The 110389-nt window shown below is 68.4% G+C and carries 113 protein-coding genes (2 of these 113 only partly in view); 51 read left to right on the plus strand and 62 right to left on the minus strand.

The genetic code is table 11. From position 1 onward, the window contains the following. A protein-coding gene (locus tag IB259_RS00895; RefSeq protein WP_192327092.1) for a metallophosphoesterase crosses the window boundary here: on the minus strand, positions 1–1546 show its 5' portion. Its footprint begins 527 nt before the window's first position; 1546 of the gene's 2073 nt are visible here — the first part of the coding sequence; it begins with the start codon at positions 1544–1546; its stop codon lies beyond the left edge, outside the window. A 108-nt stretch (positions 1547–1654) separates the two neighbouring features. Here IB259_RS00895 and IB259_RS00900 point away from each other — a divergent pair, with 108 nt between their 5' ends. Further along, a complete protein-coding gene (locus IB259_RS00900; RefSeq protein ID WP_054458195.1) occupies positions 1655–2470 on the plus strand; it encodes an IclR family transcriptional regulator in 816 nt (271 codons plus the stop codon). 67 nt (positions 2471–2537) lie between these two features. Next, entirely contained in the window at positions 2538–2990 is a 453-nt protein-coding gene (locus IB259_RS00905) for a BPTD_2524 family lipoprotein (protein ID WP_054458194.1), read from the plus strand. 36 nt (positions 2991–3026) lie between these two features. Here the strand turns inward: IB259_RS00905 and IB259_RS00910 are convergent, their stop codons facing one another. Next, positions 3027–3449, minus strand: a complete 423-nt coding sequence (locus IB259_RS00910) for a PaaI family thioesterase (RefSeq protein ID WP_054458193.1) — start codon at positions 3447–3449, stop codon at positions 3027–3029. Positions 3450–3551: 102 nt separating this feature from the next. Between IB259_RS00910 and dinB the strand changes: the two genes are divergently transcribed. Next, complete coding sequence (dinB, locus tag IB259_RS00915; RefSeq protein WP_119451652.1) at positions 3552–4631, plus strand: DNA polymerase IV; 1080 nt, start codon at positions 3552–3554, stop codon at positions 4629–4631. Positions 4632–4696: 65 nt separating this feature from the next. Here dinB and IB259_RS00920 read toward each other — a convergent pair whose 3' ends face one another. The 19 genes from IB259_RS00920 to IB259_RS01010 form a co-directional block, all read right to left on the minus strand. Next, entirely contained in the window at positions 4697–5158 is a 462-nt protein-coding gene (locus IB259_RS00920) for a GatB/YqeY domain-containing protein (protein ID WP_054458191.1), read from the minus strand. Positions 5159–5274: 116 nt separating this feature from the next. Further along, positions 5275–5715: an excinuclease gene (locus IB259_RS00925; protein WP_119451653.1), complete on the minus strand. Its 441-nt coding sequence runs from the start codon at positions 5713–5715 to the stop codon at positions 5275–5277. 47 nt (positions 5716–5762) lie between these two features. After that, positions 5763–6986, minus strand: coding sequence for a beta-ketoacyl-ACP synthase (locus tag IB259_RS00930; RefSeq protein ID WP_054458189.1), 1224 nt, complete (start codon positions 6984–6986; stop codon positions 5763–5765). Next, positions 6986–7717 carry a 3-oxoacyl-ACP reductase FabG gene (gene fabG / locus IB259_RS00935; protein WP_119451654.1) on the minus strand — a complete coding sequence of 244 codons (732 nt, stop codon included), beginning with the start codon at positions 7715–7717 and terminating at the stop codon, positions 6986–6988. The genes IB259_RS00930 and fabG overlap by 1 nt, the downstream gene beginning before the upstream one ends. After that, positions 7714–8169, minus strand: a complete 456-nt coding sequence (locus IB259_RS00940; RefSeq protein WP_054458187.1) for a hotdog family protein — start codon at positions 8167–8169, stop codon at positions 7714–7716. The genes fabG and IB259_RS00940 overlap by 4 nt, the downstream gene beginning before the upstream one ends. Continuing rightward, entirely contained in the window at positions 8166–9365 is a 1200-nt protein-coding gene (locus tag IB259_RS00945; protein ID WP_175214288.1) for a beta-ketoacyl-ACP synthase, read from the minus strand. Before IB259_RS00945 ends, IB259_RS00940 begins: the two co-directional genes overlap by 4 nt. After that, positions 9362–9919, minus strand: coding sequence for a hypothetical protein (locus tag IB259_RS00950; RefSeq protein ID WP_192327095.1), 558 nt, complete (start codon positions 9917–9919; stop codon positions 9362–9364). Before IB259_RS00950 ends, IB259_RS00945 begins: the two co-directional genes overlap by 4 nt. Positions 9920–9927: 8 nt before the next feature. Beyond that, positions 9928–11175: an NAD(P)/FAD-dependent oxidoreductase gene (locus IB259_RS00955; protein WP_192327098.1), complete on the minus strand. Its 1248-nt coding sequence runs from the start codon at positions 11173–11175 to the stop codon at positions 9928–9930. A 15-nt stretch (positions 11176–11190) separates the two neighbouring features. Then, complete coding sequence (locus IB259_RS00960) at positions 11191–13551, minus strand: MMPL family transporter (RefSeq protein WP_054458184.1); 2361 nt, start codon at positions 13549–13551, stop codon at positions 11191–11193. Next, positions 13535–14152 carry an outer membrane lipoprotein carrier protein LolA gene (locus IB259_RS00965; RefSeq protein WP_119451658.1) on the minus strand — a complete coding sequence of 206 codons (618 nt, stop codon included), beginning with the start codon at positions 14150–14152 and terminating at the stop codon, positions 13535–13537. Before IB259_RS00965 ends, IB259_RS00960 begins: the two co-directional genes overlap by 17 nt. After that, complete coding sequence (locus IB259_RS00970; protein WP_192327101.1) at positions 14149–14592, minus strand: thioesterase family protein; 444 nt, start codon at positions 14590–14592, stop codon at positions 14149–14151. The genes IB259_RS00965 and IB259_RS00970 overlap by 4 nt, the downstream gene beginning before the upstream one ends. Continuing rightward, positions 14585–15508: a glycosyl transferase gene (locus IB259_RS00975; protein WP_192327104.1), complete on the minus strand. Its 924-nt coding sequence runs from the start codon at positions 15506–15508 to the stop codon at positions 14585–14587. The genes IB259_RS00970 and IB259_RS00975 overlap by 8 nt, the downstream gene beginning before the upstream one ends. After that, positions 15505–16257, minus strand: a complete 753-nt coding sequence (locus IB259_RS00980) for a glycosyltransferase family 2 protein (protein ID WP_119451660.1) — start codon at positions 16255–16257, stop codon at positions 15505–15507. The genes IB259_RS00975 and IB259_RS00980 overlap by 4 nt, the downstream gene beginning before the upstream one ends. Beyond that, entirely contained in the window at positions 16244–17944 is a 1701-nt protein-coding gene (locus IB259_RS00985) for an AMP-binding protein (protein WP_192327107.1), read from the minus strand. The genes IB259_RS00980 and IB259_RS00985 overlap by 14 nt, the downstream gene beginning before the upstream one ends. 3 nt (positions 17945–17947) lie before the next feature. Next, entirely contained in the window at positions 17948–18496 is a 549-nt protein-coding gene (locus IB259_RS00990; protein WP_192327110.1) for a hypothetical protein, read from the minus strand. Next, the gene (locus IB259_RS00995) at positions 18493–18747 is read right to left on the minus strand and encodes an acyl carrier protein (protein ID WP_013392999.1); all 255 of its coding nucleotides are present in this window, start codon (positions 18745–18747) and stop codon (positions 18493–18495) included. Before IB259_RS00995 ends, IB259_RS00990 begins: the two co-directional genes overlap by 4 nt. Positions 18748–18764: 17 nt before the next feature. Beyond that, complete coding sequence (locus IB259_RS01000) at positions 18765–19025, minus strand: phosphopantetheine-binding protein (protein WP_054458177.1); 261 nt, start codon at positions 19023–19025, stop codon at positions 18765–18767. A 4-nt stretch (positions 19026–19029) separates the two neighbouring features. Continuing rightward, positions 19030–19869 (minus strand): 1-acyl-sn-glycerol-3-phosphate acyltransferase, encoded by an 840-nt coding sequence (locus IB259_RS01005; RefSeq protein WP_119451677.1) that lies wholly within the window; start codon positions 19867–19869, stop codon positions 19030–19032. Beyond that, complete coding sequence (locus IB259_RS01010) at positions 19866–20591, minus strand: beta-ketoacyl synthase chain length factor (RefSeq protein ID WP_192327113.1); 726 nt, start codon at positions 20589–20591, stop codon at positions 19866–19868. Before IB259_RS01010 ends, IB259_RS01005 begins: the two co-directional genes overlap by 4 nt. A 283-nt stretch (positions 20592–20874) precedes the next feature. On the opposite strand from IB259_RS01010, the gene IB259_RS01015 reads away from it, so the two are divergent. The 7 genes from IB259_RS01015 (at position 20875) to IB259_RS01045 (ending at position 27468) form a co-directional block, all read left to right on the plus strand. Further along, positions 20875–21360 (plus strand): 4'-phosphopantetheinyl transferase superfamily protein, encoded by a 486-nt coding sequence (locus IB259_RS01015; RefSeq protein WP_225596755.1) that lies wholly within the window; start codon positions 20875–20877, stop codon positions 21358–21360. Between the two features lie 88 nt (positions 21361–21448). Further along, the gene (gene hmpA / locus IB259_RS01020) at positions 21449–22666 is read left to right on the plus strand and encodes an NO-inducible flavohemoprotein (protein ID WP_054458173.1); all 1218 of its coding nucleotides are present in this window, start codon (positions 21449–21451) and stop codon (positions 22664–22666) included. A gap of 61 nt (positions 22667–22727) precedes the next feature. Then, the gene (locus IB259_RS01025) at positions 22728–23165 is read left to right on the plus strand and encodes an Rrf2 family transcriptional regulator (protein ID WP_054458172.1); all 438 of its coding nucleotides are present in this window, start codon (positions 22728–22730) and stop codon (positions 23163–23165) included. Between the two features lie 108 nt (positions 23166–23273). After that, on the plus strand, positions 23274–24524 hold the full coding sequence (locus IB259_RS01030; protein ID WP_192327116.1) for a D-amino acid dehydrogenase: 1251 nt from the start codon (positions 23274–23276) through the stop codon (positions 24522–24524). Between the two features lie 154 nt (positions 24525–24678). Next, a complete protein-coding gene (locus IB259_RS01035) occupies positions 24679–25581 on the plus strand; it encodes a DMT family transporter (RefSeq protein ID WP_054458170.1) in 903 nt (300 codons plus the stop codon). Positions 25582–25653: 72 nt separating this feature from the next. Then, positions 25654–26613: a proline dehydrogenase family protein gene (locus IB259_RS01040; RefSeq protein WP_192327119.1), complete on the plus strand. Its 960-nt coding sequence runs from the start codon at positions 25654–25656 to the stop codon at positions 26611–26613. A gap of 21 nt (positions 26614–26634) precedes the next feature. Further along, positions 26635–27468 carry an AraC family transcriptional regulator gene (locus tag IB259_RS01045; RefSeq protein ID WP_192327122.1) on the plus strand — a complete coding sequence of 278 codons (834 nt, stop codon included), beginning with the start codon at positions 26635–26637 and terminating at the stop codon, positions 27466–27468. On the opposite strand, the gene IB259_RS01050 is transcribed toward IB259_RS01045, so the two are convergent. Then, on the minus strand, positions 27387–28058 hold the full coding sequence (locus tag IB259_RS01050) for a flavodoxin family protein (protein ID WP_192327125.1): 672 nt from the start codon (positions 28056–28058) through the stop codon (positions 27387–27389). The genes IB259_RS01045 and IB259_RS01050 overlap by 82 nt on opposite strands. 128 nt (positions 28059–28186) lie before the next feature. On the opposite strand from IB259_RS01050, the gene IB259_RS01055 reads away from it, so the two are divergent. The 4 genes from IB259_RS01055 (at position 28187) to IB259_RS01070 (ending at position 31882) form a co-directional block, all read left to right on the plus strand. Continuing rightward, the gene (locus tag IB259_RS01055; protein WP_054458167.1) at positions 28187–29077 is read left to right on the plus strand and encodes a LysR substrate-binding domain-containing protein; all 891 of its coding nucleotides are present in this window, start codon (positions 28187–28189) and stop codon (positions 29075–29077) included. Positions 29078–29177: 100 nt separating this feature from the next. Further along, positions 29178–30083, plus strand: a complete 906-nt coding sequence (locus tag IB259_RS01060; RefSeq protein WP_054458166.1) for a LysR family transcriptional regulator — start codon at positions 29178–29180, stop codon at positions 30081–30083. Between the two features lie 159 nt (positions 30084–30242). Beyond that, positions 30243–30881, plus strand: a complete 639-nt coding sequence (locus IB259_RS01065; protein ID WP_192327128.1) for a glutathione S-transferase — start codon at positions 30243–30245, stop codon at positions 30879–30881. Positions 30882–30910: 29 nt separating this feature from the next. Further along, the gene (locus tag IB259_RS01070) at positions 30911–31882 is read left to right on the plus strand and encodes a pyridoxamine 5'-phosphate oxidase family protein (RefSeq protein ID WP_192327131.1); all 972 of its coding nucleotides are present in this window, start codon (positions 30911–30913) and stop codon (positions 31880–31882) included. 7 nt (positions 31883–31889) lie between these two features. Here IB259_RS01070 and IB259_RS01075 read toward each other — a convergent pair whose 3' ends face one another. Beyond that, positions 31890–32345, minus strand: a complete 456-nt coding sequence (locus IB259_RS01075) for a helix-turn-helix domain-containing protein (RefSeq protein ID WP_054458163.1) — start codon at positions 32343–32345, stop codon at positions 31890–31892. A gap of 117 nt (positions 32346–32462) precedes the next feature. On the opposite strand from IB259_RS01075, the gene IB259_RS01080 reads away from it, so the two are divergent. Next, positions 32463–33686 carry an MFS transporter gene (locus IB259_RS01080; RefSeq protein WP_192327134.1) on the plus strand — a complete coding sequence of 408 codons (1224 nt, stop codon included), beginning with the start codon at positions 32463–32465 and terminating at the stop codon, positions 33684–33686. A 1037-nt stretch (positions 33687–34723) separates the two neighbouring features. Here IB259_RS01080 and IB259_RS01085 read toward each other — a convergent pair. Together IB259_RS01085 and IB259_RS01090 are read right to left on the minus strand one after the other, a co-directional pair. Then, positions 34724–36493, minus strand: coding sequence for an acyl-CoA dehydrogenase (locus IB259_RS01085; RefSeq protein ID WP_125473105.1), 1770 nt, complete (start codon positions 36491–36493; stop codon positions 34724–34726). Between the two features lie 37 nt (positions 36494–36530). Beyond that, a complete protein-coding gene (locus tag IB259_RS01090; RefSeq protein ID WP_192327137.1) occupies positions 36531–38186 on the minus strand; it encodes an acyl-CoA synthetase in 1656 nt (551 codons plus the stop codon). A gap of 162 nt (positions 38187–38348) precedes the next feature. On the opposite strand from IB259_RS01090, the gene IB259_RS01095 reads away from it, so the two are divergent. Next, the gene (locus tag IB259_RS01095; protein WP_125473103.1) at positions 38349–39059 is read left to right on the plus strand and encodes a Crp/Fnr family transcriptional regulator; all 711 of its coding nucleotides are present in this window, start codon (positions 38349–38351) and stop codon (positions 39057–39059) included. Positions 39060–39069: 10 nt separating this feature from the next. On the opposite strand, the gene IB259_RS01100 is transcribed toward IB259_RS01095, so the two are convergent. Together IB259_RS01100 and IB259_RS01105 are read right to left on the minus strand one after the other, a co-directional pair. Then, positions 39070–39774: an aspartate/glutamate racemase family protein gene (locus IB259_RS01100; protein WP_054458158.1), complete on the minus strand. Its 705-nt coding sequence runs from the start codon at positions 39772–39774 to the stop codon at positions 39070–39072. After that, a complete protein-coding gene (locus IB259_RS01105; protein WP_119452062.1) occupies positions 39771–40229 on the minus strand; it encodes a MarR family winged helix-turn-helix transcriptional regulator in 459 nt (152 codons plus the stop codon). The genes IB259_RS01100 and IB259_RS01105 overlap by 4 nt, the downstream gene beginning before the upstream one ends. Positions 40230–40468: 239 nt before the next feature. Here IB259_RS01105 and IB259_RS01110 point away from each other — a divergent pair, with 239 nt between their 5' ends. After that, positions 40469–42754, plus strand: coding sequence for a nitric-oxide reductase large subunit (locus tag IB259_RS01110; protein ID WP_119452061.1), 2286 nt, complete (start codon positions 40469–40471; stop codon positions 42752–42754). A 100-nt stretch (positions 42755–42854) separates the two neighbouring features. After that, positions 42855–43742, plus strand: a complete 888-nt coding sequence (locus IB259_RS01115) for an SUMF1/EgtB/PvdO family nonheme iron enzyme (protein ID WP_175162710.1) — start codon at positions 42855–42857, stop codon at positions 43740–43742. A gap of 17 nt (positions 43743–43759) precedes the next feature. On the opposite strand, the gene IB259_RS01120 is transcribed toward IB259_RS01115, so the two are convergent. Further along, a complete protein-coding gene (locus tag IB259_RS01120; protein WP_192327139.1) occupies positions 43760–44584 on the minus strand; it encodes a Crp/Fnr family transcriptional regulator in 825 nt (274 codons plus the stop codon). 156 nt (positions 44585–44740) lie between these two features. Between IB259_RS01120 and nirK the strand changes: the two genes are divergently transcribed. The 3 genes from nirK (at position 44741) to aceE (ending at position 49053) form a co-directional block, all read left to right on the plus strand. Then, positions 44741–45823 (plus strand): copper-containing nitrite reductase, encoded by a 1083-nt coding sequence (gene nirK / locus IB259_RS01125; RefSeq protein ID WP_088157858.1) that lies wholly within the window; start codon positions 44741–44743, stop codon positions 45821–45823. Between the two features lie 82 nt (positions 45824–45905). After that, the gene (locus tag IB259_RS01130; RefSeq protein WP_192327142.1) at positions 45906–46232 is read left to right on the plus strand and encodes a cytochrome c5 family protein; all 327 of its coding nucleotides are present in this window, start codon (positions 45906–45908) and stop codon (positions 46230–46232) included. A gap of 157 nt (positions 46233–46389) precedes the next feature. Next, positions 46390–49053 (plus strand): pyruvate dehydrogenase (acetyl-transferring), homodimeric type, encoded by a 2664-nt coding sequence (gene aceE, locus IB259_RS01135; protein ID WP_192327145.1) that lies wholly within the window; start codon positions 46390–46392, stop codon positions 49051–49053. A gap of 7 nt (positions 49054–49060) precedes the next feature. Here aceE and IB259_RS01140 read toward each other — a convergent pair whose 3' ends face one another. Next, on the minus strand, positions 49061–49684 hold the full coding sequence (locus IB259_RS01140; protein WP_054458153.1) for a LysE family translocator: 624 nt from the start codon (positions 49682–49684) through the stop codon (positions 49061–49063). 172 nt (positions 49685–49856) lie between these two features. Here IB259_RS01140 and gorA point away from each other — a divergent pair, with 172 nt between their 5' ends. Then, a complete protein-coding gene (gene gorA, locus IB259_RS01145; RefSeq protein WP_054458152.1) occupies positions 49857–51215 on the plus strand; it encodes a glutathione-disulfide reductase in 1359 nt (452 codons plus the stop codon). Positions 51216–51219: 4 nt separating this feature from the next. Here the strand turns inward: gorA and IB259_RS01150 are convergent, their stop codons facing one another. Further along, on the minus strand, positions 51220–52035 hold the full coding sequence (locus tag IB259_RS01150) for a DUF72 domain-containing protein (protein WP_119452055.1): 816 nt from the start codon (positions 52033–52035) through the stop codon (positions 51220–51222). Between the two features lie 151 nt (positions 52036–52186). On the opposite strand from IB259_RS01150, the gene IB259_RS01155 reads away from it, so the two are divergent. Both IB259_RS01155 and IB259_RS01160 read left to right on the plus strand, forming a co-directional pair. Continuing rightward, positions 52187–52819 carry a LysE family translocator gene (locus tag IB259_RS01155; RefSeq protein WP_054458288.1) on the plus strand — a complete coding sequence of 211 codons (633 nt, stop codon included), beginning with the start codon at positions 52187–52189 and terminating at the stop codon, positions 52817–52819. Next, positions 52819–53115 carry a hypothetical protein gene (locus IB259_RS01160; protein WP_125473095.1) on the plus strand — a complete coding sequence of 99 codons (297 nt, stop codon included), beginning with the start codon at positions 52819–52821 and terminating at the stop codon, positions 53113–53115. Before IB259_RS01155 ends, IB259_RS01160 begins: the two co-directional genes overlap by 1 nt. Here the strand turns inward: IB259_RS01160 and IB259_RS01165 are convergent. Continuing rightward, on the minus strand, positions 53086–54048 hold the full coding sequence (locus tag IB259_RS01165; RefSeq protein WP_217482948.1) for a LysR family transcriptional regulator: 963 nt from the start codon (positions 54046–54048) through the stop codon (positions 53086–53088). The two genes, IB259_RS01160 and IB259_RS01165, sit on opposite strands and share 30 nt — an antisense overlap. 97 nt (positions 54049–54145) lie before the next feature. Here IB259_RS01165 and IB259_RS01170 point away from each other — a divergent pair, with 97 nt between their 5' ends. The 5 genes from IB259_RS01170 to IB259_RS01190 are packed head-to-tail and all read left to right on the plus strand — an operon-like array spanning position 54146 to position 58982. Next, entirely contained in the window at positions 54146–55123 is a 978-nt protein-coding gene (locus IB259_RS01170) for a tripartite tricarboxylate transporter substrate binding protein (RefSeq protein WP_175162694.1), read from the plus strand. 14 nt (positions 55124–55137) lie between these two features. After that, positions 55138–56394: a CaiB/BaiF CoA-transferase family protein gene (locus tag IB259_RS01175; RefSeq protein WP_175162692.1), complete on the plus strand. Its 1257-nt coding sequence runs from the start codon at positions 55138–55140 to the stop codon at positions 56392–56394. Between the two features lie 23 nt (positions 56395–56417). Next, positions 56418–57320, plus strand: a complete 903-nt coding sequence (locus IB259_RS01180; RefSeq protein WP_192327148.1) for an SDR family NAD(P)-dependent oxidoreductase — start codon at positions 56418–56420, stop codon at positions 57318–57320. Next, positions 57299–58483 carry a beta-ketothiolase BktB gene (gene bktB / locus IB259_RS01185; RefSeq protein WP_192327151.1) on the plus strand — a complete coding sequence of 395 codons (1185 nt, stop codon included), beginning with the start codon at positions 57299–57301 and terminating at the stop codon, positions 58481–58483. Before IB259_RS01180 ends, bktB begins: the two co-directional genes overlap by 22 nt. 7 nt (positions 58484–58490) lie before the next feature. Next, positions 58491–58982 carry a MaoC family dehydratase gene (locus tag IB259_RS01190; protein WP_125473090.1) on the plus strand — a complete coding sequence of 164 codons (492 nt, stop codon included), beginning with the start codon at positions 58491–58493 and terminating at the stop codon, positions 58980–58982. Here the strand turns inward: IB259_RS01190 and IB259_RS01195 are convergent. Continuing rightward, entirely contained in the window at positions 58957–60435 is a 1479-nt protein-coding gene (locus IB259_RS01195; protein ID WP_175182298.1) for a PLP-dependent aminotransferase family protein, read from the minus strand. The genes IB259_RS01190 and IB259_RS01195 overlap by 26 nt on opposite strands. A 122-nt stretch (positions 60436–60557) precedes the next feature. Between IB259_RS01195 and IB259_RS01200 the strand changes: the two genes are divergently transcribed. Beyond that, a complete protein-coding gene (locus IB259_RS01200) occupies positions 60558–61286 on the plus strand; it encodes a GNAT family N-acetyltransferase (RefSeq protein ID WP_054458148.1) in 729 nt (242 codons plus the stop codon). Continuing rightward, a complete protein-coding gene (locus IB259_RS01205; protein ID WP_054458147.1) occupies positions 61277–62176 on the plus strand; it encodes a DMT family transporter in 900 nt (299 codons plus the stop codon). The genes IB259_RS01200 and IB259_RS01205 overlap by 10 nt, the downstream gene beginning before the upstream one ends. Positions 62177–62187: 11 nt before the next feature. Here IB259_RS01205 and IB259_RS01210 read toward each other — a convergent pair whose 3' ends face one another. From IB259_RS01210 to IB259_RS01225, 4 genes are all read right to left on the minus strand, one after another. Then, positions 62188–63126, minus strand: coding sequence for a DMT family transporter (locus IB259_RS01210; protein WP_119452052.1), 939 nt, complete (start codon positions 63124–63126; stop codon positions 62188–62190). Further along, positions 63123–63458, minus strand: a complete 336-nt coding sequence (locus tag IB259_RS01215) for a co-chaperone YbbN (protein WP_119452051.1) — start codon at positions 63456–63458, stop codon at positions 63123–63125. Before IB259_RS01215 ends, IB259_RS01210 begins: the two co-directional genes overlap by 4 nt. A 110-nt stretch (positions 63459–63568) precedes the next feature. After that, positions 63569–64834 (minus strand): Zn-dependent hydrolase, encoded by a 1266-nt coding sequence (locus IB259_RS01220; protein ID WP_192327154.1) that lies wholly within the window; start codon positions 64832–64834, stop codon positions 63569–63571. A gap of 26 nt (positions 64835–64860) precedes the next feature. Continuing rightward, complete coding sequence (locus tag IB259_RS01225; RefSeq protein WP_225596756.1) at positions 64861–66318, minus strand: MFS transporter; 1458 nt, start codon at positions 66316–66318, stop codon at positions 64861–64863. Positions 66319–66479: 161 nt separating this feature from the next. On the opposite strand from IB259_RS01225, the gene IB259_RS01230 reads away from it, so the two are divergent. Next, entirely contained in the window at positions 66480–67358 is an 879-nt protein-coding gene (locus tag IB259_RS01230; RefSeq protein ID WP_175164453.1) for a LysR family transcriptional regulator, read from the plus strand. Here the strand turns inward: IB259_RS01230 and IB259_RS01235 are convergent. Continuing rightward, positions 67355–68149, minus strand: a complete 795-nt coding sequence (locus IB259_RS01235; protein ID WP_175182359.1) for an enoyl-CoA hydratase/isomerase family protein — start codon at positions 68147–68149, stop codon at positions 67355–67357. The two genes, IB259_RS01230 and IB259_RS01235, sit on opposite strands and share 4 nt — an antisense overlap. 137 nt (positions 68150–68286) lie before the next feature. Here IB259_RS01235 and IB259_RS01240 point away from each other — a divergent pair, with 137 nt between their 5' ends. Then, the gene (locus IB259_RS01240; RefSeq protein WP_192327160.1) at positions 68287–69198 is read left to right on the plus strand and encodes an SDR family oxidoreductase; all 912 of its coding nucleotides are present in this window, start codon (positions 68287–68289) and stop codon (positions 69196–69198) included. Here IB259_RS01240 and IB259_RS01245 read toward each other — a convergent pair. Beyond that, entirely contained in the window at positions 69162–69887 is a 726-nt protein-coding gene (locus IB259_RS01245) for a TetR/AcrR family transcriptional regulator (protein WP_119449102.1), read from the minus strand. The genes IB259_RS01240 and IB259_RS01245 overlap by 37 nt on opposite strands. 123 nt (positions 69888–70010) lie before the next feature. On the opposite strand from IB259_RS01245, the gene IB259_RS01250 reads away from it, so the two are divergent. The 3 genes from IB259_RS01250 (at position 70011) to IB259_RS01260 (ending at position 74426) form a co-directional block, all read left to right on the plus strand. Beyond that, positions 70011–71633, plus strand: a complete 1623-nt coding sequence (locus IB259_RS01250; protein ID WP_119451836.1) for an acyl-CoA synthetase — start codon at positions 70011–70013, stop codon at positions 71631–71633. A gap of 145 nt (positions 71634–71778) precedes the next feature. Beyond that, complete coding sequence (locus IB259_RS01255; protein ID WP_054459137.1) at positions 71779–73635, plus strand: phosphoenolpyruvate carboxykinase (GTP); 1857 nt, start codon at positions 71779–71781, stop codon at positions 73633–73635. A 161-nt stretch (positions 73636–73796) separates the two neighbouring features. Beyond that, the gene (locus tag IB259_RS01260; RefSeq protein WP_054459139.1) at positions 73797–74426 is read left to right on the plus strand and encodes a bifunctional 2-polyprenyl-6-hydroxyphenol methylase/3-demethylubiquinol 3-O-methyltransferase UbiG; all 630 of its coding nucleotides are present in this window, start codon (positions 73797–73799) and stop codon (positions 74424–74426) included. A 1-nt stretch (position 74427) separates the two neighbouring features. Here IB259_RS01260 and IB259_RS01265 read toward each other — a convergent pair whose 3' ends face one another. The 7 genes from IB259_RS01265 to IB259_RS01295 all read right to left on the minus strand — a co-directional run bounded on the left by IB259_RS01265 (position 74428) and on the right by IB259_RS01295 (position 81314). Continuing rightward, a complete protein-coding gene (locus IB259_RS01265) occupies positions 74428–74925 on the minus strand; it encodes an ureidoglycolate lyase (protein WP_175214413.1) in 498 nt (165 codons plus the stop codon). Further along, on the minus strand, positions 74925–75659 hold the full coding sequence (locus IB259_RS01270; RefSeq protein WP_013393054.1) for an ABC transporter ATP-binding protein: 735 nt from the start codon (positions 75657–75659) through the stop codon (positions 74925–74927). The genes IB259_RS01265 and IB259_RS01270 overlap by 1 nt, the downstream gene beginning before the upstream one ends. Continuing rightward, on the minus strand, positions 75652–76389 hold the full coding sequence (locus tag IB259_RS01275; RefSeq protein WP_054459145.1) for an ABC transporter ATP-binding protein: 738 nt from the start codon (positions 76387–76389) through the stop codon (positions 75652–75654). Before IB259_RS01275 ends, IB259_RS01270 begins: the two co-directional genes overlap by 8 nt. Next, a complete protein-coding gene (locus IB259_RS01280; RefSeq protein ID WP_054459151.1) occupies positions 76389–77369 on the minus strand; it encodes a branched-chain amino acid ABC transporter permease in 981 nt (326 codons plus the stop codon). The genes IB259_RS01275 and IB259_RS01280 overlap by 1 nt, the downstream gene beginning before the upstream one ends. A gap of 2 nt (positions 77370–77371) precedes the next feature. Next, the gene (locus tag IB259_RS01285; protein ID WP_054459153.1) at positions 77372–78262 is read right to left on the minus strand and encodes a branched-chain amino acid ABC transporter permease; all 891 of its coding nucleotides are present in this window, start codon (positions 78260–78262) and stop codon (positions 77372–77374) included. 109 nt (positions 78263–78371) lie between these two features. Next, the gene (locus tag IB259_RS01290) at positions 78372–79580 is read right to left on the minus strand and encodes an ABC transporter substrate-binding protein (RefSeq protein ID WP_054459154.1); all 1209 of its coding nucleotides are present in this window, start codon (positions 79578–79580) and stop codon (positions 78372–78374) included. A gap of 162 nt (positions 79581–79742) precedes the next feature. Next, complete coding sequence (locus tag IB259_RS01295) at positions 79743–81314, minus strand: amidase (protein WP_119451833.1); 1572 nt, start codon at positions 81312–81314, stop codon at positions 79743–79745. Positions 81315–81487: 173 nt separating this feature from the next. On the opposite strand from IB259_RS01295, the gene IB259_RS01300 reads away from it, so the two are divergent. Then, positions 81488–82177 (plus strand): FadR/GntR family transcriptional regulator, encoded by a 690-nt coding sequence (locus tag IB259_RS01300; protein ID WP_054459156.1) that lies wholly within the window; start codon positions 81488–81490, stop codon positions 82175–82177. Between the two features lie 6 nt (positions 82178–82183). Here the strand turns inward: IB259_RS01300 and IB259_RS01305 are convergent, their stop codons facing one another. The 3 genes from IB259_RS01305 to IB259_RS01315 are packed head-to-tail and all read right to left on the minus strand — an operon-like array spanning position 82184 to position 84718. Continuing rightward, positions 82184–82765: an amino acid synthesis family protein gene (locus IB259_RS01305; RefSeq protein WP_054459160.1), complete on the minus strand. Its 582-nt coding sequence runs from the start codon at positions 82763–82765 to the stop codon at positions 82184–82186. 36 nt (positions 82766–82801) lie between these two features. Beyond that, on the minus strand, positions 82802–83767 hold the full coding sequence (locus IB259_RS01310; RefSeq protein ID WP_125473136.1) for a tripartite tricarboxylate transporter substrate binding protein: 966 nt from the start codon (positions 83765–83767) through the stop codon (positions 82802–82804). A 42-nt stretch (positions 83768–83809) separates the two neighbouring features. Then, entirely contained in the window at positions 83810–84718 is a 909-nt protein-coding gene (locus tag IB259_RS01315) for an NAD(P)-dependent oxidoreductase (protein WP_054459162.1), read from the minus strand. A 125-nt stretch (positions 84719–84843) separates the two neighbouring features. Here IB259_RS01315 and IB259_RS01320 point away from each other — a divergent pair, with 125 nt between their 5' ends. The 8 genes from IB259_RS01320 to IB259_RS01355 all read left to right on the plus strand — a co-directional run bounded on the left by IB259_RS01320 (position 84844) and on the right by IB259_RS01355 (position 92349). Next, positions 84844–85764, plus strand: a complete 921-nt coding sequence (locus tag IB259_RS01320; protein WP_192327163.1) for a LysR family transcriptional regulator — start codon at positions 84844–84846, stop codon at positions 85762–85764. Positions 85765–85943: 179 nt separating this feature from the next. Continuing rightward, complete coding sequence (locus IB259_RS01325; protein WP_054459169.1) at positions 85944–86732, plus strand: SDR family oxidoreductase; 789 nt, start codon at positions 85944–85946, stop codon at positions 86730–86732. 20 nt (positions 86733–86752) lie between these two features. Then, the gene (locus tag IB259_RS01330; RefSeq protein WP_192327166.1) at positions 86753–87994 is read left to right on the plus strand and encodes a styrene monooxygenase/indole monooxygenase family protein; all 1242 of its coding nucleotides are present in this window, start codon (positions 86753–86755) and stop codon (positions 87992–87994) included. Further along, on the plus strand, positions 87991–88518 hold the full coding sequence (locus IB259_RS01335; protein WP_054459173.1) for a flavin reductase family protein: 528 nt from the start codon (positions 87991–87993) through the stop codon (positions 88516–88518). The genes IB259_RS01330 and IB259_RS01335 overlap by 4 nt, the downstream gene beginning before the upstream one ends. Before the next feature lie 66 nt (positions 88519–88584). Further along, positions 88585–90195: an NAD(P)/FAD-dependent oxidoreductase gene (locus IB259_RS01340; protein WP_192327169.1), complete on the plus strand. Its 1611-nt coding sequence runs from the start codon at positions 88585–88587 to the stop codon at positions 90193–90195. Continuing rightward, on the plus strand, positions 90192–91088 hold the full coding sequence (locus IB259_RS01345; protein WP_054459177.1) for a transporter: 897 nt from the start codon (positions 90192–90194) through the stop codon (positions 91086–91088). Before IB259_RS01340 ends, IB259_RS01345 begins: the two co-directional genes overlap by 4 nt. Positions 91089–91180: 92 nt before the next feature. Further along, complete coding sequence (locus tag IB259_RS01350; protein ID WP_054459217.1) at positions 91181–91498, plus strand: hypothetical protein; 318 nt, start codon at positions 91181–91183, stop codon at positions 91496–91498. A gap of 335 nt (positions 91499–91833) precedes the next feature. Beyond that, entirely contained in the window at positions 91834–92349 is a 516-nt protein-coding gene (locus IB259_RS01355; RefSeq protein ID WP_156337485.1) for a hypothetical protein, read from the plus strand. 12 nt (positions 92350–92361) lie between these two features. Here the strand turns inward: IB259_RS01355 and IB259_RS01360 are convergent, their stop codons facing one another. After that, positions 92362–93390 (minus strand): AraC family transcriptional regulator, encoded by a 1029-nt coding sequence (locus IB259_RS01360; protein ID WP_175182193.1) that lies wholly within the window; start codon positions 93388–93390, stop codon positions 92362–92364. A gap of 216 nt (positions 93391–93606) precedes the next feature. On the opposite strand from IB259_RS01360, the gene IB259_RS01365 reads away from it, so the two are divergent. Continuing rightward, positions 93607–94074 carry a MarR family winged helix-turn-helix transcriptional regulator gene (locus IB259_RS01365; protein ID WP_054459184.1) on the plus strand — a complete coding sequence of 156 codons (468 nt, stop codon included), beginning with the start codon at positions 93607–93609 and terminating at the stop codon, positions 94072–94074. Further along, positions 94064–94522, plus strand: coding sequence for a hypothetical protein (locus IB259_RS01370; RefSeq protein ID WP_166738438.1), 459 nt, complete (start codon positions 94064–94066; stop codon positions 94520–94522). The genes IB259_RS01365 and IB259_RS01370 overlap by 11 nt, the downstream gene beginning before the upstream one ends. Positions 94523–94569: 47 nt before the next feature. On the opposite strand, the gene IB259_RS01375 is transcribed toward IB259_RS01370, so the two are convergent. Beyond that, the gene (locus tag IB259_RS01375; RefSeq protein ID WP_119451825.1) at positions 94570–95433 is read right to left on the minus strand and encodes a pirin family protein; all 864 of its coding nucleotides are present in this window, start codon (positions 95431–95433) and stop codon (positions 94570–94572) included. Positions 95434–95601: 168 nt separating this feature from the next. Between IB259_RS01375 and IB259_RS01380 the strand changes: the two genes are divergently transcribed. The 4 genes from IB259_RS01380 to IB259_RS01395 all read left to right on the plus strand — a co-directional run bounded on the left by IB259_RS01380 (position 95602) and on the right by IB259_RS01395 (position 101346). Next, on the plus strand, positions 95602–96132 hold the full coding sequence (locus IB259_RS01380; protein ID WP_119451840.1) for a DNA-deoxyinosine glycosylase: 531 nt from the start codon (positions 95602–95604) through the stop codon (positions 96130–96132). 127 nt (positions 96133–96259) lie between these two features. Continuing rightward, positions 96260–97030 (plus strand): sulfate reduction electron transfer complex DsrMKJOP subunit DsrO, encoded by a 771-nt coding sequence (gene dsrO / locus IB259_RS01385; RefSeq protein WP_054459191.1) that lies wholly within the window; start codon positions 96260–96262, stop codon positions 97028–97030. A gap of 19 nt (positions 97031–97049) precedes the next feature. Then, positions 97050–98084, plus strand: a complete 1035-nt coding sequence (nrfD, locus tag IB259_RS01390; protein ID WP_054459218.1) for an NrfD/PsrC family molybdoenzyme membrane anchor subunit — start codon at positions 97050–97052, stop codon at positions 98082–98084. A gap of 61 nt (positions 98085–98145) precedes the next feature. Then, a complete protein-coding gene (locus tag IB259_RS01395; RefSeq protein WP_192327172.1) occupies positions 98146–101346 on the plus strand; it encodes a tetrathionate reductase subunit A in 3201 nt (1066 codons plus the stop codon). 27 nt (positions 101347–101373) lie between these two features. On the opposite strand, the gene ccmI is transcribed toward IB259_RS01395, so the two are convergent. The 12 genes in view from ccmI to napA are tightly spaced (at most 20 nt apart) and all read right to left on the minus strand, a layout consistent with a single transcriptional unit that may run on beyond the window. Next, positions 101374–102690 carry a c-type cytochrome biogenesis protein CcmI gene (gene ccmI, locus IB259_RS01400; protein WP_192327175.1) on the minus strand — a complete coding sequence of 439 codons (1317 nt, stop codon included), beginning with the start codon at positions 102688–102690 and terminating at the stop codon, positions 101374–101376. Continuing rightward, positions 102687–103181: a cytochrome c-type biogenesis protein gene (locus IB259_RS01405; RefSeq protein WP_082401352.1), complete on the minus strand. Its 495-nt coding sequence runs from the start codon at positions 103179–103181 to the stop codon at positions 102687–102689. Before IB259_RS01405 ends, ccmI begins: the two co-directional genes overlap by 4 nt. Beyond that, the gene (locus tag IB259_RS01410) at positions 103178–103699 is read right to left on the minus strand and encodes a DsbE family thiol:disulfide interchange protein (protein WP_054459197.1); all 522 of its coding nucleotides are present in this window, start codon (positions 103697–103699) and stop codon (positions 103178–103180) included. The genes IB259_RS01405 and IB259_RS01410 overlap by 4 nt, the downstream gene beginning before the upstream one ends. Beyond that, positions 103699–105705, minus strand: coding sequence for a heme lyase CcmF/NrfE family subunit (locus tag IB259_RS01415; RefSeq protein ID WP_175163828.1), 2007 nt, complete (start codon positions 105703–105705; stop codon positions 103699–103701). Before IB259_RS01415 ends, IB259_RS01410 begins: the two co-directional genes overlap by 1 nt. Then, the gene (gene ccmE, locus IB259_RS01420; RefSeq protein ID WP_054459201.1) at positions 105702–106157 is read right to left on the minus strand and encodes a cytochrome c maturation protein CcmE; all 456 of its coding nucleotides are present in this window, start codon (positions 106155–106157) and stop codon (positions 105702–105704) included. Before ccmE ends, IB259_RS01415 begins: the two co-directional genes overlap by 4 nt. Then, the gene (ccmD, locus tag IB259_RS01425; RefSeq protein WP_054459202.1) at positions 106154–106321 is read right to left on the minus strand and encodes a heme exporter protein CcmD; all 168 of its coding nucleotides are present in this window, start codon (positions 106319–106321) and stop codon (positions 106154–106156) included. Before ccmD ends, ccmE begins: the two co-directional genes overlap by 4 nt. Further along, positions 106318–107106, minus strand: a complete 789-nt coding sequence (gene ccmC / locus IB259_RS01430; RefSeq protein ID WP_192327178.1) for a heme ABC transporter permease CcmC — start codon at positions 107104–107106, stop codon at positions 106318–106320. Before ccmC ends, ccmD begins: the two co-directional genes overlap by 4 nt. A gap of 7 nt (positions 107107–107113) precedes the next feature. Then, positions 107114–107779 carry a heme exporter protein CcmB gene (gene ccmB, locus IB259_RS01435; RefSeq protein WP_013393089.1) on the minus strand — a complete coding sequence of 222 codons (666 nt, stop codon included), beginning with the start codon at positions 107777–107779 and terminating at the stop codon, positions 107114–107116. After that, positions 107745–108419, minus strand: a complete 675-nt coding sequence (ccmA, locus tag IB259_RS01440) for a heme ABC exporter ATP-binding protein CcmA (protein ID WP_054459206.1) — start codon at positions 108417–108419, stop codon at positions 107745–107747. The genes ccmB and ccmA overlap by 35 nt, the downstream gene beginning before the upstream one ends. Further along, entirely contained in the window at positions 108406–109044 is a 639-nt protein-coding gene (locus IB259_RS01445; RefSeq protein ID WP_192327182.1) for a cytochrome c3 family protein, read from the minus strand. Before IB259_RS01445 ends, ccmA begins: the two co-directional genes overlap by 14 nt. Positions 109045–109060: 16 nt before the next feature. After that, positions 109061–109537, minus strand: a complete 477-nt coding sequence (locus IB259_RS01450; protein WP_054459211.1) for a nitrate reductase cytochrome c-type subunit — start codon at positions 109535–109537, stop codon at positions 109061–109063. A 20-nt stretch (positions 109538–109557) separates the two neighbouring features. Beyond that, positions 109558–110389 carry the end of a periplasmic nitrate reductase subunit alpha gene (gene napA, locus IB259_RS01455; protein ID WP_054459212.1) on the minus strand. The gene runs 1664 nt beyond the window's last position, so only the last 832 of its 2496 coding nucleotides appear in the window; its start codon lies beyond the right edge, outside the window; the stop codon is at positions 109558–109560.

Below are 110389 nucleotides of genomic sequence, written 5' to 3' on the forward strand. Positions count from 1 at the left end.
CGGCCAGTTGCTGGTGCGTGGCGATCAGGTCGGCGCCCCAGTCCAGGCGCACGGTGAAACCGTCCAGGTTCTTCTGCGCGAAGTGCGGCAGCAGCGCGGATTGCGCCGCTTCGAGCTCGGACGCGCGCAGGCCGGTGTTGACGAAATGGCTGTAGTGCTTGCCGTCGAAGTGGGCATCGTCCGCGCCCGTGCGGATCTTGCAATAGACAAGGCGGGCGTCGGTGTGCGCGCGCAGGCGCTGCAAGGCTGCGCCCGCCTCTTCCAGCGCCTGGGCGTTCAGGTTGATCTCGATGGCGGCGATGGCCACGCCATGCTCGCGCGCCTGTTGCAGCAGCCTGGCGTCCGGCAGCCCCAGCGAGGTCAGCACGAAGCGGTGGCCGACGTCGGACATGAGGCGCGCACGGCGCAAGGTCTTGTCGTCGCGCAGGTCCTGCACAGGAATCTTGAGCGTGCGCAGCCCCATTTCCCACATGGACATCAGCGGGTAGTCGTTGCGCGCCAGCTTGCGGCCGAACTCCTGTACGCCGCCGGTGCAGGGGATTTCGACGATCTCGGCCCAGGGATGCCGCATCTCGACCGCGATGCCGTCGCAGGCGGCGGTCTTGGTATGGACGGTGGGCAGGGTGCGCGCCGCCGCCCGGCCCGGTTCGGCCTCGCCGCGCATGGCGCCGTGCGTGCGGATCAGCTTGGCGACATGCCCCTGCTCATGCACGTCGACGATGAAATAGCCGAATTTTTCCACGTCGCCGCGGCCGAATTCGTCCGCCGGCGGCACCCGGTAGAACTCGGAAAAGTCATGCCGCAGGAAGGCGGTCGACGGCAGCATGTAGACCTCCGCGACGCCGATGACGTCGTACCAGAAATTGTGGACGTGGCCGGCGAACACGCCTTCGACGCGCGGATCGGCCAGGCGCGACAGCAGCCAGCCGCGGCCGGGCTCGTCGATGTTGTCGTAGGACCCGCGTTCGTTGGCGTCATGCAGATAGGGCGGGTAATGCAGCGACACGAAGACGCGGCCGCTGGCGCCTGCCAATTGCTCGTCGATCCAGGCGCGCTGCGCGTCATCCGCCGCCAGTCCGGAGTTGAACAGCAGCGCGTTCAGGAACAGGAAGCGCACGCCGCCATGGTCCACCGCGTAATAGTCCGGCCCGAACACCTGGCGGTACTTGTCCAGGTAGTCGTCGCAGACGATGTCGGCGGGCATCCAGTCGATGCGCTTGTCGCCGACGTCGTGGTTGCCGGGCACCAGGTGCAGCGGCATGTCGATCTGGCCGGCGATGGCCTTGAAGCGGTCGGCCGCCACCTCGAACGAAGGCATGCTGGGCACCGGGTGGACGATGTCTCCCAGGTGGATGGTGAAGGCGGGCGCGGGGTCCAGGTTGGCGATGTCGGCGAAGACGTGCCGCGCCCGGGCATTGGCGCGGGCATTGGTGGCGAAGGGCGACGCGCAGGTGTCTTCGGATTCATTGACGTGGGTGTCGGCCACCACGGCAAAGCTGAACAGGCGGGCGCCCAGCGGCTGGCGGGAAAAGCGGGAATTCGTCATCAACTACCCTTTCAATTTCAATAAATGGAATTCAAGTGTTTATAGTGAACGGAATGTTTGTATTTCGGCAGGCGATATACTGTCAATGCTCCGAATCCCTAGGCCGCCATGCACTCGAAAACGCCGCTCAACTACGAACTCGAATCCCGCGCCTCGCTGGAAGCGCACCCGCGCTTTGCCTCCACGCTTTCCAACGGGCTGGACGTGCTCAAGTGCTTTTCGGCGGCCGAGCCGCAGCTGGGCAACAAGGAAATCGCCGAAATGCTCGGCCTGACGCGCCCGACGGTGTCCAGGCTGACGTTCACGCTGGTGGGGCTGGGCTATCTGCGGCGCGACGAACGCACCGGCAAATATTCGCTGGGTCCGGCGGTGCTGACGCTGGGCTATCCCTTGCTGGTGCACCTGACGCTGCGGCAGTTGGCGGCGCACGACATGATCGAACTGGCGCGCTATGCCAAGGGGCCGGTGTCCATGGCCATCCGCGACCGCCTGCAGGTGGTCTACGTGGAAACGGTGCACGACGGCGCGTCCAATGCCTCGCGCCCGGACATCGGGTCGGCCCGCCCCTTGCTGCGCACCGCCACCGGGCGCGCGCTGCTGTATGCGCAGACGCCGGACGAGCGTGAGCTCATCTGCGCCCGGCTGGCCGAGGAGTTCCCGGAGGACTGGGAACGCTTCGGCCCATCGCTGCAACCCGCGTTCGATGCCATCGCCGAGCACGGCTTCTGCGTGGTCAGCAAGGACTGGCGGGCCGAGCTGTGCGGCATCGCCACGCCGATGCGCTATCGCTCCAATGACTTGCCGCTGGCCTTCAACGTGACGATCCCGGCTGACAACCTGGACGAAAAGCACGTGTACGAGACCCTGGGGCCGCGCCTGCGGACCCTGGTGAAGAACCTGGAGTACCGCATCGGGATCATGTGAACGCGGCTGCGCTTATCGCGCGCAGCCGATATGCGGGATAATCGCGGGCACTGATCTGGAGATACACATGTACTGGAAACTGGTCGCGGCTTCGGCGCTGGCCCTGGGCCTGGCGGGCTGCTCGATGGGCATTTCGCCCGGCACGTCGCCGCACAGCGAATTCAAGGCCCCGGTGGCCTTCAAGGACGCCTACGACGCGGCGATCCGGCAGGCCAATGCGTGCCTGCGCAGCACCGACAACGCCTATCGCGTGGTGGACACCATGAACGAAAGCGCGCAGTCCGGCGTGGTGCAGGTGCTGGCGCCCTATAGCGACAATGAGATGACGCGGGTCGAATTGAAGGCGGCCGGCCCCAAGACCACCGATGTGCGCATCGCGGTGTGGGGCAAGGGCACCTGGGACGCGGCCGCCATGCGCGCGATGCAGGACGCCGTCTATTACAGCCTGGTGTCGTGCAGCAGCTATATGCCGCTGGATCCGCGCCCGCCGGTCAAGCCTTCGCGCGACCTGCCCAACTGATGCGCGGGCGCTGGCGGCTTGCCGCCGCCGGCGCGCTCAGTCCCCGCCCGGGCGGCGGCGGATGATCTTGAAGGTGGCGGTGGCGCGCGCCACCAGCTCGCCGTCGGCGCGCCGGACCTCGCCTTCGCAGAAGGCGATCGACGCCCCTTTGCGCAGGCAGCGCGCCTCGATCACCAGATCGCCCGTGCCGGGCGACAGGAACGAGGTGTTCATGTCGATGGTGGCCATGCCTTCCGTGCCGTCGGCCGAGCCGCGGGCGGCGGCGCTGAGCGTGAAGTCCAGCACGCTCATCAGCGTGCCTCCATGCACGTCGCCGCGGCTGTTGGTCAGGTCGGCGCGCCAGGGCAGCGAGGTACGGGCATAGGCCGGCGCGATGCTCTCGGGCACCAGGCCGATGAAATGCATGAAGGGGATGGTCAGGCCGAAGTAGTCGGTTTGAGGCGTGGAGGCTGCAGTCATGGACCGTTGCGGGCAGGAATGGAAAGTCGGTTGTCGGCGGTCATAATATATGTTTTGCCACGGGGTTTCAGGCGATGAACGGCTCATGGGGGCATCACCACCATGATTGAATTACGGAAGATCGTGCACGTGGACATGGACGCGTTCTATGCCTCCGTGGAACAGCGCGACAACCCCGAACTGCGCGGCAAGCCCGTGGTCGTGGCCTGGACCGGACCGCGCTCGGTGGTGTGCGCCGCGTCCTACGAGGCGCGGCGGTTCGGCATCCATTCGGCCATGTCCGCCGCCCGCGCGGAGCGCCTGTGTCCCCATGCGATCTACGTGCCGCCGGATTTCAACCGCTATCGCGAGGTCTCGCGCCAGGTCAGGCAGATCTTTGCCCGCCATACCGACATGATCGAACCCTTGTCGCTGGACGAGGCCTACCTCGACGTTACCGTCAACAAGCTGGGTCTGCCCTCGGCCACCGAGGTCGCGCAAGTCATCCGGCAGCAGATCCGCGAGGAAACCGGGCTGACGGCCTCGGCGGGAGTCGCGCCCAATAAATTCCTGGCCAAGATCGCGTCCGACTGGAACAAGCCGGACGGCCTGTTCGTGGTCCGGCCCGCCAAGGTGCTGGCCTTTCTGGAGCCCTTGCCGGTGCGCAAAGTGCCGGGCGTGGGCAAGGTGACGCAGGCGCGCCTGGAGCAACTGGGCATCCATACCGTGGGAGACCTGGCCACGCACAGCGCCCAGGAGCTGGAGCATTACTTCGGCCGCTATGGCCGGCGCCTGTACGAATTGGCGCGCGGCATCGACGAGCGCGAGGTGCAGACGGATCAGCCTTTGCAGCAGGTATCGTCGGAGACGACGTTCTCGCAGGATATCCGCCTGGACGCGGTGGGCGAGGCCATCGACCGCATGGCGGAACGGGTGTGGGACCAGGCGTTGAAGAAGGGCGCCCTGGGCCGTACCGTGGTGCTCAAGTTGAAGACGGACCGTTTCCGCATCCTGACGCGCAGCCAGACCAGCCTGAACCCGCCCGGATCGGCGGTGGAGCTGGCCGCCGTCGCCAGGCTGCTGTGCGAGCGCGTGGACTTGCCGCCGGAAACGCTGTACCGGCTGGCGGGGGTGGGGATGAGCAATTTCGCCGACCCGCAGGAGCAGTCGCGCCAGCCCGATCTGTTCGGGGGCGCGTTCTGAGCCGAGCGGGGCGGCTGGCTACCGTGTCTGGCTGGAAGCCGAACGGCAGCCAGGCATGTGCGGACTCAGGCCAGGCGGGCCTTCACTTGCTGTGACAGCGCCGTCATGTCGGCGCGGCCGGCCAGGGCCTGCTTTAGCAGCGCCATGACCTTGCCCATGGCGGGCGCGCCGGTCACGCCCTGCGCGGCCACTTCCGCCAGCGCGGCGTCGATGGCGGCCGAGACTTCCTCGGGCGTGGCGGCTTGCGGCAGGAATTCCTGCAGCACCAGCAGTTCGGCCTTTTCCTGTTCGGCGGTTTCGGTGCGGCCGGCCTGTTCGAACGCGGCGATGGACTCGCGGCGCTGTTTGACCTGCTTTTCGATGATGGCCGTGATCTCGGCGTCGTTCAGGTCGCGGCGTTCGTCCACTTCCTTCTGCTTGACGGCAGCCAGCAGGAAGCGCAGCGTGGTCAGGCGTTCGGCGGCCTTGGCGCGCATCGCGTCCTTGACGGCATCGGAGAGGCGGGTCTTGAGCGTAGCAGTGCTCATGGGTAAACCTTTGTGGTGTTGCGACAAACAAGCAGTTTAAACCGGCGGCCGGCGTTTCCCGGCGGCCGGCGTTTTCCCGCGGCGGGCGTGCTCCCGCGGCCGCCGGTTCCCCTTACTTACTTTACCTTGGCCAGGTCGCCACGCAGGGCGACGCCGGCCACCATCGCGCCGGCATGGCATTCGTAGTCGGTCTTGCTGCTGTATTCGTTCTTGCGGTAGTAGCTGATGATATTGGTCACCGCGTTCGCACCGGCCTTCTTGGCCGCTTCGTGAAGGGCGATGATGGCGGATTGGGCCACCCACAGGCAGGCGTCCTCGTCCTTCTTGGCGAAGGCGTTGGTCTTGCGGTTGGTGACGACGCCGGATTCCAGCACCGTGCCCTTGGGGCCGGTGCCGGCAAGGTAGAACTTGACGCTGCCGTCGATCTTGCCGGCGGCCTGGGCGGCTTCGACTGCGGCCTGCATGGGCAGATGGACGGTACGATCCGCAGCCAGGGCTTGCGCCGAGCATGCCAGCGACAAAAGCAGGGCGGCGGACAGCTTGTAAGAAACGTTCATGACAGGCATTCCATTCGGGAGAGGGAAAAACGCGGATATTGCGAACTTCAGCGCCAGCGGCGGAAGATCAACGAGGTGTTGATGCCGCCAAAGGCGAAGTTGTTGTTCATGACATATTCGTTGCTCATGTTGCGGCCCTCGGTCAGGTAGTCGAGTTCGCCGCAGCGCGGGTCGACGTTGCGCAGATTGAGCGTGGGCGCATACCAGTCGCGGTTGAGCATTTCAATGCTGAACCACGACTCCAGCACGCCGCAGGCGCCCAGGGTGTGGCCCAGGTAGCTCTTTTGCGAGCTGATGGGCATGCGGCTGCCGAACAGGCCGTGCGTGGCCTGCGTTTCGGCGATGTCGCCCTGTTCCGTGGCGGTGCCGTGGCCGTTGACGTAGCCGATGGCTTGCGGCGGCAGGCCCGCGTCGGCCAGCGCCATTTCCATGGCGATGCGCATGGTGCCGGCCTCGGGGCGGGTGATGTGCGTGCCGTCCGAATTGCTGCCGAAACCGACGATTTCCGCGTGGATGCGCGCGCCGCGCGCCAGTGCGTGGTCCAGCGATTCCAGCACCAGCATGCCGCCGCCTTCGCCGATCACCAGGCCGTCGCGGTCGCGGTCGTAGGGGCGGGGCGTGAGTTCGGGCGTGTCGTTTTTCTGGCTGGTCGCGTAGAGCGCGTCGAACACCAGGGCTTCGCTGGCGCAGAGCTCTTCCGCGCCGCCCGCCAGCATCAGCTCCTGGCGGCCGTAGCGGATGGCTTCGTAGGCGTAGCCTATGCCCTGGCTGCCCGAGGTGCAGGCGCTGGAGGTCGGGATGATGCGGCCCTTCAGCTCGAAGAAGATGCCGACGTTGGCCGCGGTGGTGTGGGGCATCATGCGGACGTAGGAATTGGCGTTCAGGTCGTCCGTGACGCCGTTGAGCAGCATGTTGCCGAAGGCGCGGATTTCCGCCGTGCTGCCCACCGAGGAGCCGCAGGCCACGCCCATGCGCCCGTCGGCGATGCATGGGTCGCCCAGCAGCGCCGCGTCGTCCAGCGCCAGTTCCGCGGCGCGCACCGCCAGCTGGGAAACCCGTCCCATGCTGCGCAACTGCTTGCGGGTCCAGTGCGCGGGCGTCTGGAAGCCTTCGATGGGGCCGGCCAGGCGCGTGTTCAGTTCGGCGTAGCGCGACCAGTCGGGCATGACGCGGATCGCGCTGCGCCCCGCCTGGAACGCCTGCTGCACGCTGGACCAGTCGTTGCCGAGCGCGCTGATGCCGCCCATGCCGGTGATGACGACGCGTTTCATCAGCACAGCCCTCCGTTGACGGCGATGACCTGGCGCGTGATGTAGGCGGCGCCGGGAGACATCAGGAATACGACGGCGGCGGCCACTTCCTCGGGCCGCCCCATGCGTTGCGCGGGCACGGCCTTCAGGATTTCCTCGACTGGCACGTGTTCGTCGATCATGTCGGTGTCGATCAGGCCCGGCGCCACGCAGTTGACGGTGATCTGGCGCTTGGCCAGTTCCACGGCCAGAGCTTTCGCGGCGCCGATGAGGCCGGCCTTGGAGGCGCTGTAGTTCACCTGGCCGCGGTTGCCGATCAGGCCGGACACGGACGCCATGCAGACCACGCGGCCAGGCGCGCGGCGGCGGATCATGGGCATGGCGAGCGGACTGAGCACGTTGTAGAAGCCGTCGAGATTGGTGCGCAGCACCTGGTCCCAATCGTCGCCTGTCAAAGCGGGAAACGCGCCGTCGCGGGTCAGGCCGGCGTTGAGGACCACGCCGTAATAGGCGCCGTGCGCGTCGATGTCGGCCTGCAGGGCGGCGGCGCATTGCTGGCGGTCCGCCACATCGAATTGCAGCACGCGCGCCTGGCGTCCGCGCGCCTGGACTTCGGCCTGCACGGCTTGCGCCTGGTCGAGCCGCTGGCGGCAGTGCAGCACCAGGTCGTGGCCGGCGTCGGCCAGGGCCAGCGCGATGGCGCGGCCGATGCCGCGGCTCGAGCCGGTTACGAGTATCGGGGCGGTGCTCATTCGGGTGATTCTTCCTGGATAAAAGCGGCGGGGTCCTTGGGCTGATAGACGTTCAGCCTGGCCTCGGCCAGCAGGCGCGCGTCGTCGCGCAGTTCGCATTCGAAGACGCTCATGCCGCTGGCGTCGATCAGCCCGCGGCGCGCATGTATGGTCAGGCGGGCGCCGGCGGGCAGCGCGTCGGCGTGGCTTTCGTAGCGCCGGGTGCCGAGCAGAAAGCCCAGTTTGACGGGTTCGCCTGCCTGGCGCGCCTGGCAGCCGGCCCAGGCGCCCACGGCCTGCGCCATCAGCTCCATGCCCAGCCATGGCGGCAATGAGCCGTCGGGCAGCGAGTAGGGGCCGGGCCTGACCACGGCGCGCGCGGTCAGGCTGTCGGCGTCGTGGCTGCAGACCTCGTCGATCAGGATCATGTCGCCGGCGTGCGGCAGCAGGCTGGATACCGGCCAGGTCGTCATGCTTGGGCTCCCAGGATCAGGCTGGCGTTGTTGCCGCCGAAGGCGAAGGAATTGCTCATGGCCAGGCGCGGCCGGCCTTGCGCGTAGCGGTGCTGCGCGGTGCTGAAATCCAGCGCCGGCAGGGCTGGATCGGGCTGCCCGTCCCAGACGTGGGGCATCAGCCGTCCTTCGGCATTGCCGGCCGACAGCGTGGCCCAGGCCAGCGCCGCTTCCAGCGCGCCCGCCGCGCCCAGCGCGTGGCCGGTAAGCGCCTTGGTCGAGGCGCAGGGCACGCCCTGCGGAAAGACGGCGTGCATGGCCTGGCTTTCCATGGCGTCGTTGTGGAGGGTGCCGGTGCCGTGCAGATTGACCCAGCCTATGCTGGCCGCGTCCACGCCGGCGGATTGCAGCGCGGCCTGCATGGCTGCCCGCGCGCCGGCGCCGCTGGGTTCGGGCGCGGACATGTGCCAGGCGTCGGAGCTGGCGCCGCCGCCCAGCAGCGCCACGGAGCGCTCCCCTGCGGGCTCGCGTTCCATCAGGAACAGCACGCCGGCTTCGCCGATGTTGATGCCGCGGCGGTTGGCAGAGAAGGGCAGGCACAGCATGTCGTCGATGGCTTCCAGCGTGGCGAAGCCGTTGATGGTCAGGCGGCACAGGGTGTCCGCGCCGCCGCAGACCACGGCGTCGCACAGGCCCGAGGCGAGCAGGCGGCGCGCGGACAGCAGGGCGCGGGCGCTGGAGGTGCAGGCCGTGGACAGCGTGTAGGCGGGGCCGGTGGCGCCCAGCCAGTCCGCGAAAAAGGCGGCGGGGGACGACAGCGCCTGGCGGCGGTAGTCGTAGCCGTCCGGCCATGCGCCCTGCGCCGCCAGTTGGCGGAAGGCCGGCGCATTGTCGTTGACGCCGGAAGTGCTGGTGCCCAGCACGACGGCGACGCGGCTGGCGCCATGGCGGGCTACGGCGGCGCGCAGTTGCGGTTCGATCTGCAAAGCGGCGGCCAGCAGCAATTGGTTGTTGCGGCTGTGGTGATGGGCGGGCAGCGTGTCGGGGATGGGCGGCAGCGCGTCCGCATGGCCGCCCAGCGTCAGCGTGCGGCCATGGACCCAATCCGGCTGCGGGCGCATGCCCGAGGTGTCGCCGGCGAAGGCGGCGCGGGCTACCGCGTCGATGCCGGCGCCCAGCGCGCACACCACGCCGGGCGTACCCAACCAGGTGTTCATGGCTGCTCCTTCAAGGGCGAGATCCGCCATGTGACCTGGTCGGCAGTGGTGATGATGAACGTGCCGGTCTGCGCGGCCTGCGGCCAGCGCACGCTCCAGCGCGAACCGCCGCGGTCCAGCAGTTCGCGTTGCGCCGCGCCATCGTCCTCGCGGCTGGCGCGCCAGTTGCCCGCGCCGTAGGCCGCATCCAGTTCCGCTTCGGGCGTCCACGCAAACATCAGGGCGGCGAACAGATCGCGCGCCCCGGCATTGGGCCGCAGGAAGCCGTCGTTGCGCCATTGGCCGCGTTCCAGCATCTGGCGCGCCTGCGGCACGCCCATGGGATCGAACAGGGACCAGCGCAAGGCGGCGCCTTCGCGCTGCACCACCAGCAGCGCGTCCAGCGGCGGCTGGCCGGCGACGGCCTGCACCACATGCAGCTGCCGCGGCAGCGTGAAGTCCGCGTTGCGCGCCGGCAAGGGCGGCGCGCCCGCGCAGCCCGCCAGCAGGGCAAGCGCCAGCAGCGCGCCCAGGGTGCGCGCGGCAGACAGGAAGGAGGAGTGGGTGGCGGCCATGGTCGGGATCAGGCGGGCAGCGGCTGCGCTTCGGCGCCGCGGCAAAGTTCGCTCAGCATGCGCAGGCGGCGCTGCGGGTTGGCGACGAAGGGGTTGTTCCGGTCCCAGGCGTAGCCCGCCAGGATGGAGCTGATCATGCGCCGGATCTCGGGCTGCGCGTTCTCGTAGAAGACCACATCCTGGAATTCCCCGCTGTACCAGCCCTGGACATAGGCGCGGAAGGTCTCCACGCCCACCATCAGCGGATCGGCGAATTCGGCCTGCCAGTCGACCTGCGCACCGGTCAGTTGGCGGTGCAGCGCGTCGGCCGCCAGCTTGGACGAGCGCAGGGCGATGGTGACGCCCGAGGAAAACACGGGGTCCAGGAATTCCGCCGCGTTGCCCAGCAGCGCGTAGCCGGGGCCGTGCAGCTGCGTCACGCTGGCCGAATAGCCGCCGATGGTATTGGCGGGCGTGTCCCAGACGGCGTTCTTCAGGACTCGCTTGAGATTGGGCGCGGCGTCGGCCATCTCGCGCAGCGTGGCCATCAGGTCCTGGCCGGGGCCGCCGAAGAGGTTTTCGCCGCCCACGACGCCGAACGAGCAGCGGCCGTTGGAGAAGGGGATCAGCCAGTACCAGATGCCGCGTTCTTCCGGGTGCACGCTGATCAGGATCTTCTCGCGGTCGAAGCCGGGGTCGTCGATGCGGTCCTCGATATGGGTGAAGATGGCCTTGCGCGGCGGCATCGACGACGGGCGCTCCAGGTCCAGCAGGCGCGCCAGCACGCGGCCGTAGCCGCTGGCATCGAGCACGAACCGGCTCTGCACCTGGTAGGACGCGCCATCGGCGCCGCGCACATCCAGCAAGGGGGCGTCGCCGTCGAAATCGGCAGCCGTCACTTCCTGCAGGTAGCGCACTTCCACGCCCTGGCGGGCGGCATCGTCCGCCAGCACTTTGTCGAAGTGCGCGCGCTGCACCTGGAACGTGGTGCCGGGGCCGGGGCTGAACTTGTCGCGGAAATCGAAGTGGGTATAGCGCTCGCCGCAGGCAAACGCCGCGCCGTTCTTCACCTGGAAGCCGGCGGCCTGCACCGCCGGCAGCATGCCCGCTTCTTCCACGAATTCCAGGCAATGGGCGAGCAGGCTTTCGCCGATGGAAAAACGCGGAAACTGCTGGCGTTCCAGCATCAGGACGTCATGTCCTTGGCGCTTCAACAGGGCGGCGGCAACCGCGCCTGCCGGCCCCGCTCCTATGACTACGACTTCGCGATGTTCCATGCCGGGTATTTCCTTTTAGTTATTGAAAGCAGGATGCGGCGCGGCGGCGCGCGGCGGATTGATCCATGGCGCCCACAGCAGCGAGAAGGCCACGCCCAGCGCGACCGCCAGCCCGAAGTTGGCGATGGCGGGCGTCTGGCTGACGGCGAGCAGGCCGAAGGACAGCAGCGTGGTGGCGGCGCCCAGCAGGATGCCGACCAGGCTGGCGGCCGCGCCCGCGACCCGCTCGTACATGAAGATGGCGTAATCCACGCCGATGGCCGACACCAGCAGCAAACCGAACAGGCTGAACAGGGTGAGCGGCTGGCCCAGATAGCCCAGCGCGGCCAGGCTGCATGCGGTGGCCGCGAGCGGCACGGCCAGGATGCGCCAGGCGGCGGCCCGGCCCAGAGTCAGCAGCAGCAACAGCGCCGCGACCCCATAGGACAGCAGCTTGAGCTCGGCGGCTTCGATGCGCGTGGCCGCGAACATGCGATTCAGTTCGCCGCTGCGGTCCACCAGCGTGACGTCCGGGGCAACCCGGGCGATGGCCTCGAGCGCGGACGCGTCGCGCAGGCCCAGCAAGGTCACCATGCCTGCGGCCTGCCCTTCACGCACGCCCAGCCACAGCGGCCGCCAGCGTTCGGCCAGCGGGCCTTGCAGCGCGTCTTCGATGGCCTGCGGCGGCAGCGCGGCCATGGATTGCAGTTCCAGGCGCAAGGCGGCGTAGGGGATGCCGATGTCGGTAAGCGGCTTCCAGGCGTCGGGCTGCCCGGCCAGGCTGGCCAGCGTCGCGCCCAGCGCCTTCTGGTCGGCGGCCGGCGAGACCAGCTGGCTCAAGGCGTTGTAGGCGGCGAGATCGCCGCGCGCGACCAGCGCATCCAGCGCCTGCGACACCCGCGCCTGCCTGCGCAGCAGCTCGTCGGCGTCGGGCGCGCGCACCAGGAAGAACTGGCTGGTCGGCATGAAGCCGGTGATTTCGCCGATCTGCCGGGCCTGTTGCAGCAAGGGCGCGGGCAGGCTCAGCCATTGCCGCAGATCGTCCTGGATGCTCAGCCGGCTGATGCCGCCGGCAGTGGCGGCGATAAGGGCCAGGGCGCCCAGCCACAGCGCGGCGCGGCGTCCGGCCAGGCGCTGACGCGCGTGCAGCGCGGCCTCGGCAAAACGCAGCAGCGGCTGCCAGGGGCGGGGCCGCCAGCCGTCCATCCAGGCCGGCAACTGGCACACGGTGCAGGCGTAGGCGCCCAGCAGGCCGGCGGCCGAGAACACCGCGGTCTGCGTCAGCGCGGGGAATGGGGTGAACGCCAGCGCGACGTAGCCGACCAGGCTGGCTGCCAGGCTGATGGTCAGCCCGGGCAGGACGCGCCGCAGCGCGGGCCAGGCCTGCCAGTCGGCCATGCCATAGCTCTTGCCGAGCCAATGCATGGGGAAATCCACCGCTACGCCGATCAGGCTCGCGCCGATCACCAGGGTCAGGACGTGGATGGAGCCGAACACTGCCACGCAGGCCACCGCGCCGGTCAGCAGCCCGACGGCGACCGGCACGAAAGCCAGCAGCGCGCGCACGCGCCGCAGCGCCAGCAGCAGGACCAGCACGATGCCGATGGTGGCGCCGGTACCGATCCAGCTGCTTTCGGCAACCGCTTGCGCCCGGCCCGCGGCGGCGTACAGGGGGCCGCCGGCCACCAGCAGCTCGGCGCCGGCCGCGCCGAGCGCCGCGCGGTCCTGTTCGAGCTGCGCGGCGATTTGTTGGGGCGCGGCCGCGTCGAACGCATCGCCGCGGGTTTCTGCGCGCACCAGCATCCAGCGTCTGCCAGCATGTTCGGCCTGCAGGGTGCCCGTGCCCATGTCGTACTGCACCGCGCCGCCTGGGCGCAGCGCCTGTTCGGCGCGGCGCGTCAGGCCCAGCCAGTCCTGGTCCGCCGGCACCAGGCCCGAAGATGAAAATGGATCGGACAGCTCGCGTGCGCGGCGCTGGGCGTAGGCTGCGGGATCGGTCTCGAGCTGATGCCGGTCGGCCGCCGGCAGCATGGCCAGCCGGCCCGCCAGCAGTTGCGCGCGCAGCGCGGGCACGTCGATTTGCAGTTCCACCTGCACGGAAGAAAACAGGCCGCTGTCGGTCCAGCGCTGCGCCAGCAGGCGCGCGGGGGCCGCAGCATCCGCGCCGGCGTTTGCGCTTTGAGTCGCGACCAGCGCGATGAGCTGGCGCGACAGGGGCTCCTGGATGCGGGCCTCGGCCAATTGGCGCGTGGCGTCGGCGCCGGCCTGGGGCACCAGCTCCATCAGGTTGGCCGACACCGGCCAGCCGTGGCGGCTTTGCCAGGCGCCGGCGCAGAGAATCAGCAGCAGCCCCAGCTTGAACAGCCGCGGCAGCCAGCGCTCAATCGGCGAACGCACGTTGCTCCTCGGCGGTCAGGGCCTGGGCGGCCTGCGCATCCGTCATTTGCAGCACGCTGCGGTCGCCCTGCGTCTCGCGCAGTTCGATGCGGTCCACCAGCTTGCCCCCGTTGATCTGGATGTTGTCGAAGATCTGGCGCAGCAGGACCGAGCGCGGCGTCAGCAGCAGCTGCCAGGCATTGGCGTCGCCAGTGAGCGCCAGGTCGAAGTTTTCGCGCAGCCCGGCGGTGTCGCCTGCCAGCACGGACAGGAACAGCCGGTTCTCGCGGCCGGCGCCGGAATGCTGCGGCAGAGCCTGCCATTTGCCGGCTTCGTCGCGCCGGGAGATGCCGCGGGCGTCGATGCGCAGGTCCTGCGCGATCGGCGTGCGCAGCAGCCACAGCAGGCCCTTGCCCGCCGCCAGCGTGAAATCGCCGCGGCTGGTCAGCGGCTGCGGCAGCGAGCGCAGGAACTTCTGTTGCACGAAATGGCCGCGCACCACCGGCGTGGCGTTCAGCTGCGTTTGCAGGTCGGCCAGGTCGAAGGCGCGGGCGGCCAGCGGCAGCAGGGCCAAGGCCAGCAGGGCGCACAGGCGGCGTATGAAAACCAGGCGGCGCGTCATGCGGGCGTCTCCATCGATTGCAGCTTGCGTTGCACGGCATCGACCAGCGCGGCGGGCGAGGTCAGCTGCATCTCGCGGGTCTGGATGCAGACCGCCACCTGTTCGGACGTGGCCCGCGTCAGGCGCTGGCCGCTGGCGGCGTCCAGGATCAGGTAGTTGATCTTCAGCCGGTGCTCCCATTCCACCAGTTCGGCGCGCACCTTCAGGCGCTGGCCGAATTGTGCGGGCTGCGCGTAGCGCAGATGCAGGTCGATCACCGGCCAGGCGTAGCCGCTGGCGCGCATGGCGTCGTAGTTGTGTCCCAGCAGGTCCAGCAGTTCGCAGCGGGCCTGTTCCAGATACTTGACGTAGTGTCCGTGCCAGACGACGTTTAGCTGATCCACGTCGAAGAAGGGCACACGGATTTCGACTTCAGCGCCGATGGCGCCCCGTTTACGCATCGTCTTTCCAGAAAGGGTAGAAGTTGAACCATTGCAGCGGCGCCATGCGGCAGTGTGCGGCCAGGCGGTCGGCGTAGCGCTGGGCCAGCTCGGCGATCCGGGCCTGGCGCGTGGCGCGCGTCCATTCGATGCCGTCCGACAGGCGTTCCATCGCGACGCGGTAGCGCGCGCCGTGGCGCGTGCAGAACAGCAGGTTGACCGGGCAGCGCAACAGGCCCGCCAGCAGCCAGGGCCCTTGCGGGAACAGCGCGCTGGCGCCCAGAAAGTCCACCGGCGTGCAACGGTCGCCCTGCAGCGGCACGCGGTCGCCGGCGATGGCGAGCCATTCGCCGCGGTCCAGGCGCTGCGCCAGGTCCAGCATGGCCGGAGCATCCAGTTCGCTGACCTGGATCATGCGCAGCCCGCCGCCGGCCTGGTGCAGCAGCCGGCTGAAGTGAACCGCGTGCTTGTCGTGGACCAGCACATTGAGTTTCAAGGTGCCGCTTTGCTCCGCCAGCGCGCGGCAGACCTCGATATTGCCCAGGTGCGAGCCCACCAGGATCTGGCCGCGGTTGCTGCCCATTTGCGCGTGCAGGCCGTCAGGGTCGGAGATGTCCAGATGGGCCATCGTGATCTTGCCCTGCCAGACGTCCAGCTTGTCCAGGATGGCGTTGGCGAACGCGAGGTACTGGCGGTAGACCGGCATGCGGCGCGGCAGCGGCTCGGCCAGCGTGCCGGATTGCGCCAGACGGCGCTGGTAGGCCGCGATCGAACGCCGGGCGCGGGCGCCGCTGACATAGAAATACAGCACGACCAGCCAGACCACGGGCGCGACCAAACGGCGGCCCAGGGTGCGCGCGGCCCAGGCGGTCAGGCGCATCAGCAGGGCGCTGCCGCGCTCGGGCTGATCGGCCCAATGCTGATCTGTGGCGCTCATGGACGCTGACCTCCGGCAAGCCGGCGCCACAGCAGCGCCGGCGAGCGCGCCAGCATGCCGAAGAAGAGGCGCGCGTGCATGCGGCTGATCAGCAGGTTGTCGCGCAGGCCCTGGAAGTGGGAAATGCCGCCTTCCGGGTAGGCCACGCGCGTCGGCAGCCAGACCATCGCGACGCCGCGCCAGTGCAGGCGCACCAGGACGGCGATGTCGAAATCCATGCGCCGGCCCACGCGCGCGCCGTCGATCACGGGCAGCGCCGCGGCCAGCGGGTAGACGCGGAAACCGCACATGGCGTCGGGGATGTCGAGCGAAAGCGTATTGATCCAGACCCACACGCGCGTCAGCCAGCGGCCATAGAGACGGCTGCGTGGCACGTCGTCGCCATACAGCGGCGCGCCGCAGACGAGGGCTTCGGGGCGAGCACGGGAGGCCGCGGCGAAGGCCGCCGCGTCCGTCAGGGCGTGCTGACCGTCGGCGTCGACCTGCAAGGCATGGGTATAGCCCAGCGCCGCCGCCGCGCGCAGCCCGTCCTGCACCGCCGCGCCTTTGCCGCCGTTGACCGCGCGCCGCAGCAGATGCGTATGCGGTTGGGCGGCCAGCGCATCCAGCGCGGCGGCGCAAGACGGTTCGGAGCCGTCATCCACCAGCACGCAGGGCAAGCCTTGCGCCACAAGCTGCGCGTGCACCGCGGCGACCGTGGCGCCGTGGTTGTACACGGGAATGAGCGCGCAGAGCTTATGCGGGGCCATGGCCGCCTGCCTGCAGAATGCGGCCGGAAGAGCAGGGCGCGCCGTTGACCGTGTAGGCGAAATACAGCTTCTGCTTCGAGGCGTCCCATTTGAGCGCCAGCATGGCGGTATCGCCCGGACGCAGCAGGCGCTGGAATTTCAGGGCTTCCATGCCGGCGAAACGCAGCTCGGGATGGAGGTCGCGTTGTGCCAGCGACATGGCCCAGCCGATCTGGACAACCCCGGGCACAACGGGAGCAGTGGGGAAGTGGCCGCTGAAATGCGCCAGGTCGCAGGGGATTTCCAGCCGGTAGCGGCGTTCGTGATCCGCCAGGCGCGGCAGTTCCTGCGCCTCGGGCGCAAGCGGTCGGGGGCCCGCGGCCGCTTCGAACACGCCGCGCGGCAGCTTGCCCTGGGCGTTGGCGGGCAGTTGCGCGAAGAAGCGCCAGGTGCGCGGAATGGCCAGCGATTCGAAGCCGGGGGCCAGATGCGCGCGCAGCGCATCCACTAGCGCCTTGCGGCCCTGGTTGCGCAAGGCATGCAGGCCGCCGGCCGACAGGGCGACCAGCGCGGCAAGGCGCGTGGTCCCGGCCAGACCTCCCAGGCGCGCTTCGGCGACGTAGGAATGGCGCGCCAGCGCCTGTTCCAGCATGGGCAGGGAAATGCGCTTTTCCTCGATCTTCACGATGCGGTCGAGGCGGCCGAGCAGCCGGAAACCGTCATGCGCAAGCTCCGCGCCGTCGGCGGTCTGCGCTTCGGCCGGGTTGACCCATGGCGATTGCACGCGCAGCGCGCCTTCGGCGTTCAGGTCGACGGCCACGCCGGGCAGCGGCTGCCAGGGACTGTCGCCTTCGCGCCAGGCGACGGCGCCGGTTTCGGAGCTGCCGTAGATCTCGCTGGGGCGCAGTCCCAGGTGCTGTGCGATATGGTCGGATGCGTCGGCGGGCAATTCGCCGCCGGACGAGTGGATGCGGGTCAGGCGGCCGCGCAGCTGGTCCCAATCCAGCCGCTGTCCCAGGCGGCGCAGCAGCGCTGGGCTGGCGATCCAGGTGCAGGCCGGATGGCGCAGGCTGGCCTGCTGCAGTTCTTCCGGATAAAGGCGCTGCGGCCGGTCCAGCTGGCGCCCGGCGCACAGCGGCCACAGCACCCTGAAGGGCAGGCCGTACATGTGTTGCGCCGATACGCTGCCCAGCACGGGGCCGCGCGCATCCGGCCATTGCTGCTGCAGCGCGCGGACTTCGTCCATCAGTTGCCGCCAGTGCTTGGCGATATGTTTGGGCGTGCCGCTGGATCCCGAAGTGCACAGCACCAGCGTCAGCGCAGGGTCCAGTTCGGCGGGCGCGAGCGGTGCGTGGCCTTGCAGCTCGGCCAGCCGGCACAGCCGCTCGGCCGGCAGCGGCAGATCAGTGTCGCTCAGCCAGGCGTCCACCATGGCGTCGAGCGTGGCGCAGGTCTGCGCCTGGGCGTCGCCCGGCAGCACCGCGACCACGCCGGCGCGCCAGCACGCGAACAACGCGACGGCCATGCGGGCGGCGTCCTCGAACCAGATCGCGACGCGTTGCAGCTGCCTGGCTTGCAAGGCGCCCGCGGCCTGCAGGCTGGCGCGAGCAAACGCCTCGCGCGTCAGTGGCGGCTCGTCGGCGACCAGCGCATCGGCCAAGTCAGGCGGGGCGGGCAGCAGCAGCTGCGCGAGATCGGTCCAGGCCATGCGTTACGCCGCCTTGGCGGCGGCGGGGCGCAGCAGCCATTCGCCCGCCAGCAGCAGGCCCATCAGCACATAGCTCACGGCGCCGTTGTAGACGGTCCACCAGCTCCAGGGTCCCCAGGCCGCAAGGGCCGCCGCCACGCTGCCGTTCAGGGCGAAAAAGGCGCACCACACGCGGGTGACATTGCGGGTGTAGCGCACGCCTTCGGGCGGCAGATCTGGGTGGCGCAGCCGGGCCAGTTGCTCGATCACGGGGCGGCCGCGCCGCAGGCTGGCGCCGAAGATAGCCAGCATCATGCCGTTGACCAGCACGGGATACCAGCGCAGCCAGTCTTGCGAATTCGAAATGGCCAGGACCAGGCAGAAGGCCACCGCCACAGCGGGCAGCAGGCGCGCGCCCGGCCGGGCGGCATCCGCGGTCAGGCCGCGCGCCAGCCACAGCAGGGCCAGCGGCAGCGCCAGCCAGGCGGCGCTTACCCGTCCCAGCGCCGCGTGGACGGCGAAGGGATAGGCGATGCCGGCCACGGCCAGGGCTGCCGCCACGCCGCGTCTCATGCGGCGGGATCCTGTTTCTGGCACATGGCCTGCACCACGTCCTCGACCGTGCGCACGGTGCGGAAGTCGTTGGCGTCGAGCTTGCGGCCGGTCTGGCGGCGCACATGGTCGATCAGGTCGATGGCGTCGATGCTGTCGATCTCCAGGTCCGTGTACAGGTTTGCTTCGGGCGTGATGCGTTCAGGTTCGATCTCGAACAGTTCGACCAGCGCGCCGCGCAGCGTGTTGAAGATTTCGTCGCGGGTATGCATCCTGGACTCCGTATCCTTTAGGCGCGGCGTTGCGCGGTGACAAACTCGGCCAGCTTGGCGATGCTGGCGAAATGCTCGCGCATGTTGCGCGTCTCGGGATCGATGGTGATGCCGTACCGCTTTTGCAGCGCGAGGCCCAGCTCCAGGGCGTCCACCGAGTCCAGCCCCAGTCCGTCGCCAAAGAGGTGGGCGTCGCTGTCGATATCGTCGGGCGCGATGTCTTCCAGGCCCAGCGAGTCGATGACGAGGGTCTTGAGTTCAAATTCCAGTTGGTTCATCCGGTCAGGACTCCACTTCCACCGCCCGAGGCGGTTGTTCATTCATGATGGCGCCGGCAGGCGCGGCGGGCGCCAGCTCGGCTTCGAAATAGGCGTGCAGGTAATCGTTCATCTTGCGTCCGGCGATGGGCAGCGGATGCGCGCCGCTCCAGGAGGCGGGATCGATGTCCTCGCCCACGCGGATCACATAGCGCATGCGGCAGGGCGGAATCCGGTACCAGGGCTCGCCCTTGGTCAGGCTGCGGGGATTCATGCTGATGACTACGGGCGTGACCACGCGCGCGCCGCGCAGCGCGATGGCGCAGGCGCCGCGATGAAAGCGCGGCATGGCGTCGCGCGGCGTGCGCGTGCCTTCGGGAAAGACGATCAGGGTTTCGCCCGCGCGCAGCACGTCGGCGGCGCGGTCGAACATGTCGAAGCTTTCGTCGTTGGTGATGTAGCCGGCATTGGCCACCGGGCCGCGGGTGAACGGGTTGGTGGCCAGGCCGTGCTTGACGATGCAGTTGGCGTTCTTGACGTGGCCGACCAGGAACACCACGTCCAGCAGCGAAGGGTGGTTGGCCAGGATCATCTGTCCGGGCTTGCCGAGGCGTTCGGCGCCCTTGAATTCCACGGTCAGGATGCCGGTGCGGACCATGAAGCGGATGAACAGGCGGAAGGTGCCGTTCAGCGCGCCGCGCGCGCGGCGCTGGCGGTCCGCCTTGTCGCCGGGCAGCAAGCGCTGGGGCGGGAACACCAGCACGCGCAGCAGCACGCCGCCCAGCCCGAAAAGGGTAAAGGCCATGCCGGTGGCGAACAGACGCCAGAGCCAGAAGTCCTGCCGGGGAGGCGTGGCGCTAGTCATGCCGTGCGTGTCCAGGTCCATAGTCGGGAGCGGTTGGCGTGGCGCCAGTCGGGCGTGCGCAGCAAGAGGTGGCGCAGCAGGTTCAGGGGATTGGGCCAGGCCTGCGCGCTGTCGGCGGCATCCCGCGCCTGCGGGGCCAGGGCCAAGGTCCAGTCGGCGCCGGGCTGCAGATGCAGGGCGACCGCATAAGCGTAGGGCGCGTCATCCACCCAGGGGGCGTAAGCTGCGGGCGGCCGTTCCTCGGCCAGCACCACGAGCACGTTCTGGTGGCCGGCGTCGAACAGCATCGACGCCTCGATGCAGGCGTGCTCCAGGCCGTCGTCTTCCACCGACAAGGCCACGGATTCAGTGGTCTCGCGGCGTATGATCGACCACTGCGCGGCGATGGCGTTGTGGACCGACAGGCCGAAGGCCGTGGGCGACAGGGGTTCGTGCGCCGCCAGCGCTTGCAGCAGGCCGAAGTTGCGGGTGGTTTCGCCATGGCGGGAGGCAAACACCAGCGGCATGGGCGGGCGTCCCTCGGCCAACGGCCACGCGCACTCGAACACCCCGCGAGCCAGCGGGCTCAGGCGGCGGCGTTGCAAGGGAGGCAGGAAGTCCAGGCGGGGCGGATTCTGATTTCCGATCGGGCAGAACGGATGTTCGGCCCATTTCAACCAGTCGCCGGGGCCATCGATTCCTTGCGCCCAACCCTGCCATTGCGCGATCGAAAACGTCAACATAGCGCGCGATTCTACTATGGCGATGTCAGGCCATTTTGATTTAAAACGTTACATAATACACAATATTTCCTTTGTTTCTTACACTTCAGCTTGCTATTTGTTACTTTCTTCCGTGAACGTTCAGGAACTTTTAATCTGGTGGGCGGACAAAGGCGCGGCTGCGGGTTACCGCAGCCAGGAGCTGTCAGCCGAGGACGCCGCGCGCGCTCAAGCGCTGCGCAGCCCGAAGGCGCAGCTCGATTGGCGGGTCAGCAGGGCTTTGCTGCAAGAGATCAGGCGGGCCATGCCGCCTGCGACCCTGTCGCTAAGCCACAGCGGCGGCCACGCGGTCTGCGCGTCCGCCCCGGCCGGGTGGCAGTTGGGCGCCGATCTGGAGCGAGTGCGGCCGCGCGAGGTCTTGCGCCTGGCCGAATGGGTATGCGCGCCGGCCGAGCAAGCCACGCTGGCTGGCCTGGAAGGCGCAGCCCAATTGGAACGCTTTTATCTCTTGTGGACACTGAAGGAAGCCTTCATCAAGGCGGCCGGACTGGATTTCCCTGCGGACATGGCTTCGGTAGGCCTGGACTTCGGCGGCAAGGCGGAATGGCGCCTGCGTGCGCCGCCGGGGCAGTGGCGCGCCTGTTCATGGCGCCTGGGCGAGGACTGGATCGCTTCCGTGGCGTGGCGCGAACAGGCTGGCGGCGCCGCGCGTCCCCAATGGCGCGCGGGGACCGATTGCGTGTTACCGCCGCTTGCCATCCTGGGCGCATGGGCCAGCGGGCCGGATTGAATCGCCCGGGGTTTTTCAGTGGGCATTTAAAGATGTATTATAAATGCATGTTTAATGGCGATTCCGATCGCGCCACAAGGAGCAGTTGATGTTGAGTCCCCAAATCCGCGCCCTGGTCAAGGGCACGGCGCCCGTTCTCAAGACGCACGGCGTCGCGCTGACCAAGCATTTCTATGCCCGCATGTTCAAGCACAACCCCGAGCTCAAGCATGTCTTCAACCAGGGCCACCAGGCTGGCGGCGAGCAGCAGCAGGCGCTGGCCGGCGCGGTCGCGGCTTACGCCGAGCACATCGACGATCCTTCCGTGCTGATGCCCGTGGTGACGCGCATCGTGCACAAGCATGTCAGCCTGGGCATCCGGCCTGAGCACTACCAGATCGTGGGCAAGCATCTGCTGGCCTCCATCAGCGAAGTGCTGGGCGAGGCAGCCACGGAAGAGCTGGTGGCGGCCTGGGCCGCGGCCTACGGCCAACTGGCCGACCTGCTGATCGCCGAAGAGGCGCGCCTGTACGCGGAGTCGGCCGCCAAGCCGGGCGGCTGGACGGGCTGGCGCGCGTTCCGCGTGGTGGGCAAGCAGCGTGAAAGCGCCGAGATCACGTCCTTCTACCTGGCGCCGGCCGATGGCGGCGAAGTGCCTGCCTACCGCCCAGGCCAGTACGTGTCGGTGCGCGTGTTCGTGCCCGAACTGGGCCTGATGCAGCCGCGCCAGTACAGCCTGTCGGACGCGCCGGGCCAGGACCGCCTGCGCATCTCGGTCAAGCGCGAAGCGGCGGGCGCCGATACGCCGGCCGGCCGGGTTTCCAACGCCCTGCATGACCGCCTGGAAGAGGGCGGGGTGCTGGACGTGGCGCCGCCCCAGGGCGACTTCCATCTGCGCGAGGAAGGCAGCGCGCCGGTGGTGCTGCTGAGCGGCGGCGTGGGCCTGACGCCCATGGTCTCCATCCTGAACCATCTGGTGGGGTTGAACGACGAACGCCAGATCCGTTTCGTGCACGGTTGCCGCAACAACTCGGTCCACGCCATGCGCGATCACGTCAACAGCATCGCCGCCGAACGCGCCAACGTGCGCAAGGCGGTGTTCTACGAGGAGGTCGGCCACGGCGACCAACCTGGCCGCGACTACGACTACGCCGGCCGGGTGGATCTGAACGCCATCCGCGACGAAGTCATCGTGCCCGGCGCGGACTACTACCTGTGTGGCCCGGCCGGCTTCATGCGCGCGCAGCGCGAAGCCTTGACCGGCCTGGGCGTGCCCGCCGACCGCATCCATGCCGAAGCCTTCGGCAGCGGCGGCGCGCCCGCTTGAGCGGTGTATCCTGGCGGCCTGAACTTTCGGGCCGCCAGCGTCCATCCCTTTCGTCCCAGCCATGCAACTGACCCGATTCACCGATTTCGGCCTGCGCGTCCTGATGTACCTGACGCAATGCCGCGACCGGTCCGCCGCCGTCACCATTCCGGAGATCGCTGACCGCTTCAGCGTGTCGCGCAATCATCTGGTGAAGGTGGTGCACTTCATGGCGCAGCAGGGTTGGGTCAGCACCTCGCGCGGCAAGGGCGGCGGCCTGCGGCTGTCGCAGTCCGCCGACCGCTACCGGCTGGGCGACCTGATCCGGCAGCTGGAGCAGCAGGGGCCGCTGATCGACTGCCGCGAACCTCCCTGTGCGCTGGACGGCGCATGCCGGCTGTCCGGCGTGCTGGCGCAGACCTTGCAGGCCTTCTACGAGGCGCTCAACGGCTACACCCTGGCCGACCTGGTGCGCGACCCCACGGCCGCCGCCATCATCAAGCTGCATCGCGCCGCCTGAGGCGGGGCATGATGTTTTGTTATGGACCCTGCGGAGTTTGGCATTTGCCGGACGGGCGGGGCGCGTCCCAGAATAGCGTCGTGTCCCTGTCTTTCTGGATCTAAGAGTATGCGGGTTTGCGTAATCGGCGCTGGCGTCGTGGGCGTCACGTCGGCCTATTTCCTGGCGCGCCAGGGCCATGACGTGGTGCTGGTGGACAGCCAGGCGCGTCCGGCCGAGGTCTCCAGCTACGCCAATGGCGGTCAGCTCAGTTATAGCTACGTGGCGCCTTTGGCCGGTCCGGGCGTGCTGCCCAGCGTGCCGGGCTGGCTGCTGCGCGAGGACTCCCCGCTGCGTTTCCGGCCCAGGCTGGATCCCCATCAATGGCGCTGGTGCCTGCAATTTGCGCTGGCGTGCCGGGCCTCGGTGGCCAAGGCTTCCACGGTCCAACTGGCTGGCCTGTCCTATCTGAGCCGGGACGTCATGCACTCGCTGCTGGAGCAGGAAGACCTGGATTTCGGCCATCTGAAGAACGGCAAGCTCATCGCCTACCGCAGTCCGGCCTTGCTGGACAAGGCGCGCGCGCTGGTGGCGTACCAGGCCGACCTCGGCGCTGAACAGCAGGTGCTGGACGCGGCGCAGACCCTGGCGCTGGAACCCGCGCTGGCCGGCATGGGCGCAAGCCTGGCCGGCGCCATCTACACCCCCAGCGAAGAAGCGGGCGACTGCCGCCAGTTCACCGAGGCGTTGTTCGACCGCCTGCAGACCATGGCCAACGTGCAATGCGTCATGTCCAATCCGGTATCGGGCCTGCAGCGCGAAGGCCGCCGCATCGTGGCGGTGAACACGCGCGACGGCGACATCGGCGCTGACGCCATCGTGCTGGCCACCGGTATCGGCACGCGCGCGCTGCTCAAGCCGCTGGGCCATGACGTGCCGCTGTATCCCCTGAAGGGCTACAGCCTGAGCGTGCCGCTGGCCGAGGACGACGATTCGGTGGCGCCGCGCATCAGCGTCACGGACTACGAACGGCGCATCGTCTACGCCCGCGTGGGCGGCGTGCTGCGGATCGCGGCCATGGTCGACATCGGCAGCGCCGATGCCGGCATCGACACGGCGCGCATCGGGCTGCTCAAGCGCCAGGTGCACGAGGCGTTTCCGGCGCTGGACCTGCGCCAGGCGGCGCCTTGGGCGGGGCTGCGTCCGGCCACTCCCACCAGCAAGCCGCTGATCGGACGCAGCCATGCCGCCGACAACCTGTGGCTGAACATCGGGCAGGGCGCGCTGGGCTTCACCCTGGCCTGCGGCAGCGCCGCGCTGTTGACGGCCCAGATGGGCGGGCTGGAGCTGCCGCTGAATCCGGCGCCATTCCGCCCCTGATACGGCGATGTCCATTTTGCGATAGTGCCTGCCTTTTCATCGGCAGACGGACTGGATCGCGCTCAATAGGATAGCGATACTCCACCGCCTGCGTAGCCCCAAGCGGCGCCGCAAGCGGCCGGAGACCATCCCTCATCCTCCGAGCGCAACCACCATGTCCTACCTGTTTCCGTTGTTCGCCATTCTGTTCTGGGCGGGCAACGTCATCGTCTCCAAGATGGCCGCCAGCGCCATCTCGCCCACCGCCATCACCTTCTACAGGCTGGTGCTGGCCCTGTTCCTGATGGGCCTGTTCACGGCCGGCCCGGCCTGGCGCAACCGCAAGACCATCCTGCGCCATTGGCCCAAGCTGGCGCTGTACGGCGCCCTGTCGTCGGCGGTGTTCCAGGCGCTGTCCTATCGCGCCGCCGAAACCACCACGGCGACCAACATGGCCATCCTGACCGCGCTGATTCCCTTGCTGAGCATGCTGCTCAGCGTGGTGATCCTGCGGGATCCGCTGACCCTGGGCATGGCCGCTGGCGGCGCGCTGTCGTTCCTCGGCCTGCTGTACCTGGTGGGCCAGGGCGACATGCTTAGCGTGTTCCAGCACGGCATCCACGTCGGCGACGGCCTGATGCTGCTGGCTGCCTTGTCCTACGCGCTGTACGGAGTGTTGCTGCGCCACTGGAAGGTGCCGCTGCCGGCCTGGCAGTCCACCTTCGTGCAATCGATCTTCGCGCTGCTCTACATGCTGCCGCTGTACCTGCGCGTGCCGGCGGCGCAGGCTGCGCTGGACATGAACACGGTGCCGCTGATCCTGTACGCGGGCATCTTCTCGTCGGTGCTGCTGTCCTTCCTGTGGATCGAAGGCGTGCAGCGGCTGGGGCCCAACCGCTGCAGCATCTTCATCAACCTGCTGCCGCTGTTCACCGCGCTGGCCGCCTTTGTCATGCTGCGCGAGCAACTGCACATGTACCACCTGCTGGGCGGCGCGGTGACGCTGGCCGGCGTGCTGCTGGCGCAGACGGTGCAGCGCCCGCTGTTCGGTCGCGCCCGCACGCTGGCGCTGGACTAGGAAGTTTCACTGGCGTTCAAGACGGGCGCGCGCGGTACCGGCACAGTGGCTCTCTTTATAGGGAGAGAGCCCATGAGCATGTTCCAGAGAACGGCGATCGCGCTGGCGCGCAGCCCGGGCGTGGGGCGGGCGATGCGTGCCATGGCGGCCCGCACGTCGCTGGCGGCCCGTTTCGTCGGCGGCGCGGACGTCGACGCCGCGGTCCGCACGGCCGCCAGGCTGCGCGAGGCGCACGGCATCCGCGCCTCGCTCTTCTACCTGGGCGAGTACGTGGACGATCCCGAGGCCATCGAGCACAACGTGGCCCAGACGCTCGGCGCCTGCCGGGCGCTGGAGCACGCAGGGCTGGACGTGCACGTGTCAGTCGATCCCACCGCCATCGGCTATATGCGCGACGACGCGCTGGGCCGGGACAATGCCCGGCGCATCGGCCTGGCGGCGCGCCGGACGGTCGGCCTGGGGCGCGACTGGATGGTGCTGGACATGGAGGATTCCTCCCTCTGCGACCGCACCTGCGCCTTGCATCGCGAACTGCTGCAAGCCGGCCTGCCGGCAGGCCTGACACTGCAGGCGCGGCGGCGCCGCACGCCGCTGGACCTGGCCTGGGCGATCCGTCAGCGCACCTCGCTGCGGCTGGTCAAGGGCGCGTTTCCGGAGCGCGCGCTGGACCACGCCGGCCGCGCGCGCATCGACCAGGCCTATCTGGACGCCGCCGCCATCATGCTGTCGCGCGAGGCGCTGGAGTCCGGCTTCCAGCCCGTTTTCGGTACCCATGACGACCGCCTGGCCGGCGCCATCCTGGAGCTGGCGCGGGAGCGCGGCTGGCCGCCAGAAGCCTTCGAATTCGAAATGCTCTATGGCGTGCGTCCGGACTGGCAGCTCGCGTTGCGCCGTTTGGGCTATAACGTCAGGGTCTATCTGCCCTTCGGCGGCGATTGGTGGCCGTATGCCGTGCGCCGCGTGGGCGAGAATCCCCGCAACGCGTGGCTGCTGGCCCGCACGCTCACATCGGACCAGAGCTACTTCGGCTAGGCGCTACATCCTCACTTGTTCATGGCGGTTTCCCAACATATCTGGCATTGCGGCGCCGGCCTGCCCGGCGATGTCTTGATCGCAGACCTGCGCGGCTACCGCTATGCGCCGCATTTCCACGACGCCTGGTCCATCGGCGCCATCGCGCAGGGCCGTTGCGCCTTCACCGTGCATGGCGCGCCGCAGGCCGCGGGCGAGGGCGATCTGGTGGTGATTGCGCCCGGTCAGGTCCATACCGGGGGCACCTCGGACGCGCCGCTGGGGTACCGCATGGCCTATATCGATCCGGATTGGTTCAGGGATCACGAACTCACGTTGTTTGCGGGCGGGGCCAGCCTGGCCGGTCCCGTGATTCGCGATCCGGCGCTCTGCCAGGCCTGGCTGGACGCGCTCACGCCCGATCCCATCGCCGACGCGCAGCGCCGCGAACGCCTCTCCGCCGCCTTGTTCGGCCTGCTGGCGGCACATGCGCAAGCCCGTACGGCGGCGGCAGACGACGCGTCCGATGTCTGCTCGCTGCTGCGCGCGCGTATGGCCTCGGACCCAGCCTGCGCGCCGGACCTGGAGGCCCTGGCGGTGGCGCAGGACCGCCACCGCACCACGCTGGTCAAGCAGTTCGCCCGGCGCTACGGCTTGCCGCCGTTGGCCTGGCTGCGCAACTGGCGGGTGGCGCGGGCCCGGGCGCTGCTGCGCGACGGCCTGGCGCTGGCCGACGCCGCGCATGCCGTGGGTTTCGCCGACCAGGCCCATCTGACCCGCGTGTTCAAGCAGGTCTACGGCAGCACGCCCGGCGTGCTGCGCAGCGCAGGGGCAGTCTCCCAGACATTGCGGGCGCGCGGCGTTTCCACCCGGTAGTCCGAGTACTTGCGGGTAAAGAACGTGGTGCCCAGTTCGGCCGCCGCCTGCAGCGGCTGGCGCGGGTCCGCCGCGATCTCGCCGCGCAGGTTGCCGGCGCCGTGCACGTAGCCGACGAAATCCGAATGGGTATAGCGCGTGTATTCCTGGATCTGGTGCACGATGCCCAGCGCCGCGCCCGGGTAGGTTTCCTCGGATGCCACCGCCAGGCCCAGGCGCTTGCCGGTCATGCGCTGCTTGACCCGTTCCGGTTCGGGTCCCTGGCCGGCATAGTGGCTGAACGAACGGTCGAAGAACGCCTTGGTCTGCGCCGACATGCCGTACCAGTAGATCGGGGTGCAGATCAGCACGCCGTCGGCCGGCAGGAAGTGTTCCAGGAACAGCTCGGAATAGCGGTCGGTCGGCGGGGGCGAGCGCCGCAAGTCCGGCAAAAAGGCCCCGATGTAGTCGTCCAGGAACAGCAGCGTGGCCTGGGTGCCCGCCGCCTCGGCCCCGCGCAGCGCAGCCGCGCCCAGGGCCGCGCTGTTGCCGTCGCGCCGCGGGCTGCCGACCAGGATCAGCAGGCGCTTGGCGGGATGATCTGAATTCATGTTTGATTCCTCTTGTTGGCATGGACGTTTCCATGTGGTGAGGAAAATTCTGTCCTGGCGGCTGAAAGGCGACAAATGATGAATCCTTGAATATGATGAATTGATTTCATCCATAGGGCCAGGAATCCATGTTTGCCACGCTACCGGTGACCGCGCTGCGCACCTTCGAGGCGGCTGCCAGATTGCTCAGCTTCAAACTGGCCGCGGCCGAACTGGCGGTCACTGCCACGGCCGTGTCCCATCAGGTCAAGGCGCTTGAGCGGCACGTGGGCTACGCGCTCTTTGAACGCGTGCCGCGCGGCGTGCGCCTGACGGAGAAGGGCGCGCGCCTTTTTGCGGGCGTGCACGGCGCCTTGCTCGATGTGGCGCAGACCCTGGACGCCTTGCGCGCCGCGCCGGCCTCGGGCGCGCTGACCCTGTCCACCACACATTCGTTCGCGGCCCTGTGGCTGGTGCCGCGGCTGGGCCGCTTCTACGCGGCGTTTCCTCAATATCAACTGAACCTGAACACCAGCGCCGAAGCGGTGGACCTGTTGCGCGACGCCAGCGTGGACCTGGCCATCCGCTACAGCCGGGCGCGCTGGCCCGGGCTGCACGCCGCCTGCTCGTTGCAGGAATGGTTCGGCGTCTATGGCGCGCCGACGCTGGCCGCCCGTCCGGGCAGGCGCGCGCCGTCGCTGGTGACCGTGCGCTGGCGCGATTCGCAGCTGTACGAGCAGGGCTGGCAGGACTGGTGCGAGGCCGCCGGCCTGCCGTCCTGGCGCAAGCCGGCGGCGCTGCATGCCTACGAGGAAGAGCACTACGCCCTGCAGGCCGCCATTGCCGGCCAGGGACTGGTGCTGGCCAGCTCCGTCATGGTGTCGGACAGCGTGGCGGCGGGTACCCTGGTGGCGTATCGTCCTGAGGTGCGGGTGGCGGGGGCGGCCTACACCGCGCTGTGCGCGCCGGGCCGCGAACGCCATCCGCCGGTCAAGGCTTTCCTGGGGTGGTTGCGCAAGGAGTTCGAGGCTCAAGCATGAGGCCGGGAAGCATGCGGCTCATATCCTCTGTTACTGGATTGACGCGCCCCTGCACGCGCTTCTACTCTCTTCCCGAAAATCAGCGCGGAGGCCGCGAGGCGTGAATCGATTCCATGAAATGAGCGTGTTCCTGGCGGTGGCCGAGGCACAGAGTTTCGCCGCGGCCGCGCGCCGGCTGGAGATGTCGGCGCCCACCGTCACGCGCAGCGTGTCGGCGCTGGAGCGGCGGTTGGGCGCGTTGCTGCTGGTGCGCACCACGCGCAGCCTGCGACTGACCGAGGCCGGCCAGCGCTATGCCGACGACTGCCGCCGCATCCTCGACGAAGTCGAACAGGCCGACGATGCCGTGGCCGGCGCGATGGCCGCGCCGCGGGGCGCGCTCAGCATCACGGCGCCGGCGTTCTTTGGCGAATTGCACGTGATGCCGGCCGTGCTGGCTTATCTGCGCGCGCATCGCGAAGTCTCCGTGCGCACGCTGCTGGTGGACCGCGTGGTGAACCTGCTGGACGAACGCGTGGACGTGGCGGTGCGCATCGGCGCCTTGCCGGATTCGACGCTGACTGCGGTGCCGGTGGGGCAGGTACGCCGCGTGGTCTGCGCCGCGCCCGCCTTCCTGCGCGAACACGGCGTGCCGCAGGATCTGGAGTCCCTGCCGCGCTTTTGCACGGTCACCGCCGCCATGGAGGGCCGCACGCCGCAATGGCGCTTCCAGCAGGACGGCCAGCCCCGCAGCCTGCGCGTCGATTCGCAGCTGACGGTCACGTCCTTCCAGGCCGCGGTGCTCGCGGCCTGCGAGGGCTGGGGGCTGACGCAGGTGGTGTCCTACCAGGTGGCGCGGCACCTGGCCAGCGGCGCCCTGGAGGTGGTGCTGCGCGACTTTGAACTGCCGCCGCTGCCGGTCCACCTGGTGTACCCCGAAGGCCGCAAGAGTTCGGCCAAGGTGCGCAGCTTCGTGGAGTTCTGCGTCGAGGCCTTGCGGCGCGACTTGGCGACGCTGCCGGCGTAGCGACCCGTTCCTCGGACGCGCCCGCACGCAGGCATTGAAGGGACGGGGCGGCCGTCCTCTTTCTTTCATCCGCTGCAAGAGTGTCTTGCCGGCGCTGGCCGTTCACGCGAGCCCGGCGCCGGCCCAAGATGGAGTCTGAATCCGACTTGGAGCCCGCTCATGCAAACCGCCCATACCCCTACGCTGACCTTCTACAGTTTTCCCTTGTCCGGCCACGCCCATCGCGTCGCCCTGATGCTGTCCCTGCTGGATGTGCCCCACCGCAAGGTCGATGTGGACCTGCGCGGCGGCGAGCAGAAGCGCCCGCCGTTCCTGGCTTTGAACGCCTTCGGCCAGGTGCCGGTCGTCGACGATGGCGGGGTGGTGGTCGCGGATTCGACCGCCATCCTGGTCTACCTGGCCAAGCGCTACGGCGGCCAGGCCTGGCTGTCGGAAGACCCGGCCGGGGCGGCGGCGGTACAGCGCTGGCTGTCGGCGGCGTCCGGTCCGCTGGCGATCGGCCCGGCGGCTGCGCGCCTGGTGACCCTGTTCGGCGCGGCCTATGACGTGGACAGCACGCTGGCCCGCGCCCATGCCTTGCTCAAGGTCATGGACGGCGAACTGGCCGCACGGGATTTCCTCGCGGGCACGACGCCGACCATTGCGGACGTGGCCTGCTACGCCTATGTGGCGCATGCTCCCGAAGGCAATGTGTCGCTGGAGGCCTATCCGCACGTCCGCGCCTGGCTGGGCCGCATCGAAAGCCTGCCGCGTTTCGTGCCCATGGCCTCGTCGCCGGTGGGCCTGCTGGCCGCCTGAGGACAGGCGCCGCCCTCAAGGAGTACGCCATGGCCATCGCAGAACCTGCCGCCCTCCCGCCGTCGCCCTGGCACGCGGGCGAACGCCTGTTGCAACACCACGTCGGGATCGCCGAGCGCATGGCGGTGACCGGACCCAAAGTCATTCGCGAATACATGCCGGACCAGCACCGCCTGTTTTTCGAGCAGCTGCCGTTTCTGGTTGCCGGCGCGGTGGACGGGCAGGGCGATCCCTGGGCCGGCGTGCTGGAAGGCCTGCCCGGCTTCGTGTCCTCGCCCGATCCACGCAGCCTGCGCGTGTCCGCCGTGCCGGATGCCGACGATCCGCTGCTGGCCGGCCTGGGGATGGACCAGCAGGTGGGCCTGCTGGGAATCGAGCTGCACACGCGCCGACGCAACCGCGCCAACGGCCGCATCGCCGCCTGGGACGGCAAGCGCTTCGAGGTGGCGGTGACGCAGTCCTTCGGCAATTGCCCGCAGTACATCCAGGCGCGGGAATTCCAGTTCTCGCGTTCGCCGGCGCTGCGCTTTCCGGGCGCGCCGAATGAGCGCAGCGCGCTGGACGCCGCGGCGCGGGCGCTGATCGCCCGGTCCGACACGTTCTTCGTGGCGACCTACGCGGACGAGGGCGGCCACAAGATCGACGTCTCGCACCGCGGCGGCAAGCCGGGCTTCGTGCGGGTGGACGGCGACGTGCTGACCATTCCGGATTTTTCCGGGAACCGCTTTTTCAACACCCTGGGCAACATGGTGCTCAACCCGCGCGCCGGACTGCTGTTCATCGACTTCGAGCGCGGCGACGTGCTGCAGTTGACGGGCGCTGCTGAAGTCATCCTGGACAGCCCTGAGATCGCGCAGTTCGAGGGTGCCGAACGGCTGTGGCGGGTGCAAGTGCGGCGCGTGGTGCGCCGGCCCGGCGCGCTGGCCTTGCGCTGGCGCTTCGACTCGTACTCGCCCACCGCGCTGGCGACCGGGCAATGGCCGGCCGCGGGGGCTGCATAGCCCCGACCTAGCCCGGGAGGGCGGTCTTCTGCACCACGGCATCGTCCGGCCCGAGCAGGCGGCCGTCCTGCGCACGGATTTCCAGCTTGCGCACGGGCTGGCCGCGCTTGCGGTCGATCAGCGTGGAATGGGGTTCGGCCGCGCCGTAGTAGTGGTCTTCGCCCCATTGGCGCAAGCCCACGATTACTGGAAAGAGCGCCCGGCCTTTGTCCGTCAGCACGTATTCCTGGTAGGCGCTGCCGTCCGAGGCCGGCGCTACTTCGAGGATGCCGTGGGCCACCAGCGTGCGCAGCCGGTCGCTGAGGATGTTCTTGGCCACGCCCAGGCTTTTCTGCAATTCGCCAAACCGCCGCAATCCATCGAAGGCGTCGCGCACGATCAACAGCGACCACCAGTCGCCGATCGCGTCCAGGGAGCGTGCCACCGGGCAGGCGGCGCCTTCGAGACTAGTGCGTTTGACCATGTCGGATCCTTGCTGAGGGAAAGGCGGTGATGGCTGGCGTATCGAAATTTCGGTTGCATTATAAAACCTCGAAAACTATTATTCTGGTTTTATAAAGCAACCAGAATGGAGCAAGAGATGTCAGCCCGACCAGAACCCGCCGATTCCGCACCCCCAAGTCCGATGCCCAGGTCCCTGGTGATGCTGCTGGCGGTGGCCTGCGCCCTGAGCGTGGCCAACGTGTATTACGCCCAGCCCCTGCTGGACGCCATCGGCCGAGAGTTCGGCATCGCCGAAGGCGCGGTAGGCATCGTGGTCACGGCCACCCAACTGGGCTGCGCGCTGGCGCTTCTGTTCGTGGTGCCGCTGGGCGACCTGCTGGACCGCCGGCGCCTGATGCTGGGGCAGCTGGCGCTGCTGGTCCTGTCTTTGGCGGCCGTGGCGCTGTCGGCCAGCACGCCCTGGCTGTTGATGGGCATGGTGGCGCTGGGCTTGCTGGGAACGGCCATGACGCAGGGCCTGCTGGCCTTGTCCGCGGCGCTGGCCGCGCCGGGCGAGCGCGGCCGGGTGGTCGGCGCCGCGCAAGGCGGGGTGGTGATCGGCCTGCTGTTGGCGCGCACGCTGGCCGGGGCCGTGGCGGACCTGTGGGGCTGGCGCGCGGTCTACGTCGTGTCCGCTGCGCTGGCCGCCGTGCTGGCGGTGGTGCTGGCGCGGCGTTTGCCGCAACGCCGGCTGCCCGCGGTGGACATGGGTTACTGGGCCTTGCTGCGCTCGCTCTACGGCCTGTTGGCTACCGAGCGCGTGCTGCGCGTGCGCGGCATGATCGCGCTGCTGATGTTCGCTGCCTTCAGCGCCTTCTGGACCGCGCTGGTGCTGCCCCTGAGCGCGCCGCCGCATTCGCTGACGCACAGCGCGGTGGGCGCGTTCGGGCTGGTGGGCGTGGCGGGCGTGCTGATGGCGGCGCGGGCAGGGCGGCTGGCCGATAGCGGGCAAGGCGAGCGGACCACGGCCGTGGGCCTGGCGTTGCTCTGCCTGGCCTGGGTGCCGATTGCCTTTCTGGATCAGAGCCTGTGGTTGCTGGCGTTGGGTGTGCTGGTCCTGGATATCGCCTTGCAAGCGCTGCACGTGACGAATCAGACCATGATCTTCAGCGTGAATCCGCAGGCGCATAGTCGATTGGTCGGTGGCTACATGATGTTCTACGCGGTGGGGAGCGGGTTGGGGTCTATCGCTTCGACTGCGGTTTATGCGCAGGCGGGCTGGCTGGGGGTGTGCTTGCTGGGGGCGGGTATCAGTGTTGTGGCGCTGGCGTTCTGGGCGGTGACGTTGCCGCGTGGTGAGCGTTTGGCCGTTGGTCCTTAGGATGCTCGTCGTGGGGTTCTTTAGACGCCAGTCGCGGCGTGGGCTCGCGATGCGCGGGGCTGCGATTGCGGTCCGGAGCCTTCGCTCCGGACTTCCCCTTCGTCATCTTCGTCCTCGCCTTCGGCGACTCCTTCAGATTCCCTCGGGCTTATCGACGCCCCGCGCATCGCGAGCCCACGCCGCGACTGGCTCGGCTGCTTGAATCTCCACGGGCGCTGGGGCGGGCGGTGTGCTTGGCGTTCTGGCCACGGTCGGTGGGGGGGGCGGTGTGTTTTGCGGGGCCCGCCCCAGGCCGGCCGCGCGGGCGGCCTCTTGGTGCTTACGCGGTATCTTGCGTCGCGCGATGGCGCTGCGCGCGGGTGACGGGGGCGTTCTCGTGATGACGCGTGCGGTTGGCGAGAACCAGGTTTGAATATGGTGGGTGCTGTGTTCGGGGTGATGGCGAAGCGCACGGGGAATGTCAGAAATTTTGCGTGTTAGGCACGGGTTGGCTAGCAACCGTCACTTCAACGCAGGTGCCGGATGGGTGGCGCGCGTCCGATTCTGCATGGGCAAGTGGCTACTCGCCGCGCGCCACCCATCACCGCCCATTCCCCATCAGCTGGGGACCAATAGCAAATCAGTCACCGCATTCGCGCGAGCGAACACAATAGCAATTCAAGCAATTACGTATGTCATTATCGGCCGCCCGCGCGGCCGATAATGACGGGCAGCTCAAGCATCGTCCCTGACCACGGCTCCAGCAGCGCTTCAAGCCAAGATTCAAGTAGCTCGTCGGCGCGGGCGCCTGAGGGGTGGGCAACCTCGATGCGCCCGAGGGAATCTGAAGGGAAGGCCGAAGGCCTGGACGAAGATGACGACGGGGCAGTCCGGAGCGAACGCTCCGGACCGCAATCGTGGGCGCCCACCCCTCAGGCGCCCGCGCCGACGAGCGGCCTACGAAGCACTGGAACGAGACCCCGAAGCCATCGCCTACAAACAAGACCTCAGACGAGACCCTCATGTATCAAGGGCCCGCCGCAACACACCATAGACAGTTACGGCTGCACCTCATATTCCCCAGACCCAAGCACCACCGCCGCCATCCCCGGCGCCTGGCTCAGCTTATGCAACGCATAGCACTGCGCAGTCGCGATCTTTGCATCGTGGAAAACAGGATCTTCCTCGCGCAGATCCAAGCTCGCCAGCAGCGCCCGAGCCATCTGCCAGCCGGCAAACGTGGTGCCCGCCAGCAGCAGATACGGCACGGCGGCCGCGAACACCGCGTTGGGACGGCTGGCGGCGTTGGCCAGCACGAAGTCGATGGCGTCGGCCAGCGCCGCGCGGGCCTGGCGCAGCGGCGTCAACATCAGGCGGGCAGCGGATTCGCTGCGGGCTTCCAGCGCCGCTTCGGTCTTGCCGACTTCCGCCAGCAGGGCGCGGGCGACTGCGCCGCCGTCGCGCAGGGTCTTGCGGCCCACCAGGTCATTGGCCTGAATCGCCGTGGTGCCTTCGTAGATCGTGAGGATGCGCGCGTCGCGGTAGTACTGCGCCGCGCCGGTTTCCTCGATGAAGCCCATGCCGCCGTGCACCTGCACGCCCAGGCTGGCCACGTCGATGGACATCTCGGTGCACCAGCCCTTGACGATCGGCACCAAGTATTCCTGCACCGCCAGATGGCGCTTGCGGGCTTCGGCGTCCGGGCTGGCGTGCGCCAGATCGGCGTGGCCCGCGGTGTAGTAGGCCAGCGCGCGGCCGGCCTCGGTCAGGGCGCGCATCGTGCCCAGCATGCGCCGCACGTCGGGGTGCTGGATGATGGCCACCGCGTCCTTGGACGAACCATCCACCGGGCGGCTCTGCACGCGCTCGGCGGCATAGGCCAGCGCGTGCTGGTGGGCGCGGTCGGCGACGGCCACGCCCTGCACGCCTACCGCGTAGCGCGCGGCATTCATCATGATGAACATGGCGTCCAGGCCGCGGTTTTCCTGTCCCACCAGATAGCCCAGCGCGCCGCCCGCGTCGCCGAATTGCAGCGTGCAGGTGGGGCTGGCCTTGATGCCCAGCTTGTGTTCGATCGACACGCAATGGACATCGTTGCGCGCGCCCAGCGTGCCGTCTTCGTTGACCAGGAACTTGGGCACCAGGAACAGCGAAATGCCTTTGACGCCTTCTGGTGCGTCGGGCAGGCGCGCCAGCACCAGGTGCAGGATGTTCTCGGCCAGATCGTGTTCGCCGTAGGTGATGAAGATCTTGGTGCCCGAGATGCGGTAGGTGCCGTCGCCCACGGGTTGCGCGCGTGACCGCACCATGGCCAGGTCCGAGCCTGCCTGTGGTTCGGTCAGGTTCATGGTGCCGGTCCAGCGTCCGGAAATCATGGGCTCGATGAAGCGCTGCTTCAGTTCAGGCGAACCCGCCGTCAGCAGCGCCTCGATCGCGCCATTGGTCAGCAGCGGGCACAACGCGAACGACAGGTTGGCGGCGTTCAGCATTTCCGAGCAGGGTGAACCGATCAGGCCGGGCAGGCCCTGGCCGCCGTATTCCACCGGATGCGTCATGCCTTGCCAGCCGGCCTCCGCGTACATGTCGAAGGCTTGCTTGAAGCCAGGCGAAGTGGTGACGGCGCCGTCGCGCCAGGAGCTGGGCTCGCGGTCGGCTGCATGGTTCAGCGGCGCCAGCACGTCGCCGGCATAGCGGGCGGATTCTTCCAGCACGGCCTGGGTGGTGTCGGGCGTGGCTTCCTCGAAGCCGGGCAGCGCGGCAACTTGCGGCAGGCCCGCAAGGTGGTTCAGCACGAACAGCATGTCTTTCACGGGGGCTTGGTACGTCATGGCGTCGGAGCTCCTGGATGGGATGGAAACGTGGGATTCAACCGGCCTTGCCGGGGCCGGCCACGTCGATGGCCTTGGTCGCGCCGACGGCGGCGCGCAGTTCGAATTTCTGGATCTTGCCGGTGGAGGTCTTGGGCAGTTCGCCGAAGCGCACCGCGCGCGGCACCTTGAAGCCGGGCAGCAGCAGCTTGCAGTGCGCGATGATCTCTTCGGCGGTGGCGGTGCAGCCGGGCTTGAGCTCGACGAAGGCGCAAGGGGTTTCGCCCCATTTGGGGTCGGGCATGGCCACTACGGCCACCGCCGCCACCGCGGGATGGCGGTAGAGCGCGTCTTCCACCTCGATGCTGGAGATGTTTTCGCCGCCGGAAATGATGATGTCCTTGCTGCGGTCCTTGATGCGGACGTAGCCGTCGGCCGTCATCACGCCCAGGTCGCCGGTGCGGAACCAGCCGCCGGCGAAAGCCTGTTCGGTGGCGCGTTCGTTCTTCAGATAGCCCTTCATGCAGATGTTGCCGCGGAACATGACTTCGCCCACGGTCTGCTCGTCGGCCGGCACCTCTTCCATGGTGTCGGGATCGCGCACGGACACGCCCGCCTGCAGGTGGTAGCGCACGCCCTGGCGCGCATTGCGCAGCGCGCGTTCTTCCTCGTCCAGCGCGTCCCAGGCTTCCTGGCGGGCGCACACGGCTGCGGGTCCATAGACTTCGGTCAGGCCGTACACATGGGTCAATTCGAAACCGATGTCGCGCATCTTGGCGATGACGGCGGGCGCGGGCGCGGCGCCCGCCACCATGGTGCGCACCGTGTGGTCGATGCCGGCGCGCAGTTCGGCCGGCGCGTTGGCCAGCGCGCTCTGCACGATGGGCGCGCCGCAATAATGGGTGACGCCTTCATTGCGGATCAGGTCGAACACGGTCTGCGGATCGAACTTGCGCAGGCACACGTTGACGCCGGCGCGCGCGGCGACCGTCCAGGCAAAGCACCAGCCGTTGCAGTGGAACAGCGGCAGGGTCCACAGATAGACCGGATGCTTGGGCATGTCCCATTCGAGGATGTTGCTGATGGCGTTCAGGTAGGCGCCGCGGTAGTGGTAGACCACACCCTTGGGATCGCCGGTGGTGCCGGACGTGTAATTCAGTGCGATGGCGTCCCATTCGTCCGCGGGGGGCTTCCAGTCGTAGCGGGCAGGGGCGCCGGCCAGGAAGGCTTCGTAATCGACCGCGCCGGGCAGCTCCGCCGGGGCGGTTTCCAGGTCGTGCACCGAAATGAGCTTCAGGTGCGGGAACTCGGCCCGGGCGCGCTGGGCGAGTTCGGCGTACTCCGTGTCCACAATCAGCGCCTGCGCTTCGCCGTGGCCCAGCATGAACAGCACGCTGGGGGTGTCCAGGCGGGTATTCAGGGTATTGAGCACCGCGCCCAGCATGGGCACGCCGAAATGGGCTTCGACCATGGCGGGAATGTTGGGCAGCATCACGGCCACGGTGTCGCCGCGCTTGATGCCAGCTTGCGCCAGCGCGCCGGCCAGGCGCTGCGCGCGTTCGTAGGTCTGGGCCCAGTTGCGCCGCACCTCGCCGTGGACGATGGCCAGCCGCTGGCCATAGACCTGGGCTGCGCGCGCGATGAAATCCACCGGGGTCAGGGCTTCGTAGTTGGCGTCGCGGCGCTCAAGGCCGCGGTCGAACATACCGCTCATGCTTGTCTCCAGTTGGGACGCGCAGGCGTCCCTTATCCGTGTGCGGGGAGTTTGATCCCCGTCGCTTGCCCTAGCTTACGGGGCCGCCGAAAATGCTGTCTGTCACCTGCATGACAGACGGCCGGCCGACCTGGCTTCCCCAAGTTTTACACAGTTATTCCCATGTCCGACGTTTCAAACATCGTTTCCGCCGAGGAACTGGCCGGCCTGTTCGGATCCTGTGCCTGGTTTACCGCGCTGGAGGCCCGCCACCAGGATCTGGTGCTGGCGACCGCGCGCGCCGAACACGTGCCCAACGGCGCCTGGATCGCGCGGCGCAATGCGCCGTCGGACTATTGGCTGGGCGTGCACACGGGTCTGTTGAAGCTGGCCATCTACAACGAATCGGGCCGCAGCTGCACCTTTTCGGGCGTGCCGCCGGGCGGCTGGTTCGGCGAGGGCAGCGTCATCAAGCGCGAACTGCGCAAGTACGACGTGGTGGCGATCCAGCCGTCGCTGGTGTTGCTGGTGCCTACGGCCACCTTCCATGCGCTGTTGTCGGCCAGCCTGCCTTTTTCGCATTTCGTCATCGGCCAGTTGAACAACCGCATGGGCGAGTTCATCGCTTCCATCCAGAACCACCGTTTGCTGGATGCGGACGCGCGCGTGGCGCAGTCGCTGGCGCAGCTGTTCAATCCGCAGCTGTATCCTTCCACGGATCTGACGCTGGCGATCTCGCAGGAAGAACTAGGCTATCTGACGGGCCTGTCGCGCCAGCGGGTCAACCAGGCGCTGCAGGCGCTGGCCGACCAGGGCATCCTGGCGCTGGCCTACAACCAGATCAAGGTGCTGGACCTGGAGCGCTTGCGCCAATACGGCCTGGACCAGATCTGAGGGCGCCGGATCAGGCGCCGCGCAAGGCGCGGGTGAGCGCGGCGCGCGCCAGGATGCGGGTCGAATCCAGCGTGGGCAGGGCCGAATTGCCGTCGTTCAGCACCAGCGGCAACTCGGTGCAGCCCAGTACCACGGCGTCGCAGCCAGCCTCGCGCAGGCGCTCGATCACGGCTTGCAGCTCCGCCACGGATTCCGGCTTGAACACGCCGTACACCAGTTCGTCCATGATGACGCGGGCCAGCGTGTCGCGGTCCGCTTGCGCCGGCCGCAACCATTGCAGCCCGCGCGCTTCCAGCTTGTCCGGATAGACGCTGCTGTCCACCAGCCAGCGCGTGCCCAGGATGCCGATGCGGCGCAAGCCGCGCGCCTGAGCTTCCGCCGCGACCTCTTCGGCGATATGCAGCCAGGGCAGGGGCGACTGCGGCAGCACATGGTCCAGCGCCTGGTGGATGGTGTTGTCCGGGCAGATCAGGAAATCCGCGCCCGCGCGCGCCAGCTTGCCCGCCGACGACTGCATCAGCGCGCCCACCCCGGCCAGGTCGGCCTGGTCCAGGCAGGCGACATAGTCCGCCAGCGAATGCGTGTGCAGCGAAATCTCCGGGTGCGCGTGCGGGCCCAGGCGCTGGGCGCCTTCCGCGCACAGCGTGCGGTAGCAAAGCGCGGCGCCTTCCGCCGAGCAGGCGACGATGCCGATGTGCAGGGGCGTGGCGTTCATTCAGCAGACTCCTTGTTGGATGCGCGCACGTGGCGCGCGATGTCCAGGAAGCTCGCCGCCATGGCGTCTTGCTGCGCCTGCGGCAGCCGCGACAGGAACAGTTCGTCGACGGCGGGGCCGTAGACCTTCCACATCTCGCGGCGCAGCGCGCGGCCCTTGGGCGTGAGGCGGGCGTAGGTGGCGCGGCGGTCTTCGTCCGAGCGGAAGCGTTCGACCAGGCCTTCGGCCTCGATGCGGTCCATCAGGCGCGTCAGGTTGTAGCGCGCGATCACCATGCGCTCGGCGATCTCGAACATCCTGGCCGTGCCGTCGGGCGCGCGCTCCAGCGCCCATAAGGCGTCATACCAGGCCAGCGGCGGCAGGCCGGCGGCTGACAGGCGCTTTTCGATTTCTTCCACTACCAGCGCATGCGCGGTCAGGAAGAGGCTCCACGCATCGGGCTTGCCCGTGGCCATGCGGTCGGTTCCTTTGAAAGAGGTGGGAATGCTGCGGGGATTGTAAGAGGCGGGCGCCAGGCGCGACGCCGGCATTTCGCGGTCCAAACAACCCTTTATTGGTGATTTATACCCTGGCTGGCCACGGTGAAAAAAACCGTGTGAATTGCAATGCCATGATTTGCATGGGATTTTTCCTGGCACGGAATTCGCATATGGGTACGTACCCCAAAACCGCAACACTGGAGGGCGTTCCCATCATGGGTCCGTATCGGAAATTATGGTTCACCTTGATCGCCGTATTGGCGGTCACGTTCGCATTGCTGGGCTTCTACGGCGGCGAGGTCTATCGCCAGGCGCCGCCGATTCCCGGGCAGGTCGTGACGACCGACGGCAAACCGCTGTTCGGCCGCGACGACATCCTGGACGGCCAGACCGCCTGGCAATCGGTCGGCGGCATGCAGCTGGGATCGGTCTGGGGACACGGCGCCTACCAGGCGCCGGACTGGACGGCCGACTGGCTGCACCGTGAACTGACCGCCTGGCTGGACCTGGCCGCGCGCGAGCAGCACGGCCGGGACTATGCGCAGCTGGACGCGGGCGCCCAGGCAGCGCTGCGCGCGGAACTGAAGGCCGAATACCGCGCCAACCGCAGCGACGCCGCCACCGACACGCTGGCGGTGAGCCCGCGGCGCGCGCGCGCCATGGCGCAGACCGCCGCCTATTACGACCAGCTGTTCTCCGACGCGCCCGCGCTGCACCGCAGCCGCGAAAATTTCGCGATGAAGGAAAACACGCTGCCCGACGCCGCGCGCCGCACCCAGCTCACGCATTTCTTCTTCTGGACGGCATGGGCCGCGGCCACCGAGCGCGAAGGCAAGGCGGTCACCTACACCAACAACTGGCCGCATGAACCCCTGATCGACAACGTGCCCAGCGCCGAAAACGTCATGTGGTCCATCCTCAGCGTGGTGGTGCTGCTGGCCGGCATCGGCTTCCTGGTCTGGGCCTGGGCGTTCCTGCGCGGCAAGGAAGACGACGAGCCGCTGGCGCCAGCCAAGGACCCGCTGACCACCTTCGCCCTGACGCCGTCGCAGCGCGCCCTGGGCAAGTACCTGTTCCTGGTCGTGGCGCTGTTCGGCTTCCAGGTGCTGCTGGGCGCCTTCACCGCGCACTACACCGTCGAAGGGCAGAAGTTCTATGGCGTCGACCTGTCGCAGTGGTTCCCGTATTCGCTGGTGCGCACCTGGCATATCCAGAGCGCGCTGTTCTGGATCGCCACGGGCTTCCTGGCCGCCGGCCTGTTTCTGGCGCCATTGATCAACGGCGGGCGCGATCCCAAGTTCCAGAAGCTTGGCGTCGACATCCTGTTCTGGGCGCTGGTGCTGGTGGTGGTCGGATCGTTCACCGGGAACTACCTCGCGATCGCGCAGATCATGCCGCCGGACCTGAACTTCTGGCTGGGCCACCAGGGCTATGAATACGTGGACCTGGGCCGCCTGTGGCAGATCGGCAAGTTCGCCGGCATCTGCTTCTGGCTGGTGCTGATGCTGCGCGGCATCGTGCCGGCGCTGCGCACGCCGGGCGGGGACAAGAACCTGCTGGCGCTCCTGACCGCTTCGGTCGGCGCCATCGGCCTGTTCTACGGCGCCGGCTTCTTCTACGGCGAACGCACGCACCTGACGGTGATGGAGTACTGGCGCTGGTGGATCGTGCACCTGTGGGTGGAAGGCTTCTTCGAAGTCTTCGCGACCACGGCGCTGGCCTTCATCTTCTCCACGCTGGGCCTGGTGTCGCGCCGCATGGCCACCACGGCCAGCCTGGCCTCGGCCTCGCTCTTCATGCTGGGCGGCATACCCGGCACCTTCCATCACCTGTACTTCGCCGGCACTACCACGCCCGTGATGGCCATCGGGGCCAGCTTCTCGGCGCTGGAAGTCGTGCCGCTCATCGTGCTGGGGCATGAGGCCTGGGAGAACTGGCGCCTGAAGACCCGCGCGCCCTGGATGGAAAACCTGAAGTGGCCGCTGATGTGCTTCGTCGCCGTGGCCTTCTGGAACATGCTGGGCGCGGGCGTCTTCGGCTTCATGATCAACCCGCCCGTTTCGCTGTACTACATCCAGGGCCTGAACACCACGCCGGTGCACGCGCACGCGGCCCTGTTCGGCGTGTATGGCTTCCTGGCGCTGGGCTTCACCCTGCTGGTGCTGCGCTACATCCGTCCGCAGTACGCGCTGAGCCCCGGTTTGATGAAGCTGGCGTTCTGGGGCATGAACCTGGGCCTCGCGCTGATGATCTTCACCAGCCTGCTGCCGGTGGGGCTGATCCAGTTCCACGCCAGCGTCAGCGAGGGCATGTGGTACGCCCGCAGCGAAGGCTTCATGCAGCAGGAGCTGCTGCAGAACCTGCGCTGGGGCCGCACCTTCGGCGACGTGGTGTTCCTGCTGGGCGCGCTGGCCATCGTGATGCAGGTGATCCTGGGCCTCCTGAGCGGCAAGCCCGCGCTGGCCGAGCCGCGCCTGCAGGCCAAGGCGGCGCGCGGGTAGCGGCGCGCGGCGAGCGGCGCGCGGCGAGCGGCGAGCGGCGAGCGGCGAGCGTCGGGCTCTTTGCTTCAGCGCAAAGAGCCCGGCCGCGGCAGCCGGTCCAATGGAATCCAGCCCGCGCCCGACCGGCGCGGGCATTCCGGAGAACCGCCGCATGCGCATCCTGCCGACCGTCATCGTTTCATTGCTGTTGACCGCTTGCGGGCCCCAGGACGGGGCCCGTTTTGCGTTGCCGGAAATCACGCGGCTGCCGCCGGGCGAGGTGAGCTACGTGCCGCCGGGCGAGGCCTTGCGCAACGGCTATCCCGCCACGCCCGCGCCGCGCGTCGCGCGCTATCCGGATGGCCTGGTCATCATGACACGACAGGTCAGCCAGGCCGAATACGCAGCGTGCGTGGAGGCCGGCGCATGCAAGGCGTTGGATCCCGCGCAGCGCCAGGCGGTTGCGCCCGACCTGCCCGCGGTAGGCATCAGCTGGACCGACGCGGTTGCCTATGCTGCGTGGCTGTCCGAACGCACCGGCAGGCGCCTGCGCCTGCCCAGCTATGCCGAATGGGTCTACGCGGCGGGCGAAGCCTATCGCGCGGACGTCTTGCCGGCCTTGCCCGATGGCAGCGACCCGGCGCAGCGCTGGCTGGCGGAATACGAACAACAGAGCCTGCGCGGCGCGCAGGGCGACGTCACGGTGCGCGCCTTCGGCGCCTATGGCCGCAACCGCGCCGGCCTGATGGACATGGCGGGCAGCGTGTGGGACTGGACCGACGATTGCCATGCGCGGCGCGTGCTGGACGGGCTGCGCGATGGCGCAAGCGGCAATGCGGCGCAGGAGCAGGAGCAGGAGCAGGAAAGCCGCAACTGCGGCATACGCGTCGCGGCCGGCAGGCACGTCGCGTATCTGCCCGATTTCATCCGCGACCCCAAGGGCGGGGCGTGTTCGGTCGGCGTGCCGCCCGCCAACCTGGGGCTGCGGCTGGTGCTGGAACCCGGCTAGGCCGCGTTGCCTGCGCGCTATGCGCCGGTCAGCTCGGCGCTCGCGTCGCAGGCCTCGTCCGCGGCCGGCGACCCGTGGCGACAGGACAGGCAGGCCGAGCAGTCCACGGCGGGCGCGGCGTGCTCGCCCAGGCGGGCCAAGGCGGCGGGCGAGCGCAGCACCACGCGCTTGCGCCCGGCCGAGACGATGCCGCGCTGCTTCCAGTCGCTGAGCAGCCGGCTGACCGTGTGCAAGGTGGTGCCCGTCATTTCGGCGATGTCCTGGCGGGTGATGGGAAAGCCGATGCCGATGCCGTCCTGCATGGGCTGGCCGGATTGCTGCACCAGCCTCAGGATGGCGCGCGCGACCCGTTGCTCGACTTCATCGGTGGACAGCTCCTGGATGCGGACGTGCGCGTCCTGCAGGCGTTGTCCCATGGTTTGCAGTGCGGCCGCGCCCAACTGGGGATGGCAGGCGATGAAGCGTTCCCAGGCCGTGGCCGGCCACGCCAGGCAGACGCTTTCCTGCACGGTCTGCACCGTAGCCGGATAGCAGGGCTGCCGCATGGCGCAGGCCAGCCCGAACATGTCGCCGGGATTCACGTAGCGCACCACGACCTGTTCGCCCTCCGGCGTCAGCTGCGCCACCTTCAGGCAGCCATGCAGCAGCACGAAAAAATGCGCGGCAGCGGCGCCCTGGCGATAGGCCAAGGCGCCGGCCTCCAGGCGGCAAGGCACCGCGCCGCGCAGCGCGGCGTCCAGTTGCGCATCGGACAAGGGCCTGAACAGATCCAGGTTGCGAAGCAGGGCATGGCACAGGGGCGACGACGCCGCAGGCTGCCCGGAAGCGTGTGGAGGGTCCATGCCTTGATGGTGACATCGCGGCCGCGCGGCGGCAATGCACGGCGGCTCGCAAGCTGGTCTGAAGTTTGCGCTACAGCAAAGAACGCAAAAGGTGGCGAGCCTTCAATGGAAGCGCCGACAGACTCGGCGTTGCAGAAACCCGAACAGGAGTTGCACATGAACGCTTTGCGCCCCACCTTGCTTGCCATGGCATTGATCGCAGCGATGGCGGGCGGCCCGGCAGCCGCCCAGAACGCCGATCAGCTGGAACGCGCCAAGGTTGCGCTGGTCGCCCCGCCTATGGTCCACCCGCATGAGCAGGTGGCCCGTTCGGGTCCCAAGGTGATCGAATTCACGATGACCATCGAGGAGAAGAAGATGGTCATCGATGACAAGGGCACGACCTTGCAGGCAATGACGTTCAACGGGTCCATGCCCGGTCCGACCCTGGTGGTGCATGAAGGCGATTATGTCGAACTGACCCTGGTCAATCCGGCCACCAACGCCATGCCGCACAACGTGGATTTCCACGCCGCCACCGGCGCGCTGGGCGGGGCCAAGCTCACCAACGTGAACCCGGGCGAGCAGGCCACGCTGCGCTTCAAGGCGGATCGCAGCGGCACCTTCGTCTACCACTGTGCGCCCGAAGGCATGGTGCCATGGCACGTGGTGGCGGGCATGAGCGGCACGCTGATGGTGCTGCCGCGCGACGGCCTGAAGGATCCGCAGGGCAAGCCGCTGCGCTACGACCGTGCCTACACCATAGGCGAGTTCGACCTGTACATCCCCAAGGACGCGAACGGCAAATACAAGGACTACGCGACCCTGGCGGAAAGCTATGGCGACACGGTCGAAGTCATGCGCACGCTGACGCCGTCGCACATCGTCTTCAATGGCAAGGTCGGGGCCTTGACGGGGGCGAACGCGCTCACGGCCAAGGTCGGCGAGACGGTGCTCCTGATCCATTCGCAGGCCAATCGCGATACGCGCCCGCATCTGATCGGCGGCCATGGCGACTGGGTCTGGGAAACCGGCAAGTTCGCCAACCCGCCGCAGAAGGACCTGGAGACCTGGTTCATCCGCGGCGGTTCGGCGGGCGCGGCGCTCTACACCTTCAAGCAGCCCGGCGTGTACGCCTACCTGAACCACAACCTGATCGAAGCCTTCGAACTGGGCGCGGCCGGACATATCAAGGTCGAGGGCAAATGGAATGACGACCTGATGAAGCAGATCAAGGCGCCGGGCCCGATCCCGCGCTGAGCGCGGCGGCAGGGCGCGCGTGGCGCGCCTTGCCCTTGTCTATCAGCTACGCCGTCACGCTTTTTCCTTTCGGAGCCTTGCCATGTCCTCGCTGTATCGAATTGCGTTCGCCGCCGCCCTGGCCAGCCTGCCCGTCGCGCCAGCGGGGGCCGAGTCGCTGGCCGCCATCAACCCCGCGGGCGAAAAGCTCTACAAGTCCGCCTGTGTCGTATGCCACGCCAGCGGGGTCGCCAATGCGCCCAGGCTGGGCGACAAGCAAGCCTGGTCACCCTTTATTGCGCAGGGCACGGACGCGCTGTTGGCCACCGTGCTCAAGGGCAAGGGCGCGATGCCGCCGCGCGGCGGCTCGTCCGCGGACGAACCGACCCTGAGGGCCGCGGTGGAATTCATGATGGCTGCGTCCCGCTAGCGGGGAGGGCCGGGGGCTGTCCTTAAATAGTTGCACTTGCAATTATTAGAATTCCTCCATACGATTGCAATTGCACATGATGCAATTGCAATTCACGATGCGAAATGACGGCGGCCGTACACCGGGATGCCGCCTTCGCGCCCACCAGGAGGACGCCATGGACACCCCGATAGAACCGACCGACGCCGACCCGCAGGAAACCCAGGAATGGCTGGAGGCCATGCAGGCCGTGCTGGCCCACGAGGGCCGGCCGCGCACCCACTATCTGCTGGACCAACTGATCGGCCAGGACCGCGCCGGCCACGGCGGCTATGCCGCGCCGAACGCCACGCCCTACGTCAACACGATCCGGCCGGCGGAGCAGGGTTCGTTTCCGGGCGACATGGGCATCGAGCTGCGGCTGGATGCCTATCTGCGCTGGAACGCCATGGCCATGGTGCTGCGCGCGGGCAAGACCTCGGGCGTGGGCGGACACATCGCGACCTACGCCTCGGCCACGACGCTGTACGAAACCGGCTTTCGCCACTTCTTCCGTGCGGCCACGCCGGACTTCCTGGGTGACATGCTGTACATCCAGGGCCATTCCGCGCCCGGCATCTATGCGCGCGCCTATCTGGAGGGCCGCATTTCCGAGGAAGAACTCGACCGCTTCCGGCGCGAGACGGCCGGCGGCGGGCTGGCGTCCTATCCGCATCCGCGCACCATGCCCGGGTTCTGGCAGTTCCCGACCGTGTCGATGGGACTGGGACCGCTGATGGCCGCCTATCAGGCGCGCTACATGCGCTACCTGGAAGACCGCGAGCTGATCCCCGCGCAAGGCCGCAAGGTCTGGGGCTTTCTGGGCGACGGCGAACAGGACCAGCCCGAGACGCTGGCGGCGGTGGCGATGGCCGGCCGCGAAAAACTGGACAACCTGATCTTCGTGGTGAACTGCAATCTGCAGCGCCTGGACGGCCCGGTGCGCGGCAACGCCAAGATCATCCAGGAACTGGAAAGCGTGTACCGCGGCGCCGGTTGGAACGTCATCAAGGTGATCTGGGGAGCCGGCTGGGACGCGCTGCTGGCGCAAGACCATGACGGCCGCCTGCGCCGGCGAATGATGCAGTGCGTGGACGGCGAGTACCAGGTGTTCAAGGCGCGCGGCGGCGCATACGTGCGCGAACATTTCTTCGGCGCCGACCCGGTGCTGCTGGAGCGCGTGGCGCACCTGAGCGATGAGGAAATCGGCGCGCTCAACCGCGGCGGCCATGATCCGGCCAAGATCTATGCCGCCTACGCCTCGGCGCTGGCCCATCGTGGCCAGCCCACCGTCATCCTGGCCAAGACCGTCAAGGGCTATGGCATGGGCGCGGCGGGCGAGGCGGCCAACACCAATCACCAGCAGAAGAAGATGGCGGATCCGGCCGTGCGCGCCTTCCGCGACCGCTTCTCCATCCCGGTGCCCGACGATCTGCTGGAACAGATCCCCTACATCAAGCCCGCGCCCGGCAGCGCCGAGCGGACCTATTTCGATGCCGCGATCGCGCGCGCGGGCGGCCATCTGCCGCGGCGGCAGGCTGGACCCGGGCCGCTGGCCACGCCGCCGCTGGAGGCGTTCGCCGCGCACCTGAAGGGCAGCGACGGCCGCGAGTTCTCGACCACGATGGCCTTTGTGCGGGTGCTGGCGCAATTGCTCAAGGACCCCGCCATCGGCCAGCGCGTGGTGCCCATCGTGCCCGACGAGTCGCGCACCTTCGGCATGGACGGCATGTTCCGGCAGGTGGGCATTTATTCGCACGTGGGGCAGCTGTACACGCCGCAGGACGCAGACCAGTTGAGCGTCTACCGCGAAGACCGGCGCGGCCAGATCCTGCAGGAAGGCATCAACGAGTCGGGCGCGATGGCCTCGTGGATCGCGGCCGCCACCGCGCACAGCACGCACGGCGTGGCCACGATTCCGTTCTACATCTTCTACTCCATGTTCGGCTTCCAGCGCGTGGGCGACCTGGCCTGGGCGGCGGGCGACATCCGCGCGCGCGGCTTCCTGCTGGGCGCGACCTCCGGACGCACCACGCTGGAAGGCGAAGGACTGCAGCACGACGACGGCCACAGCCACGTGCTGGCCTCGGTCATTCCTTCATGCGTGGCCTACGACCCGGCCTACGCCTACGAGATCGCGGTGATCGTGCAGGACGGCATGCGCCGCATGTACCAGGACGAAGAAGACGTCTTCTACTACCTGACGCTGATCAACGAGAAGACCGCGCATCCGTCCATGCCGCAGGGCGCCGAGGAGGGCATCCTGCGCGGCATGTACCGCCTGCGCGAAGGCGGCGACGGCGCGCTGCGGGTGCAGTTGTTGGGCAGCGGCGCGATCCTGGGCGAAACGCTGGCGGCGGCAGAGCTGCTGCGGCAGGACTTCGGCGTGGCGGCCGACGTCTGGAGCGTGACCAGCTATTCGGAGCTGGGCCGCGACGGCCAGGAAGCCGAACGCTGGAGCCGCCTGCATCCGCTGGAGAACAGGCGCGCCGGCTACGCGGAGACGGTCCTGGCGGACAGCGAGGGGCCGGTGGTGGCCGCCACCGACTACATGAAGACGGTGGCCGAACAGATACGTCCGTTCATGCAGGACCGCCGCTATGTCACGCTGGGGACCGACGGCTTTGGCCGGTCAGACACGCGGGCAGCCCTGCGGGCCTACTTCGAGGTGGACCGGCATCACATCGCGCTGGCGGCCCTGAAGGCGCTGGCGGACGACGGACTGATGCCGCACGAGCGCGCGGCCGACGCCATCGCCCGCTACGGCATCGACCCGGAGGCCGTATCCGCGGCGCGGCCCTAGGGGCAGGCTAGACGCGCCGCGCCAGCAAGGCCCAGATCCCGGCGGCGGACAGCAGGGCGCCGCCGCCCAGGTTGAAGCCGCGCTGGGCGCGGGGCGAGGCCAACAGGCGCCGGGCGGACCCGGCAAAGATGGCATAGGCCGTGGCGTTGATGCCGGCGCAGGCGACGAAGGTGGCCGACAGGATCCAGAGCTGGCGCGTCACGTCGCCTACCGGATCGATGAACTGCGGCAGGAAAGCCACGAAGAAGATGATGCCCTTGGGGTTCAGCGCCGTCACCAGATAGGTGTTGGCGAACAGCTTCCAGCGCGAACCCGAGGCAGTGGCCGTGGGCAGGGTCGCCGGCGACACGCCGGCGCGCAGCAGCTTGAAGCCCAGGTACAGCAGGTACAGGCCGCCCACGATCTTGACCACCGTGAACCAGAACGCCGACGCCGCCAGCAGGGCGCCCAGGCCCAGCAGCGACAGCAGCAGGGCGGTGGAGTCGCCCAGCGCCACCGCCAGCACCAGCGGCAGGCGTGCGCGCCGGCCTTGCGCAATGGAGTAGCTGATGACGGTGAGTATCGTGGGGCCGGGCAGCATCACGAGGAGGGCGGACGCGCCCAGGAAGGCCAGCCAGGTTTCAAGCGACATGGGATCTGCTCCAGGGGTGGGGCTGCGCGCGGCGGCCAGCCTGCGGGCCACTGTATAGCAATCGCGGCCGCCTGCAAACCGGACGTGGCCGGGCGCGCGCGCCGGGTGGTGTTAAATACGGTTTTCCCCGGACAGTGAGCGCGGGCCTGCAAGGGCGCGCGAAGGAAACATCATGGCATTCGATTTTGATCTGTTTGTGATCGGCGCGGGCTCCGGCGGCGTGCGCGCGGCGCGTTTCGCGGCGGGCTTTGGCGCGCGCGTGGCGGTGGCGGAAAGCCGCTACCTGGGCGGCACCTGCGTGAACGTGGGCTGCGTGCCCAAGAAGCTGCTGGTCTATGGCGCGCACTACAGCGAGGACTTCGAGCAGGCCCGCGGCTTCGGCTGGAACGCCGGCGAGCCCAGCTTCGACTGGCCCACGCTGATCGCGAACAAGAACCGGGAAATCGAACGTCTTAACGGCATTTATCGCAATTTGCTGGTCAATAGCGGCGTCACCCTGCTGGAAGGCCACGCCCGCATCCTCGATCCGCACACGGTCGAGATCAACGGCAAATCCTACCGCGCCGCCAATATCCTGGTGGCGACCGGCGGCTGGCCCCAGGTGCCGGACATTCCGGGCAAGGAACACGCCACCACGTCGAACGAAGCCTTCTTCCTGAAGGAACTGCCGCGCCGCGTGCTGGTGGTGGGCGGCGGCTATATCGCCGTGGAATTCGCCTCCATTTTCAACGGCATGGGCGCGCAGACCACGCAGGTCTACCGTGGTCCGTTGTTCCTGCGCGGCTTTGACCAGGGCGTGCGCGAGCATCTGCGCGACGAACTGGTGAAAAAGGGCATCGACCTGCGCTTCAATTCGGAAGTGACGCGCATCGACAAGCAGGCCGACGGCACGCTGGCCGCCACGCTGAAGGACGGCTCCGTGGTCGAGGCCGATTGCGTGTTCTACGCCACTGGCCGCCGGCCCATGCTGGACAACCTGGGCCTGGAGAACACGGCGGTCAAGCTGGGCAAGGGCGGTTTCATCGAGGTGGACGACGAATACCGCACGGCCGAGCCCTCCATCCTGGCCATCGGCGACGTGATCGGCCGTGTGCCGCTGACGCCCGTGGCGCTGGCCGAAGGCATGGCGGTGGCGCGGCGCCTGTTCCGTCCCGAGGAATACCGCAAGGTCGACTACCAGCTGATTCCGACCGCCGTGTTCAGCCTGCCGAACATCGGCACGGTGGGCATGACGACGGAAGAGGCGCGCGCCGCCGGCCACGAGGTCAAGCTGTTCGAAAGCCGCTTCCGGCCCATGAAGCTGACGCTGACCGAGTCGCAGGAAAAGACGCTGATGAAGCTGATCGTGGACGCCAAGACCGACCGCGTGCTGGGCGTGCACATGGTCGGCCCGGACGCGGGCGAGATCGTGCAGGGCATCGCGATCGCGCTGAAGGCCGGCGCGACCAAGCAGGTGTTCGACGAGACCATCGGCATCCATCCCACGGCTGCCGAAGAGTTCGTGACCCTGCGCACGCCGGTCGCCCAATAAGGCGCTACAGCCGTTCGATCATGGCGCGCGCCGCCATCGGCGCGCGTTCCTTCGCGCCATTGATGAAGAACGCAAAGACGTCTCCCGGCCGCGCCTTTTTTTCCGGGGCGCCGGTGAGCGGCAGGTCGGCCGGGTGGCCGCCGCGGGCCCAGCTGCGCAGGCGGTCCGCCCAGGCGTCCAGCGCCTTGGGCGGGTAGCCCGCCTTGTAGGCCGTGCTGGCGCGCATCAGCCGCGCATAGACGAAAGCGGCGGTACGGTCGGCGATGGACGGGTAGTCCTCGCTGTCCGTGTAGACGGTGGCCGCGCCGTGGCGCCGCGCCAGCTCCAGGTATTCCTCGCAGGCGAAGCTGTCATGGCGCACGTCCAGTACGTGGCGCAGCGGCAAGCCGTCCACCTTGTCCGGCAGCAGCGCGAGGAAGGCGCCGAAATCGTCCGCATCGAATACCTTGGTCGGCGCGAACTGCCAGACGATGGGCCCCAGCTTGGGGCCCAGTTCGGCGATGCCGCTGTGCACGAAGCGGTGGATCGAATCCTTGGCGCCCGCCAGTTCGCGGCGGTTGGTCGCGTAGCGCGAGGCCTTCAGCGAAAACACGAAGCCTGCGGGCGTCTCATCGCGCCATTTGGCGAAGGTGGCCGGCTTCTGGGTACTGTAGTAGGTGCCGTTGATCTCGATGGCGGTGAGCTGGCTGCTGGCGTATTCCAGTTCGCGCGCATGCGGCAGGTTTTCGGGGTAGAAGACGCCGCGCCAGGGGGCGTAGGTCCAGCCGCCGATACCGATGCGGATGGCGCCGTCTTTCGGATGAGAATGCGCTTGCGGCATGGCCGGCCCTCCAGGCGTGGGAACCGGACAACTGTATCGCCGGCGCCACTGGTCCGCAAACCCCCGCCGGAAGTTCGCTGTTCCGATACAGTTTTGCGCTAAGGTGTGGATTCACGTTTCCACTTTCCGCGCTGCCCCGCGCCGGCCCATCATGCCCGACCTTACCCATCTGATGACGTTCGCCCTGGTTGCCCTGGGCATGGTGCTCACACCCGGGCCCAACATGATCTACCTGGTATCCCGTTCCATCTCGCAGGGCGCGCAGGCGGGCCTGATTTCGCTGGGGGGCGTGGCGGTCGGCTTCGTCTTCTACGTGCTCTGCGCGGCGTTCGGCATCACGGCGCTGCTGATGGCGGTGCCCTACGCCTACGACGCGCTGCGCATCGGCGGCGCGCTGTACCTGCTGTACATGGCCTGGCAGGCGCTGCGCCCGGGCGGGCGTTCGCCGTTCGAGGTGCGCGAACTGCCCAAGAGCAGCCCGCGCACGCTGTTCACGATGGGGCTGGTGACCAATCTGCTCAATCCCAAGATCGCGATCATGTACGTGTCGCTGCTGCCGCAGTTCATCCAGCCCGAGCGCGGCAGCGTGTTCACGCAGTCGCTGGCGCTGGGCATGACGCAGGTTGTGATCAGCCTGACGGTCAATGCGCTGATCGCCATCATGGCCGGTTCCATCGCCGGGTTCCTGGCGGGCCGCCCCTTGTGGATGGTGGTGCAGCGCTGGTTGATGGGCACGGTGCTGGCCGGGCTGGCGGTACGCATGCTGATGGATAACCGCCGCTGATGCAGGCCGAAGACGGTTTCTTTGCGTCCTTGGGCGGCATGCTGGGCGAGGCGCTGCGCAGCGTCGTCGCGGGCTTGAAGTGGCTGCTGGGCGGCCTGGGCCATGCCTTCGGCGATTTCTACTCGGGACTGGCCGGCGCAATGGGCATGAGCCCGTCGATCTTCAATTTCATCCTGCTGGTGCTGGGGCTGATGTGCCTGTGGGCCGCGGTCAAGGCGCTGCTGCGCCGTTCGATCATCGGATTCCTGTTCTGGGTGATCGTCGCGCTACTGCTGCTGGGCGGACTGGGCGCCTAGCGCTTCTCCAAGCGCTTCCCGCAAGAGGTCGACGCGGGGATTGGATGGTCCCTTCCGGGTTATCAAGGCCACCACGCTGGAAGGCGGTTCCGGGTGCGCGCGTATCTGCTTGACCGCGCCCGCGGGGGCCACAGTGTCGCGGATGAGGGCCATGTCCGGCACGATGCCGATGCCCAGGCCGCTGGCGACGAACTGCACGCCGGTGGTGGGGCTGGTGGATTCCACCACGGGCAGGGGCGCGGGCAGGCCGGCATGGGTGAAGCAGTCTTCAATCAGCTTGCGGCCCATGGATCCTTCGGCCGGCATTACCCAACGTTCCCGTGCCAGGCTGGCCCAGTCCACGCGCCGCGCGCGGACCAGCGGATGGCTGGCGGCCGCAATCACCGCGAACTGCACTTCAAACAATTTGACGTACTGAAACGCGGCCGCCCCGGATCCCAGCATCTGCAGCGGGAAAGTGGAAATCAGCGCGTCGATTTCGCCCAGCTCCAGCGCGTGGAGCAGGGCGGGCACGCGTTCTTCGAGCAATTGCACGCGCATCGGCCTGGCATGGTTCACCAGTTTCTCGACCACGCCGCGCAAGTAGGTCTGCGCCAGGAAGGGCGGCGCGCCGATGCGGATCTTCGCCGCGTAGCGATCGGCGGTCTGGGCGTCGGCGCACAGATGTCCAAGCTCTTCAAGCAACAGCGCGGCGCCGCGCAGCACCACCTCTCCTTGCGGTGTCGGTTTCAGGCCGCGCGCGGTGCGCAGGAACAAGGCAAAGCCAAACGCGCTTTCGACTTCCGTCAGCGCCTTGCTCAGCGCGGGTTGCGTCAAGTTGAGCGCCTGGCTCGCGGCGCGCAGGCTGCCCGTGCTCTGCACCACTTGCAGCATGCGCAGATGGCGAAAGCGCAGCTTGGATACCAGATGGTCGGGTTCGATGGCGCCGGTCATGGGTTGAGATAGAACTGAAAGTTATCGCTATATCAAAATATATCAATTTTTTGATTAGCTGCGATCGCCTATCCTGCCCGCATAACAAGGAGACAACATGCAACGTCGTACTTTTTGCCTGGGCGCCCTTGGCGCGGGCATGATGTTCCGTTCCATGGCGAACGCCGCAGAGAGCTATCCGTCGCGGGCCGTGCGCGTCGTCGTGCCCTATGCCGCTGGCGGGGGACCCGACATCATGGTGCGGCAATTCGGCCCGGTGCTCGGCGCCAGGATGGGTCAGACCATCGTGGTGGAGAACAAGGTGGGCGCGGGCGGCGTGCTGGCCGCCCAATACGTGGCCCAGGCTGCGCCCGACGGCTATACCGTGCTGCTGGGTTCCAACTCGCACCTGATCCAGAAAGCCCTGCAGCCGAGCCTGATGTTCGATCCCGAGCAGGACTTTCTGCCGGTCACGGTGATCGGCGCCTCGCCCAGCGTCCTGGTCGTGTCCGCCAAGTCACCCTACCGCACGGCGCAAGACCTGATCGCCGCCCTGAAGGCGCAACCGGGCAAGATGAACTACGCCTCGGGCGGCATCGGATCGGCCGCGCATCTGGGCGGCGCGACCTTCGTCACGCTGCTGGGGGCCGAAGCCACGCACGTTCCGTTCAAGGGGTCGGTGGAGATCCCGACCTCGCTGCTGCGCGGGGACACGGATTTCGCCTTCGCCATTGCCGGGACCGCCGTGCCGCAGGTGCAGGGCGGCCGGCTGCGCGCGCTGGCCGTGACCAGCCGCGAACCCATGGCTGAGCTTGCCGGCGTGCCCACGCTGCGGGAGATCCTGGGCAGCGATCTGGCGGTCCAGGAATTCTGGTTCGCCTTCTGGCTGCCGCGCAAATCGAGCGCCGAGGTGGCCGACAAGCTCTATGGCGCAACCACGGCGTCGCTCAAGGACCCGGGCGTCAAGAGCAACTTCGAGGCGGCAGGCGTCAGCGTGATCCAAAGCGACAGCCCGGAAGCCGCCGCGTCGTTCGTGCGCAGCGAGGCCCGCAAATGGGCTGAAATCATCAAACTGACCGGCATCACCGCCGGCTGACCCGCAGGAAATCCATGGCCAAGCCTCTTGAAGGCGTACGCGTGCTCGACTTGTCGCACGTGATCGCCGGTCCTCTCGCTTCGTTTTATCTGGCGCAACTGGGCGCTGAAGTCATCAAGGTCGAACCGCCCCTGGCGGGCGAAGTCCTGCGCTCGATGAAGAACGGCGTCGACACCGACACGCCCACCGGATTCGCGGCCATCAACGCCGGCAAGCAATCGCTGGCGCTGGACATCCGGACCCGCCAGGGCGCGGACCTGCTGCGCTCGCTGGCCGCCTCGGCCGATGTGTTCATCGAAAACTTCAGGCCGGGCGTGGTGGCGCGCTACGGGCTGGACTACGCCTCGATCAAGGCGGTCAAGCCCGACATCGTGTATTGCTCCATCTCGGGCTTTGGCCAGCAAGGGGCCTGGTCGCAGCGCGGCGCCTACGACCATGTGGTCCAGGCGATGACCGGCATGATGATGATGTCGGGCGAGGGCGACGACGCGCCGCCGCTGAAAGTGGGCTTTCCGGTGATCGACGTGGCCGTGGGCATGCTGGGCGCGCTGTCCATCGTGTCGGCGCTGCATCGCAGGCTGCGCGAAGGCGCCGGGCAATACATCGACGCGTCCATGGTCCAGGCCTCGCTGGCGCTGATGTACACCAATACCTGCGCCTACCTGAGCGACGGCACGCCGACGCGCCGGGTCGGCAACCGGGGCTACACCGGCAGTCCCGCGGCCGATACCTACCGCTGTGCGGACGGCTGGCTGGCGGTGGCCGCGAACACGCCGGAACAATTCCGCAAGTTGACCGCCGCCATCGGAGTGGAGGCGCTGTGCAGCGACGCCAGGGCGCTGGATCTGGATGCCTTCAACCTGCCCAACGGATTCGTGGTGCCGAACGACCGCGAGTACGTGGTGCAACGGCTGAGAGCCGCGTTTTCGACCCGCAGCGCCGCGCAGCTCGAGGACCTGCTCAGCCAGGCCGGCGTGCCCGCGGCCAAAGTGAGAAAGCTCGAGGAGTTCCTCGACGAGGCGGACGCTACCGGTTGCGTGAGCCTGCCTGATCATCGTTTTCACCAGGGTGGACGCGAGCTGCGCACGCATGGGCTAGGCTTTGCCTTCGAGCAGGACGGCGGCCCGACTCAGGCAGGCGCTCCCGCGCTGGGCGAGGGCACGCGCGAGGTGCTCAGGCGCGTGGGCCTGGACGACGCCGCGATAGCCGAGCTCGAGCGCGCCGGCGTCCTGCGGACCCAGGCCGACACCGCGCTTCCCCTGATCCCCTGAACAACCATTCATCCGGAGACTCTATGACTCAACTTTTGCAAGGCCGCGTCGCCATCGTGACCGGAGCCGGGCGTGGATTGGGCCGCTCGCATGCGCTGGAGCTTGCGCAGCACGGCGCCAAGGTGCTGGTGAACGACCTGGGCGCCGACCGGCCGGACTCGCCGGCCCAGGCCGTGGTGGACGCGATCCGCGCGGCTGGCGGGGACGCCATGGCGCATGGCGCCGACGTGACCCAGCCGCAGCAGGCCGAGGCGATGGTGCAGGCGGCCATCGCAAATTGGGGGCGCGTCGACATCCTGGTCAACAACGCGGGCATCCTGCGCGACAAGACCTTCGCCAAGATGAGCCTGGAGGACTTCCGCCTCGTGATCGAGGTCCATCTGATGGGCGCGGTGCATTGCACCCAGGCGGTGTGGAACGCCATGCGCGAACAGAACTATGGCCGCATCGTCATGACCACCTCGTCCTCGGGACTCTATGGCAACTTCGGCCAGGCCAATTACGGCGCGGCGAAGATGGCGCTGGTCGGCCTGATGCAGACCCTTGCCCTCGAAGGCGAGCGCTACGGCGTGCGCGTGAATTGCCTGGCGCCGACGGCCGCCACGGCCATGACCGAAGGCCTGCTCGATGAGCAGGCGCTGGCCTTGTTGACGCCGGACTCGGTCAGTCCCGCCCTGGTTGCCCTGGTGGCCGAAAACGCGCCCACCCGGACCATTCTGATGGCGGGCGCGGGCAGTTTCGAGCAGGCCAATATCACCATGACCCGCGGTATCCATCTGAGTGGAGAGGAGTTGTCCGCGCAGGCCCTGATCGGCCGCCTGGACGAAGTGTCCGACCGCGCGCAGGAAACGGTTCCCGCCACCGGTTTCGACCAGTTGCGCCACGAGATCGCCAAGGCCCTGGCATGCGAAACCGAGAAGTTTTAGTCCTGTCTGGCGTGCGCACGCCCATCGGCAGTTTCGGCAAGAGCCTGAAGGACGTCCCGCCCACGGCGCTGGCCGCCGAGGTGTTGAAAGCCGCCGTGGCGCGCGCGGGCCTGGCGCCTGCGCAGATCGAGCACGTCTGCTTCGGCCAGGTCATCACGACCGAAGCGCGTGACCTGTACTTGTCGCGGGTGGCGGCGATCGAGGCCGGTTGCGCCGACGGCACGCCGGCATTCAACGTCAACCGCTTGTGCGGCTCGGGATTGCAGGCGGTCGTTTCGGCGGCGCAGTCCATCCTGCTGGGCGACTGCAAGGTCGCGGTGGCGGGCGGCGCCGAGAGCATGTCGCGCGCGCCGTACGCCACATCGGCGCTGCGCTTCGGCGCGCGCATGGGCGATGCGCCGATGACCGATATGCTGCTGGGCGCCTTGCATGATCCGTTCCACCGCATCCACATGGGCGTCACGGCGGAAAACGTCGCCAGGCGCTACGGCATTACGCGGGACGCGCAGGATGCGCTGGCGCTGGAGAGCCACCGCCGCGCCGCGCGCGCCGTGGCCGAAGGCCGCTTCGACGCGCAGCTCGTGGCCATCACGACGCCCGGCCGCAAGCCCATTGTGTTCGCGCAGGACGAGCACGTCCGCGCCGACATCGCGCCGTCGGACCTGGCCGCCCTGAGGCCCGTATTTTCTTCCGACGATGGCACGGTCACGGCGGGCAACTCCTCCGGCATCAATGACGGTGCGGCCGCGCTGGTACTGATGGAGCGTGCCGAGGCGCTGGCGCTGGGCGCGCGCCCCATGGCCCGCCTGCTTTCTTACGCCTATGCCGGCGTGGACCCGCGCTACATGGGCATGGGCCCGGTTCCCGCCGTGCGCGCCGCCCTGGCCAAGGCAGGCCTGTCCGCCGCCGATATGGATGTGATCGAGTCCAACGAGGCCTTTGCGGCGCAGGCCTGCGCGGTGGCGAGCGAACTGGATCTGGATCCGGCCAAGGTCAATCCCAATGGTTCGGGCATTGCGCTGGGGCATCCGGTGGGAGCCACGGGCGCGATCATCGCTGTCAAGGCCTTGCACGAACTCGAGCGCATCGGCGGACGGTACGCGCTGGTCACCATGTGCATAGGCGGCGGGCAGGGCATCGCCGCAATCTTTGAACGCATCTGAAGCCGCCATGACACGCAATCCTGTTGCATCTCCTCTGCCGTTCGACTCGATCCAGTCCTTGCTGAACGCCGTGGGGCAACCTCCCATTGTTTCCGACGCGCTGCTGATCGATCAGGACATGATCGACCGGTTCGCGCAGGTCACGCTCGATACGCAGTGGATCCATGTGGACCGGCTGCGCGCGCAAGCGGAATCCCCCTATGGCGACACCATCGCGCATGGCTTTCTGGCGCTGTCGCTGCTGACGCACTGGCAGAACAGCTGCATCGCCTTTCCGGGCGCAGCGATGTTGCTGAATTACGGATTCGACAGGGTCCGCTTCACCGCGCCCGTGGTTTCCGGCACGCGCGTGGCCGCCAGCTTTTCCTTGGCCGAGGTCGTGGAGACCGGCACGGGCATGGCCCGCTGCGCCTGGAAGGTCGCGATCCAGGCGGAGGGGACGCTCAGGCCGTCGGTGCATGCCGACTGGCTGATCATGGTGCGGTACGGGAGCCCTTGAGTCCCAACGTCACGTCGCGGAGCCTGCGCACCAGGCCCGCGAACCGCTCGGCCCCCGTATTCCCATATCCGATCACCAGGCCATTGTCCTCCGCCCGCGGCGCCACCGCGAACGAGGACAACGCGCCCGGATTCATCCCGATCTTGCGCGCCTGTTCCACGATCTCCCGGTCGGGATATGCAGCAGGCAGCCGCACCGTCAGATGCAGCCCGGAATGTCCGCCCAGGACTTCGTGTTCGATCCCCAGATGCGCCGCCAGCGCCTCGCGCAATGCTCCCTGGCGTTCTCGGTACAGGCGCCGCATGCGGCCCAGGTGGCGCGAGAACTGGCCGTTTTCCATGAAGGCCGCCATGGTCAGCTGTTCCAGCCGGTGGCCGCCGCGCAGCATCTCGATAATGGATGGCATCGCCTGCGCGGCGATGGCTTCGGGCAGCACCACGAAACCCAGGCGCAGCGCCGGGAACATGGTCTTGCTGAAGGTGCCCACGTAGAGCACCGGCGCGTCCTCGACCAGGCCCTGCATCGCGGCGATGGGTTCGCCCTGGTGGCGGAATTCGCTGTCGTAGTCGTCCTCGATGATCCAGGCGCCGGCCTGGCGGGCGCGTTCGATCAAGCCCAGGCGGCGCGGCAGGGACAGCACCGCGCCGGTCGGGTACTGGTGCGACGGCGTTGTCTGGATGAGGCGGGGCGGGCGTTCCTGCCAGGCGCTTTCGGGAATCACGATGCCGTCCGCGTCCACGCGCATGGCAACCACGTCCAGGTCGCCGCCATGGAAGGCGGACTTGGCGCCGCGGTAGCCGGGGTCTTCCAGCCAGGCGGTGTCGCCAGGGTTGGTCAACAGCTGCACGCACAGCGCCAGCGCGCCCTGGGCGCCTTCGGTGATGACGATGCGCGAGGCGTCGCAGCGCACGCCGCGCGACACGCGCAGGTATTGGGCGATGGCTTCGCGTAGCGCCGGCTCGCCCACGGGATGGCCGTAGCCCAGGGCCGTGGCCGGGGCGGCTTGCAGCGCGCGGTCCTGCGCGCGGCGCCATGCGTTGATGGGAAACTGCGTCAGCGCAGGCGTGCCGGGCGTCATGGGCAGCGAACCGTCGTGGGCGTAGCGCGTGGAGACGATGCGCGTCAGCCGCTTGGCGGTGAGCGAGGGCTGGTCCGTGGGCGGCGTCGCGCGCTTGGCGGCGATGGCCGCGGCGGCCGATAGGGGCGCCACCCGCGTGCCCTGGCGGTCGGCGATCACGTAGCCTTCGGCCGTGAGCTGTTCGTAGGCGATCAGCACCGTGTTGCGCGAGATGGCGAGTTCCTCGGACAAGGCGCGCGACGAAGGCAGCTTGCCGCCCGCGGGTAGCTGTCCGGCCAGGATCGCCTGCTTGAGGCGCTGGATCAGTTGGCGCTGGCGCGGCAGGGCGCCGGGGCCGCGCGTGAGCGGGCTGGAAAGCAGGGCGGGGGTGTTCATCTTGGCCCTATTAAAATTCCGGATCGTGGTGCTTTTTATGATGCCACGATTCCGATATCGTGAGGGCATGCGTACTGCGTCCGTCCCTTCGGGCGGCGCGCCAACCTGAAGAGGCCCGTAGCATGCAACCCCGCGTCAACGCCTACCAGCAACCCATCGGCCCGGACATGACGGGCTGGACCACGCGTCCGCGTCCGCCCCTGACACCCATCGTCGGCCGCTATTGCCGGCTGGAGCCGCTGTCGGCCGAGCGTCACGCCGAGGATCTGTTCCACGCGTTCAGCCAGGCGCCGGACGACAGCGACTGGACCTACATGTCGGTGGGACCCTTCGCGGACCTGGCGGCCTACCGCCAGTTCGCCGAGAAGGCGCAGGCCGGCAATGACCCCTTGCATCACGCCATCATCGACCTGGAAACGGGGCGCGCCATCGGCACGCTGGCGCTGATGCGCATCGACCCGGCCAACGGCGCGATCGAGGTCGGCTTCGTGTCGTTCTCGCGCCAGCTCAAGCGCACCCGCATCGCCACCGAGGCCCAGTTCCTGCTGATGAGCCGCGCCTTCGACGAACTGGGCTACCGCCGCTATGAATGGAAGTGCGATAGCCTGAACGCGCCGTCGCGCGCGGCGGCTCTGCGGCTGGGTTTCCAGTTCGAGGGCATCTTCCGCCAGGCCACGGTGTACAAGGGCCGCAGCCGCGACACGGCCTGGTTCGCCATGGTCGACGGCGACTGGCCCGCGCTGCGTGCCGCCTATGAGCGCTGGTTGAGCCCCGACAATTTCGATGCCCAGGGCAAGCAGCGGCAGGGCCTGTCCGAACTGACGGCACAGGCGCGCGCCGCGTGCGCCTGATCCCGGTTGCGCTGGCCCTGTTCTGGGGCCTGAACTGGCCGGCGGTGAAGATCATCCTGTCGATCTTCCCGCCGTTCACGCTGCGCCTGCTCGGCCTGGGCAGCGGCGCGGTGCTGCTGTTGCTGCTGGCGCGAGCCAAGCGGGTGCCCCTGCTGCCGCCGCGCGAGTCGTGGCGCGGCATCATCGTGGGCGGCCTGCTTGCCGTCGCGGCCTTCAACCTGCTGGTGGCCTGGGCGCAGCTCAGCACCAGCACCTCGCGCGCGGCGGTGCTGACCTTCACCATGCCCATGATGTCGGCCGTGCTGGCCTGGGCGGTGCTGGGCGAACGCCTGGACCGGCGCCGGGCGCTGGCGCTGCTGCTGGGCGCGGCCGGGGTTTCCATCCTGGCCTGGCCGGTGCTGCGCGCAGTCTTCGGCGAACACGATGCGGCCGCGGCCAAGGGTCTGGTGTTTCCGCTGGTGGCGGCTTTCGGCTGGGCCGCCGGCACGGTCTACCTGAAGGGCTGGCCGGTGGCCGGCGATCGCATCGTCGTCACGGCCTGGCAGTTGGCGGTGGGCGCGGCTTGCGCCTTGGGCGGCATGCTGATCGCGGGCGAATCGTTCCCCACGCAGGGCTGGAACGGCCGTGTGGTGGCGGCGCTGTCGTTCCACATCATCCTGGGCACCGCCGTCGCGTACTGGCTCTGGTTCGTGCTGAGCGAGCGCGTCAGCGCCACGGTGGCCGCGCTGACCACATTGATGGTGCCGGTGGTGGGAGTGCTGGGCGCGATGGCGCTGGTGGGCGACCGGCCCGCCGCCTTGGACTGGTGGGGATTCGCCCTGGTGCTGGGAGGCGCCGCGCTGATCGTGCTGAACCTGGGCGCGGCGCCCGCGCCGCGATCCAGGCCATAGGCGCGGGTGGATCAGCGCGCGCGCCGCAGCTTCTCGCGCAGCAGTTCGGCGCCGCTCACCAGGGTGATGCCGGTCAGCACCAGCAGCGCGCCCAGCACGAAACCGGCGTCCAGCGGTTCGTCCAGGATGAGCACGCCGAAGCTCACGCCGAACAGCGGCGTCATGAACGACAGGACGGACAAGCGCGAAGCCAGGTAGCGGCGCAGCAGCCAGAACCAGGCCAGATAGCTGGACAGGGCCACCACCACGGACTGGAAGGCGACGCTGAGCACTGCCGCCTGCGTATAGCGAAAGCCGGCGTTGCCGGTGGCCGCGGCGTAGGCCAGCAGGGTAATGGCCGCGACCGCCATCTGATAGAACAGCGTCTTGGCAGGCGCGGCTTCGGACAGCGAGGTCTTGCGGATCGCCACGGTGGTGGCGCCCCAGAACAGGCCGGCCAGGAGGCCCATCGCATCGCCCAGCAGCATGTTGGGCGCGCCGGCCGATCCCGCCGGCTGGCCCTTGCCGAGGAAGGCCACGGCGATGCCGCAGAACGCCACGGCCACGCCCACCCACTGCAGCGGCTTCAGGCGTTCTTCGGGCAGCAGCCAGTGCAGTCCCAGCGCGGTGAAGATGGGCGCGGTGTACAGGAACACCGACATGTGCGAGGCCGTGGTGTAGACCAGGCCCTGCGCCACGAACAGAAATTCCCCGGCGAACAGCAGGCCCACGATGAGACCGGGCAGCGCCGTGCCGTCCATGACGGCACGCAGGCCTTCGCGCCGCCACACGGCCACGGCCAGCACCAGCGCCGCGAACGCCGAGCGCAGTCCGATCTGCATGATGGGCGAAACATCCGCGGCCACCAGCTTGATGGCGATCTGCTGGAAGCCCCAGCAGACGCATAAGAGCAGCATGGCGCCGGTCGCCAGCCCGTCCAGCGGCTGGCGCAAGGGCTTGGCGGCGCTCACGGCAGTTCGGCGGGGTAGCTGTCCAGGGCCAGGCCGATCTGCTGGCGCAGATCCCATTCCGCCAGCGTCGATTGCACCGGGCCGAAGAAGGCGCCGTCGCGCGTCACGAACATGGCGGGCAGGTGGAAGACTTCGTAGCGCTCGACCAGGCCGCGGTTGTCGCCGGCGTCGACCCAGCACACGCGTTCCACGGGCAGCTCCAGCTGCGGCAGTTGTTCACGGGCGACGCGGCAGGTGCCACAGGTGCGGCTGTGGAAGACCAGCAGGGACAGCCCGGGCGCGTCCAGCAGGTAGCGGTCGGCGGTGCTGTCGTTGAGTTCTATCTGTTCCATGGGGCGGGCAAGGCGGGAGAGGGCGCCGGTCGCGGCGCGAGGCGCCCATTATGGCAGCGCCCCGCCCGCGGGCGGGAGATACCCGCGGGCCTGGCAGGGCCGTCCCGGCCTCAGGCGGCGCGCAGCTTGCGGTCCAGTTCCAGCACCGACTGGTACAGCACGCGGGTGCCATCCAGCAGCTGCGCGGGCTCGATCCACTCTTCCGGACAGTGGCTGCGGCCGTTCAGGCAGGGGATGAAGATCATGCCGATGGGGCCGGTGGGCGCCATGTAGACCGCGTCGTGGCCCGCGCCGCTGGGCAGGCGCATGGAGGCGTAGCCGAGCTGGTCGGCGGCGGCCTGCACCGCGTCCATCACCAACGGCGTGCAGTCCGTCGGCCGCGCGCGGCTTAGCTGCGTGAAGCTTGCGGACAGGCGCAGCGCGGTCAGGTCGGTGGCCACGCCGGCCATCAGCGTTTCCGGGAAGGCGTCCAGCACGGCATTGCTGTCGCTGCGCATTTCCAGCGTCAGCTCGACCCGGCCTGGCACCGCGTTGGCGGCGTTCGGCGTCATGGACAACCGGCCCACGGTGGCGACCACGTAATGCGGATTGCCGCTGGCGGCGCTGGCCTGACGGTGGGCGGCATCGATGATGCGGGCCGCGCCCACCAGGGCGTCGCGGCGGATGTCCATGGGCGTGGTGCCGGCATGATCCGGCTGGCCTTCCACCGTGATCAGCACGCGGCGGATGCCGACGATGTTGGTGACCACGCCGATAGGTAGGCCGCGGCTTTCCAGCACCGGGCCTTGTTCGATATGCAGTTCGACGAACGCCGCGGTGCCGTCAGGGCCGCGCAGCGGCGCGCCCAGCGCCGAGGGGTCGCCGCCGATGCGGGCGATGCCGGCCGCGAGCGTCTCGCCTTCGGGATTGCGGGCCGCCAGCATGTCGGGCGTCAGCTGGCCACAGAGCGCGCGGCTGCCGACGCAGGAAATGCCATAGTCGCTGGGCTCCTCGGACAGGAAGTCGATGACCTCGAAGGGATGTTCCAGCTGCACGCCTTGCTCGCGCAAGGTGTGGGCCACTTCGATGCCGGCCAGCACGCCGATGATGCCGTCGAAACGGCCCCCGGCCATCACGGTGTCGCAATGCGAGCCGGTGGCGATGGGCTTGCGCGCGGGATCGCGCCCGGCCAGCGTGCCTATCAGGTTGCCGCCGGCGTCCAGGCGCGTCGCCAGGCCCGCGGCCTCGAATTCGCTGCGCAGCCAGACGCGCGCTTCGTCGAACAACGGCGAGAACGCGCGGCGCGTCCAGGGGACGTCGGGCAGGGTGAAACGGGAAAGGGTTTCGACGCGGGCCCAGAGGCGCTCGGCGTTCAGGGGAGGAAAAGCGTGTGGCATGAGACTTCCTGAAAATACGCCAGGAATTATGGCATGCGTGCCTGCAAGGTCTGGCTGCGTGGCGCATCCAGGAACAGCGCCACCACCGCAGCGCAGGCCAGGGTGATAGCGATCAGCGCGTGCAGCAGTTGGCGGAAGGCGTCGTCATAAGCCTGGCGCAACAGGGCCGGGGCCGCGCCGGGCTGATGGACCAGGGCTTGCGCCATGTCGCCGGCTGCGAGGTATTGCGCGGCGGCGCCTGGATCCGCGCCGAGCCGGTGGGCGATCAAGAAGGTCAGCAAGGCGTTGACGCTGGCCAGCGCGATGCCTTCACCGGCTACGCGGGTGGTGCTGAAGATGCCGGCGGCCATGCCGGCGCGCTCGGGCGGCGCGACGCTCATGGACAGGCCGTCCATCAGGCCCCAGGGCAGGCCGGTGCCTGCGCCGATCAGCAGCATGGGCCAGAGCGCGGCCTGGGGCGCGTGTTCCACCCCGATGCGGCTGAGCCAGTACAGGCCCAGGGCTGCGGCCAGCAGGCCCAGCGCGCAACTGCGGCCCGCGCTCATCCAGCGCATGGTCCAGACGGCGACCGCCGGCATGAAGAGCAGCGGCGCGGACAGGGCCGCCATCGCCAATCCTGCGCTGGCTTCGCTGCGCCCCTCGATGCCGATGAAGCGGATCGGCAGCAACACCAGCAGCACCACATAGCAATAGCAGGTGGCTACGGGCAGCATCTGCACGCCGACAAAGCGCGGATAGCGCAGCAGCGTCAGGTCCAGCATCGGCCGGCGCACGCGACGCTCGATCGCGACGAAGGCCAGCAGGCACAGCGCCGCAGCGGCCAGCAGCCTCCAGGCAAGCGCGGACGCGCCGCGCGCGGCAGGCATTTCCAGGATGCCCCAGGTCAAGAGCGCCAGCGCGCAGGTGAAGGCCAGGCTGCCCGCCCAGTCCAGCGGACCCGCTTGCGGGTCCCGCGATTCCTGCATCCGGGGCAGGGCGACGGCCAGCGCCAGCGCCCCGACGGCGGCGCTCGACAAGAAGACCGAGCGCCAGCCCAGGCTGTCGATCAGCAGGCCGGCCAGCATCGGCCCCAGCGCCAGGCCCGCGCCGAAACTGGCGCCGAGCAGGCCGAAGGCGCGGGTGCGCGCCGGACCAGGGCAGGCGTGCGCCAGGGACGCCGAACCGCCGGCCAGGGCTGCGGCGGCGCCCGCGCCTTGCAGCGCGCGCAGGCCGTCCAGCCAGGCCACAGTGGGTGCGAACGCCAGCGCAACCGATACCAGCGCGAACAAGGCCACGCCAGCCACGAACAAACGCTTGCGGCCATAGGCGTCGGCCAGCGTGCCTGCCGCCATCAGCAGGCTGCCGAAGCTCAGCATGAAGGCGTTAGTGATCCAGCCGAGCGCCTGGGCGTGGCCGCCCAGATCGCGGCCGATGGCGGGGGTGGCGATGGCGCCGCCGGAAAAGCTCAAGGGCAGGATCAGGGCGGCCGTGCAGACGGCAAGCATGGTCCAGCCAGGGGAAACGGGAACTGAGGTAGAGGAAGGCATCGACGAATCAGGTTGGAATAGCCGGGATAGGCGTCGATGAAGGATAAAATCGCGTCAATAAAACAAAAATGCCGCGTATTTCCTATCTAAGCGGATAAATATTCCTTAATGGAGCGGAAATGGACAGCCTGAGCGGAATACATGCCTTCGTCCACGCCGCGCAGCGCGGCAGCTACGTCGCGGCCGCCGAGCATCTGGGCCTGTCGGCCTCGGCGGTGGGCAAGAGCGTGGCGCGGCTGGAGGACAGGCTGGGCGTGCGCCTGCTCAACCGCAGTACGCGGCGCATCAGCCTGACCGAAGCGGGCGCGCTCTATCTGGAGCGCTGCTTGCGCATCGTGCACGAGCTGGATGAGGCCGAAGCCGAGGTGACGCAGGGGCGCGAAGCGCCGCGCGGGCGCTTGCGGGTCAGCGTGCCGGCCATCGGCTACCGCTTGTTGCTGCCGCTGCTGCCTGAATTCACCCGCCTTTATCCGGAGATCGAACTCGACCTGGACTTCAACGACCGCATCGTCGACGTGATCGGCGAGGGGCTGGACGCAGTGATACGCAGCGGGGAATTCGCTGACTCGCGCCTCAGGGCGCGGCCGCTGGGGCCGTATCGATTCGTGGTGGCGGGCGCGCCCGCCTATCTGGCCGCGCATGGCGCGCCGCGCACGCCGGACGACCTGGATGGCCACGCGAGGCTGGCCTATCGCTATCCGGGCTCGGGCCAGGCGCAGCACTGGCAGTTCCGCGACGGGCCACTCGCGCCGCAGCCCGCGGCGTTGACCTTCAATAGCGTCGAGGCGCTGATCGGCGCGGCGCAGGCCGGGCTGGGTCTGGCCTACCTGCCGGACTTCGCGCTGCGGGCGGCTTTGGACGAAGGCAGGCTCATCACTGTGTTGGACGAGCACCTCGACGCTGGCGGCCGCTTTTCCGTGTTGTGGCCCGACAGCAGGCACCCGCTGCCCAAGCTGCGCGCCTTCGTCGATTTCCTGGCCGAGCGGCTGGGCGCCTAGCGCCTGAGGCGCCAGGAAGGTTCGCGCTTTTCCAGGAACGCGCCGACGCCTTCGCGCGCTTCGTCCGTGCTGCGCACGGCCGCGATGCGTTCCACCGTGTCGGCGATGAGGGCCGCGTCGATCTCCCGGCCGGCGAAATCGCGCACCAGCCGCTTGCTGGCCTGCACCGCGCCGGGGCCGTTGTCGCACAGGGCAAGGCACAGCGCCTCGGCGCGTTGCGCCAGGTCGGCCAGGGGGGCGACATCGTGCACCAGGCCCAGCCGGAACGCGGTCGCGGCGTCGAAGCGCTCGGCGGTCAGGAAGTAGCGGTTGGCCGCGCGCTCGCCCATGGCGCGCAGCACATAGGGGCTGATGGTGGCGGGCAGCAGCCCCAGCCGTGTTTCCGAAAGGCAGAAGTGCGCGCTGTCCGCGGCGATGGCGATGTCGCAGGCCGACACCAGGCCCATGCCGCCGGCATAGGCGTCGCCGTTGACGCAGGCCACCACCGGCTTGGGGCAGGACCAGATCGCGTGCAGCATGCGGGCCAGCTTGGCCGCGTCGGCGCGGTTTTCGGCGTCGGTCAGCGTGGCCATCTTGCGCATCCAGTTCAGGTCGCCGCCGGCGCAGAAGGCCTTGCCCGCGCCCGTCAGCAGCAGCACGCGCACGGCGGGGTCGTTCACCGCGGCCTGCACTGCGCCGGTCAGGGCGGCGATCAGCGTGTCGTCGAACGCGTTGCGCATGTCGGGGCGGTTCAGCGTCAGGCGGGCGATGGGTCCGTCGTGGGCGATGTCCAGCGGGGCGGGCGTGGTCATTCCGGGTCTCCAGTTTTCTTGATTCAGGCTCAACAAAGCGGCGGGACTAGCGGTCGATTCTAGGTTGAAATTTCTGTTCCGGCCATCGAATCGGAACAAATATTGAGTTATCCTCAAAAAAAATAATGGAGCGAGACATGAGCCAGAAAGCAGGCGGCGTGGCCGCCGGCCAACGCTACGCGTCGGTATTCCGGCCGGGGCTGTATCAGGGCAAGACCATCGTCGTGACCGGGGGCGGCAGCGGGCTGGGCCGCTGCACCGCGCACGAGCTGGCGTCGCTGGGCGCGGGCCTGGCGCTGGTAGGGCGCAAGCTCGACAAGCTGCAGGCGGCGCAGGACGAAATCTGCCGGATCTACCCCGAGGCCAGCGGCCGCATTAGCCTGCACGCCTGCGACATCCGCGACGAGGCCGGCGTGCGCGGCGCGGTTGCCGATGCGCTGGCGCGGCACGGCGCCATCGACGGCCTGTTCAATTGCGCGGGCGGCCAGTTCCCGGCGCCGCTGGACCGCATCACCTACAACGGCTGGAACGCGGTGGTGCAGAACAATCTGCACGGCACCTTCCTGATGTCGCGCGAGGTCTACACCCAGCACATGCGCCAGCACGGCGGGGCCATCGTCAACATGCTGGCCGACATCTGGGGCGGCATGCCGGGCATGGGGCATTCGGGCGCGGCGCGCGCGGGCGTCTGGAACCTGACCGAAACCGCGGCCTGCGAATGGGCCCATGCAGGCGTGCGCGTCAACGCGGTGGCGCCGGGCTGGATCGCTTCCAGCGGCATGGACAGCTACGACGAGGACTACCGCGCCGTGCTGCGCGAATTGCGCACCAAGGTGCCGCTGCAGCGCTTCGGCACCGAGGCCGAGCTGGCGGCGGCGGTCGTGTTCCTGCTGTCGCCGGCCGCGGCCTTCATCAACGGCAGCGTCATCCGGGTGGATGGCGGCGTGCCCAATGCCCGCCATTCCTGGACGCTGGCGCCCGCCGAGCGGGGCGAAGCCTACAACGGCTTTCCTCAGTACGAGCCGCCGTCCTTGTTTTCCGACGATTGAAGCCGATGCAGGGCGTCCCGCACTTCGCCGCGGAATTGCGCCAGCGCCAGGGCGTCCTGCGCGGGCGGCTGCAGCGCCTGCCACAGGAAGCCGACCAACTGGTCGGCGGTGGCGGCCACGTTCACCCGTGCGCCGCGCAGGATGGCGTCCCACAGCACATGCTCCATCGGCCCGTAGACGGCCGAGCGCAAGAGCCGCAGCGGCATGTCGCGGCGGATGTCGCCGTCGGCCTGGCCCTGGGCCAGGATGCCCATCAGCGGCGCGGTGTAGCGGCGCTGCAGGCCCGCGTAGACCTCGCCGAAATCGTCGTTGCGCGCGCGCCCTTCGGACAGGATGAAGGCGCACAGCCCGGTGCCTTCGGCCAGCAGGTGGCGCAGGTGCGCATGCACCAGGAAATGCAGCCGGGCCCGCGCGCCGTGCACGTGGGGCAGGCTGTCCTCGACCTTGGCGATGATCTCGTCGTACCAGTCGCTGATCACCCGCACGCACAGTTCGCGCTTGCCGCCGAAATAAGTGAACACCGTGGCTTCGGACACGCCCAGGCGCTGCGCGATCTCGGTGGTGGTGGCCGCCTGGAAGCCGGCTTCGGAGAAGACCTGGCGGGCGACGCGCAGGATGTCGCGGATGCGCTGTTCGGATTTGGCGCTGGCCGGCGGTCGGCGCATCGGGACGGTGGCGGCTTTTTCCATGCGGGGGGAGTGGGCTGCGGGGGGACGGGGGCTTATTATTGAGCCAGGGTCAAGTTTGAGGCAAGACGTTACATCGCTGGCGCCGGGCGCCGGCGCGTTCGACAACAACATCAGAGACAAACCATGCTGTCCAGAGCCGATTCCTACGCGCAGCTCGCGTCCCAATTCCAATGGCAGGTGCCTGCGGCCTACAACATCGGCGTCGATGCCTGCGACAAATGGGCCGATGGCAGCGGCCGGCTGGCGCTGATCTACGAGCAGAGCGACGGCGCGCAATCGCGCTACACCTTTGATCAGATCAAGACGCTGTCCAACCGCCTGGCGCACAGCCTGGAGCGCCACGGCGTCAAGCGCGGCGACCGCGTTGCCGTCTACCTGCCGCAGGCGCCCGAAACGGCGGTAACCCATATCGCGGTCTACAAGATGGGCGCGGTGGCTGTGCCCTTGTTCACGCTGTTCGGCGTGGACGCGATCCAGTACCGCCTGGCCAACAGCGGCGCGGCCGCGCTGGTGACCGACGCCGAAGGCTGCCGCAAGCTGCGCGAGATTCGCGCCGGCCTGCCCGACCTGAAGGTGGTCTATTGCATCGACCAGGACTGCCCGGACGACGCCGTGCCTTTTCACGCTGCGCTGGCCGCGGAATCCGAGGATTACACGCCGGTGGCGACGGCGGCCGACGACCCGGCCGTCATCATCTATACGTCGGGCACCACCGGCAAGCCCAAGGGCGCGCTGCACGCGCACCGGGTGCTGCTGGGCCATCTGCCGGGCGTGGAGATGTCGCACGAATTCTTCCCGGAGAATGCCGCGTTGATGTGGACGCCGGCCGACTGGGCCTGGATCGGCGGCCTGCTGGACGTGCTGCTGCCGTCCTGGCACCACGGCGTGCCGGTGCTGGCGCGCCGCTTCGAGAAGTTCGACGGCGCCAGCGCCTTCGAGCTGATGGCGCGCCATGGCGTGACCCACACCTTCCTGCCACCCACCGCGCTGAAGATGATGCGCGGCGCCGAGCTGCCGGCCGGCGCCGGCGCGCTGGCGCTGCGCTCGGTCGCCAGCGGCGGCGAGTCGCTGGGGGCGGAACTCATAGACTGGGGCCGGCGCGTGCTGGGCGTGACCATCAACGAGTTCTACGGCCAGACCGAATGCAACATGCTGGTGTCGTCCTGCTCGTCCCTGTTCGACCCCTGCATCGGCGCCATCGGCCGCGCTGCGCCGGGCCACCGCGTCGCTATTGTGGATGAGCGGGGCGTCGAAGTGGCCGATGGACAGGAGGGCAACATCGGCGTATTGCGCCCGGATCCCGTCATGTTCCTGGGCTATTGGAACAACCCCGAGGCCACCGCCGAAAAGTTCGCGGGCGACTACCTGCTGACCGGCGACCAGGGCGTGCGCGACGCGCAGGGCTTCATCCGCTTCGTCGGCCGTAATGACGACGTCATCACCAGCGCCGGCTACCGCATCGGCCCCGGCCCCATCGAGGACTGCCTGATCGGCCACCCCGCCGTGCGCATGGCCGCGGTGGTGGGCGTGCCGGACGCCCAGCGCACCGAGATCGTGATGGCCTATGTGGTGCTGAACGAAGGTTATGCAGGGGATGACGCGTTGGTGAAGGAACTGCAGGCCCACGTGCGCAAGCGCCTGGCGGCCCACGAGTATCCGCGCGCGATCCGTTTTGTAACCAGTTTGCCGACCACCGCCACCGGCAAGATCATCCGCCGCGAGCTGCGCGACGGCAGCTACGCCTGACCGGTCTCAACCGGTGACAATGTCGTCCAAGAGGATGGGTTGACGGGCAGCCAGCCGCTGCAAGTATGATGGCGCAAATTGATACGGCCCCATGCCAATTGGGGCCGTATCACCATTAGCCTTACTAGTATGGAGATAAACCCCGATGAATAAGCCTTTGGATGGGGGATTGGCAGCCTTGAACGTGCCTGCCTATGTGAAGCACCGCGGCCTGATCGACTGGGTCGCCAGCTTTGTGGCGCTGGCCAAGCCGGACCAGGTCGTGTGGTGTGACGGTTCCCAGGAAGAATATGACCGGCTGTGCGAACAGATGGTCCAGGCGGGCACCATGCGCAGGCTGAACCCCGCCAAGCGGCCTAATTCCTTCCTGGCGTGCTCGGATCCCTCCGACGTCGCCCGCGTGGAGGACCGCACCTTCATTTGTTCCGACCGCGCCGAGGATGCCGGCCCGACCAACAACTGGGCCGAACCCGCCGCCATGCGCGAGACGCTCAACGGCCTGTTCGACGGCGCCATGCGCGGCCGCACGCTGTATGTCGTGCCGTTCTCGATGGGCCCGCTGGGTTCGGACATCGCGCACATCGGCGTGGAACTGTCCGACAGCCCTTACGTAGCCGTGAACATGCGCATTATGACGCGCATGGGCAAGCAGGTCTATGACGTGCTGGGCGCCGACGGCGACTTCGTGCCCTGTGTGCATTCGGTGGGCAAGCCGCTGGCCGCAGGCGAGGCCGACGTGGCCTGGCCGTGCAACCCGACCAAGTACATCGTCCACTTCCCCAAGACCCGCGAAATCTGGAGCTTCGGCTCGGGCTACGGCGGCAACGCGCTGCTGGGCAAGAAGTGCTTCGCGCTGCGCATCGCGTCCACCATGGGCCGCGACCAGGGCTGGCTGGCCGAACACATGCTGATCCTGGGCGTGACCTCGCCCAAGGGCCGCAAGTACCACGTGGCGGCCGCCTTCCCGTCGGCCTGCGGCAAGACCAACTTCGCCATGCTGATCCCGCCCCAAGGCATGGACGGCTGGAAGGTCACCACCATCGGCGACGACATCGCCTGGATCAAACCCGGCAAGGACGGTCGCCTGCACGCCATCAACCCGGAAGCCGGCTACTTCGGCGTGGCCCCGGGCACCAGCGAGCAGACCAACTTCAACGCCATGGCCACGCTCAAGGCCAACGTCATCTTCACCAACGTGGCGCTCACCGATGACGGCGACGTCTGGTGGGAAGGCATGACGGACGAGCCGCCGGCGCACCTGATCGACTGGCAGGGCCAGGACTGGACGCCCGCCATTGCGCGCGAAACCGGCCGCAAGGCGGCGCACCCGAACGCGCGCTTCACCGCGCCGGCTGCGCAATGCCCGTCCATCGACCCCGAATGGGAGAACCCCGAAGGCGTGGTCATCGACGCCTTCATCTTCGGTGGCCGCCGCTCCACCACCGTGCCGCTGGTCACCGAAGCCCGCAACTGGGTCGAAGGCGTCTACATGGCCGCCACCATGGGCTCGGAAACCACCGCCGCCGCTGCCGGCCAGCAGGGCGTGGTGCGCCGCGATCCCTTCGCCATGCTGCCGTTCTGCGGCTACAACATGAGCGACTACTTCAGCCACTGGCTGAAGCTGGGCAAACAGCTGGAAGCCGCCGGCGCCACCTTGCCGCGCATCTACTGCGTCAATTGGTTCCGCAAGGGTCCGGACGGCAAGTTCGTCTGGCCGGGGTTCGGCGACAACATGCGCGTGCTGCGCTGGATGCTGGGCCGCATCGACGGCCAGTCCAAGGGCGTGGACCAGGTGTTCGGCATTTCGCCGAGCTACCAGGACATCGACTGGACGGGCCTGGAGTTCAGCCCGGACAAGTTCGAGCAGGTCATGTCGGTGGACGCCGCCGCCTGGCGCGACGAACTGGCATTGCACCAGGAGCTCTTCGCCCAGCTCAAGCAGGGCCTGCCCGAAGACCTGCCGGCCACCAAGGCCAGCATCGAAGGCCGCCTGGCGGCCTGAGGCAGGGCGTCGTGAGGGTGTCTGGCGCTGGCGCTCGTCAGGCGTCTGACACCCCATGGGAAGCTTGCGCAGGTTGAGACGGATCCGCCCGGTTGCCAGACGGCCGGACGGAGCCGGCTTCCGGCACGGCCGCGTGCTGTTTTTTGCGGCACAATCACCCCATGAAACTCGACGCTGAAGACCTCGCCAAGATCAGTTCGCTGACCGTCGCGCACTACCAAGAGAACGCGGACTCGTTCGAGGCCGGCACGCGCGACCACGACGTCAGCCAGAACATCGCGGCGCTCCTGCGCCACATCGAAGGCGAACCTCCCTACGACATCCTGGATTTCGGCTGCGGGCCGGGCCGCGACCTGAAAACGTTCGCGGCCCTGGGCCATCGCGCGGTCGGCCTGGACGGCACGCCGCGCTTCGTCGAGATGGCGCGGCAGGCTACTGGCTGCGAGGTCTGGCAGCAGGACTTTCTGCGCCTGGCCCTGCCGCCGGCGCGCTTCGACGGCATCTTTGCCAACGCCGCCTTGTTCCACGTGCCTGGCCAGGAGCTGCCGCAAGTGCTGCGCGCCTTGCATGGCGCGCTCAAGCCGCGCGGCGTGCTGTTCAGCTCCAACCCGCGCGGCGGCAATCAGGAAGGCTGGAACCGCGGGCGCTATGGCGCCTACCATGACCTGGAAGGCTGGAGCGCGCTGCTGACGGCGGCCGGCTTCGAGGAACTTGAACATTACTACCGGCCGCAGGGCCTGCCGCGCGAGCAGCAGCCCTGGCTGGCCAGCGTCTGGCGGCGCACGGCGTAGTTCAGGCGGCCTGGATGGTCCAGGGCGCGTCCGGCAGATCGATCACTTCGCAATCCACCGTGGGGCCTGCGCGTTCCAGCACGGCGAATTCGCCGTCCGCCAGCGCCATCAAGGGGTGGTGCCAGACATCCCGGCGCAGCGTGATGCCCACGCCCGCGCCCGCCATGAAGGCGCGCAGCGTGGCCAGGTCCGGCGCCTCTGCGCCCAGCGCAACCAACACCACATAAGGCGTGCCCGCCAGCGGCAGGAAGGTCTGGCTGCCCAGCCTGTGGCGTTCCAGGATGCGGGCGGCAAAGGGCAGGGCGATCGCCTGCGCGCGGAATACCGACAGCGATGGCCGGCCGCCCGCGTCCAGCAGATCGGGCTCGCCCATTTCCACGCGCAGCGAGGTACCCGCATTGATCGAGCGGCCGGCGCGGCCGGCGCTGCTGACGACCTCGCCATAGGGTGCGAACGCCGCAGCGGCCAGAGGCTGCGCTATCAGGGTGTGGGCAGCCATCAGAAATTGATCCCCAGCCATTCGCGCACCTGTTCATGCAGGTCGCCGGCAAAATCCTCGGGCGAGCCGGAGGCGGTGATTTCGCCCAGGCTCAGCACGTAGATGTGGTTGGACATGGCCACCACGCGCCGCACGTTGTGGTCCACCAGCAGGATGCCCATGCCGGCGTCGGCGAAGGCGCGGATCCATTGGAAGACTTCGGCCGCCACGCGCGGCGCCAGCCCGATGCTGGGTTCGTCGATCAGGCAGACCTGCGGCTGCACCATATAGGCCTTGGCGAATTCCAGCGACTTCTGCTGGCCGCCGGACAGGTTGCCGGCCTGGTCCTTGAGCTTTTCCTTCAGCACCGGAAAGCGCTCCAGCGTTTCAGTAAAGCGCGGTTCCAGCACGTCGCCGTAGCGCTTGCGCCGGCCCTCCAGCGGCAGGCGCAGGTTCTCCTCCACCGTCAGGTAGGGGAACAGGCTGGATTCCTGCGGGATGTACCAGAGCCCGTCGTCGATCATGCGGTGCGGCGGCTGGCCCGAGATATCGCGTCCGGCGCGCGTGACGCGGCCGGACTTGGGTCGCAGGAAGCCGCAGATGGCTTTCATCAGCGTGGACTTGCCCGCGCCGTTCAGGCCGATCAGGCCGCTGATGCGGCCGGCCTGCACCGTGAGCGAGACGTTGCGCAGCACGTCGATGTCGCCCATGTAGCCCGCGGTCACGCCTTCCATGGCGAGCAGCGTGTCAGGCATGGTCCTGCTCCTCTTGTCCCGGTTCGCCCAGATAGGCTTCGATCACCGCGGGTTCGCGCAGCACCTGCTGCGTGGGGCCGTCGGCCAGCACGCGGCCGGCGTTCATGCACACCGAGCGCGCACACAGGTCCACCACCACCGGCATGTCGTGGCTGACCAGGATGAAGGTCTGGCCGCTCTGGTTGCGGCGGCGGATGAATTCCGACATGGTTTCCTTCATGACCGGGTGCACCGCGGCGAAGGGTTCGTCCAGCAGCGCGATGCGCGGCGGCGCCATAAAGCAGGCGCCGAACTCCAGCAGCTTTTTCTGCCCGCCCGACAGCTGCCCCGCGTCCAGGTGCATGACGTGGGTCAGCTTGAGCTCGTCCAGCAGTTCCAGCGCGCGGCGGCTGGCGGCCGCCTCGTCCAGGCCCATGGCCAGCCCGCATACGATCAGGTTGTCGTAGGCGCTTACCCGGTTGAAGACGCGGGTCATCTGGAACATGCGCAGCACGCCCAGCCGCGTCAGTCGCGTGGGGTTCAGCCCCATCACGCTGCGGCCGTCCAGCAGCACCTGGCCCGCGTCCGCCGCCAGGTGGCCGGACAGCACGTTGAGCAGGGTGGTCTTGCCGGAGCCGTTGGGGCCGATCAGCCCCAGCAGTTCGCCGTCGGCGACGTCCATGCCCGCGCCGTTCACGGCAAGCAGGCCGCCGAAACGCTTTTGTATTCCGGATATCTGCAGCAGTGGCATCAGGCCCCCCTGGCGCTGGCGCGGGCGTCGCCGGAGCGGCGCAGGATAGCGCGGCGCGCCAGGCCCCACAGCCCTTCACGGAAGAAGCGCGCGAAAATGATGACCAGCAGCGCGAACACGATCATCTGGATGTTGCCCGCGTCGCGCAGCAATTCCGACGCGACGTAGACCAGCACCGCGCCCAGGAGCGGCCCGACCAGCGTGCCCATTCCGCCGATCACCACCATGGCGATCACCATGCCGGTCTGCGTCACGATGCCGAGTTCCGGGCTGACCAGCTGCGCGAAGGTGCCGTACAGGCCGCCGGCAAAGCCGCAGATGGCGCAGCTGACCAGAAAGGCCAGCGTCTTGTAGCGCACCACGTCGATGCCGCGGCTGGCCGCGCCGATCTCGTCGTCGCGGATGGCCTGCAGGAAACGTCCCGGGCGCGCCCGCAGCAGCAGGAAGATCAGCAGCGTCACCGCCGCCAGCGCGGCCAGGAACAGGTAATAGTTGCCCACGCGGCTTTCCAGCAGCGCCGGCACGTGCAGCCCCTGGTCGCCCCGCGTGAAGTCAATGGAGTTGTAGATCACCAGGCGTACGATCTCGGCGAAGGACAGCGTGGTCAGCGCCAGGTAGGGGCCCGACAGCCGCAGCACGATGCGGCCCAGCACCAGGCCGATCAGCCCCGGCACCACCGCGGACAGCGGCAGGCCCAGCCACAGCGGCACCTTCCAGTGATAGGCCAGGAGACCGGTGGTGTAGCCGCCCAGCATGGCGAAGGCGGCCGGCGCCAGCGAGAACTGGCCGGCGTAGCCCGCCAGCAGGTTCCAGCCGCAAGCCAGCATGGCGAAGTACATGCTGACGATCAGCACGCCCAGCCAGTACGGCGAGGACACGCCCAGCGGCAGCAGCGCCAGCACGGCCAGGAACGCCAGCGACAGCCGCATTTCCTGGGTCAGCTTGTTGCGCAGCAGATTGGGATGGGCCAGCGGATCCATGTTCAGACCTCCCGCGCGCGTTCGCCGAACAGGCCCTTGGGCCGGAACAGCAGGATCAGGATCAGCAAGGCCAGGCCGAAGGTGTCGCGGTAGTCATAGGACAGGTAGACCGCGCCGAAGCTCTCCAGCACGCCCAGCGCCAGCGCCGCGACGATACTGCCGGGAATCGAGCCCATGCCGCCTATCACCACGATCACATAGGACTTGATGGCCGGAAACGCGCCCACGTCCGGCGCCGGATTGATGACCGGCGCCAGCAGCGCCCCGGCCAGCGCCGCCAGCACGCCGGAGGCCATGAAGATGATGCTGCTGGCGCGCGCGGTGTCGATGCCGGCAATAGAGGCGCCCAGCCGGTTCTGCGCTACCGCCTGCACCTGCCGGCCCCACAGCGAACGCTTGATGAAGAGCGCCAGCCCGATCAGCAGCACGATGGACAGGCCGGCAGTGATCAGCTTCTGCCCGCTCATCATGAAAGGACCGACCGCCATGCGCGTCACGTCCGACAGCGCCGGGCCGCGCATGGGGTAGGGGCCCACGACCTTGTCCACCAGGTTGATCAGCAGCAGCGACAGCCCGAAGGTGACCACCACCGCGTACTCGTCCTTCATCAGCCCCCAGGAGCCGTAGCCCGCGTATAGCGGACGCATCAGCCAGCGTTCCGTGGCCCAGCCCAGCAGCGCGCCGGCGGCGGCGGCCACGGGCAGCGCCAGCCACGGCGGCACGCCCAGGGCCAGCGAGACCAGGGTGTAGGTGTAGGCGCCTATCATGTAGAACTCGCCATGGGCGAAGTTCACGACCTTCAGGATGCCGAAGATCATGGTCAGGCCGACCGCCATCAGCGCGTAGTACAGGCCGATAATCAGGCCGTTGACGAACAGGTCCAATGCCAGCACTCGATTCTCCCTGGCGCCGGGGCGGGGCCCGGCGTGTTGCGGTCATGCTGTGGAGGCGATCCGGTACTTTTGCCGAGGGCGGCGCCCCCGCTTTGGGGGCGCATTCTCTTTATTTGGCTGGCTTGACCAGCTTTTCCACCTGCAGCGGCTGGCCGGTGGCCTGGATCAGCGTGGTCTTGCTCAGCGGCTGGTCGACTTCGGTCAACTGGTAGGTGACGTAGGGGATGTCGACCCACTGCTGGTAGGTGTAGCCCGGCTGCTGCGAGAAGCTGAACTTGCCGCGCACGCCTTCGAACTGCATGCCCTGCAGCGCCTTGATGATGGCGGCGCTGTCGGTGGACTTGGCCTCTTCGATCGCGCGGGCGATCAGGAGCACCGAGTCCGCGGCCTGGAAGATGAGGCGGTTGGGTTCGGTCTTGGCCTGCTTCTGGTAGGTGGCGGCCACGTCCATGCCTATCTGCGGCATGGGCATCTGCGGGTGGTACAGGCCGAAGGCCAGCATGTACTTGCCGGCTTCCTTTACGTTCTTCCAGAAGTCCGGATAGTCGGCGATGCCGGCGCCGTCGTAGAACCAGGTCTTGGCGCTGGGCGCCACGCCTTGTTCGTACAACTGGTTCATCAGGATGTAGGCGGCCGGCGGCAGCATGATGTTGACCACCAAGTCCGGCGGGCTTGCGCGCAACGGCAGCACGGCCGGCGTGAAGTCCTTGCCGGCGCGGTCCAGCGCCACGTACTTGTACTGGGTCTGCGGCGCGGCCTTCTTGAGGAATTCGCCCAACAGCTTGGCCTGGCCGATGCCGTAGTCGGTGTTCTCGGCGAAGGCGACCACGCTTTTGACCTTCAGCGCCGCGATGGTGTCGGCCATGGCGCTTGAGACGCGGGTGTTGTAATTGGCCGGATTGAAGACTTCCGGATAGCCCTTGGCGCGCACGTCGTCGGACCAGCAGTTGGTGTTGACGTAGGGCACCTTGTAGCGGTGCGCGACCTCGATTTCGGCCAGGCAGACCGAGCTCTGGTGACCGCCAGTGACGGCTACCACCTTGTCGCGCGAGATCAGTTTCTCGGCCGCCGCGCGGCCCTTTTCCGGAATGCCCTGGTTGTCTTCGTAGATGATCTTCAGCGGCCGGCCCAGCACGCCGCCCTTGTCGTTGATCATCTTGGCGATGATTTCCACGCCGTCCTTCACCTGGGTGCCTTGCACCACCGACCCGGGCGGGGACTGCGCGATGCTCACGCCGATGACGACGGGATCGGCGCCATGGGCGGCGGAGGCGAGTACGACCGCGGATACGGCTGCGGCTAAGCGGAGCAGTTTCATCGTGGTTTCCTTCTGGAAAGGAGGTGCGGCGATGCCGCCGCTCGCGCAGGCGAGGCGTCGGCGGGCGGGAACTCTGCTCGTTTGTAATCCTGTAGTACCGGTCTGACCAGTTAGGGCTTACCAGCATCGGGCCGGCCTTGGCGCCGGCCCGGCAGGGGGGCGTCAGGCCGCCAGCAGGTTTTCGATGCGGGCGGCGGTGTTCAGCACGCGCCAGTCGGCGCCGCGCGCGCCCGCGATCTGCAGCCCCAGCGGCAGGCCGTTGCGGCCGCTGCCGCAGGGCAGCGTCAGCGCCGGCATGCCGGTCAGGTTGAAGGGCATGGTGAGGCCGGTGACGGCCGTGTGCAGCGGCACTTCGCGGCCTGCGATGTTGACCGCGCCCGCACCGGAGCGCGGCGGCTCGATGCGCAGCGTGGGGGTGACCAGCACGTCCACCGACTGCATCGCCTGGTCGAACATATGCGCCAGCGCGGCGCGGCCGCGCTGCGCCCGCGTGTACCAGGTGGCGGGGAAGAACTGGCCGATCTCCAGGCGCACGCGCACGTCGTCGCCCAGCGTCTCGGGCTGGTCGATCAGCCGGCGCCAGTGGATGTCGGTGGCTTCGCTGCACAGGGTGGCGAATTGCAGCGCCGCGCTGTGCTCGACGCCCGGCAGGTCCAGCGGCACCAGCGTGGCGCCGTCGGCCTGCATCCGCGCCAGCGCATGGTTGACCGCCTGCGCCACGTCCTCGGCCAGCGGGTCGTAGAAGTAATTGCGCGGCACGCCCACGCGCAGGCCGGTCAGCGCGCCGGCGCTGACGGTGCGTTCGGCCTGGCCCGACATGATGGAATAGGCCAGGGCGGCGTCGGCCACGCTGGCGGCGATGGGCCCAAGGTGGTCCAGGCTTGCGCCCAGCGCCTGCGCACCGTCGCGCGAGATGGCGTCGAAGGTGGGCTTGAAGCCGACCACGCCGCAGCAGGCGGCGGGGATGCGGATGGAGCCCGCGGTGTCGGTGCCGACGGCCAGGCGGACGATGCCGGCGGCCACCGCCGCGGCCGATCCGCCGCTGGAGCCGCCCGCGGTGTAGCCCGCCCCGCGGGGATTGCCGACCCAGCCGTAATGGGGATTTTCGCTGGTGATGCCGTAGGCCAGTTCGTGCAGGTTGGTCGTGCCCACCACCAGCGCGCCGGCTTCGCGCAGCCGCGCCACGGCCAGCGCATCGTGCAGCGCGGGCGGCGGTTTCAGGCCGCCGCTGCCGTTGGTCTGGGGAAAGCCCGCGACCTGCATCAAGTCCTTGACGGCGATCGGCACGCCCATCAGCGGCATGGCCGCGCCTTCCCGCAGCCGGCGCGCGGCGGCGGCCGCAGCGCCGTCCAGCGCCGGGGTGTCGGACAGACTGATGAAGGCATTCAGGCCGGCCTGCTGTCGGGCCGCGGCCAGCGCGGCGCGGGCGGCGTCGGCGGCGCGCGCCGGGTCCTCGCGGCATTCACGGGCAATGGCGGCGATGCCGCGCGCATGGCGCGACACCGCGACGCCGCGGCCTGCCTGCGCGGCGGGCAGCCGTTCGGCGGGCGCAGCGGGCGGCGGCGCCAGGTAGCCCAGCTCGGCTTCCGGCGCCAGCGAGTCCAGCACGGTGAGTTCGGGCAGGTTGACGCGCAGCCGGTCCAGCCAGGCTTGGCGGCGTTCGGCATAGGGGTAGTCAGCCAGTCGGGCCATGGCGTCGACGGCGCGGGCGAATCGATCGTAGAGGTCGGTCATGAGCGGCGCTATGTACGAGAAAGTGCGTGGGGCCCGCGGCCATGCCGGGGCGCATTGCAGTACGGCTTTATCCTAACCGGTCAGACCAGTTGAATGTCATAATGCCCAGGCAGTATATGGCTGTCAACGCCAAACCGGGGGCGGCCGCGCACCCCTGCCTTGAGAATTCCGCGATGAACACCGTCGAACACATAGCCCAGCAGTTGCAGGCCCGCATCCGCCAGCGCGATTGGGCCGAGGCCGGCAAGCTGCCGGGGCAGCGCCAGCTGGCCGAGGAACTGGGCGTAAGCCGCGCCTCGTTGCGCGAGGCCATCACCATGCTGGAAGGGCTGGGACTGCTGCGCAGCGAAGCCGGCCGCGGCGTGTTCATCGCCCGGCCCGGCGAAAAAGGTCTGGGCAGCGCCTACGGCCGCTGGCGTTTCCAGGGCCGCTATGCCTTGCGTGATGTCTATCTGGTGCGCAACCAGCTGGAGGAGCTGGCAGCCGGCCTGGCCGCGGGCGTCGTCACCCAGGCGGGGCTGGCCCGCCTGCGCGCCACCATCACGCACATGGAACAGGCCGCCGACGCCGGCGACCTGGTGGCCATGTCGGAAGGCGACCGCGCCTTCCACGCCTGCCTGTACGAGATCGCCGGCAGCCCGATGTTGCTGGACCTGGCCGAGAACATCGCGGAAGTGGTGGACGGCAGCCGGCAGGTCGCGTTCGCCGATCCGGCGCGCGTGCGCGAGCCCATCTACGAACACGCGGCCATCATCGACGCGCTGGCTACCGGTTCGGCCGACGCCGCGCGGCGCGCCATGCGCGCCCACATCTGCAACGTGGCCGACCGCGCGGGCCTGTCGCTGACGATCCCCGGCGCCTGAGTCTCCCTACCGCTGTCCGTCATGCACGGACACGGCTTCCTTGGTCAGCCCGCCCAGCCGCGAATGCACCCGGCCGCCCGTGCCCATGACCAGGGCGAACAGGATCTCGTTGGCGCGCGGCGCATCCTGGATGCCGATCTCGATGCTGTTGAAGTGGCTGCGCACATACGAAGCGTGGATGTAGTGCACCGGCACCATCATGCGGTAGCCGGCTACGGCCACGGCCTTGACGGCGGGCACCATGGCGCGGGGTTCGCCCAGCACGCTGCGCATGGCCCAGCCGCCGGCCTCGTGCCAGACCGCGCCGTGCTCCATTTCACCGTCCAGGCCGACGATGGCGGCCTTGCTGTAGACCTCGATCTGGTCCTTGCCGCCCAGCGTCTCGACCAGCTCGGTCGCCAGCAGCGTGCCCAGGCTGCGCAGTTCGGCCATGAAGGGCATCAGATCCGGCTCGTAGCGGCCGGCGTAGGGATTGCGGATGACGGCGCAGGACGCCGCCAGCTTGAGTGGCCTCTCGGGCGCCGGGCCGTTCTCGTGGTAGGTGGTCTCGAGGATGAGGCAGCGTTTGCGGATATCGATCAGCGACATGCGGGGAATTCCTGGTAGCAGTTGAAAGAGGAGGTTCTATTGCGGCGGAATGCCGGTTTCCTTGACGATGGCCGCCCATTTGTCGATCTCGGCGCGTACGAAGCCGCCGAATTCGGCCGGGGTCTGCTGCTTGACGGTCAGGCCCTGGCGCTCATAGGTCTGCTTGAGTTCGCTGTTGGCCAGGGCCTTGCCCAGCGATTGCGACAGGCGTTCCACCACGGGCGCGGGCAGGCCGGCCGGACCCATCAAGCCGAACCACACGGTCAGATCGAAGCCGGCGGCGCCGGTTTCATTGAGCGTGGGGATGTCCGGCGCCAGCGGAAAGCGTTCGGGAGTGCTGACCCCGTAGGTCTTGACCTTGCCGGCGCGCGCCTGCTGCAGGCCGTTGGCCAGATCGGTGAAGGTGAGGTCGACGGTGCCGCCGATGACGTCGGTGAGCGCCTGCGGACCGCCGCGGTAGGGCACCGGCGTAACGTTGATCTTGCCCATGGACGCCAGCTTGGCGCCGAACACCTGCGCGCTGCCCGAGCCGTAGGCATAGGTCAGCTTGCCGGGATGCTGGGCGCCATAGGCAAACAGATCGGATACCTTGCTGCCCGGCATGCGCGGCGAACCCACCAGCAGATAGGGCGTTTCGGCGACGGCGCCGATGGGCGCGAGGTCGGTGGCGGGGTTGTAGGGCAGGTCCTTGAACAGGCTCACGCCGCTGGCCGCCGTGGACACGCCCACCACCACCAGGGTGTAGCCGTCGGGCTTGGCGCGGGCCACGTCATGGGTGCCGATGATGCCGTTGGCGCCGGGCTTGTTTTCCACCACTACCGGCTGGCCAAGATCGTCGGCCATGGCTTTGCCCAGGCTGCGGGCCACCACGTCGGTGATGCTGCCTGGCGGGAAGGGTACGACCATGCGGATGGGATGGTCGGGGTAGCCCGCGGCGCCGGCGGGCGCGAGCGGCGCGCCCAGCACCAGCGCCAGCGCAAGCGCGGCGGCGGATCGTTTCATGCTTGTCTCCTGTGGATCTCGTTATCGTTGGCGTCCGGCGCTTCAGGCGGGAGCCGGGGTTTCCAGGCGCTGCAGATAGCGGTGGATCTCGGTGTTGTCCACGCCGGCCGGCATGTCTGCAAGCGCGCGCTGCCATAGCGCCGTGCACAGCGACAGCTGCGAGGCCGGAACGCCGGCCAGGGCCTGCAGCGCATCGGCGGTGCGCAGGTCCTTGGCCATCAGCGCCAGGGCAAAGCCACCGTTGTAGGTGCCGGGCACGATGAACTGGCGCAGCTTGGTTTCGGTGGCGACGTTGCGGCCGCTGGAGGCGTTGAGCACATCGGTGAACACTTCCAGGTCCAGGTCCATGCGCTGCGCGATCAAGAGCGCTTCGCTGGCCGCCAGCAGGCCGGCCGCGTAGACGTAGTTGTTCAGCGCCTTCATCGCATGGGCGGAGCCCACGGCGCCGGTGTGGATGAGGGACGCACCCATGCGCGAGAGCAGGGGACGCACCCGCGCCAGGCCGTCGGCATCGGCGCCCACCATGATGGCCAGCGTGCCAGCGGCCGCCTTGGCCACCGCGCCCGACACCGGTGCGTCGATGAGCGTCACGCCCGCCGCGCGCAATAGCGGCGCCAGCCGCAGCGTTTCGGCCGGGTTGGACGAACCCATGTCCAGCAGCACGGAGCCTGGGCGCATCACGCTTGCCAGTCCATGCTCGCCTTCGATCACCGCGTTGGTGATGGCGCTGTCGGGCAGCATGGTGATGACCACGTCGCAGGCGGCCAGCGCCGATAGGCCGGCGGCCGGCCTGAGCGTCTGGTTCCAGGCGGGGTGCCCGGCCAGGCGCTCCAGGCGCGCGGGATCGCGGTCATACGCCAGGATGTTGTAGCGCTCCTCGCCGCGGGCGAGGTTTTCCAGCATGGGCAGACCCATCATGCCCAGGCCCACGAATCCTACTGTGAGAGTCATGCATTCCCTTTATCGAATCGTCCTGGAAAGCGCGCCAGGAGCCATCTGGGATGCTAATGAAAGCGCCATTTCAGCGCTTATGCTAAGTTGGCCAGGGGTTATAACAAACGATTATCGAGTCAGCCATGCGATTCAAACTCAGGCAGATGGAAGCGTTCCGGGCGGTGATGCTGACCGGTTCCATGAATGGCGCGGCCAAGCTGCTGTTCGTGTCGCAGCCCGCGGTCAGCCGTCTCATCGCCCATACCGAGCAAAGCCTGGGCCTGCAGCTGTTCGAGCGCGACAAGGGCAAGCTCACGCCCACCCCTGAAGCGCAGCGCCTGTTCCAGGAAGTGGGACCGCTGTTCGACGAGGCCCTGCGCATCGACGAACTGGCGCGCGACCTGGCCGAGCGGCCGGAGGGCGCGTTGACCCTGTGTTCCAGCCCCAGCCTGGCGCTGAACTTCGTGCCGCCGGTGATCGCGCAGTACATGGAGCTATACCCCAACGTCAGGCTCAAGTTCCACACCACGCTGCTGTCCGACATGGCGCATGAGCTGCTGGGACGCAAGGCGGAACTGGCCGTGTCGGTGCTGCCGATAGACCATCCCAATCTGGTCGTGGAGCCGCTGGCCACGGGCGAGATGGTCTGCATCCTGCCGCAAGGCCATCCGCTGGCCGCAAGGCGGGCAGTCAGCCTGGCCGAGCTGGCCGGGTGCCGGCTGATCCTCTACAACCGCAACATCCCGTTCGGGCAGTTGGTGGCAGCGGCCTTCCAGCGCGCCGGCGTCAGCTGGAATCCGGCCGTGGAAATCGTGCGCGCCGAGCTGGCCTGCGCCCTGGTCCGGGTCGGCGCGGGCGTGGCCATCGTCGACGAGTTCTCGGTCGGGCAGCAGGGTTGGCCCGGCGTGGTGACGCGGCCGCTACGCGAGTCCATCCCGCTGTCGCTGAGCCTGGTGCGTTCGCGCTTCGAGCGCCCCAGCCGCCAGGTGCAGCGCTTCGTGCGCCTGATCAAGGAGCACGCGCGGACCTCGCGCAAGACGGGCCGCGTTCGGCCAGCGGCGTAGCCGGCATCCGCAGGGAACGGACAGCCGGCGCATTTTCCGGACACGCCTGTTGGACCTGGCGCAAGCTTGCCTCGAATAAGCGCAGTTTGCGGATAGCGTCGGCCGGATCCGGCTAACGCGGGCCAGGCGCGCCACGCCAGTATTCGCCTCACTCAATCAGCCAACGGCGAGGTGATGCGATGAAGGGTCTGGACAATAAAGTGGCCATCGTGACCGGCGGCGCCACGCTGATCGGCGCGGGCGTGGTCGCCACGCTGCGCGCCTACGGCATGCGTGTGGCGCTGTTCGATATCGACGCGGCCGGCGGCGAACGCGTGGCCGCGGCCGATCCGGCCGGCACGCGCTTCTGGCCGGTGGACATTGCCGACGACGCGCAACTGGAGCGCGGCGTGGCCGACGCCGCGGCGCATTTTGGCCGCATCGATTTCCTGGTCAACCTGGCCGCGACCTATCTGGACGACGGCGCCGCATCGGGCCGCGCCGATTGGCTGCGCGCGCTCGACGTGAACGTGGTCAGCGCCGTGATGGCCGCGCGCGCGGTCCATCCCCATCTGCTGGCCGCTGGCGGCGGGGCCATCGTCAATTTCACCAGCATTTCGTCGCGCGTCGCGCAGACCGGGCGCTGGCTCTATCCGGTGTCCAAGGCGGCGCTGCTGCAAGTCACCCGCAACATGGCGATGGACTATGCCGCCGACGGCATCCGCGTCAACTCCGTGTCGCCAGGCTGGACCTGGTCGCGCGTGATGGACGAGCTGACGCAGGGCGACCGCGCCAAGACCGACCGGGTGGCCGCGGACTACCACCTGCTGGGCCGCGCCGGCGATCCGGCCGAAGTGGCCGAGGTGGTCGCCTTCCTGCTTTCAGACCATGCCAGCTTCGTCACCGGCGCCGACTACGCGGTGGACGGCGGCTATTCCGCCATGGGTCCCGAACAGGCCAAGCCCGCGATTCCGCGCCTGGCCGCCTAGCCAAACAAAGGAGAACAAACATGCGTCGAATCGCGATCGTGGGTGGAGGGCAGGCCGGCCTGCCCTTGGCGTTGGGACTGCTGGAAAAAGGTTATGAGGTGACCGTCGTCACCAACCGCGAACCGGACGACATCCGCCGCGGCAAAGTGATGTCCAGCCAGTGCATGTTCGATGCTTCGCTGCAGGTCGAGCGTGACCTGGGCCTGAACCAGTGGGAGGCGGAATGCCCGACCGTCGACGGCATCGGCCTGGCGATCCCGCATCCGGAGCGGCCCGGCCACAAGCTGATCGATTGGGTGGCGCGCCTGGACCGGCCCGCGCAGGCGGTGGACCAGCGCATCAAGATGCCGGCCTGGATGGAGCTGTTCGCGGCACGCGGCGGCCGGCTGCTGATCCAGGACGGCGGCGTGGCCGAACTTGAACTGCTGGCCGCCTCGCATGACCTGGTGCTGCTGGCCGCGGGCAAGGGCGAGGTGGTCAAGCTGTTCGAGCGCGATGCGCTGCGGTCGCGCTTCGACCGGCCGCAGCGCGCGCTGGCGCTGACCTATGTGCACGGCATGCGCCCGGTGCCGGATCATTCTCGCGTCGCCTTCAACCTGATTCCGGGCGTGGGCGAGTACTTCGTGTTCCCGGCGCTGACCATCAGCGGTCCCTGCGAGATCATGGTGTTCGAGGGCGTGCCTGGCGGGCCGATGGATTGCTGGCGCGACATCAAGTCGCCGCAGGAGCATCTGGCGCAAAGCCTGCATATCCTGCACAGCTATCTGCCCTGGGAGGCCGAGCGCTGCAGCGCGGTGGAGCTGACCGACGCCAACGGCATCCTGGCCGGCAGCTTCGCGCCCACGGTGCGCAAGCCAGTGCTGACCCTGCCGTCGGGCCGGCTGGTGTTCGGCCTGGGCGATGCGGTGGTGACCAACGACCCTATCACGGGGCAGGGCTCGAACAACGCCACCAAGGCCTGCGCCGTGTACCTGGACGCCATTCTGGCGCATGGCGACGCTACGTTCACGGCCGAATGGATGCAGCGCACCTTCGAACGCTTCTGGGACTACGCAGGCGCGGTGGTGGAATGGACCAACTCCATGCTGCTGCCGCCGGCGCCGCACCTGCTCAAATTGCTGCAGGCCGCGGACCACACGCCGGCGATCGCCAGCACCATCGCCAACGGCTTCAACCATCCGCCGTCGCTCTATCCCTGGTGGGGCGACGCCACGGCCTGCGAGGCTTTCATCGCGGCGCAGCCGGCGCGGGCGGCGGCATGAAGCCCGATTGCGCAGCGGGCCTGCCCCTGGACTGGGGCTGCACCGATCTGCATCCCAAGGTCCTGCGCGGCGTGTTAGGCAGCTATCCGACCGGTGTGGCCATCGTCGCCACGCGCTGTCCGGACGGCCGCCGGGTCGGGCTCACCATCAACTCCTTCGCCTCGCTGTCGCTGGACCCGCCGCTGGTGTTGTGGAGCCTGGTGAACCATTCGCCCAACCTGGCGGCGTTCCGCGATTGCAGCCACTTCACCATCAGCGTGCTGGCCTGCGGCCAGGAAGAGTTGGCGCTGCGTTTTGCCAGTTCTTCTGTTCCGGACAAGTTCGCGGGAGCGCCCGTGCACGACGTGCCGGAAGGCGTGCCCGCCATCGAAGGGGCGGTGGCCACCCTGGTCTGCGCCAACGACCAGCAAAGCCCCGCGGGCGATCACCTGCTGCTGTTCGGCCGGGTGCTGCGCGTGGCCAGCGTGACGGCCACGCCGTTGGTGTTCCATGCAGGGCGCTTCACTGCGTTGAGCGCCGCATAGGGCTCGCACGCGATTCCTTTCAATGTCCACGGGCCCGGGCGGCCTGTTTTCCCATCGGAGCGCATCATGCCCCTGGAGTCAGAGGCGCAGGTCATCATCGTCGGCAGCGGCATGAATTCGCTGGTCTGCGCGGCCTTGCTGGCGCAGCGCGGGAAGTCCGTGCTGGTGCTGGAACGCAACGACAGGCTGGGTGGCTGCATCCGCACCGAGGAGCTGTTTCCCGGCTACCGCCACGACGTGCTGTCCTGCTGGTATCCGCTGTTTGTCGGCAGTCCCGCCTATGCGGCGCTCAAACCCGCGTTGCAGGAAGCCGGACTGGAATTCATGCAGGGCGAGTACGCCACCGGGCTGGTGCTGCCCGACGGCTCGGGCCTGGCCTTGAAGCAGGATGTGGCGGACAGCGCGCGGCGGCTGGATGCCTGGGCGCCCGGCGATGGCGCAGCCTTCGGCGCCATGGCGCAGCGCCTGTTCGGCGAGGACGCGGCGCTGACCTTCGGCCTGCTGGGCCAGAATCCCTACGGCGCGGGCATGCTCAAGCTGCTATTCGGCGAATGGCGCAAGCGCGGCATGGACGGCCTGGCCGCCTTTGCCGCCGACTCGATGGAGAGCTTTCGCCGCTGGTCCGAACGCGCGTTGCAGTCTGATGCCGCGCGTGCATTGATCGCGCCCTGGGTACTGCACACCGGCCTGGGTCCGGACGACGCCTGTTCCGCGCTGATCGGCAAGCTGACCTTTGCCGCGGTCGTGGCCGGCGGCATGCCGGTGGTCAAGGGCGGCGGCAGCGGCGTGGTGGACGCGCTGGCCGCCGTCATCGAACGATACGGCGGCCGCCTGCAGACCGGCGCCGAGGTCGAACGCATCATCACAAGCGGCCAGGGCAAGCGGCGCCGCGCGGTGGGCGTGCTGGCGGGCGGACGCGAATATCGCGCGACAGTAGCGGTGGTCTGCAATGTGACGCCCGGCCAGTTGTACGGCCAGTTGCTGCCCAATGCGCCGCCCGCCGTGCGCGAACGCGCCGCTGGCTATCGCTACGGCCGCGGCGGCATGCAGATCCATTTCGCGCTGAATGCGCCGCCGGATTGGCTGACGCCGGAATTGCGCCACGTGCCGCTGGTGCATCTGACCGAGAGCATGGAACAGGTCTGCGCTTCGGTGACCGAGGCCAACAACGGCCTGCTGCCCGCGCGCCCCACGCTGGCCATCGGCCAGCCCGTCGCGGTCGACCCGACGCGTGCGCCGCCGGGCGGCTGGATCCTGTGGGTGCAGATGCAGGAACTGCCGGCGCGGATCAAGGGCGATGCCGCGGGCGAGATCGCGGCGCCTGCCGACGGCCGCTGGAACGAGGCCGTGCGCGAGGCAATGGCCGACCGGGTGCAGGCGCGCATGGAACGGGTGATGCCGGGCCTGGCGCGGCGCATCGTCGGCCGGCGGGCGTACTCGCCGGCGGACCTGGAAGGCCTGAACCGCAACCTGGTGGGCGGCGACCCCTATTCGGGCGTGTGTTCGCCCGACCAGTTCTTCTGGCTGCGGCCCTTCGCCGGAAGCCAGGGTGCGCGCGGCCACCGCACGCCGCTGCGCAATCTCTTTCACATCGGCGCCGCCACCCACCCGGGCCCCGGCCTTGGGGGCGGTTCCGGCTATCTCGTCGCACAACAAATAGGCAGGAGGGGAACATGAACGGACACCTGAAAATCCGGCGGCTTGCTGGCGCCTTGGCATTGGCGCTGGCTGGCACGGGAGCCCAGGCCACGGAGGGCGGCGGCCTGGGCATCTATCCGGACGGACTGGAGAACTTCATGTCGGGCGCGCTGCCTCCGCCCGGCGTGCACATGCTGGTCTATGCCGGCGGGGCGCGCTACGACACGCTGCGCGGCAACGACGGCCAGCGCGTGCCGGTGCCCGGCTTCAAGGTGGACGTCAATGTGCTGGCGCCGCGCCTGATCTGGGTTACGCAGCAGCAGGTCATGGGCGGCCAGCTGGCCTTCCACGCCATCGCGCCGCTGCTGGACGTGACCGCCAAGGCTGCTGGGCAACGCAACCGCAGCACCGGCCTGGGCGACATGACGCTGGGCGTGGCGCTGGGCTATCACCCGTCCGAAAGCCTGCACTACGTGGTGGGATTAGACATGTACGCGCCCACCGGCGAATACGACCGCAAAGACCCGTCCAGCCTGGGCAAGAACTACTGGACCGCGCAGCCGGTGTTCGCCCTGAGCCGCATCAGCCCGGACGGCTTCAACGCCGACCTGAAAGTCATGTACGACTTCAACTTCACCAATTCCGCCACCGATACGCGTTCAGGCCAGGCCCTGCACGCCGACTACGCGCTGGGCTGGGGCGTGGGCAAGGGCTGGGTGCTGGGGGTGGGCGGCTACGCCTTCCAGCAAGTCACCGACGACAGCGGCCCGAACAGCGCCGCCGGCCGCGCCCGCGCTTTCGGCTTCGGTCCCTCGGTGCGGTACATGAATGAAAAAGGCTGGCTGTTCACGGCCAAATGGCAGCAGGACTTCAAGGTCAAGAACCGGCCCGAGGGCGCGCAGCTGTATGTGAAGTTGGGGATACCGTTCTAGGTCTGGCGGCTGCACTGGAAGGCCCTGGCTGTCCGTCTCTGCGGGGCTGTCCTGCTGGTATCGTTGCGCTGTCGATGGGACGGGGCAGGGACATGAATCTGTACGAAGCGATACGCTGGGGCAACGAATCCGAGGACCCGTACACTGGCGGTCCGGATGGCGCGGATACCTGTTTCCTGGTGCGGGCGGAATCGGTCGAGGAGGCTGGACGGCTTGCGGATGCGGCATTGCGCGGCGCCCGGTGCGGGCTGGCGGACTGGACCCAGGTTCTGCACTTGCTCGGCACGGAACAGGCCACGGACAGTGAACCTCGAATCTTGCGTGGACCCTATTTGCAGCACGCCTACCGGCATGGTTGGCGTCTCTGGAACCGGGCCGAGGCGGCGGCGCCATGGGTCGAACAGCCCTAGGCGACGGGCCGTTCGGCGGGCCGGCTGCTTGCCTTGCCCCTGGAGTCCTTGGACGGCAAACCGAACAAGCTGGGCCTCGTCGAGGGAGTCCTCGCGCTCGCGGAACAATGCAGGCGTTGTTGGGATGCAACTGCAGGCCCGCTCCCACGGGGGTTTTCGCGCCTCGCTCACCATTCCGGCTGACGGTGGAATAGCATCCCGCGTGGAGATATCCGCGCCGGCGAGCGCTTACGGGGAAAACGATGAAAAGAACAGTTTCGGCGTTGGCGCTTTGCTTGTGCGGCGGACTTGCCGTGGCACAGAACACGAGCAGCAGCTTTGAAGTGCAGGAGCCAATGCGTAACTCCTTGGGCTTTCCAATGGGTAGCGACGGCGGCCAGGAGTGGCTGGGCGACAAGGCGGTCGCGCACATGGGTTTCATTGCAGCCTGCAGGCTGTACCCGGCAGACGGGCCGGAGGTCCAGGGGATGGTGGCCATGGCCCTGGCCCAAGCGAGCCTGGGCATGGACCTGGCCCGCGCGCCGACAGACCCGGCCGCGCTGCGCGCCAGGCTCGCCCAGCGCTTGAATTCCCAGGAAGGGCGCAAGGACGCGGCGGAAAAAATCCAGGCCATGCGCAAGCGCGTCTTGGCCGAGCAGGCGCATGCGGGCAAGCTGATAGACGCCTCCGTGGCTTTTACGGGCAAGAATGCGAACCCCTGCGAGCTCGAGCGCTACTACGCGCGTCAATTCCTGACACAGCACAAGGACGGCGCCATGAAGGCCGCTCCCAGGATCAATCAAATCGCGCGGGAGGTCATGGCGCAGGACTCCTCTGCCAAGGCCAAGCCGGCTGCGCCAGCCCGACCCTGAAGCGCCGCCGCCTCACCCGCGTCGCCGCAAACTCTGGCTGGGACTCACGCCGTAGCGTTCCTTATATCCGGCGCTGAAGCGCCCCATGTGCGCGAAGCCCCAGCGCAGCGCCACCCCGGCGATGTTGCGGGTCTCGCCCGAGATCAGTTCCGCATGCGCGCGTTCCATGCGCAGGTCGCGCAGGTAATGCATGGGGCTCACGCCCAGGAATTCCTTGAACCCCGCGTACAGGCTGCGCACGCTGACGCCGGCGATGCGCGCCAGCTGCTCGGCCGTGACCGGTTCGTGCGCATGCGCCTGCAAATAGTCCTGCACGCTGCGCACGTGGCGCGGCAGCACTGCGCCACGCCGGCCGGGCAGGGCGCCGGTGTAGTTGTGGGGCTGGGCCGCCAGCAAGGTGGCGGCGACCAGCTGTTCCATCTGATGCACGATGAGCTTGTGCTCGGCCAGGTTCGCGTGCTGGGTGGAGCAGTCCAGCAGATAGCTCATCAGGCAGCGCCAGGCCGGGCATTCGCGCCAGCGGAACCCCAGCTGGAAGCGCAGCGGCCGATCCAGCGCGCAGCCCAGATGGCCCACCAGGATGCGTTCCAGCAGCGAGCGGCCCACGCGCAGCATGAACTGGTCGTTGTCGTCGGCCCAGCGCATGGCCAGGTCGTCGTCCGGGCTGACGACCGACGCGACCTCGGGCGTCGAATCCACTTGCTGCGGGCCGCTGCTGATGCGGGCGCAGCCCGACAACGGCATCTGCACCAGGAAGAAGTCCTCGAGCGGACCGGGACGGATTTCGACGTTGGCACCATAGCGCAGGCGATTCAGCGAGACCTCGCCCAGCGGCTGGTGGTGCATGCGGGCGTCCAGGCGCTGCAGCGCGCCGACCACGCCCAGGTGGTGCGGACGCATCACGCGGCCGACCATGGAGCGGGCTTCGTCCAGATCGCCGGAGGCGAACAATTGCTGCGCCGGCAGGCCCAGGACCGACTCGATCCGCGGCGCGGCCGGCGGCCAAGTCGTGCTGGTGGCGGACTGCATCGTGTCGAGCATGGGGAAACTCCACTGCCGGGGCCTTGAAGGCTTTGATAGTAAAGCTGCGCCGGACAGGGCGGACTGGTGGAAAACCCGTCCAGAGGAGGCCGGACCTATCCGATTTTGGCGTCGGCTATCCGACATGCGCAGAAAACCTCTTGCAAGCGTATATTGACAACCGGTTTCCAATATTGGAAACTGGTTGTCAATTAGGCAATGCACAGGAGGCCAGAAATGAATCCAACCAAGGAAGAACGGCTCACCGGGGTGATCCTGACCTTGTTCCAGTTGAACGGCGCGCTGCTTGACTGGGGCGACGCCTTCGTCGCGCCCGAGGCGCTGACGAGCGCCCGCTGGCAGATGCTGGGCGCCCTGGCGCTGGCGGGACAGCCTCTGAGCGCGCCGCAGGTCGCCGCCGCGATGGGCGTGACGCGCCAGGGCGCGCAGAAGCAGCTGAACCTGCTGTCCGAGGCGCAACTGGTGGAGGTCCGCCCCAATCCGCAGCACAAACGCTCGCCGCTGTACCAGCTGACCGATGGGGGGCGGCGCGTCTATGGCGCCATCGACGCGCGCTGGAAGGAGCGCGCGCGCCAACTGGCCGGCGGCTTCAGCGCCGCTGAACTGGAAACGGCGGGGAGGGTGCTGGCGGGCCTGCTGGCCGCGCACGTTCCCGCGCCACCGGAGCAAGATCATGAAACATAGAATCCATGCCGCTGCCGCCCTGTTGACGCTGCTGTTTCTGGCGGCGTTTTGGATCTCGACAGTGGCGTCCGAACTGTTCCTGGCTGCATCCGCGGTGGCCCAGGTCAAGCTTGCCATCGCTTATGCGCTGTTGGGTTTCGTGCCCGTCATGATGCTGACCGCCGCCAGCGGCTTCCTGATGGGCGGCAAGGGCAGGCATCCGCTGCTGTTGGCCAAGCGTAGACGCATGCCCTTCATCGCGGCCAATGGTTTGCTGATTCTGGTTCCCGCGGCGGTGTTCCTGGCGCTGCGCGCGCAGGCGGGCTTGCTGGACGGGGTGTTCTACGGGGTGCAGGTCTTGGAGCTGGCGGCAGGCGCGGCCAACCTGGCGCTGATCGGACTGAACATCCGCGACGGCCTCAGGCTGGGCCGCTTGCGGCGGGGCGCGCAAGAACAGGGCCGGTCCTAGCGTCCCGCCCCGCTGCGCGGGACGAGAGGCCAGCCGGCCCTGTTGCCTCAGTGCATCTTGCCGTAGCGTCCGGCGTTGAAGTCCTGGATCGCTTCGACGATTTCCGCCTGCGTGTTCATCACGAAGGGGCCGTAGCCGACCACCGGCTCGTCGATGGGCTCGCCGCTCAACACCAGGAACACCGCGTCGTTGTTGGCTTCGACGGTGATGTCCTCGCCCTCCAGGGAGAACAGCGCCAGCTGCGCATCACGCGCCACGGTTTCCCCGTTGACCAGCACCGTGCCGCGCAGAACGACCAGCATGCTGTTGCGGCCTTCGGCGACGGGGAAGGTCGCCGACTTGCCGGCGGCCAGCCTCACGTCCCACACGTCCATCGGCGTGAAGGTGCGCGCCGGTCCCGCGTGACCCGCGTAGTTGCCCGCGATCACGCGCAGCTTGCCCGCACCGTCCGGCAGGTCCACCGTCGGGATGTCCGCGTCGAGGATGCCCTGGTAGCCGGCCGGCGCCATCTTGTCCTTGGCGGGCAGGTTGACCCAGAGCTGCACCATTTCCAGCTCGCCGCCCTTGCGGGTGAAGGCGTGGGAATGGAACTCTTCATGCAGGATGCCGGAGGCCGCCGTCATCCATTGCACGTCGCCGGGACCGATGACGCCGCCGTTGCCGGTGGAATCGCGGTGCTCGACTTCGCCGCTGTAGACGATGGTCACGGTTTCAAAGCCGCGGTGCGGATGCTGCCCGACGCCGCGCGGATGTTCGGCCGGCTCGAACTGCGCCGGGCCGGCGTAGTCCAGCAGCAGGAACGGGCTGGTGTTCTTGCCTTTGTCGTTGTAGGAGAACATGGAGCGCACCGGGAAGCCGTCGCCCACCCAGTGGGGACGGGGGCTGGCATGCAATCCGAGGATCTTCTTCATGGTCGTATTTCCTGTTGCGCGGCCCCAGCGGGGCCGTCCGTCATGATTAATAAGATAAGGGCGCCACCTCTTCGGCGGTAGTCCCTGGCATTGATAAGCACTGTTCCATGGATCGGACAGTGGAGGCGGAACTCGCGGCTGGCGTATCCTTTGGGCATGGAAGACGGCATGCGCACGGCCCAGGCGGGCGGCAATAACGATCAGGTCCAGGGCTTCGCCCCGGTGGCGGGGGCTGGCGCGCGCGTGCTGGTGCTGGGTTCGATGCCCGGCGTGGCATCGCTCAGGCAGGGCCGTTATTACGCCCATCCGCGCAACGCCTTCTGGCCCATCGCGGCCAGCGTCTTCGGCTTCGATCCCGGCCTGGACTATGCACAGCGCCTGCTGGCCCTGCAGGCTGCCGGCATCGCCTTGTGGGACGTGCTGCAGGCCTGTGAACGTCCCGGCAGCCTGGACGCCGATATCCGTGGCGACACCCTGGTCGCCAATGACTTCGCCACCTTCCTTGAACGCCACCCTGGCATCGTCCGGGTCTGCTTCAACGGCGCCAAGGCCGCGGCGATGTACCGCCGCCACGTGCTGCCCGGACTGGCCGTCCCATTGGAATACATGGATTTGCCGTCGACCAGCCCGGCGCATGCGGCGGCCTCGTTCGAGCACAAGCTGGCCGCCTGGGGCCGGGCGCTCAAGGTCGAGGATTGACGGATTGGGTTGCGGACCGGCTCCGGGTTTACGCTTATCCGTCCCCGGTTTGATCCTTATCAAGTCTCTATATAACTCCAAGTGATAAGTTAATTCCCGTAACAGAATTAACGCTTGGAGAAGCACTATGAGTACCCCCGCCAGCCCCCCGGAACCGCCACTCCCGGGTAAACGTGGCTTCCTGAAGGGCTTATTGGGGTTGGGGGCCGCGGCCACCGTTATTCCCATCCGCGCCGAGGCCACCGGCATCAACGGCCAGCCGCCGCGCCGTCCGGGGATGCCGGGCAAGCGCTACGGAATGGTGGTCGACATGCGCAAGTGCATCGGTTGCCAGTCCTGTACGGTCAGCTGCTCCATGGAGAACCTGCCTCCCATCGGGCAGTTCCGCACCACCGTCCTGCAATACGAAGTCCTGCCCGACGCCGGCGGCCCCGCCTCCATGGTGATGCTGCCGCGCCTCTGCAACCATTGCGACAACCCGCCTTGCGTGCCCGTCTGTCCGGTGCAGGCCACCTTCCAGCGCGAAGACGGCATCGTGCTGGTCGATAACGAGCGCTGCGTGGGCTGCGCCTATTGCGTGCAGGCCTGTCCCTACGACGCCCGCTTCATCAACCACGAAACGCAGACCGCCGACAAATGCACGTTCTGCGAGCACCGTCTGGAAGCCGGGCTGCTGCCGGCCTGCGTGGAAAGCTGCGTGGGCGGCGCGCGCGTCATCGGCGACATGAATGATCCCGACAGCGCCATTTCCAAGCTGCTGGTCGAGCACAAGCAGGACATCAAGGTGCTCAAGCCCGAAATGAAGACCGATCCCCACGTCTACTACATCGGCCTGCCCGATGCGTTCGTCCACCAGGTCGACGGCCAGGCCGGCGTGCGGCTGGCTGGCGGTCATTGAGCCATCGAAGGGGATGACCATGCAGATCTCTGAATTGTTGACGCCGGTCTACGACGCCGCCTGGCTGCCGTGGGCCGTGCAGTACTTCTTCCTCATCGGCATCAGCGCCACCACTGCGCTGACCGCCGCTTTCGCGGCCTTTGGCAGCGCGGGTTCGCCCGCCCGCCGGTTGCTGCCCGCGGCCGTGACGGTGCTGCTGGTCAGCGCCATCGCCGCACCCGTGTCGCTGTTGGCGGACCTGCACCAGCCGGGCCGCTTCTGGCACTTCTACGCGCATTTCACGCCCTGGTCCTGGATGTGGCTGGGCGCCTTGCTGCTGCCGGTGTTCGTGACCTTGGCGCTGCTGTTCTGCGCCGCCTGGTGGTGGGGCCGCATCGGCTGGGTGCGCGCGCTGGGCATGGCGCTGGCGGTGTCGGCGCTGTCGATCCTGGTCTATACCGGCGCCGAGGTCATGGTGCTGCGTTCGCGGCCGCTGTGGCACACGGTGTTCCTGCCGGTGAACTTTGCGCTGACCGCCTGGCTGGGCGCGCTGGGAGCCATGTTCCTGGTGGGCCGCTGGCTGCGGGGCGGCACGCAGGCCATGCCGGTGGAACTGTTGCGCAGCCTGAGCGTGACGGCGGTGGTGATGATGGCGCTGGGCGCCGGCGCCTGGGCGCTGCTGGGCCTCTTGGGCATGGACCCTTCGTTCGACGCCGCGCTGCGCCTGTTCGCCGAGTTCCCGATCTGGCGCGTCAGCCTGGCGGGCGCGGTGGCGACCGGCTTCTGCATGATCGCGCTGTTGCAGCGCCCGGCGCGCACGCTGGCCGCGCCGCTGCCTTCAGCGGCGCTGGCACTGACCATGTTGGCGGCTGCGTGGATCTTCCGCTGGGTGGTCTTCATGAGCGTGCAGGGCGTGCCGAAGTACGGCGCCGGCCTCTACCTGTACGACATGCCCTGGGGCAGCGATGGCTTGCTGGGCATGGTGGGCGTGCTGGGCCTGTGCGTGGCGCTGGTCGCCGCCGTGACCTACGCCCTGGAACTGTTCCCGGCGCGTACGCGCGGCGTGGCGGCCTGAGCGCCGTCGCCCGGGCCTGTGTGTGCGCAGGCCCTAGACGAAAGAACATGGAATGAAAGCAATGGACAAGCAACACGAAGACGACAAGCGCGACGCCCCGCCGGACGAGGCCGCCAATCAGCCGCGCGACGAGGCGCGGCGCAAGCTGATGGTGCGCGGCGGCGTGGTCGCCGGCGGCATGGCGGCGTTCGCGGCGGGCTACGGCGAGACCGTGGTCCGGGCCGTGAAGGGCCTGGCGCAAGGCACGGCCGGCGTGCCCACGGCGCATGCCGTGCGCGGCAACTCGCTGACGCCGGAATTCCGCATCGATCCCTTGACCGGCGTGCTCAGCGCCCAGCCCGGCCAGACGGTCAGCCCCTCCAGCTGCCTGGGCTGCTGGACCCAGTGCGGCGTACGCCTGCGCGTGGACACGAAGGAAAACCGCATCCTGCGCGTGGCCGGCAACCCCTACCATCCGCTGGCCACGACCCGGCCGGCCGCGATGGAAGCGCCGGTGCGCGACGTCTATGCGCAACTGGGCGGCGACAACGGCCTGGAAGGACGCGCCACGTCCTGCGCGCGCGGCTCGGCCATGCTGGAGCAGATGAACAGCCCGTTCCGCGTGCTGCAGCCGCTCAAGCGCGTGGGCAAGCGCGGCGAGGGCAAGTGGCAGACCATCTCGTTCGAACAGCTGGTTCAGGAAGTCTGCGAAGGCGGCGATCTGTTTGGCGAAGGCCAGGTGGACGGCCTGCGCGCCATCTTTGACCGCGAAACGCCGCTGGATCCGCAGAATCCCGAGTATGGCGCCAAGGTCAACCAGTTCCTGTTCACCGACGCGTCCAACGAAGGCCGCACGCCGCTGATCCAGCGCTTTGCCGGGCAATCGTTCGGCACGGTGAATTTCAGCAACCACGGTTCCTATTGCGGCCAGAGCTTCCGCGTGGGCGCGGGGGCGGCGCTGGGCGATCTGAAGGGCATGCCCCACGGCAAGCCGGATTGGGACAACGCGCGCTTCGGCCTGTTCATCGGCGCGGCGCCGGCGCAGGCCGGCAACCCGTTCCAGCGCCAGGCCCGCCAGTTGGCCGAGGCCCGCGTGCGGCCGGAAGAGACTGGCTTTACGTACGTGGTCGTGTCGCCGATGCTGCCTGCCTCGTCCAGCCTGTCGGCGGGATCGGGCAATGAATGGGTGCCGGTCAATCCGGCCGGCGACCTGGGTCTGGCCATGGGCCTGATCCGCTGGATCCTGGACAACGAACGTTACGATGCCCGCGCGCTGGCGCAGCCCGGCCCTGCGGCCATGAAGGCCGCGGGCGAGGCGGCCTGGACCAACGCCACCCATCTGGTGGTGGCGGAACCTGGCCATCCCCGCCTGGGCAGTTTCCTGCGCGGCGCCGACCTGGGCTGGCCGCGTCCGGCCGATGCCGGCGAGAAGTGGGAAGACGTGTACGTCGTGCGCCTGGAAGACGGCACGCTGGCGCCGCACACCGCGGCCGCGCCCGCCACGCTGTTCGTGGACGACGCGGTCGCCGCGCCCGGCATGGATGGCGCGCCAGAAGCGCTGCGCGTGCGCAGTTCGCTGTCGCTGCTGCGCGAGGAATCGCGCCGCAAGACGCTGGACGAATACGCGGAACTGAGCGGCGTGCCGGCCGCCAAGATTGCGTCGCTGGCCGAGCGTTTCACCAGCTACGGCAAGCGCGCCGTGGCCGATGCGCACGGTGGCACCATGAGCGGCTCGGGCTTCTATACGGCCTATGCCATCGCCATGCTGAACACGCTGGTGGGCAACCTCAACGTGGAAGGCGGCCTGGTGCTGGACGCGGGTCCGTTCCCCCCCTATGGGCAGGGGCCGCGCTACAACATCGCCGGCTTTGCCAACCGCGCCACGCCCAAGGGCGTGGGCCTGTCGCGCAACCGCTTCCCGTACGAGAAGTCCAGCGAGTTCAAGCGCAAAAAGGCCGCCGGCCAATCGGTCTATCCGGCAGCGGCGCCCTGGTATCCGGCCACTGGCGGGCTCAGCTCGGAAATGCTGGCGTCCGCGCTGGCGGGCTATCCGTACCATGCCAAGGTCTGGTTCAACCACATGAGCAACCCGATCTACGGCATCGCCGGCCTGAAGAGCGTCATCATCGACAAGATGAAGGATCCGCGCCTCTTGCCGCTGTCGGTATCGATCAATCCCTTCATCAACGAGACCAACGCGCTGGCCGACTACATCGTGCCGGATACGGTGACCTACGAAAGCTGGGGCGTCTCCGCGCCCTGGGCGGACGTGGTGGCCAAGGCGTCCACCGTGCGCTGGCCGGCCGTGCAGCCGCGCGTGGCGCGTACCGCCACGGATGAGCCGGTCTGCCTGGAAACCTTCCTGATCGCCTGCGCCAAGCGGCTGGGCATGCCGGGCTTCGGCGCGGGCGCTATCTCCGACAAGGACGGCGCCAAGTACGCGCTGGACACGCCGGAGGACTTCTTCCTGCGCGGCATCGCCAACATTGCCTTCGCGGCCGGCAAGCCCGTGCCCGAGGCCAGCGACGACGACATGGCGCTCACCGGCGTGGACCGCTATGGCGCGCTATTGCAGCAGAAGCTCAAACCGGGCGAATGGCGTCAGGTAGCCATGGTGATGAGCCGTGGCGGGCGCTTCGACAAAGTGCAGGATGCCTGGGTGGAAGAGGGCGGAACGCGGCAGACGCGCATGGCCTATGCCAAGCCGCTGCAGGTCTGGAGCGAGGAACTGGCGGGCTTTCGCCATTCCATGACGGGCGAGCGCTACAGCGGCTGTCCGACCTGGTACCCGACGCGGTTGGCCGACGGCAGCGACATGCGCGCGCAATACACGCGGCAGGACTGGCCCTTCCTGCTCAGCTCGTTCAAGTCCAACCTGATGAGCTCCATGTCCATCGGCGTGAACCGGTTGCGCCAGGTGCATCCGCACAACCCGGTATCGATCAACCGGCAGGACGGCGAACGCCTGGGCATCCGTAACGGCGATGCGGTGCGCATCGTGACGCCGGGCGGCGCGGTGACCGGGCTGGCGCTGCTGCGCGACGGCATCCAGCCGGGCGCGGTGGGGATCGAGCACGGCTACGGCCACACTGAGTTGGGCGCCCGCGCGCACGTGGTGGATGGCAAGCCCATGGCGCACGATCCGGCGCTGGCCGCGGGCGTGAACCTGAACGACCTGGGATTCGGCGACGCCACGCGCGGCGAGCATGCCAACGTCTGGATCGATTGGGTGTCCGGCGCGGCGGTGCGCCAGGGGCTGCCGGCGCGGATCGAGCGGGTCTGAGGACGCAGGCGGCCGGTATCGTGCGCCTCAGGGCACGACGGTATCGGCCACCAGCGTCAGTCCATCCGCATGGATGCCGACGCCGGATAGCGCGCCGCCCAGGTCGCCCGGCCGCGCGGCTGCGGTGCCGGACCTGCTGACGCGGATCTCCACCCGCACCTTGCTGGCGCGCGACAAGGTCGCGTCCGGCGACATGGCGCTGCTGTCGTCCAGCACGAAATCCCGCGGCAGGTCCGAGACCTGCATGCGCAGGATTGCCAGCGGCATGCGCGACCCTTCCTCGGGACGCGCAAGGATGAACACGGTGTCGGAGGGCTGGACCCGCCCGCGCAGCGCGTCGGCGATGCTGGCGCGTCCGCTGATGCGGGCGGTGGTGGCGGCGGGCGGGGGCGCTGCGCCGGCGGACGCAGGAGCCGATGCCGAGACAGGGGCGGATCCGGGGGGCGAAGCCGCGGATGCCGCGGTCGATGCGCCGGCAGTTGTACTGGCAGGCGCGGCCGCCATGGCGCGCGCCTGCGCGATGTTGGACTGGATCTGCCGCGCGGCTTCCGAGTCCGGCGGCAACTGGGCCTGCAACCGTTCCCAATGCGCCAGCGCCTCGGCGGCGTCGCCGCGGCGCAACGCCATCATGCCGGCCAGGGCCAGGGCCTTGGGCTGGTCCGGTTGTGCGGCGAGGGCTTGCGCCACTGCCGCGATGGAGGCTTCGTCGGGGTTGCCCTGGTTGGCCGACAGCAGCGCGTCGGCCAGGTCGGCCAGTACCGCGGGCTGGCCCGGGACCAGGCGCAGCAACTGCTGGTAGGCCGCCACTGCATCGACATAGCGTCCCAGGGTTTCATACGAACGCGCCAGCATGTACCAGCCGTCGGCGTCATCGGGCGCAGTCCGCAGCCGCTGGGCCAGCGTATTGATGGCCAGCGTCATGTCGGTGCCGGTATCGGCCGCGTGGGGTTCGGCGGGCTGGCCCGCGCTGGCGCTGGCCGCCGCTCGCGGGTTGCCCAATTGGCCGTACAGCAGCACGGCCGCCACCGGGATCAGCACGGTCAGCAGGCAGGCGGCGGTGATGCCCGCGCGCTGCCCGGCCCAGGGCGCGCTGCGCCCGCGCCGCAAGTCCAGATCCTGCAGCAGGTCGCGCTGCAGCTCTTCTTCCGCACGCATGCCGGCGGCGGCAGTGAGGCTGCCGTTGTCCATGTCGCGGCGCAACTGCTCGCGCTGCGCCAGATAGAACGCGCGCACATTGGCCTCGGATTCGGGTTGCGCGGCGGGCGCGCGCCGCAGCAAGGGCGGGACCAGGCAGAGCAGGGTCGCCAGCAGCAGGAGCACCACGATGATCCAGAGTGTGGTCATGAGCCGGTATCCAGGAAGCGCGCCGCGCGCGCGCGTTCGTCGGCGGTCAGGGGGGCGCGCGCGCCGGCGCGGCGCTTCAAGGTGCGTACCAGTACTACGAAGCCCAGCGCCAGCAGGGCGAAGGGTCCTAGCCACAGCAGCCAGGTGATGGGTTTGAAGGGCGGGTCGTAGCGCACGAAGTCGCCATAGCGGTCTTCGAAGAACTGCATGATCTGCGCGTCGCTGCGGCCATCCGCCAATTGATCGCGGATCAGCTTGCGCATGTCCTGGGCCAATGGCGCGTTCGACTCGGCCAGGGTCTGGTTCTGGCACACCAGGCAGCGCAGTCCATGGGCCAGCTTGTCGGCGCGTTGTTCCAGGACAGGCGGCAAGGGCTGCGCGGCGCCAGCGTGGACTTGCGCGCGCGCGGCGGCGGCCAAGGCCAGCGCCAGCAGCAGGGCGCGGAGGGCGGCCCGCAACAGGCTGCAAGACAGGGCAGCGGGCCGCTTCATCGCAGCGCCTCGATGGCGGGCTGGATGCGGTCGCGCCAGATCTCGGGCGTGATCAGGCCCAGCTGCTTGTAGCGGATGCGGCCGTCGCGGTCGATCACGAAGGTCTCGGGCACGCCGTACACGCCATATTCGATGCCGACGCGGCCGTCGATGTCGCTGGCGGATGCGATGTAGGGATTGCCGTTGCGCGCCAGCCAGGCTTCGGCTTCTTCCGGCTTGTCCTTGTAGTTCAAGCCGTACAGCGGAATGCCGTGGCGCCGGGCGGCTTCGCGCAGCACCGGCAGTTCGTCCTTGCATGGCCCGCACCAGGACGCCCACACATTCAGCAGCCAGACCTGGCCGCGCAGCGATTGCACCTCCAGCTTTTTGCCGGGATCCAGCAGCACGGGCAGGCCGATGGCGGGGGCGGGCTTGTCGATCATGGCCGAGGGAACCGCCCGCGGATCGCGCGACAGGCCCATCGCCAGGAACACGGCCATGGCCAGGAAGGCGGCCAGCGGCACCAGGTAACGCAGCATCAGGCTCCCTCCCGCGTGGGTCGCGCGGCGGCGGGCATGGCCGGCTGCGGCGCACGCGCCGGCTCCTGCGCGCGGCGGTAGCGCTTGTCGCCGGCCGCCAGCAGACCACCCAGCGCCATCAGGATGCAGCCCGTCCAGATCCAGGTCATGAAGGGCTTGACCTGCAGGCGCACCGTCCAGGCCTTGTCGCCCACCGGTTCGCCCAGCGCCACGAACAGGTCGCGGGTGAAGCCGCTGTCGATGTCGGCCTGGCTCAGCGCCATGTCCTGCACCGTGTAAAGGCGCTTTTCCGGATACAGCGTCAGCACCGGCTTGCCGTCTCGGGTCACCGGGAATACGGCGCGCTGCGCGCTGTAGTTCGGCCCGGCAGCCGGGGCAATGCTGGCGAAGGTGAACGCGTAGCCGCCCGCTTCCTGGGTGGAGCCGAGCTCCATCCGCAGCTCCTGCTTGACCTCATAGCCGTTGGCCAGGGTGACCCCGGCAATGAAGATGCCTACACCCGCGTGCGCCAGCAGCATGCCGTACCAGGAACGCGGCTGGCGGCCCAGCCGGCGCAGCCATTGGCCGTCGCCGTCCGTCAGCCGCTGCCAGGCGTGCGCCGCGGCGCTGGCGACCGACCAGGCGGCCAGCCACAGCCCCAGCATCACCATGGGCGACCCCAGCCGCGCCGGGCCCGGCATGGCCAGCGGCAGCAGCACCGCGGTCGCGACGCTGACTGCGAAGGCCACGCGCAGGCGGCGGCCCAGGTCGGGCAGCTCTGCCTGCTTCCAGCGCGCCACCGGACCGACGCCCATCAGGAAAATGGCCGGCGTCATCAGCGGCACGAACACGGCTTCGAAATAGGGCGGACCGATGGAGATCTTGCCCCACTCCAGCACGTCCAGCACGACCGGATATAGCGTGCCCAGCAGCACCGAGCCCGCCGCCACCGTCAGCACCACATTGTTGGACAGCAGCAGGGATTCGCGCGACAGCAGCGAGAATCCGCCGCCCAGGCCTACCGTGGGGGCGCGCCAGGCATAGAGCGCCAGCGATCCACCCACGATCACCAGCATGAATCCCAGTATGTACAGGCCGCGTCCGGGATCCACGGCGAAGGCATGGACGGAGGTCAGCACGCCCGAGCGCACCAGGAACGTCCCCAGGATGCTGAGCGAAAACGTGCAGATCGCCAGCAGCACGGTCCAGCTGCGGAAAGCGCCGCGCCTTTCGGTCACGATGAGGGAATGGATCAGCGCGGTGCCCGCCAGCCAGGGCATGAAGGAGGCATTTTCCACGGGATCCCAGAACCACCATCCGCCCCAGCCCAACACGTAATAGGCCCAGGCGCTGCCCAGGAGTATGCCTATGGTCAGGAAGGTCCAGGCCGCCAGCGTCCAGGGGCGCACCCAGCGCGCCCACATGGCGTCCAGTTCGCCCGACAGCAGCGCCGCGATGGCGAAGGCGAAGGCCACGGAGAAGCCGACGTAACCCATGTACAGCATGGGCGGATGCACGATCATTCCCGGATCCTGCAACAGCGGATTCAGGTCGCGTCCGGCCATGGCGGGCGGCATCAGGCGCTCGAAGGGGTTGGACAGGAACAGCAGGAACAGCAGAAAGCCCACGCTGATCCAGCCCATCACCGCCAGCACACGGCCGACGAAGGGCAGGGGCAGGCGGCGGCTGCACAGCGCCACGGCCAGGGTCCAGGCCGTCAGGAGGTACAGCCACAACAGCAGCGATCCTTCATGTCCGCCCCACACCGCCGCGAAGCGGTAGGCGGCGGGCAGGTCCGCATGCGAATTCGCGGCCACGTACAGCACGGAAAAATCGTTGTCCACGAACGCCCAGGCCAGGCAGCCTATGGCCACGGTGGTCAGGCCGAACTGGCCGATGGCGGCGGGCCGCGCCACCCTCAGCCCCGCCTGCCAGCCGGTGGCTGCGCCCACCAGCGGCAGCACGCCTTGCGCCAGCGCCACCAGCAGCGCCAGGATCAGGCTGAACAGGCCGATCTCGGGAATCATTGCGCCTCCGCGCGCATGGCGTTGGGCCCGGCGCCCGCGCGCTTGAGCGCATCGGCGGCCTCGGGCGGCATGTAGTTCTCGTCGTGCTTGGCCAGCACCTCGGTGGCGCGGAACACGCCGTCCGGCCCCAGCTTGCCGGCCACCACCACGCCCTTACCCTCGCGGAACAGGTCGGGCAGCAGTCCCTGGTAGGTCACCGGCACGGTGTGCGCGGTGTCCGTCACCACGAAGCGCAGCGTCAGCCCGTCGGCCTCGCGGCGCAGCGACCCTTGCTCCACCAGGCCGCCGACGCGGAAGCTGCCGCTGGCGGGCGCTTCCTTGGCCACCACCTGCGTGGGGCTGAAGAAAAACACCAGGTTGGATTGCAGGGCATTGAGCACCAGCGCGGCGGCCGCGGCCAGAAGGCCCAGGCCGCCCAGGATGGCCAGCGCGCGGCGCTTGCGCGGGCTCATCGCGCCGTCCCGTCAGCGCGGGCGGTATTCTGCGCCGCGCGCCGGGCGCGGCTACGGCGCCATAACACCAACGCTTCCAGGCCGATCAGCGCCAGCGTCACGCCGTACGCACCCAGCAGATAGGGGCTGTGGCCTTGCAGCGAGAACAGCGCTTGCCAGCTCATGCCGCCTCCCGCCGCGTCCGGTCCGAGCGGACCGCACCCGGCTCGCGCTCGGCAATGATGCCGCGCACGCGCGCCAGCGCGGCCGCTGCGCTGTAGAGCCAGAACGCCGCCACCATCAGCAGCATCGCGGTCACCATGATATGGGCCATGCTGGGCGCGGTGGTGAGATTGATCGACGCGCCCTGATGCAGCGTGCTCCACCAGCGCACCGAAAAATAGATGATGGGCACGTTGATCACGCCCGCCAGCACCAGGATGGCGCCGCCGCGGTCGGCGCGCTGCGCGTCGTCGGCAGCGGCTGCCTGCAAGGCCATGAAACCCAGGTACAGGAACAGCAGTATGAGTTCGGAGGTGAGCCGCGCGTCCCATACCCACCAGGCGCCCCAGGTCGGCTTGCCCCACAGCGCGCCGGTCCACAGGGTCAGGAAGGTGAACAGCGCGCCGGTGGGAGCCAGCGCCCGCATCATCATGAACGACAGGCGGGTATTGAAGATCAGTCCCAGCGCGGCATACAGCGCCATGACCAGGTACAGGAACATCGACATCCAGGCCGCCCCGACATGGATGAAGAGGATGCGGTAGACCTCGCCCTGCTGGCTGTCGGTGGGGGCGACGGCCAGCCCCACATACAGGCCTGCGGCCGCGAACAGCGCGGCGCCTAGCGCCAGCCACGGAATCATGCGGCCGGCCAGCGGATAGAAGGCAGCGGGCGAGGCGTAGCGCAGCCAGCCCGCGCCGGCTGCCGCGGCGGGCGGATATGCATTCAGGGCAGGGTGCTTGTGCATGGCGTCCTCAGTCCAGCGCCACGCGCAGCGCCGCCGAGGCGCTCCAGGGGCATAACAGGATGGCCAGGCACAGGCATGCGCCCAGCAATGACAATTGCGGTCCGGCGCCCATGCCGGCGTGCGAGGCCGACACCGCGCCAGCGCCGAAGATCAGCACCGGCACATACAGCGGCAGCACCAGCAGCGGCAGCAGGGCGCCGCCGCGCAGGCCCAGCGTCAGCGCCGCGCCCAGCCCGCCGACCAGCGCCAGCGTCGGCGTGCCCAGCAGCAGCGACAGGACCAGGATGCCGATGGCCTGCGGCGACAGGCCGAATTGCAGGGCCAGCACCGGGCTGGCCAGGATCAGGGGCAGGCAACTGCTGAACCAGTGCGCCGCCAGTTTGGCGCCCACCAGCAGCGGCAGCGGATGCGGCGACACCAGCAGCTGTTCCAGCGCGCCGTTGTCGTAGTCCTGGGCGAAAGGCCGGTTCAGCGTCAGCAGGATGCCGAGCAGGGCGCAGACCCACAGCACGCCCGGCCCGATGGCCAGCAGCAGCGCAGGGTCGGGACCGACCGCCAGGGGGAACAGCGTGCCGGCCACGATGAAAAACAGGGTGGCGCCCAGCGTGTCCGCGGGCCGTCTCCAGGCCAGGCGGATTTCACGCAATGCCAACTGCGACAGCGTAGCCAGCATCCGCGTAGTCATCCATGTCCAGGGTTTGAGTATGCGCGGCGGCGGTGCCAGGTTCGCGGTGCGAGGCGAGCACGGCGGCGCCGCCAGCCGCGAGGTGGGCTTCCAGCGCCAGGCGCAATTGCTCCAGGCTGGCAGTGTCCAGCCCGGCGTCGGGTTCATCCAGCAGCCACAGGGGCTTGGCGCCGAGCACGACCGCCGCCAGCGCCAGCCGCCGGCCCTGTCCCTGGGACAGGCGCAGGGCGGGCATGTCGGCGCAGGATTCCAGGCGCCATGCGCGCAAGGTGTCCGATAAACGAGTTTCTGCCTGCGGCGTGCCGGCGACGTGCAGGGCGTAACGCAGGTTCTCGGCGGCGCTCAGTTCGCCGCACAGGCCGTTGCCATGCCCCAGGTAGGCCATGCAGGCACGGTAGCCGGCGGGGTCGTGGCGTGCGTCGCCGCCGCGCCACAGCACGCTGCCGGCCAGCGGCCGCAGCAAGCCCGCGAGCATGCGCAGAAGACTGGTCTTGCCGCTGCCGTTGGCGCCGCGCACATGCAGCAGTTGGCCGCCATGCAGCTCGAAATCCACGGGCGCGGAATAGCCGCGGCGGCTGGTCAGGCCGCGCGCGCAAAGCATGGGCGGCGGCGCATCAGCGGGCCGCATGCGCCACTTCCTTGCCCGGGCCCGTGGGCTCGGGCGCCATTGAGGTCGGGCCCGGTCCCATGTTCGGCAGTTTGTGGGCGATGCCCTTGTGGCAATCGATGCAGGTCTTGCTCTTGTCCGCCAGATAGGTGGAGTGCATGTTCTGCGCGCGCGGACTCTGGCGCGTGAAGTCCATGTACTCGTAATTGTGGCAGTTGCGGCATTCCAGCGAATCGTTGGCCTTGAAGCGCGCCCATTCGTGCTGGGCCAGCTCCAGGCGCTTTTCAACGAACTTTTCGCGCGTGTCGATGGTGCCGAAGATCTTGCCCCAGACTTCCTTGGACGCCTGCATCTTGCGCGCGATCTTGTCGGTCCAGTTGTGCGGCACGTGGCAGTCCGAGCACAGCGCGCGTACGCCGGAGCGGTTGGTGAAGTGGATGGTGCCTTTCAGCTCGGCGTACACGTTGTCGCGCATTTCGTGGCAGCCGGTGCAGAACTTCTCGGTGTTGGTGAGTTCCATGGCGGTGTTGAAGGCGCCCCAGAACAGGATGCCGCCGATGAAACCGCCGACCGTCAGGAAGCCCAGGCTGAAATGCACGCTGGGCCGTCGGATGATGTTCCAGTAGCGCTTGATGAGTCCGAACATGGCTGCCTCCGGTCGCTTACTTCTTGGCGGGCGCCGGGGCGGACAGGCGCTTGAGGATCACATCGATGTCCTGATAAGTATTGGACACGAGAGGCTTGGCCTCGGTCTGCGGCACGTGGCACTGCACACAGAAGTAGCGGCGCGGCGAGACTTCCGCCAGCACGTTGCTGTCGCGGTCCATGTAGTGGGTCACGCTCAGGGGCGGGGCCTGGGTTTCCTCGGTGTTCACGCGGGCGTGACAGGCCAGGCAGCGATTGAAGTCCTTGTCGACCTGGTAGCCGTCGATCTTGTGCGGAATGGTGGGCGGCTGCATGGAATACGTGCGCATGCGGCGGATGTCCTTGTTTTCGACCGGACTGATGAGCGGCGGGTCGGTTTCCTGCGCGACCGGGGTGGGGCCGCGCATGGGGTCTTCGACCTCCAGCGGTGGCGCCGCCCAGGCGGCCGAACCAAGGATGACGCATGTCGCGAGAGTAAGGGCGCGTAGGTTCATGGCTGTCTCCGGTTCGCCTTTCAGACCTTGACGATCTTGACCGCGCACTTCTTGAAGTCGGTCTGGAACGAGATCGGATCGGTGGCGTCCAGCGTTACCTTGTTGATCAACTGGCCAGCGTCGAACCAGGGCACGAACACCAGGCCGCGCGGCGGCTTGTCGCGCCCGCGGGTTTCCAGGCGCGTGCGCATCTTGCCGCGCCGCGACACGACCTCCACCTCGACGCCGCGCCGCAGGCCCATTTCCTGGGCGTCATCGGGGTGCATGAAACAGACCGCGTTGGGGAAGGCCCGGTACAGTTCCGGCACCCGCCGCGTCATCGAGCCCGAATGCCAGTGTTCCAGGACGCGTCCGGTGGACAGCCAGAACGGGTATTCCTTGTCCGGCGATTCCGCGGGCGGTTCATAGGGCAGGGCGTAGATCACGGCGCGGCCGTCGGCATTGCCGTAGAACTCGAAACCGGCTCCTGGTTTGACGTAGGGGTCGCTGCCTTCGCGGTAGCGCCACAGCGTTTCCTTGCCCTTGACCACGGGCCAGCGCAGGCCGCGCACTTCATGGTAGGTATCGAACGGCGCCAGGTCGTGGCCATGGCCGCGGCCAAATTCGGCGTATTCCTCGAACAGCCCCTTTTGCGCATAGAAGCCGAAAGCCTCGGCTTCCTGGTTGGCGTAGTCCTTGTCGCGCTCGGTGTTGGGATAGCGGTTGACCTTGCCGTTGGCGAACAGCACGTCGAACAGCGTCTTGCCGCGGTATTCGGGCTTCTTGGCCAGCAGATCCGCAGGCCAGACGTCCTCGACCTTGAAGCGCTTGGAAAACTCCATCAGTTGCCACAGGTCCGAGCGCGCCTCGCCC

Origin of the sequence: Achromobacter sp. ACM04 (assembly GCF_014851465.1) — a bacterium.
Taxonomy (GTDB): Bacteria; Pseudomonadota; Gammaproteobacteria; order Burkholderiales; family Burkholderiaceae_B; genus Achromobacter; species Achromobacter aegrifaciens.

Coding starts and splice junctions, on each gene's coding strand:
- IB259_RS01105 (WP_119452062.1), bottom strand. CDS start 40,229: ATGGCCACGGGCAAGCCCGATGCGTGGAGCCTCTTCCTGACCGCGCAT.
- IB259_RS01375 (WP_119451825.1), bottom strand. CDS start 95,433: ATGAAGAAGATCCTCGGATTGCATGCCAGCCCCCGTCCCCACTGGGTG.
- IB259_RS01340 (WP_192327169.1), top strand. CDS start 88,585: ATGCCCCTGGAGTCAGAGGCGCAGGTCATCATCGTCGGCAGCGGCATG.
- IB259_RS01055 (WP_054458167.1), top strand. CDS start 28,187: ATGTTTGCCACGCTACCGGTGACCGCGCTGCGCACCTTCGAGGCGGCT.
- IB259_RS01240 (WP_192327160.1), top strand. CDS start 68,287: ATGAGCCAGAAAGCAGGCGGCGTGGCCGCCGGCCAACGCTACGCGTCG.
- IB259_RS01215 (WP_119452051.1), bottom strand. CDS start 63,458: ATGGAACAGATAGAACTCAACGACAGCACCGCCGACCGCTACCTGCTG.
- IB259_RS01310 (WP_125473136.1), bottom strand. CDS start 83,767: ATGAAACGATCCGCCGCCGCGCTTGCGCTGGCGCTGGTGCTGGGCGCG.
- IB259_RS01325 (WP_054459169.1), top strand. CDS start 85,944: ATGAAGGGTCTGGACAATAAAGTGGCCATCGTGACCGGCGGCGCCACG.
- IB259_RS01355 (WP_156337485.1), top strand. CDS start 91,834: ATGCGTAACTCCTTGGGCTTTCCAATGGGTAGCGACGGCGGCCAGGAG.
- IB259_RS00940 (WP_054458187.1), bottom strand. CDS start 8,169: ATGACGACCTGGCCGGTATCCAGCCTGCTGCCGCACGCCGGCGACATG.
- bktB (WP_192327151.1), top strand. CDS start 57,299: ATGCGAAACCGAGAAGTTTTAGTCCTGTCTGGCGTGCGCACGCCCATC.
- IB259_RS01175 (WP_175162692.1), top strand. CDS start 55,138: ATGGCCAAGCCTCTTGAAGGCGTACGCGTGCTCGACTTGTCGCACGTG.
- IB259_RS00975 (WP_192327104.1), bottom strand. CDS start 15,508: ATGAGCGCCACAGATCAGCATTGGGCCGATCAGCCCGAGCGCGGCAGC.
- IB259_RS01155 (WP_054458288.1), top strand. CDS start 52,187: ATGCCCGACCTTACCCATCTGATGACGTTCGCCCTGGTTGCCCTGGGC.
- IB259_RS01265 (WP_175214413.1), bottom strand. CDS start 74,925: ATGGCTGCCCACACCCTGATAGCGCAGCCTCTGGCCGCTGCGGCGTTC.
- IB259_RS01450 (WP_054459211.1), bottom strand. CDS start 109,537: ATGAACCTACGCGCCCTTACTCTCGCGACATGCGTCATCCTTGGTTCG.
- IB259_RS01315 (WP_054459162.1), bottom strand. CDS start 84,718: ATGACTCTCACAGTAGGATTCGTGGGCCTGGGCATGATGGGTCTGCCC.
- IB259_RS01445 (WP_192327182.1), bottom strand. CDS start 109,044: ATGTTCGGACTCATCAAGCGCTACTGGAACATCATCCGACGGCCCAGC.
- IB259_RS01040 (WP_192327119.1), top strand. CDS start 25,654: ATGAGCATGTTCCAGAGAACGGCGATCGCGCTGGCGCGCAGCCCGGGC.
- IB259_RS01015 (WP_225596755.1), top strand. CDS start 20,875: ATGCCGCCTGCGACCCTGTCGCTAAGCCACAGCGGCGGCCACGCGGTC.
- IB259_RS01030 (WP_192327116.1), top strand. CDS start 23,274: ATGCGGGTTTGCGTAATCGGCGCTGGCGTCGTGGGCGTCACGTCGGCC.
- IB259_RS01070 (WP_192327131.1), top strand. CDS start 30,911: ATGGCCATCGCAGAACCTGCCGCCCTCCCGCCGTCGCCCTGGCACGCG.
- gorA (WP_054458152.1), top strand. CDS start 49,857: ATGGCATTCGATTTTGATCTGTTTGTGATCGGCGCGGGCTCCGGCGGC.
- IB259_RS00945 (WP_175214288.1), bottom strand. CDS start 9,365: ATGAACACCTGGTTGGGTACGCCCGGCGTGGTGTGCGCGCTGGGCGCC.
- dinB (WP_119451652.1), top strand. CDS start 3,552: ATGATTGAATTACGGAAGATCGTGCACGTGGACATGGACGCGTTCTAT.
- nrfD (WP_054459218.1), top strand. CDS start 97,050: ATGCAGATCTCTGAATTGTTGACGCCGGTCTACGACGCCGCCTGGCTG.
- IB259_RS01195 (WP_175182298.1), bottom strand. CDS start 60,435: ATGAACACCCCCGCCCTGCTTTCCAGCCCGCTCACGCGCGGCCCCGGC.
- IB259_RS01305 (WP_054459160.1), bottom strand. CDS start 82,765: ATGTCGCTGATCGATATCCGCAAACGCTGCCTCATCCTCGAGACCACC.
- IB259_RS00985 (WP_192327107.1), bottom strand. CDS start 17,944: ATGGCCTGGACCGATCTCGCGCAGCTGCTGCTGCCCGCCCCGCCTGAC.
- IB259_RS01230 (WP_175164453.1), top strand. CDS start 66,480: ATGGACAGCCTGAGCGGAATACATGCCTTCGTCCACGCCGCGCAGCGC.
- IB259_RS01260 (WP_054459139.1), top strand. CDS start 73,797: ATGAAACTCGACGCTGAAGACCTCGCCAAGATCAGTTCGCTGACCGTC.
- IB259_RS00920 (WP_054458191.1), bottom strand. CDS start 5,158: ATGAGCACTGCTACGCTCAAGACCCGCCTCTCCGATGCCGTCAAGGAC.
- IB259_RS01150 (WP_119452055.1), bottom strand. CDS start 52,035: ATGCCGCAAGCGCATTCTCATCCGAAAGACGGCGCCATCCGCATCGGT.
- ccmB (WP_013393089.1), bottom strand. CDS start 107,779: ATGCTGGCTACGCTGTCGCAGTTGGCATTGCGTGAAATCCGCCTGGCC.
- aceE (WP_192327145.1), top strand. CDS start 46,390: ATGGACACCCCGATAGAACCGACCGACGCCGACCCGCAGGAAACCCAG.
- IB259_RS01220 (WP_192327154.1), bottom strand. CDS start 64,834: ATGCCACACGCTTTTCCTCCCCTGAACGCCGAGCGCCTCTGGGCCCGC.
- ccmE (WP_054459201.1), bottom strand. CDS start 106,157: ATGAGCCCGCGCAAGCGCCGCGCGCTGGCCATCCTGGGCGGCCTGGGC.
- IB259_RS01045 (WP_192327122.1), top strand. CDS start 26,635: ATGGCGGTTTCCCAACATATCTGGCATTGCGGCGCCGGCCTGCCCGGC.
- IB259_RS01010 (WP_192327113.1), bottom strand. CDS start 20,591: ATGTTGACGTTTTCGATCGCGCAATGGCAGGGTTGGGCGCAAGGAATC.
- IB259_RS01005 (WP_119451677.1), bottom strand. CDS start 19,869: ATGACTAGCGCCACGCCTCCCCGGCAGGACTTCTGGCTCTGGCGTCTG.
- ccmD (WP_054459202.1), bottom strand. CDS start 106,321: ATGAGCTGGCAAGCGCTGTTCTCGCTGCAAGGCCACAGCCCCTATCTG.
- IB259_RS00955 (WP_192327098.1), bottom strand. CDS start 11,175: ATGGAACATCGCGAAGTCGTAGTCATAGGAGCGGGGCCGGCAGGCGCG.
- IB259_RS01065 (WP_192327128.1), top strand. CDS start 30,243: ATGCAAACCGCCCATACCCCTACGCTGACCTTCTACAGTTTTCCCTTG.
- IB259_RS00930 (WP_054458189.1), bottom strand. CDS start 6,986: ATGAAACGCGTCGTCATCACCGGCATGGGCGGCATCAGCGCGCTCGGC.
- IB259_RS01345 (WP_054459177.1), top strand. CDS start 90,192: ATGAACGGACACCTGAAAATCCGGCGGCTTGCTGGCGCCTTGGCATTG.
- IB259_RS01380 (WP_119451840.1), top strand. CDS start 95,602: ATGCGCACGGCCCAGGCGGGCGGCAATAACGATCAGGTCCAGGGCTTC.
- fabG (WP_119451654.1), bottom strand. CDS start 7,717: ATGAGCACCGCCCCGATACTCGTAACCGGCTCGAGCCGCGGCATCGGC.
- IB259_RS01245 (WP_119449102.1), bottom strand. CDS start 69,887: ATGGAAAAAGCCGCCACCGTCCCGATGCGCCGACCGCCGGCCAGCGCC.
- IB259_RS00980 (WP_119451660.1), bottom strand. CDS start 16,257: ATGGCCCCGCATAAGCTCTGCGCGCTCATTCCCGTGTACAACCACGGC.
- IB259_RS01330 (WP_192327166.1), top strand. CDS start 86,753: ATGCGTCGAATCGCGATCGTGGGTGGAGGGCAGGCCGGCCTGCCCTTG.
- IB259_RS01255 (WP_054459137.1), top strand. CDS start 71,779: ATGAATAAGCCTTTGGATGGGGGATTGGCAGCCTTGAACGTGCCTGCC.
- IB259_RS00965 (WP_119451658.1), bottom strand. CDS start 14,152: ATGACGCGCCGCCTGGTTTTCATACGCCGCCTGTGCGCCCTGCTGGCC.
- IB259_RS01180 (WP_192327148.1), top strand. CDS start 56,418: ATGACTCAACTTTTGCAAGGCCGCGTCGCCATCGTGACCGGAGCCGGG.
- IB259_RS01365 (WP_054459184.1), top strand. CDS start 93,607: ATGAATCCAACCAAGGAAGAACGGCTCACCGGGGTGATCCTGACCTTG.
- IB259_RS01415 (WP_175163828.1), bottom strand. CDS start 105,705: ATGATTCCCGAGATCGGCCTGTTCAGCCTGATCCTGGCGCTGCTGGTG.
- IB259_RS01190 (WP_125473090.1), top strand. CDS start 58,491: ATGACACGCAATCCTGTTGCATCTCCTCTGCCGTTCGACTCGATCCAG.
- ccmI (WP_192327175.1), bottom strand. CDS start 102,690: ATGACCACACTCTGGATCATCGTGGTGCTCCTGCTGCTGGCGACCCTG.
- IB259_RS01100 (WP_054458158.1), bottom strand. CDS start 39,774: ATGAACGCCACGCCCCTGCACATCGGCATCGTCGCCTGCTCGGCGGAA.
- IB259_RS01050 (WP_192327125.1), bottom strand. CDS start 28,058: ATGAATTCAGATCATCCCGCCAAGCGCCTGCTGATCCTGGTCGGCAGC.
- IB259_RS01295 (WP_119451833.1), bottom strand. CDS start 81,314: ATGACCGACCTCTACGATCGATTCGCCCGCGCCGTCGACGCCATGGCC.
- IB259_RS01235 (WP_175182359.1), bottom strand. CDS start 68,149: ATGACCACGCCCGCCCCGCTGGACATCGCCCACGACGGACCCATCGCC.
- IB259_RS01290 (WP_054459154.1), bottom strand. CDS start 79,580: ATGAAACTGCTCCGCTTAGCCGCAGCCGTATCCGCGGTCGTACTCGCC.
- IB259_RS01275 (WP_054459145.1), bottom strand. CDS start 76,389: ATGCCACTGCTGCAGATATCCGGAATACAAAAGCGTTTCGGCGGCCTG.
- IB259_RS01085 (WP_125473105.1), bottom strand. CDS start 36,493: ATGACGTACCAAGCCCCCGTGAAAGACATGCTGTTCGTGCTGAACCAC.
- IB259_RS00990 (WP_192327110.1), bottom strand. CDS start 18,496: ATGAGACGCGGCGTGGCGGCAGCCCTGGCCGTGGCCGGCATCGCCTAT.
- hmpA (WP_054458173.1), top strand. CDS start 21,449: ATGTTGAGTCCCCAAATCCGCGCCCTGGTCAAGGGCACGGCGCCCGTT.
- IB259_RS01110 (WP_119452061.1), top strand. CDS start 40,469: ATGGGTCCGTATCGGAAATTATGGTTCACCTTGATCGCCGTATTGGCG.
- IB259_RS01170 (WP_175162694.1), top strand. CDS start 54,146: ATGCAACGTCGTACTTTTTGCCTGGGCGCCCTTGGCGCGGGCATGATG.
- IB259_RS01320 (WP_192327163.1), top strand. CDS start 84,844: ATGCGATTCAAACTCAGGCAGATGGAAGCGTTCCGGGCGGTGATGCTG.
- IB259_RS01130 (WP_192327142.1), top strand. CDS start 45,906: ATGTCCTCGCTGTATCGAATTGCGTTCGCCGCCGCCCTGGCCAGCCTG.
- IB259_RS01080 (WP_192327134.1), top strand. CDS start 32,463: ATGTCAGCCCGACCAGAACCCGCCGATTCCGCACCCCCAAGTCCGATG.
- IB259_RS01140 (WP_054458153.1), bottom strand. CDS start 49,684: ATGTCGCTTGAAACCTGGCTGGCCTTCCTGGGCGCGTCCGCCCTCCTC.
- IB259_RS01075 (WP_054458163.1), bottom strand. CDS start 32,345: ATGGTCAAACGCACTAGTCTCGAAGGCGCCGCCTGCCCGGTGGCACGC.
- IB259_RS01280 (WP_054459151.1), bottom strand. CDS start 77,369: ATGGATCCGCTGGCCCATCCCAATCTGCTGCGCAACAAGCTGACCCAG.
- dsrO (WP_054459191.1), top strand. CDS start 96,260: ATGAGTACCCCCGCCAGCCCCCCGGAACCGCCACTCCCGGGTAAACGT.
- IB259_RS01405 (WP_082401352.1), bottom strand. CDS start 103,181: ATGAAGCGGCCCGCTGCCCTGTCTTGCAGCCTGTTGCGGGCCGCCCTC.
- IB259_RS01115 (WP_175162710.1), top strand. CDS start 42,855: ATGGAATCCAGCCCGCGCCCGACCGGCGCGGGCATTCCGGAGAACCGC.
- ccmC (WP_192327178.1), bottom strand. CDS start 107,106: ATGCACAAGCACCCTGCCCTGAATGCATATCCGCCCGCCGCGGCAGCC.
- IB259_RS00995 (WP_013392999.1), bottom strand. CDS start 18,747: ATGCATACCCGCGACGAAATCTTCAACACGCTGCGCGGCGCGCTGGTC.
- IB259_RS01350 (WP_054459217.1), top strand. CDS start 91,181: ATGAATCTGTACGAAGCGATACGCTGGGGCAACGAATCCGAGGACCCG.
- IB259_RS01095 (WP_125473103.1), top strand. CDS start 38,349: ATGTCCGACGTTTCAAACATCGTTTCCGCCGAGGAACTGGCCGGCCTG.
- IB259_RS01410 (WP_054459197.1), bottom strand. CDS start 103,699: ATGCTGCGTTACCTGGTGCCGCTGGCCGCCTTCCTGGCCATGGCCGTG.
- IB259_RS01250 (WP_119451836.1), top strand. CDS start 70,011: ATGCTGTCCAGAGCCGATTCCTACGCGCAGCTCGCGTCCCAATTCCAA.
- IB259_RS00970 (WP_192327101.1), bottom strand. CDS start 14,592: ATGCGTAAACGGGGCGCCATCGGCGCTGAAGTCGAAATCCGTGTGCCC.
- IB259_RS01300 (WP_054459156.1), top strand. CDS start 81,488: ATGAACACCGTCGAACACATAGCCCAGCAGTTGCAGGCCCGCATCCGC.
- ccmA (WP_054459206.1), bottom strand. CDS start 108,419: ATGCGGCCCGCTGATGCGCCGCCGCCCATGCTTTGCGCGCGCGGCCTG.
- IB259_RS01090 (WP_192327137.1), bottom strand. CDS start 38,186: ATGAGCGGTATGTTCGACCGCGGCCTTGAGCGCCGCGACGCCAACTAC.
- IB259_RS01165 (WP_217482948.1), bottom strand. CDS start 54,048: ATGACCGGCGCCATCGAACCCGACCATCTGGTATCCAAGCTGCGCTTT.
- IB259_RS00905 (WP_054458194.1), top strand. CDS start 2,538: ATGTACTGGAAACTGGTCGCGGCTTCGGCGCTGGCCCTGGGCCTGGCG.
- IB259_RS01160 (WP_125473095.1), top strand. CDS start 52,819: ATGCAGGCCGAAGACGGTTTCTTTGCGTCCTTGGGCGGCATGCTGGGC.
- IB259_RS01120 (WP_192327139.1), bottom strand. CDS start 44,584: ATGGACCCTCCACACGCTTCCGGGCAGCCTGCGGCGTCGTCGCCCCTG.
- IB259_RS01395 (WP_192327172.1), top strand. CDS start 98,146: ATGGACAAGCAACACGAAGACGACAAGCGCGACGCCCCGCCGGACGAG.
- IB259_RS01335 (WP_054459173.1), top strand. CDS start 87,991: ATGAAGCCCGATTGCGCAGCGGGCCTGCCCCTGGACTGGGGCTGCACC.
- IB259_RS01000 (WP_054458177.1), bottom strand. CDS start 19,025: ATGAACCAACTGGAATTTGAACTCAAGACCCTCGTCATCGACTCGCTG.
- IB259_RS01370 (WP_166738438.1), top strand. CDS start 94,064: ATGAAACATAGAATCCATGCCGCTGCCGCCCTGTTGACGCTGCTGTTT.
- IB259_RS01025 (WP_054458172.1), top strand. CDS start 22,728: ATGCAACTGACCCGATTCACCGATTTCGGCCTGCGCGTCCTGATGTAC.
- IB259_RS00900 (WP_054458195.1), top strand. CDS start 1,655: ATGCACTCGAAAACGCCGCTCAACTACGAACTCGAATCCCGCGCCTCG.
- IB259_RS00925 (WP_119451653.1), bottom strand. CDS start 5,715: ATGAACGTTTCTTACAAGCTGTCCGCCGCCCTGCTTTTGTCGCTGGCA.
- IB259_RS01270 (WP_013393054.1), bottom strand. CDS start 75,659: ATGCCTGACACGCTGCTCGCCATGGAAGGCGTGACCGCGGGCTACATG.
- IB259_RS00950 (WP_192327095.1), bottom strand. CDS start 9,919: ATGGCCGCCACCCACTCCTCCTTCCTGTCTGCCGCGCGCACCCTGGGC.
- IB259_RS01200 (WP_054458148.1), top strand. CDS start 60,558: ATGCAACCCCGCGTCAACGCCTACCAGCAACCCATCGGCCCGGACATG.
- IB259_RS01360 (WP_175182193.1), bottom strand. CDS start 93,390: ATGCTCGACACGATGCAGTCCGCCACCAGCACGACTTGGCCGCCGGCC.
- nirK (WP_088157858.1), top strand. CDS start 44,741: ATGAACGCTTTGCGCCCCACCTTGCTTGCCATGGCATTGATCGCAGCG.
- IB259_RS01035 (WP_054458170.1), top strand. CDS start 24,679: ATGTCCTACCTGTTTCCGTTGTTCGCCATTCTGTTCTGGGCGGGCAAC.
- IB259_RS00910 (WP_054458193.1), bottom strand. CDS start 3,449: ATGACTGCAGCCTCCACGCCTCAAACCGACTACTTCGGCCTGACCATC.
- IB259_RS01225 (WP_225596756.1), bottom strand. CDS start 66,318: ATGCTTGCCGTCTGCACGGCCGCCCTGATCCTGCCCTTGAGCTTTTCC.